Annotated in this window: 97 protein-coding genes, 1 tRNA gene and 1 pseudogene (1 of these 99 only partly in view); 50 read left to right on the forward strand and 49 right to left on the reverse strand. The window is 64.2% G+C overall.

Translation table 11 applies throughout. The annotated features are described in order from the left end of the window. Positions 1-208 precede the first annotated feature (208 nt). Together D6B98_RS24445 and D6B98_RS24450 are read left to right on the forward strand one after the other, a co-directional pair. The gene (locus D6B98_RS24445; protein ID WP_126259446.1) at positions 209-1213 is read left to right on the forward strand and encodes an SPFH domain-containing protein; all 1005 of its coding nucleotides are present in this window, start codon (positions 209-211) and stop codon (positions 1211-1213) included. 53 nt (positions 1214-1266) lie between these two features. Further along, entirely contained in the window at positions 1267-1710 is a 444-nt protein-coding gene (locus tag D6B98_RS24450; protein WP_126259447.1) for an NfeD family protein, read from the forward strand. Between the two features lie 89 nt (positions 1711-1799). Here D6B98_RS24450 and D6B98_RS24455 read toward each other — a convergent pair whose 3' ends face one another. Then, entirely contained in the window at positions 1800-2213 is a 414-nt protein-coding gene (locus tag D6B98_RS24455; RefSeq protein ID WP_126259448.1) for a winged helix-turn-helix transcriptional regulator, read from the reverse strand. A 73-nt stretch (positions 2214-2286) separates the two neighbouring features. Between D6B98_RS24455 and D6B98_RS24460 the strand changes: the two genes are divergently transcribed. Further along, on the forward strand, positions 2287-2844 hold the full coding sequence (locus D6B98_RS24460) for a carboxymuconolactone decarboxylase family protein (protein WP_126259449.1): 558 nt from the start codon (positions 2287-2289) through the stop codon (positions 2842-2844). A 131-nt stretch (positions 2845-2975) separates the two neighbouring features. Here D6B98_RS24460 and D6B98_RS24465 read toward each other — a convergent pair whose 3' ends face one another. Next, positions 2976-3983 (reverse strand): KpsF/GutQ family sugar-phosphate isomerase, encoded by a 1008-nt coding sequence (locus D6B98_RS24465; RefSeq protein WP_126259450.1) that lies wholly within the window; start codon positions 3981-3983, stop codon positions 2976-2978. 193 nt (positions 3984-4176) lie between these two features. Between D6B98_RS24465 and D6B98_RS24470 the strand changes: the two genes are divergently transcribed. Continuing rightward, positions 4177-5922, forward strand: a complete 1746-nt coding sequence (locus D6B98_RS24470) for an outer membrane beta-barrel protein (protein ID WP_126259451.1) — start codon at positions 4177-4179, stop codon at positions 5920-5922. Between the two features lie 165 nt (positions 5923-6087). On the opposite strand, the gene D6B98_RS24475 is transcribed toward D6B98_RS24470, so the two are convergent. Together D6B98_RS24475 and gltB are read right to left on the reverse strand one after the other, a co-directional pair. After that, positions 6088-7539: a glutamate synthase subunit beta gene (locus D6B98_RS24475; protein ID WP_126259452.1), complete on the reverse strand. Its 1452-nt coding sequence runs from the start codon at positions 7537-7539 to the stop codon at positions 6088-6090. Positions 7540-7695: 156 nt separating this feature from the next. Then, the gene (gltB, locus tag D6B98_RS24480) at positions 7696-12429 is read right to left on the reverse strand and encodes a glutamate synthase large subunit (RefSeq protein ID WP_126259453.1); all 4734 of its coding nucleotides are present in this window, start codon (positions 12427-12429) and stop codon (positions 7696-7698) included. A gap of 492 nt (positions 12430-12921) precedes the next feature. Between gltB and D6B98_RS24485 the strand changes: the two genes are divergently transcribed. Further along, positions 12922-13686 (forward strand): hypothetical protein, encoded by a 765-nt coding sequence (locus D6B98_RS24485; protein WP_126259454.1) that lies wholly within the window; start codon positions 12922-12924, stop codon positions 13684-13686. Positions 13687-13925: 239 nt separating this feature from the next. On the opposite strand, the gene D6B98_RS24490 is transcribed toward D6B98_RS24485, so the two are convergent. Both D6B98_RS24490 and D6B98_RS24495 read right to left on the reverse strand, forming a co-directional pair. Continuing rightward, positions 13926-14687, reverse strand: coding sequence for an alpha/beta fold hydrolase (locus D6B98_RS24490; protein ID WP_126259455.1), 762 nt, complete (start codon positions 14685-14687; stop codon positions 13926-13928). 290 nt (positions 14688-14977) lie between these two features. Further along, the gene (locus D6B98_RS24495; RefSeq protein ID WP_028134231.1) at positions 14978-15451 is read right to left on the reverse strand and encodes an Hsp20 family protein; all 474 of its coding nucleotides are present in this window, start codon (positions 15449-15451) and stop codon (positions 14978-14980) included. Between the two features lie 219 nt (positions 15452-15670). Here D6B98_RS24495 and D6B98_RS24500 point away from each other — a divergent pair, with 219 nt between their 5' ends. Next, positions 15671-16618 (forward strand): alpha/beta hydrolase, encoded by a 948-nt coding sequence (locus tag D6B98_RS24500; RefSeq protein WP_126259457.1) that lies wholly within the window; start codon positions 15671-15673, stop codon positions 16616-16618. 128 nt (positions 16619-16746) lie between these two features. Here D6B98_RS24500 and D6B98_RS24505 read toward each other — a convergent pair whose 3' ends face one another. Continuing rightward, positions 16747-19521, reverse strand: a complete 2775-nt coding sequence (locus tag D6B98_RS24505) for a di-heme-cytochrome C peroxidase (protein WP_126259458.1) — start codon at positions 19519-19521, stop codon at positions 16747-16749. Between the two features lie 184 nt (positions 19522-19705). After that, complete coding sequence (locus D6B98_RS24510; protein WP_164718829.1) at positions 19706-21502, reverse strand: adenylate/guanylate cyclase domain-containing protein; 1797 nt, start codon at positions 21500-21502, stop codon at positions 19706-19708. A 220-nt stretch (positions 21503-21722) separates the two neighbouring features. On the opposite strand from D6B98_RS24510, the gene D6B98_RS24515 reads away from it, so the two are divergent. Both D6B98_RS24515 and D6B98_RS24520 read left to right on the forward strand, forming a co-directional pair. Then, a complete protein-coding gene (locus D6B98_RS24515; protein ID WP_126259460.1) occupies positions 21723-22355 on the forward strand; it encodes a LysE family translocator in 633 nt (210 codons plus the stop codon). 55 nt (positions 22356-22410) lie between these two features. Continuing rightward, positions 22411-22821: a GFA family protein gene (locus D6B98_RS24520; RefSeq protein WP_126259461.1), complete on the forward strand. Its 411-nt coding sequence runs from the start codon at positions 22411-22413 to the stop codon at positions 22819-22821. 2 nt (positions 22822-22823) lie between these two features. On the opposite strand, the gene D6B98_RS24525 is transcribed toward D6B98_RS24520, so the two are convergent. Beyond that, positions 22824-23576 carry a sulfite exporter TauE/SafE family protein gene (locus D6B98_RS24525; RefSeq protein ID WP_126259559.1) on the reverse strand — a complete coding sequence of 251 codons (753 nt, stop codon included), beginning with the start codon at positions 23574-23576 and terminating at the stop codon, positions 22824-22826. An 88-nt stretch (positions 23577-23664) separates the two neighbouring features. Between D6B98_RS24525 and D6B98_RS24530 the strand changes: the two genes are divergently transcribed. Beyond that, positions 23665-24555, forward strand: coding sequence for a LysR substrate-binding domain-containing protein (locus D6B98_RS24530; RefSeq protein ID WP_126259462.1), 891 nt, complete (start codon positions 23665-23667; stop codon positions 24553-24555). Between the two features lie 308 nt (positions 24556-24863). Here D6B98_RS24530 and D6B98_RS24535 read toward each other — a convergent pair. The 3 genes and pseudogenes from D6B98_RS24535 to D6B98_RS24545 all read right to left on the reverse strand — a co-directional run. Then, a pseudogene (locus D6B98_RS24535) lies at positions 24864-25069 on the reverse strand (tripartite tricarboxylate transporter substrate binding protein); the annotation flags it as partial. A gap of 22 nt (positions 25070-25091) precedes the next feature. Next, positions 25092-25874 carry a histidinol-phosphatase gene (gene hisN, locus D6B98_RS24540; protein ID WP_126259463.1) on the reverse strand — a complete coding sequence of 261 codons (783 nt, stop codon included), beginning with the start codon at positions 25872-25874 and terminating at the stop codon, positions 25092-25094. 522 nt (positions 25875-26396) lie between these two features. Next, on the reverse strand, positions 26397-27287 hold the full coding sequence (locus D6B98_RS24545) for an N-formylglutamate amidohydrolase (protein WP_126259464.1): 891 nt from the start codon (positions 27285-27287) through the stop codon (positions 26397-26399). 333 nt (positions 27288-27620) lie between these two features. Between D6B98_RS24545 and cpdR the strand changes: the two genes are divergently transcribed. From cpdR to D6B98_RS24570, 4 genes are all read left to right on the forward strand, one after another. Further along, positions 27621-27980, forward strand: coding sequence for a cell cycle two-component system response regulator CpdR (gene cpdR / locus D6B98_RS24555; protein WP_007597092.1), 360 nt, complete (start codon positions 27621-27623; stop codon positions 27978-27980). A 75-nt stretch (positions 27981-28055) separates the two neighbouring features. Further along, positions 28056-28130 (forward strand) — tRNA-Val (locus tag D6B98_RS24560). Between the two features lie 313 nt (positions 28131-28443). After that, positions 28444-28917 carry an L-2-amino-thiazoline-4-carboxylic acid hydrolase gene (locus tag D6B98_RS24565; RefSeq protein ID WP_126259465.1) on the forward strand — a complete coding sequence of 158 codons (474 nt, stop codon included), beginning with the start codon at positions 28444-28446 and terminating at the stop codon, positions 28915-28917. A 14-nt stretch (positions 28918-28931) separates the two neighbouring features. Further along, complete coding sequence (locus tag D6B98_RS24570; protein ID WP_235885146.1) at positions 28932-29174, forward strand: hypothetical protein; 243 nt, start codon at positions 28932-28934, stop codon at positions 29172-29174. Positions 29175-29185: 11 nt separating this feature from the next. On the opposite strand, the gene D6B98_RS24575 is transcribed toward D6B98_RS24570, so the two are convergent. Both D6B98_RS24575 and D6B98_RS24580 read right to left on the reverse strand, forming a co-directional pair. Continuing rightward, positions 29186-30043, reverse strand: a complete 858-nt coding sequence (locus D6B98_RS24575; protein WP_126259467.1) for a glyoxalase superfamily protein — start codon at positions 30041-30043, stop codon at positions 29186-29188. A gap of 214 nt (positions 30044-30257) precedes the next feature. Then, complete coding sequence (locus D6B98_RS24580) at positions 30258-31349, reverse strand: enolase C-terminal domain-like protein (RefSeq protein ID WP_126259468.1); 1092 nt, start codon at positions 31347-31349, stop codon at positions 30258-30260. A gap of 189 nt (positions 31350-31538) precedes the next feature. Between D6B98_RS24580 and D6B98_RS24585 the strand changes: the two genes are divergently transcribed. The 4 genes from D6B98_RS24585 to D6B98_RS24605 all read left to right on the forward strand — a co-directional run bounded on the left by D6B98_RS24585 (position 31539) and on the right by D6B98_RS24605 (position 37636). Next, a complete protein-coding gene (locus D6B98_RS24585) occupies positions 31539-33101 on the forward strand; it encodes an adenylate/guanylate cyclase domain-containing protein (protein WP_126259469.1) in 1563 nt (520 codons plus the stop codon). Positions 33102-33849: 748 nt separating this feature from the next. After that, the gene (locus D6B98_RS24595; RefSeq protein ID WP_126259560.1) at positions 33850-35754 is read left to right on the forward strand and encodes a DUF3604 domain-containing protein; all 1905 of its coding nucleotides are present in this window, start codon (positions 33850-33852) and stop codon (positions 35752-35754) included. Beyond that, a complete protein-coding gene (locus D6B98_RS24600; protein WP_126259471.1) occupies positions 35751-36614 on the forward strand; it encodes a peptidylprolyl isomerase in 864 nt (287 codons plus the stop codon). The genes D6B98_RS24595 and D6B98_RS24600 overlap by 4 nt, the downstream gene beginning before the upstream one ends. Then, positions 36611-37636, forward strand: coding sequence for a HupE/UreJ family protein (locus tag D6B98_RS24605; protein WP_126259472.1), 1026 nt, complete (start codon positions 36611-36613; stop codon positions 37634-37636). The genes D6B98_RS24600 and D6B98_RS24605 overlap by 4 nt, the downstream gene beginning before the upstream one ends. 230 nt (positions 37637-37866) lie before the next feature. On the opposite strand, the gene D6B98_RS24610 is transcribed toward D6B98_RS24605, so the two are convergent. From D6B98_RS24610 to D6B98_RS24635, 7 genes are all read right to left on the reverse strand, one after another. Further along, positions 37867-38655 (reverse strand): 3-hydroxybutyrate dehydrogenase, encoded by a 789-nt coding sequence (locus D6B98_RS24610; RefSeq protein ID WP_164718830.1) that lies wholly within the window; start codon positions 38653-38655, stop codon positions 37867-37869. Positions 38656-38723: 68 nt separating this feature from the next. Continuing rightward, positions 38724-39515, reverse strand: coding sequence for an acetoacetate decarboxylase (locus D6B98_RS24615; RefSeq protein ID WP_126259474.1), 792 nt, complete (start codon positions 39513-39515; stop codon positions 38724-38726). 29 nt (positions 39516-39544) lie between these two features. After that, positions 39545-40717 (reverse strand): DUF3734 domain-containing protein, encoded by a 1173-nt coding sequence (locus D6B98_RS24620; RefSeq protein ID WP_126259475.1) that lies wholly within the window; start codon positions 40715-40717, stop codon positions 39545-39547. 36 nt (positions 40718-40753) lie between these two features. Then, positions 40754-41353, reverse strand: coding sequence for a PepSY domain-containing protein (locus D6B98_RS24625; RefSeq protein WP_126259476.1), 600 nt, complete (start codon positions 41351-41353; stop codon positions 40754-40756). 659 nt (positions 41354-42012) lie between these two features. After that, positions 42013-42231 carry a hypothetical protein gene (locus tag D6B98_RS24630; RefSeq protein ID WP_164718831.1) on the reverse strand — a complete coding sequence of 73 codons (219 nt, stop codon included), beginning with the start codon at positions 42229-42231 and terminating at the stop codon, positions 42013-42015. A 16-nt stretch (positions 42232-42247) separates the two neighbouring features. Beyond that, positions 42248-42403: a hypothetical protein gene (locus D6B98_RS40090; RefSeq protein WP_164718832.1), complete on the reverse strand. Its 156-nt coding sequence runs from the start codon at positions 42401-42403 to the stop codon at positions 42248-42250. Further along, a complete protein-coding gene (locus D6B98_RS24635; protein ID WP_126259477.1) occupies positions 42400-42600 on the reverse strand; it encodes a hypothetical protein in 201 nt (66 codons plus the stop codon). The genes D6B98_RS40090 and D6B98_RS24635 overlap by 4 nt, the downstream gene beginning before the upstream one ends. A gap of 496 nt (positions 42601-43096) precedes the next feature. Here D6B98_RS24635 and D6B98_RS24645 point away from each other — a divergent pair, with 496 nt between their 5' ends. Both D6B98_RS24645 and D6B98_RS24650 read left to right on the forward strand, forming a co-directional pair. Further along, positions 43097-43525 (forward strand): hypothetical protein, encoded by a 429-nt coding sequence (locus tag D6B98_RS24645; protein WP_245481455.1) that lies wholly within the window; start codon positions 43097-43099, stop codon positions 43523-43525. Positions 43526-43530: 5 nt separating this feature from the next. Next, entirely contained in the window at positions 43531-44178 is a 648-nt protein-coding gene (locus D6B98_RS24650) for a TetR/AcrR family transcriptional regulator (RefSeq protein ID WP_126259480.1), read from the forward strand. Positions 44179-44218: 40 nt separating this feature from the next. Here the strand turns inward: D6B98_RS24650 and D6B98_RS24655 are convergent, their stop codons facing one another. Beyond that, positions 44219-44872 carry a TetR/AcrR family transcriptional regulator gene (locus D6B98_RS24655; RefSeq protein WP_126259481.1) on the reverse strand — a complete coding sequence of 218 codons (654 nt, stop codon included), beginning with the start codon at positions 44870-44872 and terminating at the stop codon, positions 44219-44221. Between the two features lie 203 nt (positions 44873-45075). On the opposite strand from D6B98_RS24655, the gene D6B98_RS24660 reads away from it, so the two are divergent. The 9 genes from D6B98_RS24660 (at position 45076) to D6B98_RS24700 (ending at position 57287) form a co-directional block, all read left to right on the forward strand. Next, complete coding sequence (locus D6B98_RS24660) at positions 45076-45858, forward strand: ATP-binding protein (protein WP_245481451.1); 783 nt, start codon at positions 45076-45078, stop codon at positions 45856-45858. Between the two features lie 149 nt (positions 45859-46007). Further along, positions 46008-46979, forward strand: a complete 972-nt coding sequence (locus tag D6B98_RS24665; RefSeq protein WP_245481452.1) for an efflux RND transporter periplasmic adaptor subunit — start codon at positions 46008-46010, stop codon at positions 46977-46979. Then, the gene (locus D6B98_RS24670; protein ID WP_126259483.1) at positions 46976-48052 is read left to right on the forward strand and encodes an efflux RND transporter periplasmic adaptor subunit; all 1077 of its coding nucleotides are present in this window, start codon (positions 46976-46978) and stop codon (positions 48050-48052) included. Before D6B98_RS24665 ends, D6B98_RS24670 begins: the two co-directional genes overlap by 4 nt. Beyond that, positions 48049-51186, forward strand: a complete 3138-nt coding sequence (locus D6B98_RS24675) for an efflux RND transporter permease subunit (RefSeq protein ID WP_126259484.1) — start codon at positions 48049-48051, stop codon at positions 51184-51186. Before D6B98_RS24670 ends, D6B98_RS24675 begins: the two co-directional genes overlap by 4 nt. 11 nt (positions 51187-51197) lie before the next feature. After that, entirely contained in the window at positions 51198-51653 is a 456-nt protein-coding gene (locus D6B98_RS24680; RefSeq protein ID WP_126259485.1) for a hypothetical protein, read from the forward strand. 87 nt (positions 51654-51740) lie between these two features. After that, positions 51741-52742, forward strand: coding sequence for a PAS domain-containing protein (locus tag D6B98_RS24685; protein ID WP_126259486.1), 1002 nt, complete (start codon positions 51741-51743; stop codon positions 52740-52742). Between the two features lie 496 nt (positions 52743-53238). Then, positions 53239-54543 (forward strand): globin-coupled sensor protein, encoded by a 1305-nt coding sequence (locus tag D6B98_RS41500; protein WP_349644824.1) that lies wholly within the window; start codon positions 53239-53241, stop codon positions 54541-54543. A 49-nt stretch (positions 54544-54592) separates the two neighbouring features. Beyond that, positions 54593-56800 (forward strand): putative bifunctional diguanylate cyclase/phosphodiesterase, encoded by a 2208-nt coding sequence (locus tag D6B98_RS24695; protein WP_164718834.1) that lies wholly within the window; start codon positions 54593-54595, stop codon positions 56798-56800. A 133-nt stretch (positions 56801-56933) separates the two neighbouring features. After that, entirely contained in the window at positions 56934-57287 is a 354-nt protein-coding gene (locus tag D6B98_RS24700; protein ID WP_126259489.1) for a hypothetical protein, read from the forward strand. Between the two features lie 395 nt (positions 57288-57682). Here the strand turns inward: D6B98_RS24700 and D6B98_RS24705 are convergent, their stop codons facing one another. Beyond that, positions 57683-57961, reverse strand: coding sequence for a hypothetical protein (locus D6B98_RS24705; RefSeq protein ID WP_126259490.1), 279 nt, complete (start codon positions 57959-57961; stop codon positions 57683-57685). A 49-nt stretch (positions 57962-58010) separates the two neighbouring features. Here D6B98_RS24705 and D6B98_RS24710 point away from each other — a divergent pair, with 49 nt between their 5' ends. Beyond that, positions 58011-58643 carry a hypothetical protein gene (locus tag D6B98_RS24710; protein WP_126259491.1) on the forward strand — a complete coding sequence of 211 codons (633 nt, stop codon included), beginning with the start codon at positions 58011-58013 and terminating at the stop codon, positions 58641-58643. A gap of 153 nt (positions 58644-58796) precedes the next feature. Here D6B98_RS24710 and D6B98_RS24715 read toward each other — a convergent pair whose 3' ends face one another. Then, entirely contained in the window at positions 58797-59636 is an 840-nt protein-coding gene (locus D6B98_RS24715; protein ID WP_126259492.1) for a trypsin-like peptidase domain-containing protein, read from the reverse strand. A 603-nt stretch (positions 59637-60239) separates the two neighbouring features. Between D6B98_RS24715 and D6B98_RS24720 the strand changes: the two genes are divergently transcribed. Beyond that, positions 60240-60932 (forward strand): hypothetical protein, encoded by a 693-nt coding sequence (locus tag D6B98_RS24720; RefSeq protein WP_126259493.1) that lies wholly within the window; start codon positions 60240-60242, stop codon positions 60930-60932. Positions 60933-61224: 292 nt separating this feature from the next. Here D6B98_RS24720 and D6B98_RS24730 read toward each other — a convergent pair whose 3' ends face one another. The 6 genes from D6B98_RS24730 to D6B98_RS24755 all read right to left on the reverse strand — a co-directional run bounded on the left by D6B98_RS24730 (position 61225) and on the right by D6B98_RS24755 (position 65835). Further along, positions 61225-61839: a hypothetical protein gene (locus tag D6B98_RS24730; RefSeq protein ID WP_126259494.1), complete on the reverse strand. Its 615-nt coding sequence runs from the start codon at positions 61837-61839 to the stop codon at positions 61225-61227. A gap of 142 nt (positions 61840-61981) precedes the next feature. Then, positions 61982-62212, reverse strand: a complete 231-nt coding sequence (locus D6B98_RS24735; RefSeq protein WP_126259495.1) for a hypothetical protein — start codon at positions 62210-62212, stop codon at positions 61982-61984. A 67-nt stretch (positions 62213-62279) separates the two neighbouring features. After that, a complete protein-coding gene (locus D6B98_RS24740; RefSeq protein ID WP_126259496.1) occupies positions 62280-62525 on the reverse strand; it encodes a hypothetical protein in 246 nt (81 codons plus the stop codon). Positions 62526-62641: 116 nt separating this feature from the next. Next, positions 62642-63865: an ABC transporter substrate-binding protein gene (locus tag D6B98_RS24745; protein WP_164718846.1), complete on the reverse strand. Its 1224-nt coding sequence runs from the start codon at positions 63863-63865 to the stop codon at positions 62642-62644. 197 nt (positions 63866-64062) lie between these two features. After that, positions 64063-64992, reverse strand: coding sequence for an alpha/beta hydrolase (locus D6B98_RS24750; RefSeq protein WP_126259564.1), 930 nt, complete (start codon positions 64990-64992; stop codon positions 64063-64065). A gap of 273 nt (positions 64993-65265) precedes the next feature. Then, positions 65266-65835, reverse strand: coding sequence for an alpha-ketoglutarate-dependent dioxygenase AlkB (locus tag D6B98_RS24755; protein WP_126259497.1), 570 nt, complete (start codon positions 65833-65835; stop codon positions 65266-65268). A gap of 81 nt (positions 65836-65916) precedes the next feature. Between D6B98_RS24755 and D6B98_RS40095 the strand changes: the two genes are divergently transcribed. Further along, positions 65917-66057, forward strand: coding sequence for a hypothetical protein (locus D6B98_RS40095; RefSeq protein WP_164718835.1), 141 nt, complete (start codon positions 65917-65919; stop codon positions 66055-66057). Here the strand turns inward: D6B98_RS40095 and D6B98_RS24760 are convergent. From D6B98_RS24760 to D6B98_RS24770, 3 genes are read right to left on the reverse strand one after another with little or no spacing between them, the layout of a single operon-like run. Continuing rightward, entirely contained in the window at positions 66054-67640 is a 1587-nt protein-coding gene (locus tag D6B98_RS24760; protein ID WP_126259498.1) for an ATP-binding protein, read from the reverse strand. The genes D6B98_RS40095 and D6B98_RS24760 overlap by 4 nt on opposite strands. Continuing rightward, positions 67637-68341: a response regulator gene (locus D6B98_RS24765; RefSeq protein ID WP_126259499.1), complete on the reverse strand. Its 705-nt coding sequence runs from the start codon at positions 68339-68341 to the stop codon at positions 67637-67639. The genes D6B98_RS24760 and D6B98_RS24765 overlap by 4 nt, the downstream gene beginning before the upstream one ends. A gap of 12 nt (positions 68342-68353) precedes the next feature. Then, positions 68354-69862 carry a DUF4153 domain-containing protein gene (locus tag D6B98_RS24770; RefSeq protein ID WP_164718847.1) on the reverse strand — a complete coding sequence of 503 codons (1509 nt, stop codon included), beginning with the start codon at positions 69860-69862 and terminating at the stop codon, positions 68354-68356. Positions 69863-70050: 188 nt separating this feature from the next. Between D6B98_RS24770 and D6B98_RS24775 the strand changes: the two genes are divergently transcribed. Next, positions 70051-71412: a glycoside hydrolase family 3 N-terminal domain-containing protein gene (locus D6B98_RS24775; protein ID WP_126259501.1), complete on the forward strand. Its 1362-nt coding sequence runs from the start codon at positions 70051-70053 to the stop codon at positions 71410-71412. Here D6B98_RS24775 and D6B98_RS24780 read toward each other — a convergent pair. The 4 genes from D6B98_RS24780 to D6B98_RS24795 form a co-directional block, all read right to left on the reverse strand. Continuing rightward, positions 71388-73040 (reverse strand): ABC transporter substrate-binding protein, encoded by a 1653-nt coding sequence (locus tag D6B98_RS24780; protein WP_126259502.1) that lies wholly within the window; start codon positions 73038-73040, stop codon positions 71388-71390. The two genes, D6B98_RS24775 and D6B98_RS24780, sit on opposite strands and share 25 nt — an antisense overlap. A gap of 99 nt (positions 73041-73139) precedes the next feature. Continuing rightward, positions 73140-74411 carry a DUF892 family protein gene (locus D6B98_RS24785; RefSeq protein ID WP_126259503.1) on the reverse strand — a complete coding sequence of 424 codons (1272 nt, stop codon included), beginning with the start codon at positions 74409-74411 and terminating at the stop codon, positions 73140-73142. A gap of 117 nt (positions 74412-74528) precedes the next feature. Next, positions 74529-75983, reverse strand: coding sequence for a dihydropyrimidinase (gene hydA, locus D6B98_RS24790; protein ID WP_126259504.1), 1455 nt, complete (start codon positions 75981-75983; stop codon positions 74529-74531). 73 nt (positions 75984-76056) lie between these two features. Next, positions 76057-76683 (reverse strand): TetR/AcrR family transcriptional regulator, encoded by a 627-nt coding sequence (locus D6B98_RS24795; RefSeq protein ID WP_126259505.1) that lies wholly within the window; start codon positions 76681-76683, stop codon positions 76057-76059. Positions 76684-76785: 102 nt separating this feature from the next. On the opposite strand from D6B98_RS24795, the gene D6B98_RS24800 reads away from it, so the two are divergent. From D6B98_RS24800 to D6B98_RS24810, 3 genes are all read left to right on the forward strand, one after another. Continuing rightward, a complete protein-coding gene (locus D6B98_RS24800) occupies positions 76786-77481 on the forward strand; it encodes a PspA/IM30 family protein (RefSeq protein ID WP_126259506.1) in 696 nt (231 codons plus the stop codon). 40 nt (positions 77482-77521) lie between these two features. After that, a complete protein-coding gene (locus tag D6B98_RS24805) occupies positions 77522-77797 on the forward strand; it encodes a YiaA/YiaB family inner membrane protein (protein WP_126259507.1) in 276 nt (91 codons plus the stop codon). A 174-nt stretch (positions 77798-77971) separates the two neighbouring features. Further along, positions 77972-78178 (forward strand): hypothetical protein, encoded by a 207-nt coding sequence (locus D6B98_RS24810; protein WP_028134265.1) that lies wholly within the window; start codon positions 77972-77974, stop codon positions 78176-78178. Between the two features lie 161 nt (positions 78179-78339). Here the strand turns inward: D6B98_RS24810 and D6B98_RS24815 are convergent, their stop codons facing one another. Beyond that, entirely contained in the window at positions 78340-79185 is an 846-nt protein-coding gene (locus D6B98_RS24815) for an SDR family NAD(P)-dependent oxidoreductase (RefSeq protein WP_126259508.1), read from the reverse strand. Between the two features lie 189 nt (positions 79186-79374). Between D6B98_RS24815 and D6B98_RS24820 the strand changes: the two genes are divergently transcribed. The 4 genes from D6B98_RS24820 (at position 79375) to D6B98_RS24835 (ending at position 84708) form a co-directional block, all read left to right on the forward strand. Further along, positions 79375-80871, forward strand: a complete 1497-nt coding sequence (locus tag D6B98_RS24820; protein ID WP_164718837.1) for an aldehyde dehydrogenase family protein — start codon at positions 79375-79377, stop codon at positions 80869-80871. A gap of 118 nt (positions 80872-80989) precedes the next feature. Further along, the gene (locus tag D6B98_RS24825) at positions 80990-82117 is read left to right on the forward strand and encodes an alkene reductase (RefSeq protein WP_126259510.1); all 1128 of its coding nucleotides are present in this window, start codon (positions 80990-80992) and stop codon (positions 82115-82117) included. Positions 82118-82280: 163 nt separating this feature from the next. Beyond that, complete coding sequence (locus tag D6B98_RS24830) at positions 82281-82784, forward strand: GFA family protein (RefSeq protein WP_126259511.1); 504 nt, start codon at positions 82281-82283, stop codon at positions 82782-82784. Between the two features lie 262 nt (positions 82785-83046). Next, positions 83047-84708, forward strand: coding sequence for a thiamine pyrophosphate-binding protein (locus D6B98_RS24835; RefSeq protein WP_126259512.1), 1662 nt, complete (start codon positions 83047-83049; stop codon positions 84706-84708). Positions 84709-84932: 224 nt separating this feature from the next. On the opposite strand, the gene D6B98_RS24840 is transcribed toward D6B98_RS24835, so the two are convergent. Beyond that, positions 84933-86315 (reverse strand): LLM class flavin-dependent oxidoreductase, encoded by a 1383-nt coding sequence (locus tag D6B98_RS24840; protein WP_126259513.1) that lies wholly within the window; start codon positions 86313-86315, stop codon positions 84933-84935. 288 nt (positions 86316-86603) lie between these two features. On the opposite strand from D6B98_RS24840, the gene D6B98_RS24845 reads away from it, so the two are divergent. The 6 genes from D6B98_RS24845 (at position 86604) to D6B98_RS24870 (ending at position 92333) form a co-directional block, all read left to right on the forward strand. Further along, a complete protein-coding gene (locus D6B98_RS24845; protein ID WP_126259514.1) occupies positions 86604-87995 on the forward strand; it encodes a M20 family metallopeptidase in 1392 nt (463 codons plus the stop codon). A 90-nt stretch (positions 87996-88085) separates the two neighbouring features. Next, positions 88086-88997 (forward strand): amino acid ABC transporter substrate-binding protein, encoded by a 912-nt coding sequence (locus D6B98_RS24850; protein ID WP_126259515.1) that lies wholly within the window; start codon positions 88086-88088, stop codon positions 88995-88997. A 114-nt stretch (positions 88998-89111) separates the two neighbouring features. After that, positions 89112-89843: an amino acid ABC transporter permease gene (locus tag D6B98_RS24855; protein WP_126259516.1), complete on the forward strand. Its 732-nt coding sequence runs from the start codon at positions 89112-89114 to the stop codon at positions 89841-89843. Between the two features lie 2 nt (positions 89844-89845). Further along, positions 89846-90538 (forward strand): amino acid ABC transporter permease, encoded by a 693-nt coding sequence (locus tag D6B98_RS24860; RefSeq protein WP_126259517.1) that lies wholly within the window; start codon positions 89846-89848, stop codon positions 90536-90538. Positions 90539-90550: 12 nt separating this feature from the next. After that, entirely contained in the window at positions 90551-91282 is a 732-nt protein-coding gene (locus D6B98_RS24865; protein WP_126259518.1) for an amino acid ABC transporter ATP-binding protein, read from the forward strand. Between the two features lie 190 nt (positions 91283-91472). Further along, the gene (locus D6B98_RS24870) at positions 91473-92333 is read left to right on the forward strand and encodes a D-amino-acid transaminase (protein WP_126259519.1); all 861 of its coding nucleotides are present in this window, start codon (positions 91473-91475) and stop codon (positions 92331-92333) included. Positions 92334-92486: 153 nt separating this feature from the next. On the opposite strand, the gene D6B98_RS24875 is transcribed toward D6B98_RS24870, so the two are convergent. The 3 genes from D6B98_RS24875 to D6B98_RS24885 are packed head-to-tail and all read right to left on the reverse strand — an operon-like array spanning position 92487 to position 95737. After that, positions 92487-92948 (reverse strand): carboxymuconolactone decarboxylase family protein, encoded by a 462-nt coding sequence (locus D6B98_RS24875; RefSeq protein WP_126259520.1) that lies wholly within the window; start codon positions 92946-92948, stop codon positions 92487-92489. A gap of 22 nt (positions 92949-92970) precedes the next feature. Next, positions 92971-94581 carry an MDR family MFS transporter gene (locus tag D6B98_RS24880; RefSeq protein WP_126259521.1) on the reverse strand — a complete coding sequence of 537 codons (1611 nt, stop codon included), beginning with the start codon at positions 94579-94581 and terminating at the stop codon, positions 92971-92973. Positions 94582-94585: 4 nt separating this feature from the next. Further along, positions 94586-95737 carry an HlyD family secretion protein gene (locus D6B98_RS24885; protein ID WP_126259522.1) on the reverse strand — a complete coding sequence of 384 codons (1152 nt, stop codon included), beginning with the start codon at positions 95735-95737 and terminating at the stop codon, positions 94586-94588. Between the two features lie 133 nt (positions 95738-95870). On the opposite strand from D6B98_RS24885, the gene D6B98_RS24890 reads away from it, so the two are divergent. Beyond that, positions 95871-96782, forward strand: coding sequence for a LysR family transcriptional regulator (locus D6B98_RS24890; protein WP_126259523.1), 912 nt, complete (start codon positions 95871-95873; stop codon positions 96780-96782). Here D6B98_RS24890 and D6B98_RS24895 read toward each other — a convergent pair. Then, entirely contained in the window at positions 96773-100222 is a 3450-nt protein-coding gene (locus D6B98_RS24895; protein ID WP_126259524.1) for an indolepyruvate ferredoxin oxidoreductase family protein, read from the reverse strand. The genes D6B98_RS24890 and D6B98_RS24895 overlap by 10 nt on opposite strands. Before the next feature lie 152 nt (positions 100223-100374). On the opposite strand from D6B98_RS24895, the gene D6B98_RS24900 reads away from it, so the two are divergent. Further along, positions 100375-100830, forward strand: a complete 456-nt coding sequence (locus D6B98_RS24900) for an Lrp/AsnC family transcriptional regulator (RefSeq protein WP_126259525.1) — start codon at positions 100375-100377, stop codon at positions 100828-100830. Between the two features lie 291 nt (positions 100831-101121). Here D6B98_RS24900 and D6B98_RS24905 read toward each other — a convergent pair whose 3' ends face one another. After that, on the reverse strand, positions 101122-101316 hold the full coding sequence (locus D6B98_RS24905) for a hypothetical protein (RefSeq protein WP_126259526.1): 195 nt from the start codon (positions 101314-101316) through the stop codon (positions 101122-101124). A 46-nt stretch (positions 101317-101362) separates the two neighbouring features. Here D6B98_RS24905 and D6B98_RS24910 point away from each other — a divergent pair, with 46 nt between their 5' ends. Continuing rightward, positions 101363-105478, forward strand: a complete 4116-nt coding sequence (locus D6B98_RS24910; protein WP_126259527.1) for a sensor domain-containing phosphodiesterase — start codon at positions 101363-101365, stop codon at positions 105476-105478. Positions 105479-105529: 51 nt separating this feature from the next. Here the strand turns inward: D6B98_RS24910 and galE are convergent, their stop codons facing one another. The 4 genes from galE to D6B98_RS24930 all read right to left on the reverse strand — a co-directional run bounded on the left by galE (position 105530) and on the right by D6B98_RS24930 (position 110802). Then, on the reverse strand, positions 105530-106522 hold the full coding sequence (gene galE / locus D6B98_RS24915) for a UDP-glucose 4-epimerase GalE (protein ID WP_126259528.1): 993 nt from the start codon (positions 106520-106522) through the stop codon (positions 105530-105532). Positions 106523-106541: 19 nt separating this feature from the next. Next, a complete protein-coding gene (locus D6B98_RS24920; RefSeq protein WP_126259529.1) occupies positions 106542-107345 on the reverse strand; it encodes a WecB/TagA/CpsF family glycosyltransferase in 804 nt (267 codons plus the stop codon). Then, positions 107338-109710 carry an exopolysaccharide transport family protein gene (locus D6B98_RS24925; RefSeq protein ID WP_126259530.1) on the reverse strand — a complete coding sequence of 791 codons (2373 nt, stop codon included), beginning with the start codon at positions 109708-109710 and terminating at the stop codon, positions 107338-107340. Before D6B98_RS24925 ends, D6B98_RS24920 begins: the two co-directional genes overlap by 8 nt. A gap of 291 nt (positions 109711-110001) precedes the next feature. After that, entirely contained in the window at positions 110002-110802 is an 801-nt protein-coding gene (locus D6B98_RS24930; RefSeq protein WP_126259531.1) for a class I SAM-dependent methyltransferase, read from the reverse strand. Between the two features lie 393 nt (positions 110803-111195). Between D6B98_RS24930 and D6B98_RS24935 the strand changes: the two genes are divergently transcribed. Next, positions 111196-112224 (forward strand): glycosyltransferase family 2 protein, encoded by a 1029-nt coding sequence (locus D6B98_RS24935; protein ID WP_126259532.1) that lies wholly within the window; start codon positions 111196-111198, stop codon positions 112222-112224. Between the two features lie 3 nt (positions 112225-112227). On the opposite strand, the gene D6B98_RS24940 is transcribed toward D6B98_RS24935, so the two are convergent. Beyond that, complete coding sequence (locus tag D6B98_RS24940; RefSeq protein ID WP_164718838.1) at positions 112228-113220, reverse strand: glycosyltransferase; 993 nt, start codon at positions 113218-113220, stop codon at positions 112228-112230. A gap of 243 nt (positions 113221-113463) precedes the next feature. On the opposite strand from D6B98_RS24940, the gene D6B98_RS24945 reads away from it, so the two are divergent. Next, positions 113464-114512 carry the 5' portion of a glycosyltransferase gene (locus D6B98_RS24945; RefSeq protein WP_126259533.1) on the forward strand. It continues 52 nt past the right edge of the window, so only the first 1049 of its 1101 coding nucleotides appear in the window; its start codon is at positions 113464-113466; its stop codon lies beyond the right edge, outside the window.

The following is a 114512-nucleotide window of genomic DNA, read 5'->3' on the forward strand; positions in this document are numbered from 1 at the left end:
CCTGCACCGCAATATTAACCTTTGCCGCTAGGCTCGCTCCCGCATCCTTCAAGAGCCTCCCTCCAAATACATGATCGTCGCGATTCCGCTCCGTCCGCCTTGTGCAGATTTGCGCTGATGCCGACGTTACGCGCGACCGCTGAACCGGTAAGGTCGTGTTCCCGACCAATGACAGCGCGGGAAAGGCCTTTCCTGCCTTGGAGGAAATATGAGCGGTTTCGACATTTTCGCGATTGTTCTCGTCTTGCTCGTCATCGTCACGCTGGTGGCCGGCGTGAAGACGGTGCCGCAGGGCTATGACTGGACCATCGAGCGGTTTGGCAAATACACGCAGACGCTGAGCCCCGGCCTCAATTTGATCGTGCCCTATTTCGATCGCGTCGGGCGCAAGATCAACATGATGGAGCAGGTGATCGACATTCCCGAGCAGGAGGTGATCACCAAGGACAACGCCACCGTGACGGTGGACGGCGTCGCCTTCTACCAGGTGTTCGACGCCGCGAAAGCGAGCTACGAGGTCTCCAACCTGACGCAGGCCATCACCGTGCTGACCATGACCAACATCCGTTCGGTGATGGGCGCGATGGATCTCGACCAGGTGCTGTCGCATCGCGACGAGATCAACGAGCGCCTGCTGCGCGTCGTCGATGCCGCGGTCTCGCCCTGGGGCCTCAAGGTCAACCGCATCGAGATCAAGGATATCGTGCCGCCCGCCGACCTCGTCGAGGCCATGGGCCGGCAGATGAAGGCCGAGCGCGTCAAGCGCGCCGACATCTTGGCCGCCGAAGGCCAGCGCCAGTCCGAGATCCTGCGCGCCGAGGGCGCCAAGCAGGGCCAGATCCTGCAGGCCGAAGGCCGCAAGGAGGCTGCGTTCCGCGACGCCGAGGCACGCGAGCGTTCGGCGGAGGCTGAAGCGAAGGCCACGCAGATGGTGAGCGAGGCCATTGCCAAGGGCGACGTCGCGGCGTTGAACTATTTCATCGCCGACAAATATATCAAGGCATTCGGCCAGTTCGCGGACGCGCCGAACCAGAAGATCATCATGCTGCCGATCGAGGCCACGAGTATGCTCGGTTCGCTCGCCGGCATCGGCGAGATCGCCAAGGCGACGTTCGGCGAGAGCGCGGCCTCTGGGTCCGCCGCCGCTCGCCGCCCCGGCTCAGTCCCGCCGACCGGCAGCACGCCGCCGGCGGTGCCGCCGCGGCAGGGATAGTCACCGGCGCATGACCCTTTGCTAGGGCCTGCGCCAATGATGGAAGGTCTATCATGACCGACATGCTCGTATCGCTCGGCACCTGGAACTGGCTGATCTTCGGCTTCGTCCTGATGGCGCTGGAGGTGCTGGCGCCGGGCATATTCCTGCTCTGGCTTGGGCTCGCCGCGTTGCTGGTGGGGTTGATCTCGTTCGCCGTGACCACGTCCTGGCAGCTGCAGCTGGTGATGTTCGCGGTATTTGCCGCCGCCGCCGTGCCGGTGTGGCGCCGCCTGGCCCGGCCGCAGCCGGATGCGGGCGCCAGCCCCTTCCTCAACAAGCGCGCCGAGGCCTTGCTCGGGCGTGAGTTCACGCTGGAGAAGCCGATCATCGACGGCAGCGGCACCATGCGCATCGGCGACACGGTTTGGCGCGTGGCGGGCCCCGACACGCCCGCCGGAACGCGGGTGAAGGTGGTGCAGGTGGACGGTGCCAATCTGACGGTCGCGGCGGCGTAGCTCTCTTCGCCTCTCCCCGCTTGCGGGGAGAGGCCGGATTGCATCGCAGATGCAATCCGGGTGAGGGGGACTCTCAGCGAGTCCGTCTCTCACCGTCTCCGCGGAGGCTCCCCCTCACCCCGACCCTCTCCGCGCGAGCGACGCTCGTCGCGACCCCGCAAGCGGGGAGAGGGCGAAAGGGCCTTCCACCTCTCCGCAAACCGGTGCAGCGGCATGAACGTCTCGCACAAGTCCCGCCCGAGCGGCGTCAGTCCGTAACCTCCACCTTCGCCAAGCTCGACGAACCCCGCCTCGCGCAGCTCCGTCAGCCGTGCCTGCAGCACCGTCGGCGAGGCCTCGTCGCAGGCGCTGCGCAATGCGCGGGAGGTGAGTGGCTCGCCGCGCAACTCCCACAATATCCGCAGGCTCCAGCGCCGGCCGAGCAGATCCAGCAGCGCCATGATCGGCCGTCCGCTGCGCGATCCCCGCACCCGAGGCGTCGTCGTGCCTGGCTTCTTGGCCATCGTCACCCTCTTGCGGTTTGCTACAGATAATGTAGCGTTATGCTACGGTAATTGTAGCAACGAAGGACGGCTCATGTCTCCACCCACGCCGCGCATTGCGCCGCTCACCCCGCCTTATCCCCCGGAGATCCAGGCGCAGTTCGACCGCATCATGCGCGGCGCGCCACCGCTGCTGCTGTTCCGGGTTATGGCGGGTCACGGCCGTGCCTGGGACAAGTTTCGCGCCGGCGGCTTGCTCGATCCCGGCCCGCTCCCGCTGCGCCAGCGCGAGATCGTCATCGACCGCACCTGTGCGCTGAACAAGTGCGAATACGAATGGGGCGTGCATGTCGCCGTTTTCGCCGGGCCGGCGAAGCTCGCCGGGGACGAGGTGCGCGCGACCGTGCAAGGCGATGCGATGTCGGCCTGCTGGTCAGCGGCGGAGCAGGCCCTGATCGCGGCCGTCGACGCGCTGCACGCCCGTGCGACGTTCACCGACGAGGAATTCGCCGCGCTCTCGGCGCATTACGACGAGGCGCAGATCCTGGAGATCATTTTGCTGTGCGGATTCTATCGCACGGTGTCGTATCTGGCGAACGGGCTGCGGTTGCCGCTGGAAGAGAACGCGACGCGGTTTCCGGCGCCACTCTAACCGCCGTCATTCCGGGGCACGCGAAGCGTGAGCCCGGAATCCATCGTGCAGCGCCCTCGGAGATGAATGGATTCCGGGCTCGCGCCCAAGCGGGCGCGCCCCGGAATGACGGCGCGGGGAGAGATCGCGCCTTAAGCCACGCCCGCCCGCAGCAGGTCGTGCAGATGCACGATGCCCACCACCTTGCCTGCCTCGGTGACGACCAGCGTCGTGATCTTGCGGGTGTTCAGCACCTCGATCATCTCGGTGGCGAGCATCGAGGGCGGCACCGTCTTCGGCTGCCTGGTCATGATGTCGTCGACCGATGCCGAGAGCAGGTCGGGCCGCATGTTGCGGCGCAGGTCGCCGTCGGTGATGATGCCGACGGCCTCGCCCGCAGCGTTGACGATGCAGACGCAGCCGAGGCCCTTGGCCGACATCTCGACCACGGCTTCTGACATCTCGGTGCCCAGGCGTTTGACCGGGATTTCCGCGCCCGTGCGCATGTAGTCGCGGACGAATTTCAGCATCGCGCCCAGCTTGCCGCCGGGGTGGAAATGCGCGAACTCGAGCGCGGTGAAGCCGCGGCCTTCGAGCAGCGCGATCGCGAGCGCGTCGCCGATCGCCGCCTGCATCAGCGTCGAGGTGGTCGGCGCCAGATTGTGCGGGCAGGCCTCACGCGCCTTCGGCAGCTCGATCACGATGTCGGCGGCCTGGCCCAGCGACGAAGACGCATTCGACGTCACCGCGATCATCGGAATGGCGAAGCGCGCCGAATAGTTCACGAGGTTCTTCATCTCCGGCTGCTCGCCGGACCAGGACAGCGCCATGATGACGTCGTCGGTGGTGATCATGCCGAGGTCGCCGTGGCCGGCCTCGGCGGCGTGCACGAAGAAGGCGGGCGTGCCGGTCGAGGCCAGCGTCGCGGCGATCTTGCGCCCCATATGGCCGGACTTGCCGAGCCCGGTGACGATGACGCGGCCCTTGGCGTTGCGAATCAAGTCGACCGCCTTGGCAAACGTCTCGCCCAGCGGGCCGCGCAGGGCGGCTGCGAGCGCGTTGATGCCGCCGCTCTCCGTCTCCAGGGTGCGGAGCGCGGATTCGACGCTGTCGGGGATGGGGCCGGATGATGCTGTCATCAGCGGTTTCGAGCTCGGCATAATCTGGTCCAGGGAGGAGGGGGCATTCGCCCGGTCGGCGCCTCATTAGCACGCCGCGGCTCTGGAGGCGACGCGCGCGCCAGGGCCCTCAACGGGTCATTAACCATAATTGTTTTAACTCCATTAACGATGGTTCCCGCCAGCCGGTGGGTGCGATCGTGAAAGTGTTTGATTTCGTTGGAGTTATTCCATCGTGGGGTCGTCTCCCTGCACCGGCCGGAGCAAACGCGCGCAATTCCTGCGCGCGGCTTTGCCGTGCCTTGCACTGACGACGCTCGGAAATGCCCCCGCGGCCGCCCAGAGCCTCACGCCCGATCTGTTCAATCCCAACCGCGGCGGCTTCGCCTCGCCCGAGACGCTGCCGACCCGCCGCACGGCGGGCGTGCCGCAGGCGCCGTCGGACGCGTTGCCGGCGCTGCCCGATCCCAGTGCCGATCCGCGCAAGGCCCGCGAGAGGCCGGCGGCCTCCCGCATCGGCCAGGTCCCGACCTATGGCCTTCCCGCCGCCGCCGGCGCGAGCGGCTCCGGCTACGACTCGCTCAACCGCAAGCGACAGCAATCCAAGCTCTATCCCGGCCAGCCGAAGCCGAAGCGCGCGGCCGGTCCCGGCTCGCCGGTGCCGTCCACAGCGCCGCCGCCGTCCACGCTCGGCCTGCCGAAGATTGCACCGCCGCCATCCGCCTCCGCGAACAAGTCACCCGTGCCGGCGGCGATGGCGGGCACCGTGCCCGGCCAGCCGCTGCGCCGCCGCCTCAAGGCGGATGACGATCCGTTCGGCGCCGTCGGCGACTATGCCGGCAGCTTCCTGATCAAGGGCGGGCTGGAGCTCTCCACCGGCTACGACACCAATCCGGCGCGTCTCAACAAGCCGGTCGGTTCGCCGGTCTATGTGGTCGCGCCCGACCTCCTCGTCGTATCCGACTGGGAGCGCCACGCGCTGGTCGCCGACCTGCGCGGCTCGTTCTCGGGCTACACCAACAATATGCCGGTGACCATCAACGGTTCTGCCTCGCCGTCGCCGGTCGAGATCAATCGTCCTGACTTTACCGGCCATGTCGACGGCCGGCTCGACGTCACCCGTGATCTCAAGTTGACCTCGCAGCTGCGCCTGCGCCTCGCCACCGACAATCCCGGCAGCCCGAACGTGCAGACCGGCTTGCAGAAATATCCGGTTTACGCCGCCTATGGCACGACCGTCGGCTTCGACCAGACCTTCAATCGCTTTCAGGTCGCCGCCGGCGCCACCGTCGATCGCACCGCCTACACGGACTCGAAACTTACCGACGGGGCGACCTCCAGCAACGACGACCGTAACTTCAACCAGTATGGCGGCGTCGGGCGCTTCTCTTACGATCTGAAGCCCGGGCTGAAGCCGTTCGTCGAGATCCAGGGCGACACCCGCGTCCACGATCAGGCCGCCGATCGCAACGGCTACTTCCGCGATTCAAACGGCGGCTACGCCAAGGTCGGCTCGTCCTTCGAGTTCTCGCGCATCCTCACCGGCGAGATCTCGGTCGGTTATTCCGCGCGCAACTACACCGATCCGCGCCTCAGCCAGCTCGCAGGGTTTCTCACCTCGGGCTCGCTGATCTGGAATGCGAGCGGGCTCACCACGGTGAAATTCTTCACCGACACGCAGATCGCGGAGACCACGGTCGCCGGCTCCTCCGGCGTCCTGGTGCGGACCTATTCGGCCGAAGTCGACCACGACTTCCGCCGCTGGCTCACCGCAATCGGCAAATTCACCTACGGCACGCTCGACTACCAGGGCCAGAACCGCAACGACAAGACCTACTCGTTCGAGAGCAATCTGATCTACAAGCTCAACCGCAACATCTGGGTCAAGGGCACGCTGCGTCACGACATCCTGGAGTCGAACCAGCCGGGCTCGAGCTCGCAGGGGACCGTGGTGATGGTGGGCGTAAGGCTGCAGAATTAGGAGCGCCTGCTTGCGCGTCTCGTTAGACGAAGCCGGAGGCACCGCCCTTTCCGATTGTCATTCCGGGGCGCGCCATTTGGCGCGAACCCGGAATCCATCGAGCGCCGGCGTATGTGGATAGATGGATTCCGGGCTCGCGCTTCGCGCGCCCCGGAATGACTGGGATTACCGCGGCAGATCCGTCTTCCCCATCAGGAACGTATCGATCGAGCGCGCACACAGCCGGCCTTCGCGGATCGCCCAGACCACCAGCGACTGGCCGCGGCGCATGTCGCCGGCCGAAAACACGTTGGGGCGCGAGGTCTGGTAGTCCAGCGTGTTGGCCTTGACGTTGCCGCGCGGGTCGAGCTCGACCGAGAGCAGCTTCAAAAGGCCCTCGTGCACGGGATGGACGAAGCCCATCGCGAGCAGGACGAGATCGGCGTCGAGCTCGAACTCGGTGCCGGCAATCGGCTTGAACTTGTCGTCGACGTGCACGCAGTGCAGCTTCTTGACCTGGCCGTTCTCGCCGGAAAACTTCTGCGTCAGCACGGCGTATTCGCGCACCGCGCCTTCGGCCTGGCTGGAGGAGGTCCGCATCTTCAGCGGCCAGTTCGGCCAGGTCAGGCCCTTGTTCTCGCGCTCGGGCGGGGCGGGCATGATCTCGAGCTGGGTCACGGAGAGCGCGCCCTGGCGCAGCGAGGTGCCGATGCAATCGGAGCCGGTATCGCCGCCGCCGATGACGACGACGTGCTTGCCGCCGGCCAGGATCTCCTGGACGTCGCCAAGCGGCTCCTCGGAGACGCGGCGGTTCTGCTGCGGCAGGAAATCCATGGCGTAGTGGATGCCGGACAGCTCACGGCCGGGGATCGGCAGGTCGCGCGGGGCTTCCGCACCGCCGGTCAGCGCCACCGCGTCGTACTCGTTGAGCATCTCGCGCGGATCGACATTGCCGTCCGCGCCGACATGGCTGTTGTAATGGAAGGTGACGCCTTCGGCTTCCATCTGGGCGACCCGGCGGTCGATGACGTCCTTCTCCATCTTGAAGTCGGGGATGCCGTAGCGCAGCAGGCCGCCGGCCCTGGCGTACTTCTCGTAGACGTGCACGTCGTGACCGGCGCGCGCGAGCTGCTGCGCGCAGGCCATGCCGGCTGGCCCTGCGCCGATCACGGCGACCTTCTTGCCGGTCTTCTGGGCGGCGATCTCCGGCTTGAGCCAGCCATTGTCCCAGGCGCGGTCGACGATGGCGCATTCGATGGTCTTGATGGTGACCGGGTTGTCGTCGATGTTGAGCGTGCAGGAGGCTTCGCACGGTGCCGGGCAAATTCGCCCCGTGAACTCCGGGAAATTGTTGGTGGAGTGCAGATTGCGCGAGGCCTCTTCCCAATTGCCCTGATAGACGAGGTCGTTCCAGTCGGGGATCTGGTTGTTGACCGGGCAGCCGGGCGTGCCGGGCGCGACCGAGCCGGTGCCGTGGCAATAGGGAATGCCGCAGTTCATGCAGCGCGCGGCCTGGTCGCGCACCTCCTTCTCGGAGAGGGGAACGACGAATTCCTTGTAATGCTTCACGCGCTCGGCGACCGGGGTGTACTTGCGGTCGCGCCGTTCGATTTCGAGAAAACCCGTGATCTTGCCCATTAAACCCGAAGTCCCTGCCGCTTAGTCGTTTGTTCTCTCACTCCTCTTCCTGAGGAGCGGCGCGCTTTTCGCGCCGCGTCTCGAAGGATAGAGGCCCGGATGGTGACCTCATGGTTCGAGACGCGCTGCGCGCTCCTCACCATGAGGGCTTTTTTCTTACGCCCCGATCGCGATTTTCGGCTCGGCGTCCGCGTTGGCGGCCAGTTCGCGCAGCGCGCGCCGGTACTCGACCGGCATCACCTTGCGGAATTTGGGCAGCCATTCCTTCCAATTGGCAAGGATGTCGGCGGCGCGCTTGGAGCCGGTGGCTTTCGCGTGGCGCGAGATCAGGACGTGCAACCGCTCGACGTCGGAGGCGAGCAGGTTCTTGAACACGTCGACCCGGCCGTGCGACTCGAGGTCACCGGCATGGTGATAGGTGCCGGCATTGATCAGCTCTTCGGACAGCACCGGCTCGAGCTCGACCATGCTGAGGTTGCACAGCTTGTCGAAGTCGCCGGTCTCGTCGAGCACATAGGCGATGCCGCCGGACATGCCGGCCGCGAAGTTGCGCCCGGTCTTGCCGAGCACGACCACGATGCCGCCGGTCATGTATTCGCAGCAATGATCGCCCGCGCCCTCGACCACGGCGACCGCGCCCGAATTGCGCACGGCAAAACGCTCGCCGGCGATGCCGCGGAAGTAGCACTCGCCCGCGATCGCGCCGTACATCACGGTGTTACCGACGATGATGCTCTCTTCCGGCACGATTGCAGAGTTCTGCGGCGGCTTGACGATGATCTTGCCGCCCGAGAGGCCCTTGCCGACATAGTCGTTGCCTTCGCCTTCGAGCTCGAAGGTGACGCCGTGGGCGAGCCAGGCGCCGAAGGCCTGGCCGGCGGTGCCCTTGAGGCTGACATGGATGGTGTCGTGCGGCAGGCCGGCATGGCCGTAGATCTTGGCGACGGCACCGGACAGCATCGCGCCCGCGGAGCGGTTGGTGCTGTTGATGTTGGCCTCGATCTTCACCGGCGCGCCGCGGTCGAGCGCAGGCTGGGCCTGCTCGATCAGCGAGCGGTCGAGCACCGCCTCCAGATGATGGTTCTGGCGCTCGGAGTGATAGATCTTCTGGCCCTTCTCTTCCTTCTGCTTGACGAACAGCTTGGAGAAGTCGAGGCCCTTGGCCTTCCAATGCGCCACCAGCTTGGTCTGGTCGAGCAACTGCACCTGGCCGATCATTTCGTTGAAAGTGCGGAAGCCGAGCGAGGCCATGATTTCGCGGACTTCCTCCGCGACGAAGAAGAAGTAGTTGATCACGTGCTCGGGCTGGCCGGTGAAGCGCTTGCGCAGGACGGGGTCCTGGGTGGCGACGCCGACCGGGCAGGTGTTGAGATGGCACTTGCGCATCATGATGCAGCCGGCCGCGATCAAGGGCGCGGTGGCGAAGCCGAACTCGTCGGCCCCCAGCAGCGCGCCGATCACGACGTCACGGCCGGTGCGGAAGCCGCCGTCGACCTGGACCACGATGCGGCTGCGCAGCCGCTCGCGCACCAGGGTCTGATGGGTTTCGGCGAGGCCGATCTCCCAAGGCGAGCCGGCATGCTTGATCGAGGTCAGGGGCGAAGCGCCGGTGCCGCCCTCGAAGCCTGCGATGGTGACATGGTCGGCGCGCGCTTTCGCGACGCCCGCCGCCACCGTGCCGACGCCGATCTCGGAGACCAGCTTGACCGAGACGTCGCCGGTCGGGTTGACGTTCTTGAGGTCGTAGATCAGCTGCGCCAGATCCTCGATCGAGTAGATGTCGTGGTGCGGCGGCGGAGAGATCAGGCCGACGCCCGGCGTCGAGTGCCGGACCTTGGCGATGGTCGCGTCGACCTTGTGGCCGGGCAGCTGGCCGCCTTCGCCGGGCTTGGCACCCTGCGCCATCTTGATCTGCATCATGTCGGAGTTGACGAGATACTCCGTGGTGACGCCGAAGCGGCCCGAGGCCACCTGCTTGATCGCCGAGCGCATGGAATCGCCGTTCGGCATCGGCTTGAAGCGATCGGCTTCCTCGCCGCCTTCGCCGGTGTTCGACTTGCCGCCGATCCGGTTCATGGCGATCGCGAGCGTGGTGTGTGCCTCGCGCGAGATCGAGCCGAAGCTCATCGCACCCGTGGCGAAGCGCTTGACGATGTCCTTGGCCGGCTCGACCTGGTCGAGCGGGATCGGCTTGCGCTTCTCCTCCTCCGCGTTCTTGATCCGGAACAGGCCGCGCAGCGTCAGGAGCCGCTCCGACTGCTCGTTGAGGATCTTGGCGAAGGCGCGGTAGCGCTCCTGTGAATTGCCGCGCGCGGCGTGCTGCAACAGCGACACCGACTCGGCGGTCCAGGCATGGTCCTCGCCGCGGCTGCGATAGGCATATTCGCCGCCGACATCGAGCGCGTTCTTGTAGACCAGTGCCTCGCCGAACGCGTCGGCATGACGCCGCACCGCTTCTTCGGCGATCTCGGCAAGGCCGACGCCCTCGACGCGGGTGTGGGTGCCGGCAAAGAACTTGGCGACGAAGTCGGCCTTGAGGCCGACGGCGTCGAAGATCTGAGCGCCGCAGTAGGACTGGTAGGTCGAGATGCCCATCTTGGACATCACCTTGAGCAAGCCCTTGCCGATCGACTTGATGTAGCGCTTGACGATTTCGTAGTCGTCGAGCGAGCCGGGCAGGCGATCCTTCATCGCGATGATGGTTTCGAACGCGAGGTAAGGATTGATCGCCTCGGCGCCGTAGCCCGCGAGACAGGCGAAGTGATGCACTTCGCGCGGCTCGCCGGATTCGACGACGAGGCCGACCGAGGTGCGCAAACCCGTGCGGATCAGGTGATGATGGACCGAGGCACAAGCCAGCAGCGACGGGATCGGCACCCGGTCGGTGCCGACCATGCGGTCGGACAGGATGATGATGTTGACACCCTCGCGCACCGCGCTCTCGGCGCGCGCGCAGAGCTCGTCCAGCACCTGGTCCATGCCCGCCGCGCCGAGACCGGCGTGGAAGGTCGTGTCCAGCGTGCGCGACTTGAAGTGGGTGTCGGCCACGTCCGAGATCGAGCGGATCTTTTCCAGGTCCGCGTCGGTCAGGATCGGCTGACGCACTTCGAGACGCTTGGTGGTGGCCATGCCCTGCAGGTCGAACAGGTTCGGCCGCGGTCCGATGATGGAGACGAGGCTCATCACCAGCTCCTCGCGGATCGGGTCGATCGGCGGGTTGGTGACCTGCGCGAAGTTCTGCTTGAAGTAGGTGAACAGCGGCTTGGCCTTGTCCGACAGCGCCGAGATCGGCGTGTCGTTACCCATCGAGCCCGCGGCCTCTTCGCCGGTGGCCGCCATCGGCGTCATCAGGATCGCGATGTCTTCCTGGCTGTAGCCGAACGCCTGCTGGCGATCCAGCAGCGACAGATTGGAGCGCACGCCGGTGGTCGGGACCTTCGGCAGCTCTTCCAGCACGATCTGGGTCCGCTCCAGCCACTCCTTGTAGGGATGGCTCCTGGCGAGCTCGGCCTTGATCTCGTCGTCGGGAATGAGGCGACCCTGCTCGAGATCGACCAGCAGCATCTTGCCGGGCTGCAAGCGCCACTTGGTGATGATCTGGTCCTCAGGGATGGTCAGCACGCCCATCTCGGACGCCATCACGATGCGGTCGTCCTTGGTGACGAGGTAGCGCGCGGGCCTGAGGCCGTTGCGGTCGAGCGTGGCGCCGATCTGGCGGCCGTCGGTGAAGGCGATCGCGGCGGGGCCGTCCCACGGCTCCATCAGCGCGGCGTGATATTCGTAGAAGGCGCGGCGCTTCTCGTCCATCAGCGGATTGCCGGCCCACGCCTCCGGAATCATCATCATGACGGCGTGCGGCAGCGAGTAGCCACCCTGGACCAGGAATTCGAGCGCGTTGTCGAAGCAGGCGGTGTCCGACTGGCCTTCATAGGAGATCGGCCAGAGCCGGTTGATGTCCTTGCCGTACAGCTCGGAGCTCACCGAAGCCTGCCGCGCCGCCATCCAGTTGGTGTTGCCGCGCAGCGTGTTGATCTCGCCGTTATGGGCGATCATGCGGTAGGGGTGCGCCAGCGACCAGGCCGGGAAGGTGTTGGTCGAGAAGCGCTGGTGCACGAGCGCGAGCGCACTCTCGAAGTCCTGCTCGTGCAGATCGGGATAGTACTTGCCGAGCTGGTCGGCGAGGAACATGCCCTTGTAGATCACGGTGCGGCAGGACATCGAGCACGGGTAATAGCCCGCAAGCCCGCGGTCGCGGCGCTGGTAGATCGCCTGCGAGATCGACTTGCGCAGGATGTAGAGCCGGCGCTCGAACTCGTCCTCGGTCTTGGCGGTGCCGTTGCGGCCGATGAACACCTGCATGCAGGCGGGCTCGGTCGGCTTTACCGTGACGCCGAGCGAGGAATTGTCGGTCGGCACGTCGCGCCAGCCGAGCAGGATCAGGCCCTCTTCCTTGATCTGGTCGGCGATGATGCTCTTGATGACGTTGCGCCAGGCGGTGTCGCGCGGCATGAACAGCGCGCCGATGGCGTATTCGCCGGGCGCCGGCAGCGCGAAGCCGAGCTCCTTGGCCTTGCGGCTGAAGAAGGCGTGCGGGATCTGCACCAGAATGCCGGCGCCGTCACCGGCGCGCGGGTCGGCGCCGACGGCACCACGATGCTCGAGATTGCAGAGGATGTTCAGCGCGTCCGAGACGATCTCGTGCGACTTCTTGCCCTTGATGTTGGCGATGAAGCCGACGCCGCAGGAGTCCTTCTCGAGGCTCGGATCGTACAGGCCTTCGGCTTTGGGGCGCGAATTGTGCTCCTGAATCGGATCGGTCGTTTTCGAGGCGGCCGTCGCCGACAGCTGTTCTGCCACGATGCTTGCGCGCTCGAATTGCGACCCGTTCATTGTTCCTGTCCTCTCCATGCGGCAAGCTGCCTCACCGCTATCTTCGGCGCACCTTGGGCGTTCCGCGGCACCCGCCTCTGGGTCACCGCTCGTCCTTTGCGAGCCGCATTTTCTTAAATTCAGGCTTAGGCGTTCTTCGTCCCCGAGAACGGCTTTGCCTGGCACCTTCCTGGGTCCCGAGAGCACCAGGATTCGCTGCAATCCCTGTGCCGGGATCGCGAGCAAAATTGAGACAGTCTTCCTGTCCTAACCATCACCTTGCCAAATTTTTGTCTAGCACACAAGCGTGCGGAAGTCCCGATTCCCCTAATGTCAATCAATCGCTTTCCAAAAGTTGCGCAGCCGCGGTTTTGAAGGAAACGCGCCCTGATCCGGCCCTGTGGACGCCGGAATCCCCAATGAAGCTTCGCCTCAGCCCTTCGAACCGAGCGCCACGCCGCAAGAAGCGAAAGAGCGCGAGACATTCGGGGGCCTGACAGGAGCGTATCGACCATGAAGTTTTTCACAGGATGTGTGGCCGCTGCCGCGCTGGTGCTGGCTGCAACCGCGGTTCGGGCCCAAGTTCCGGCCAGCGGTATCGGGGGCGGGGGCTATGTCGCGGTGTCGGATTTCGGCGGACCGTATGTGCCGGGCGAAGCCGCGTCACCCCCGCCGCCACGTTACGGCTACGGTTATGGCTACGAGGAGCGCGGCCCGGCGCCTGCGCTGTTGCCGGCCACCGAGGTCTATGCGGTTCTGCGCGACAACGGCTTCTCGCCGCTCGGCATCCCGCGCCTGCGCGGCAGCGTCTACACGATTGCGGTGATCGACCGCCGCGGCGACGATGGCCGGCTCGTGATCGACGCCCGCGATGGTCGGATCATCCGCTTCGTGCCGGCCACGGACGCCTACGGCATGGCGCCCACCTATGAGGAGCGCGCGGTCGCGCCTTACTACGGGCCGCAAACCGCGCTGCCGCCGCCAACCATGGTCCGCAGCGGCCCGCCGCGCCCGCCAGCCGCGATCCCGCATGTGGCGAGCCGCTCCGTGCCGCTGCCCAAGGCCGCCCCACGACGCGGCGAGGCACCGGTTGCCGCGGCCAAGCCCGCGACGCAGCAGGTTCAAGCGCCGCAGGCTGCCGCACAGCAGACCGCTGCCGTGCAGGCAAAGCCTGTCGAGGCCGCTCCGGCAGGCGCCGCGCCGACCGTCGGCCAAGCCAAGCCTGCCCCGGCGATCCTGCCGACCCAGGACATGCCGGCCGCACAGGGGCTCGATTAGCGCTGCGAGTTTGGCGCGACGGCGTCGGCCTCACCAACGGTGTCATCCCCGCGAACGCGGGGATCCATACCGCGTGATTGATCGGTGGGGATGAGGTGCGAGTACCGAACTGAGAATCTTCGCCAAACTACTCCCTGGGGTTATGGGTCCCGCGTTCGCGGGGACGACATTGGGGAGAGATTGAGTAAAACAAAGAGCGCCTGAAGATCTCGGGCGCTCTTGCATTTTCAGCGATCACCCTAGCTCCGCGGATACCCCGCGGCTTCCAGGATCAGATTCGCCACCTGCTTCGGATGCGACACCAGCGAGAGATGGCCGGCATCGAGTTCGATCGTGGTGGCGTTCATGCGCTTGGCGAGGAAGCGCTCGAGATCGGGGTTGATCGTGTAGTCGTTCTTCGACACAGCGTACCAGCTCGGCTTGCTGCGCCATGCCGCTTCCGTGGTGCGGCCGGCGAAGATCGAGGCCGCGGTCGGCCATTGCACGGCATAGAGTTCCTTGGCCTGCTCAGGCTTCACGCCATTGGCAAAGTACTTCAGGAAGGCGTCTTCCGAGAGCTTGGTGTAACCGTCGCGTTCGACGATGCCGGCGCGCACCGGGCCGGTCGGAAACTGCTTCGACAGCGCGACGAAATCCTCGTTCGCATCGGGCGCCCGGGCGGCGACATAGACGAGCCCGGTCACTTTCGGATCGGTGCCGACCTGGCTGATCACGGTGCCGCCCCAGGAATGCGCGACCAGCACCGTGGGACCATCCTGCTCGGCCAGCGCGCGCTTGGTCGCCTCGACGGAATCGCTGAGCGACGACAGCGGATTCTGCACAGCCGTGACATGCAGGCCTGCGGCCTGGAGGATCGGGATCACCTCCGACCAGCTGGAGCCGTCGGCCCAGGCACCGTGCACCAGCACGACGTTCTTGGCCTTCACCGTCTGCGCATGGGCAAAGCTGATGGGAGCCGCCAGCAGGCTCGCGGCGACGAAAAGGCTGCGCCAAAAAGTCATGATCGTTTTCCGTCTCGTTTGTGTTCGATCTCCAAAGGACGGCGCGCGAGGCGGTGGCGTTACGCTTGGTCACTCACCCGTGACAGGCATTTGATCGGGCGCGTCGTGATTGCGCGATCGATGTACCGGCCGCGACACGCAGCCCGGCCTATGCAGCACCATGTCATCCTAGAATGACGACTCGAACCCGTATTTTCATTTCGACCGAAAACCCGAGCCGTGGACGGAACACGCAAAAAAAACGCCCCGGGGCACCGGGGCGTTTTCGTAACTTGGAAGTGGCGCGCGATTTACGCGGCGGCTTGCGCGGCCGAGTTCTCGATCACCTGCGCCTTCGGAGCGCCGGTGTTGATCGCGATCTGGCGCGGTTTCTTCGCCTCGGGAATCTCACGGACGAGGTCGACGTGAAGCAGCCCGTTCTCGAGCGAGGCGTCCTTCACCTGCACGAAGTCGGCGAGCTGGAAAGCGCGCTCGAAGGCACGCGCGGCGATGCCGCGGTACAGCACTTCGTTCTTACTGTTCTCGTTGGCGACCTTTTCGCCCTTGATCGTCAGCGTGTTTTCCTTCGCGACGATGGAGAGCTCGTCCTTGGCGAAACCCGAAACCGCAACGGTGATGCGGTAGGCGTTCTCGCCGGTGCGCTCGATGTTGTAAGGGGGATAGCCGGGGCTGCTGCCGTCCGAACCGGCCTGGTCGAGCAGGCTGAAGAGGCGGTCGAAGCCGACGGTGGAACGATAGAACGGGGTGAGATCGTAGCTACGCATGGTCAAGTCCTCCATTGAGCGACTGTTGGGTACCCGCCCGCCAATCGGGCCGGGCTTTCATCTGTGTGCAGCCTGATGTTCCGGTTCCGAAACACTGGTAGCGGCCTGCACGAAGGTGATATGGGTGGAACGAGACGGCGTTCAAGAGGGCGGCATTTGCGCCTTTTCGGCGCTTTGGCCCCTTGATTTGCAGCACTTCGCGCCCAAGCACCTCCAATCATGACGCTGGTCTCGATCCCGTCCAACCCCGTCCCCGAAAACGTCGTCAGCGGCACCATCAAGACCCCCGATGGCGTCGAGCTGCGCTTTGCACGCTGGGCCCCGCCGGCGAACCGCAAGGGCACGGTCTGCGTCTTCACCGGGCGCAGCGAGCAGATCGAGAAATATTTCGAGACCGTGCGCGACCTGCGCGACCGCGGCTTTGCGGTGGCGATGATCGATTGGCGCGGGCAGGGGCACTCCTCGCGCCGCCAGCGCGACCCGCGCAAGGGCTATGTGCGCGATTTCGCCGATTTCGAGATCGACGTCGAGGCCTTCGTGCAGCAGGTGGTGCTGCCGGATTGCCCGCCGCCGTTCTTCGCCTTGGCCCATTCCATGGGCGGCACGGTGATGCTGCGGGTGGCGCATGCTGGCAAGCGCTGGTTCGACCGCATGGTGCTGTCGGCACCGATGATCGACCTGCCCGGCCGCACCACCTCGTTTCCGGTGCGGGCGTTGCTGAAGACGATGCGCCTGCTCGGGCAGGGCGGCCGCTATGTCCCCGGCGGCAGCGACCGTCTCACCGGGCTCGATCCCTTCATCAACAATCCCGTGACCAGCGATCCCGTGCGCTATGCACGCAATGCCGCGATCCTGGAGGAGGACCCGACGCTCGGACTGGCGTCGCCGACCGTCGCCTGGGCCGATACCGCCTTCCGCGCGATGCACACGTTCAAGCGCGTGAACTATCCCTCCCAGATTCGCCAGCCGATCCTGATGCTGGCGGCCTCCAACGACACCGTGGTCTCGACCGCGGCGATCGAGGAGTTCGCCTATCATCTGCGTGCCGGATCCCATCTCGTGATCGCCGGCGCCAAGCACGAGATCCTGCAGGAGCAGGATCGCTACCGCTCCCAGTTCTGGGCCGCCTTCGACGCCTTCGTGCCGGGCACGCCGCTGTTCAAGTGAAGGGGGAATGACGACGGGGGGTGTCCTCGTTCTCCGTCATTGCGAGGAGCCCTTGCGACGAAGCAATCTAGACTGCTTCCGGGGCGACAATCTGGATTGCTTCGCTGCGCTCGCAATGACGCGTAAGCTCACAGCGTCTTCAGATACTCGATCAGATCGTAGCGCTCGGCGTCGTCCTTGAATTCGCGGCCGATCACGCCGGGGCGTTTCGGCTCGCCGTCCTTGCGCTCGAAGGAATGGCCGAGCACGCTGTTGCCCTGGACCGGCTTGCCGTCGGATCCCGTCGTAGAGAACTCGGTTTCACCCGTCTTGCACGTCTCATTTGCGGTGACAGCAAAACCGACGGTCTCGGGATCATAGTCGCGGCGGCCCATGCAGAATTTTTGCGGGCGCTCGCTCGCCGGCTTCAACAGCCAATACAGCGAAGGCACCGAGCCATTGTGCAGGTAAGGCGCGGTGGCCCAGATCCCGTTCAGCGGCCGCGCGCGATAGCGCGGATCGGGCGCCGGATTGAGGCAATTCTTGCGGGCCAGATTCCACATCTTTCCCCGCTCTGCCTCCGGGATGTTCTCCTCGTCCATCCATTTGCGGGCGACGAGATCGACCACCGTCATCAGGCCGAGGGCATAGACCATCTCGTTGGGCGACTTGCTCGCGGTCGGGACCTCGCATTGCCACCATGTCTGGAGGTCGGCCGTGTTCACCTTCAGGAAGGCCGGCACATCGACGATTCTGTTGCCGAGCACGAGCGACTGCTCGGGATCCGTGTTGATCTCCTTGAGCGGAATCGTGACGGCGTTCAGCACCTTGCTGTCGCCGCTCGGCTCCCAGTGCTTGGATGACCAGAAGGCGGGGGTGTCGACGGCCGGCAGGTGGCATCCGGAGCACATCTCGGCATAGATGGCGCGGCCGCGTTCGACGCGATCGGGCTTCAGCCGCCATGCGTCGCCGAGGATCTGCGAGGGCCATTTCGGCGCGAGCAGGCCGCCGAACTTCGGACCGGTGGAAGGATCGGGCGCCTTGAACGGATCGGGGCCTCTCAGCATGTCCTCGATCCAGCCGAGCGTCCTGATGTTCACCGAGGAGCGCCAAATCCTCTCCTCCGGATAAGCGTCGGACAGGTTGAGCAGCGCGGTTACGCCGAGCGCTTCGCCGGCGTTGCGGATCAGCGGCTGCTCGATCGAGGCGTCGTATTGGGCGAACTTGAACCAGGGCACGGTCCAGATCGCGGGGTAGCTGACCGGCGCGTCCTGGGCGTGCAGGTTCTTCTCGAATCCCTTGACCCCGCTCAGCGCCAGGTCCTGCGAGAAGACCTGGTTGCCGATGCGGTTGAGGGCGTCGAGGCGGCCAAACCCTTCCTCGGTGTCCTTCTGCTGCCTGCCGTCCCAGGTCTTCTTGCCTTCAATCGTACTTTGCTGGGTTTTCGCCCAGTCGATCAGAAACGTGCCGATTGCGCTGAGCTTCTGCTTGAGCGCGGCGCGGTCGGTCTTGCTGGCATCGGGGCCGAGCACGCGATCGGCAAAGCGCTGGAAGCGGAACGGGACGTACAGCGTATAGGCGATCGACAGGCCGGTGGAGAGCTCCAGCTTCTTCAGGTCGGTCATGGCCGGGCCGCCGTCGAAGCGGACGTCCACGCCCTGGTAGTGGATCTGGCCGGTGTGGCAGGCCGCGCAGGTCAGTCCGATCTTGTCCTCCTCGCGACGGCCGGTCGCGGGATCGACGACGCCGGTCATCCGCGCGAAGCCGACCGGCAGGCCGTCGACGTTCTCGGCCGGCGTCCACCTGGTCGACCAGTCCGGCAACTGCGTCGTCTCGTAGACATTGGCGTAGCCGAAGCGGCGCAATGTCGTCGTGTCGGTCTGGATCGACTGCGGACTCGGGATGAAGCCGAAGCCTTCGAGATAGCTGCTGTCCTTCATCATGCCCGGCTTCGAGAACAGATGCAGGCGCGGCTGCTCCAGCGCCATGAACCACTCATAGGGTACCGGAAAGGTCGCGGTGCCCTGGCTGGCATGATGGAACCAGTGCCGGTCCTTCAGCGACCAGTTTTGCTCGAGCCAGAAGGCGGCCTTCGTTTCCGGGACTGCAGGCAAAGGCGGCGGCAGAAGGTTCACGAGGATGCCCTTTTGCGGCAGCATGGCGCGGACCTGGTTGGGGAATTCGGCGATGGCCACCAGCGCGACGAGCCCAAGGCCGATGACGAACGCCGTCAGCGCGACGGCCCAGCGAAAGCGCAACTGGCAGGCCGACAGCAGCGGCTGCGACAATATCCGCTGATTGATGCGGTCGGGGAATCGGCGCTCGTTGAACAGCGTGCGAACGTCGGCCACGCTGAGATAGCGCTCCTCGTCCGTCTTGCCCTTGCCGATGATCTTCAAAAGGATGGGCCATTCGAATTTCATCAGCAGCGGGTAGTACCAGCGTGCGGCGCTGCCGGCCCGCTTGAGGTTGTCGCGCATGAAGGTCTTGATTTCCGCAGCGTTGAGGCCGGGCTCGCTGCCGCCGGTGTTCGGGTCGGTGTAGGCCCGGCCGAAGCTCGCGAGCCGCGCGATCTCGTCCTCGTTGACCTTGCCGTCGACGCCAAGGATGCGCGAGCCGGCGCCGTGCTTGTCGAGCGGACCGCCACGCAGCGCGTCGAGCTGCGCGCCCGACCAGATGCTCTTCAGGATGTGCTTGAAGCCGTTGGCGATGAGCGCAACGCCGCGGACCTGGATGCGGGCCGAGACTTTCTTCAGCCCGGTCTCGCCGGTCGCATTTGCGATGGTCTGCGACAGCGTGTTCAGCGGGACGGTGCCGCCCTCGACGAAACCTTCACCGACGAGGCCGCGCAGGAACGGGCATGGATTGTTCGGCGAGACCGGGATCGACGGATCGAAGGGAGGCTTCGAGGCGGGGTGATGCATGGCCCAAATCCTGAAAACAGCGAATCGCGAAATGGCGCGCCGATCAAGCGCGGAAAGTCCTAACAAACCGACAGCACAATATACTACTTCAGCGTGTGACGAAGTGTGGCCGATTTCACTGTCGTGTCAATAAGAGCAGGCGCGAGGTCGCCAAGGATCAGAATGAGTGTCCCCGGCGCGCCCGTCAGGACTCGGCGGCGCGTTTGACGTCGCTCTGAACCAGGGTCAGCTTGCCGAGCGGCACGCCGGCCTTCAGCAGGCCCTCGCGATAATGGGCGAGATGTTCGGGTTTCTTCCAATGGAAATTGCGCAGGTGACGGTCGACGTTGAGCGTCGGGTAGTTGCTCATCAGCACGCGGGCGGCTTCGCTCGCCTCGTCGTTTCGTCCCAGTTGCGCCAACGCGGCGGCACGAATCGCCAGCGCCTGCATGTGGTTGGGGTTGATGTAGAGCTGCTCGCGCGCCCATGACAGGGTCGCGTCATATTGGCGCAACAGATAGTGGCTGAAGGCGTTCAGTGCCGCCCATTGGTAGCGCGGGTCGCTGTTGTCGCGCTGCGCGGCCATCGAGAACAGCTCGATCGCCTCGCGGTGCTCGCCGATGACGAAATGGCAGATGCCGAGCACGCCGCGCGCGCCGTTATCGTAGGGGTTCAGCGCGACCGCGCGCCTGGCGGCGTCCATCGCCGCCTCGTAATGGCCCTCCATGGCATGGACCCAGGACAGGATCGAGAACGCGAAGGAGGAGCGCGGATCGAGCCGGACGCTGGTTTCGGCGAGATCCATCGCCTCCGCCCACATCTCCCGCGTGCCCTTGACCCAGCCGAACTGGATGCTCTGGATCTGGATCGTGGCGAGATAGGCGTGCGCGATCGACAGTTTGGGATCGAGGCGGATGGCCTCGCGGAACAGGTCGACGGCGGCGGCCGAGTCTTCCTTGGTCAGCCGGTAGTAGTGCGACAATCCCTTGAGAAAACGGTCCCAGGCGGTCACGTCGGGGGAGAGGCGCGCCGGCGCCGAGGCCTCGGCCCTGACGATCTCGGTGGCGATGGCGGCGGACAGGTTGGTGGTGATCTCGTCCTGCATCGCGAACAGATCGCCGATGTCGCGGTCGTAGCGGCCGGTCCAGAGCTGCTCGCCGGTCTCCGGCGCGATCAGCTCGGCGGTGACGCGGATCTTGGCGCCGGCGCGCCGCACCGAGCCCTGGATCAGATAGGTGGCGTCGATCTCGCGCGCGATCAGGCGCGTGCTGGTGTTCTTGCCCTTGAAAGCGAAGGTCGAGTTGCGGCTCAGCACGCGATAAAAGGATTGCAGCGACAATGCGTGGATCAGATCCTCGGTGAGGCCGTCCGAGAAATATTCGTCCTGGGCGTCGCTGAGATTGGCGAAGGGCAGCACGCCGACGATCGCCGTGCGATACTGCTGCGAGAGGGCGGATGCCTCCCGGAACTCGGGGGCGAGCGCCGGGGCGCCCTCGGGCGTCCAGGTAAAGACCCCGATCGGGTCCTTGATGTTCTTGAAGCGGTGGTTGCCGGCATCGACCAGCGGCACGGTGAGATGCTTGCTCGCCTCGCGGAAGGCCTTGGCCGAGATCGCGAAGCCGCCGGGGCTCGCCACCGATTCCAGGCGGACGGCAATGTTGACATCGTCACCGAACACCTCGTCCTCGTCGGCGATGACGTCGCCCATGTGGATACCGAGGCGGAACTGCATGGCGCGGTCGGCCGGCAGATGGTGGTTGCGCTCCGCCATCAGGGTCTGCATCGCGATCGCGGCCTCCGTGGCGCCGACGATGGAGGGGAATTCCAGCAGGAAGCCGTCGCCGGTGTTCTTCACGACGCGGCCGCCGTGATTGAGGATGATGGGGTGGATCGCGGCACGATGGGCCTTGAAGGCAGCATGGGTACCGGCCTCGTCGCTGCCCATCATGCGCGAATAGCCGGCGACATCGGCGCAGACAATGGCAGCCAGACGTCTTTCCATATTCTCGCAGCTCCAAGGGAGGACAGACCGGCCACGGCGTGGCAGTCGCCTCGAATCCCGCATTTCAAGAACCCTGCCTTTATAGAGCAGATGCAGCCGAGCGATAGTGGGATCCGCATTGCAAATTCGAGGTAAATCCCACGCAATTCCGGCGGTGGACGGAGAGGGACGAACCAACTAAGTGGTGGCGACCGCCCGGACGGCGGCAGGGGAACCACCATTGCTGGGCATTCACGAAATCTGGCTGTTCATCCTGTCGGGAGTGCTGCTCAACGTCACGCCCGGGCCCGATTCCGTCTACGTCATCGGCCGCAGCATGCAGATGGGCTGGCGGGGCGGAGCCGCCGCCGCATTCGGCATCAGTTGCGGCTGTTTTGTCCATGTTGCGGCCGCGGCGATCGGCCTGTCGGCCCTGCTGATGGCCTCGTCGACCGCTTTCTCGATCCTGAAGCTGGTCGGTGCGGCCTATCTCGTCCTGACCGGGCTTCAGATGCTGTGGTCGCGCCCGGTGCTGGCAGCGGCGATCGACGAGCCGGTGCGCAGCACGCTGCGGCGGGTTTTCCTCCAGGGCGTTTTCACCAACGCGCTCAATCCCAAGGTCGCGCTGTTCTTCCTGGCCTTCCTGCCGCAATTCGTCGCAGCCGATGCGCCGCACAAGCCGCTCGCCTTTCTGACGCTCGGCCTGATCTTCATCTTTACGGGAACGCTGTGGTGCCTGGTGCTGGCGGCGTTCGCGGCGAAGGCCGCCCACCGGCTGCGCGAGTCCGAGGGCGCGATCGCCTGGGTCAACCGCGCGCTCGGCGGCCTCTTCGTCTATCTCGGCATCCGCGTCGCCATGCTGGAGAGCCGGTAACTCGTTCGAACGGATGAGATGCGGCCCCGATCGAGGCCGTGCTCGGGAGGTTTCGATGATTCGTGGAAGCTGCCTGTGCGGCGCCGTGCGTTTCGAGATCGACAAGGTGCGTGCGCTGACGCACTGCCATTGCGCCAATTGCCGCAAGCTGGCCGGCGCCGCCTTCGCGACCTACGCCCATGTCGATGCCGACAAGTTTCGCTTCGTCGCGGGTGAGGACGCGACCGTGGCTTACGAATCCTCGCCGGGCAGTTTCCGCCATCGTTGCAAGACCTGCGGTTGCCCGACGCCGGGCAAGGCGAGCTATCTTCCGACAATCAGCGTTCCCGCCGGCCTGCTCGACGACGATCCGCAAGTCAGGCCGCGCCTGCACGTCTTCACCTCCTCGTGCGCGCCATGGTGGACGATTAGGGACGATCTGCCCCAGCACGAAAAATGGGTGCCGGGTTACGAGCCGAAGTCGTAGGTTCAGGCGAGCTCCTTCAGCAGCGCGCTGCCGGCAAGATAAAAACCGAGCAGGATCATCGCGATCAGGAACCAGCGACGGAACGCCTCGGCCGGCATCCGCGCCCGCACCGACTGGCCGATGAACATGCCGGCAAAGGCCATGGCGAGGCCCACGGCGCCCGGCACGGCATTGGTCGGCGTCAACAACCCAACGGCGGTGAGGTTGAAGGCGAGCGCCAGCGTCGCCGTCGTGAAGAACACGCCAAGCGCCTGCACCAGCTCGTCCTTTTCCATGCCGATCGCCTGCATGAACGGCATCGAGGGAATCACCTGGACGCCGGTCGAGGCCGAGATCACGCCGGTGACGACGCCGACCACGCCGCCGACCCATTTCTCGTTCCTGGGCGCGACGTGGAACTTGAATTTGTTCAGGCCGATCACCGCGTAGACGACGAGCAGGACGCCGAGCACGATCGTGCCGTAGCGCGCATGCGGGCCGGTCAGCGCGCCGGCATTGAGCCAGCAGCCGATCACGGTGCCGATCATCAGCGGCCACAGCCGCCGCAGGATATCCCGCAAATACGGGCCGACGAAGGTCTGCCAGATGTTGGTGACGATGGCGGGCACGATCACGATGGCGATGGCGCGGCTCGGCGCCATGCTTACCGCAAGCAGGCCCATGGACACCGTCGGCAGGCCAAGACCGACCACGCCCTTGACGAATCCGGCGATCAGGAAGACGGCGGCGATGAGGATGAGCAGCGGGTCGATCATGCCGGCACATTGACCGAAGCCGCGCCGGCGCACAATCTGGAGGTTACGGAGTAGGCCTTCGTAGGAAGCGAAGGCTGGGAGACCTGCCATGCGCTTCGACCTCATCGACCTCCAGCTCTTCATCGCGGTCGCCGACCAGCGCAGCATCACCCGCGGCGCAGAACGGTCGCATCTGGCCCTGGCCTCGGCCAGCGCGCGCATCAAGGGGCTCGAGGACGCGCTCGGCGTCGCGCTGCTCAAGCGCGGACGGCGGGGCGTCGAATTGACCGCGGCCGGCGAGAGCCTGCTCGATCATGCGCGGCTCGTCATCCACCAGATCGACGCCATGCGCGGCGATCTCGCCGGCTTTACCTCCGGCGTGCGTGCCAGCGTGCACTTCCTCGCCAACACGTCGGGCCTGTCCGAGCATCTGCCCAAGGCGCTGGCCGGCTTCCTGCGCGAGCATCGCGATGTCGCCGTCGACATCGAGGAGCGCGAGAGCACCGACATTGCGGCGGCGATCACCGCGGGCGCGGCCGATCTCGGCTTCGCTGCCGAGCACGCGCTGCCCGACCATATCGAGCGCTTCGTGTTCAGCGAAGATCGCCTGACGCTGGTGACCGCGCGCCGCGGCCCGTTCGCCGGCCGGCGCCAGATCGACTTCCATGAGGCGGGAGCCTGCGACTTCGTCGGCCTGACCAGCGCCACCGCGCTGCAGATGCACATTTCGAAGCATGCGGCCCGGCTCGGCATGCGCCCGCATTTCCGCGCGCGCCTGCGTGATTTCGACGCGATCTGCCAGATGGTTGCCGCCGAGGTCGGCGTTGCCCTGGTGCCGGAATCCGCCGCCCGCCGCTGCGCCAAGCTGATGCCGCTCGCCGTGGTCCGGCTCCGCGACGCCTGGGCCAACCGCCGCCTCGCCATTTGCGCGCGCAGTTTCAAGGCGCTGCCCCGCCCGGCGAAGATGCTGGTGGAGCATTTAAGGGCAGAAGCGGCGTGAGGAAGTCGTGCACGCTGATCTGAGCCTGTGTCCTCGCCGCGCGTCTTGTTGTGAATCTACGCTGCCGCCATGCACACAACTGCGCTCCCTCCCCCCTTGCGGGGAGAGGGGTACCCAGCAAAAGGTGTCACTGATGCGAAGAAGTTTTTCGTTCTCGATGGTGTCCCCGTGTGGACCCCTCTCCCTAACCCTCCCCCGCAAGGGGGGGAGGGAACGCACCTGTTGCGTTGTGAGAGGTCGGTTCTTGCCCTCAAGGGAAGGTTAAAGAGTTACTTCGCCGTCTCCACGCCGGCGTCTTGATCACCTTCGCCCTGGCCGCCGCGATTGTCGATCACGACCGGCTGGCCCGAGAGCTCCGACATGCGCTGGCCGATCACGCGCGCGATGATGTCGTTGGGACCGCCGGCCGGGAACGGCACGATCAGCTTGATCGGTCTTGCGGGTAAATTCTGCGCCGCGCCGCTGACGGCAGCAACAGGAATAAACCAAGGAGAAGCCTGCGTGAGATCGTCATGCAAGCCTCCCGCTCGCGTCTGTCACTGGTTGAGAAGCTTCAGCGCTTCTTCGTGAACCCTGGCGTCGCCGGCCGCGATGATACGGCCGCCGCCCTGGGCCGGCTTGCCTTCCCAGGTGGTGACGACGCCGCCGGCGCCGGTCACGATCGGGATCAGCGCCGCGATATCGTACGGCTTCAGCTCGGTCTCGACCACGAGGTCGACGTGGCCTGCGGCCAGCATGCAATAGGAGTAGCAATCGCCGCCATAGCGCGACAGCCGTGCGCCCTTTTCGATGCGGCCGAAAATGGCGCGATCGCGTTCGTTCATCAGCAGGGGGCTCGTGGTGTAGGTCGTGGCTTCCGCGAGCGAGGCGCAGCGGCGGACCTGGAGCCGGCGCTCGCCGGAGGGGCCCTTGTAATTGGCCGAGCCGTTGTCGCCGGAGAAGCGCTCGCCGATGAAGGGTTGGTGCATCATGCCGAACACCGGCGTGCCCTTGTGCAGCAGCGCGATCAGCGTCCCCCAGATCGGAAAGCCGCCGATGAAGGATTTGGTGCCGTCGATGGGGTCGAGCACCCAGACATAGTCGGCGTCCTCGCGCTCGTTGCCGAATTCCTCGCCGACGATGCCGTGCTGGGGGAAGTTGGCCTTGATCAGCCGGCGCATCACCGCCTCTGCGGCGCGATCGGCTTCGGTGACCGGGTCGAAGTCCTTGGTCTTGCTCTTGTCGTCGATCGACAGCGAGGTGCGGAAGAACGGCAGGATGGTTTCGCCGGAGGCGGTGGCGAGCCGTCCGATGAAGGCGGAGAAGTCGATCACCGTCACAGGCCAAATCCTCAAAAGCGAAAGTTGGATGAAGCTCGCCTCCTGCCTAGCTCAATTCGCCTCCCGCGGGCAGCGCTGTCTTGATTTGCACCCTGGTATTTTGGATGCCGAAACGGACTGCCGCCTCTCAGTCATCTCCTGGCCAAATATCGATCATTGCGTTGAAAACTTAGTTCCGAGGTTGCCTTGTTCGTATGCAAACATCTATCAACCCATTGAATTTCCTTATCAAAGAAACTGAATCTGGGCTTCCATGGAAGCAACTGAGCCATGTGCATTTTGCATGGGAAATGGAGCAAAAGCCCTTGCACTTTGTGCGGCGCGGTCGCATATTGTTGCGGTGCGGTAGCGCTTGGCGTTACCGCTGCCCTCCTTGGGCGTTTCCTCCCTAGACTTGGGCCGCTTGCGTCATTCGCGAGCGGCCCTTTTTTCTTGCCGCCGCGTTTTCGTTTTAGGGCGCGCAAGCTTGCGAAGCGAAAACGCGCTCGCGCTCAGAATATCATTCGAGAAAGAAGCCGGCGCCTATTCCGCCGCCGCCTGGAATGGGCCGAGATCGCCGAACGGAATCGTGGTCGCCAGCACGTCGGCGAGAACGCCGAAATCGGTCGCCACTTGCGCAAAGCGTGGACCGCGCTCGCGCCGCCGCTCGTCCATATAGATTGCGCGGTTGAGCTCGAGCTGCACCGCATGCAGGCCGCTCGCCGGATTGCCGTAATGCTCGGTGATGAAGCCGCCGGCATAGGGCTTGTTGCGGCCGATCGAATAGCCGAGTCCGGTCATGGTCTCCTCGACCCGGTCGGGCAGAAGCGGCGTGCAGCTCGTGCCGTAGCGGTCGCCGATCACGACATCGGGCCGGCGCGGCTCGTCGCGGGACACGCCGACCGACGGCATCGAGTGGCAGTCGACCAGCACCACGGTGCCGAACATCTGGTGCACCTTGTTGATCAGCCGGCGCAGCGCGCGATGGTAAGGCTTGTACAGCGTCTCGATCCGCCCCAGCGCGTCGTCGACCAGGATGCGGTCACGGTAGATCTCCTGGCCGTCGCCGACCACGCGCGGAATGGTACCGAGGCCGCCGGCGACCCGCATCGAGCGGGTGTTTGCGAAGCTCGGCAGGCGGCCGGTGAACATGCGCGGGTCGAGCTCATAGGGCTCGCGATTGACGTCGACATAGGAGCGGGGAAAGTTGACCCTCACGGTCGGAAAGCCGCGCTCGCTCAAGTGGCCGATCAGCTCGTCCATGAAGGAATCTTCGGACCGCCGCAGCGTCAGCAGGTCGATCCTTGACGCCGCCAGGAATTCGTCAGGATAGGTCGAGCCGGAATGGGGCGAGTTGAAGATGACCGGCGCGCGCCATTGTGCGGGCTCGACGATCTCGAAGGCTGGCGACGTCTCGCCGTCAAACCGGGTCATCTTCTCAGGCTTCGTCCCTTCGCGCCGGGATCTGGCAGGGGGCCAGACCGCATTGATTCGGCCGATGGATGCGGCTCTTATGTGTCGTCATTGTCCGGAATCGCAACCATTCTGCCAAGCGAAAAGATGTCTCGGTCCGTTGGAACACGTCTTAACCGTGCGGGCAGGGAAGCGGGGATGCGCCCGCGCGGCTCGATTGATTCAAGCCGCTTTCCGGTTCACAACGGTGCGGCAGCGCAGCCGGCCTAAGGTAAAGATTTTCACCCCAAATTTACCCTCTGTCGGGCTTAGTGACCTCTGCTGATATCCTCTGGGGATGCAACGATTCCTGCCATGCCAAAGATCCTGCTCGCCGAAGACGACAACGACATGCGCCGTTTCCTGGTCAAGGCGCTGGAAAACGCCGGTTTTCAGGTCTCGTCCCACGACAACGGCATGGCCGCCTATCAGCGCCTGCGGGAAGAGCCGTTCGAGATGCTGCTCACCGACATCGTGATGCCGGAGATGGACGGCATCGAGCTCGCCCGCCGGGCCTCGGAACTCGACCCTGACATCAAGATCATGTTCATCACCGGCTTTGCCGCGGTCGCCCTGAACTCGGATTCGGACGCCCCCAAGAATGCCAAAGTGCTGTCCAAGCCCGTGCACCTGCGCGAATTGGTCAGCGAAGTGAACAAGATGCTGGCGGCCTAAATCGGCCCCGTTCCGTCCTTGCGCCGGGTCCCCTGAGCCGTTATAGGGACCCCACCCGACCCAAATGGACTTTTAGGGCACGTAGCTCAGCGGGAGAGCACTACCTTGACATGGTAGGGGTCACAGGTTCGATCCCTGTCGTGCCCACCATCCTTCGCTCGCGAAGCGAGAGAAGGATGCCGCGCCGAAGCCCAAAGGCGAAGGCGGGCTGGCGCCGCGAGCTTCGGCTGGGCAAGCCGCGATCCACTCCTCTCAGCCTGTCCGGCGTAGCTCGCAGAGCGTAGACGGACTGAGGCGTCTTGCTCGGTTTCTCCGGAACGGCGCCCAGCCGAATCGAGCTCCGCGTCATCCGCAGTCTGTCCCCATGCCGCCGTCCCGGATCGCGCTTCCGCCTACGCTCTTCGAGCTCCGGCGGACAAGTCGCTCCATTCGGGCTACGCTCGCTTCAAGAACGGGGCCGCCCATGAGCATATCCGTCATCGAGCAAGCAAAAATCCAGGCACAGGTGTTGGTGCCGCTGGTCAAGGCGCTCCAGGCCGAACTCGGCGAAGCCCGCGCCAACACGCTGGTGCGCAAGGCGCTTGGCGACCTCTATCGCGGCTTCGGCGAGGAATTCTGGAAGGCGAAGAACAAGAGCGACCTTGGCAGGGCCGTGTCCTCGGCCTTCAGGACCTACGCCCGCGACGACGCGCTTGCCTACGACGTCATCGAGCAGACGCATGACGCATTCGCCTTCGACGTGACGCGGTGCGCCTATGCCGAGTTCTACAAGGCTCTCGGCGAACCGGAACTCGGCTTCCTGCTGGTCTGCACGGCCGACTTTGCGACTGCGGAAGGGTTCGGTCCCGACATCAAGCTCACCCGGACGCAGACCATCATGCAGGGCGCGCCTCATTGCGACTTCCGTTACAAGCGCGATGCGGGCGGATCGCGATGAAGGGAATGCGAGCGATGCGGACGACGATCGGTCTCGCGATGGCGATGCTGGCGCTGATTGCGTCGCGCGCCGACGCCGCCGTCGACTGGCAAGCCGAACTCCAGCGCTGCCGGAGCTTGCGCGAAAACGTGGCGCCGCTGCTTCAGGCCGGCGAGGGGATATCCGCCGTCGGCCGATCCGGCAAGTCCGTCCGTCGCTGCATCTGGATCCAGCGGATGGCGGTGCGGAAGAAAATTCCGGGCGCGGAAGCGTGGTAGCCTGACTGCGCCTATGGTCCCGGCGTGACGAACGCCGAGACGATCTTGCCATCGGTCCCAAGCGCGATGTGCCAGTGCGAGGCTGCGCCACCCTGGTGCCAGACCGAGTAAACGTCCTGTCCTTGCGCGCCAACGCCTAGGAATTCGATCGACTTGATCGGGCCCATTTCCGCAAGACCGGGCTGCAGGCGCGGCAATTGCTTGCGGGTCGCCTCGGCCAGATCCGCGCTCATCTCGCCATAATTGGGCTGGCCCGATGCGATGCTTTCGATGAGACGGCGCAACGCGGCCTCGGTCCCGGGATTGGCGGAGCGGGCGCTCATGCGCCTCTCGATCGCGCGCTCGAGCTCTTGCGCCGCGGTCGCGTCGATGCGTTGCATCGCGTGATCGTTGCCGTGCTGGCGCAGGATCACGCCGGTCGGCACCCCATCCGGTCCGAGGATAAACCGTAGCGTGACATCGATCTCCCGTCCGACGAATTCCGTTTCGCCGACCGGGTAATAGGGGACTGAGCTTTGGCCGCTGAGCCGTCCGGAGAGGTGGTCCTGTTCACGCGTCACGGTGAAGACGGCGCCATGGAATTGGTAGGTTCCGCCATAACGATCCAGCATCGCCTGCGGCAACTGAATTTCTTTGGCCTGTGAGCGGAGTTGATCCGCAGCATCGGACTTCGTGCTTTCCTCGTTGCTCCGGCCCGCACCGGCTTGCTCCGCGGAGCGGATTCGAGCGGCCAGGACATTCCAATCGGCCAACCCGAATAGTCTTGCGACGAGCTCGAGACTCTCACTGACCGTAAGGGAGATTGACCGGGCGTTGAGGGTTTCGCGGAGCGTCTGCGCCATGGCTTTGGCGTCGCGGAAATCGCGCATACTCTGTTCCTTTGCAATATGAACGGAGAATGTCAGGGCTTGCGTTACTGACCCGTTCGCGTGAGCAAAGGAAGCGGGCGGCGGTCCGATACACTTCACCATACCCCGAAGGGCGCAAGCGGCAGGCGGTATCTACCCGCCAAAATTCTGCTTGAGAGGCTCGTGCTTGTCAACCGACGTCGTCAACGTCCCGATAACGAAGCTGTGCCCGCGATCATTCCGCTCGATACTTCTTCACCGCCGCCTCGTCCCATGTGATCCCGTTGCCGGGCTGCTCGCTCGGCAACGCAAAGCCGTCCTTGATTTGCAGTCGCGTCGAAAGCACCGCGTCGGCCCAGTCGACATATTCCAGCCAGTGCGCGGTCGGTGTCACGCAGAGCAGGTGCGCGCTGACTTCCGAGAACAGATGCGAGGACATCTCGATGCCGGCGGCATGGGCGAGCGCAGCGGCGCGGAGCCAGCCGGTCACGCCGCCGATGCGCTGGACGTCAGGCATCACGTAGTCGCACGCTTCCGCCGACAGCGCCGCCTGCATCGAAAAGGCGCTGTCAAAATTCTCGCCGATCTGGATCGGCGTATGCAGCGCATCGGCAATGCGGGCGCAGCCGGCATAGTCATCGTGGCGGATCGGCTCCTCGATCCAGGTGAGGCCCTCGTCGTCGAGCATCTCCCCGCGGCGAATGGCCTCGGTCACCGTCAGCGCCTGATTGTAGTCGCACATCAACGTGACCTCGTCGCCGACGGCCTTGCGCACCGCGCGCACGACCGCGAGATCCTCGCGCGCATCGGGCCGGCCGACGCGGATCTTGGCGGCCTGGAAGCCTTCGGCCAGAAGCTTGTGCGCCTCGTCGACGGCGGCGCCCGCCGGCATGATGCCGAGCCCCTTCGAATTATAGGCCTTGACCGGCTTCGGCGCGCCGCCGAGCAGCCGTGCCAGCGGCAGGCCGCGCGTGCGCGCCAGTGCATCCCAGGCCGCCATGTCGATGCCGGATTGCGCCAGGCGTTGCAGGCCGGCGAGGCCCAGCAGCGTGAAGCGCTGGCTCAGCTTGCGTTCGATCTCGAACGGCAGCAGCTCGTCGCCGGTGAGCAGGTCCGACATTTCCGTGACCATCGCCGCCAGCGGCTTCAAGGCCGAAGGCGTGAGCGAGAACAGATAGGAATGGCCCACTGCGCCCTGATCGGTCTCGCAGTCGATCAGCACCAGCGGCGCCTTGGCCACCGCCCCGGTCGCGGTCTGGAGCGGCAGGTTCATCGGCACGATCACGGGACGCGCCTGGAAGCGCTTGATGCGGATGGTCTCGGTCATGGGCCTCTCCCGGCGCGGCGGATGCAGGTCGGCGGTGATCTTAAGCATCCGTGATCAAACGAAAAGGCGCTTGGCCCGACCACCATAAAATGGGGTTGCGCGGACCTGCGTTTTCTGGGTTCTGTGCCGCCGCATGTTCCATCGCGATGCCGGCCGTAGCGACAAAAAGGCACACCACGGAGCCCCAACGTGAAACAAGAGATCTCCGAAGAGCAGCGCAAGAGCGGCATCCTCACCGGGGCCGTGATTGCCTTCCTCCTGCTCGCTTTGCCGCTGGCGGTGTGGCTGGACCTGACCGAGCTCAGCAAGACGGCGTTGCGCCGGCAGGCGCTCGATCTCAATTCGGTGATATCAAGCGTGCGCAGCTATTACGCCTCCAACGTGGTCGGGCGCGTGCTCGCCAACCCCAACGGCAGCACCAAGGTGGTGCACAATTACGAATCCGTCCCCGGTGCGATCCCGATCCCGGCGACATTGTCGCTGGAGCTCGGCCGGGTGATCGGCGCGCAGCAGGAGAACATCACCTATCGCTTCGTCTCGGACTTCCCGTTCCAGAACCGCGCCCCGCATCAGCTCGACAAGTTCGAGAAGGATGCGCTGGAGGCGCTCCGCAAGGATCCAGAGCAGAAGATCGTGGACACCGAGACCTCGCTGTTCAACGACAAGGTCCGTCTCGTTGCCCCAGTTACGATGGGGCCGGCCTGCGTCAGCTGCCACAACAGCCATCCCGAGAGCCCGAAGAAGGACTGGAAGGTCGGCGACGTCAGAGGCATCCAGGAGGTGATCATCGCGCAGCCGATCGCCGCCAACATCTTCTCGTTCAAGTTCCTCTTGGCCTATTTCGTGATCGCCGCAGGGAGCGGGCTGGCGTTCCTGTCGTTGCAGCGCCGCCAGGCGCGCCGCATCAAGAACATGAACAAGGAGCTCGAATCCGCCAACGACTTCCTGGCGTCGCTGTCGATGAAGATCTCGCGCTACATCCCGCCGCAGGTCTACAAGAGCATCTTCTCGGGCCAGAAGGACGTCACCATCCACACCGAGCGCAAGAAGCTCACCATCTTCTTCTCCGACATTCAGAATTTCACCGCGACCGCGGAACGGCTCCAGCCGGAGCAGCTGACCCAGCTCCTCAACGAATATTTCACCGAGATGTCGGCGATCGCCCACGAATATGGCGGCACCATCGACAAGTTCATCGGCGACGCCATGCTGATCTTCTTCGGCGATCCCGAGACCAGGGGCGATCGCGCCGATGCGCAGGCCTGTCTGCAGATGGCCTGGCGCATGCAGCAGCGCCTTGCCGAGCTCAATGCGAAATGGCGGGCGTCCGGCATCGAGCAGCCGTTCCGCTCGCGCATGGGCATCAACTCCGGCTATTGCAATGTCGGCAATTTCGGCAGCTCCGACCGCATGGACTACACCATCATCGGCGCGGAGGCGAACCTCGCCGCGCGCCTGCAGTCGATCGCCGAGCCCGGCGGCATCGTGCTGAGCTACGAGACCTTCGCGCTCGTCAGCGACATCGTTCGCGCCCACGCTCTGCCGGCGATCACGATGAAGGGCATCAGCCGCGAGGTGATTCCCTATTCGGTCGATGCGCTGGCAGACGGAGCAGCCGAGAACAGCGGCGTCATCACCGAGCGCGCGCCGGGGCTCGAGCTCTATCTCGACCCCGCGGTGGTGAAGTCGGGCGATGCCGCGCGGGTGCGCGCACTGCTCGAGAGCGCGCTGGCTTCGCTGAAGCCGGCGTGAGGCGAGGTGCAGCTGTTCTGGCACCCCTCTTCCTAACACTCCCCCGCAAGGGGCTCCGGAGGTGCCTCTAGGCAACAGCCAAATCGCCTCAATATTTGGCTTCATTCTCCGGCTAGTTTGGCCGCGTGGCAGGCGAATTCCCCGCCACGGACCGCGAGTGCACTGCCACATTGTTCCAGCATGTCGAAAACGATTGCCAGTAGCAGTTCGACCGTGATCTTATCGCCCAATCCTCTGAGCGGGCTGTCCCTGAACTTGGATCAGCCGCGGGCCGCTCAACGGGACCGTTTGGTGTTCCAAAGGAGGATGAACAATGAAGCTCTCCATTCCGCTGTCAGCACTGGCTTTCGCTTGTTGCACGGTCGCGAGCATTGAGCCGGCCAGTGCCGTGGTCTACTGCCAATACATCAGCTATCCGGCCGGCTGCATCGCAAGGCCTGGCGTCAGGCTGGTAGCTCGGCCGGTTGCGCGTGCGGTGACCCCTGGGCGACCCATGAATCGCGGTGGTCCCGTTAATCGAGTCGGCCGACGCTGACAGGCCGTCTTCCGTTTGGACTGCAGGTCAGCATTGCGGGCATTCAAAGAGAAGGTCCGTGTGACACAGACGCTGCGTTTGGATTAGTGGACCATAAGGCGCAGGCCCGGCCATGCGCCGGGTTCTGATGATCTAACGGCATAATTGGCCGCGATTGTAGGGGCGCCCATGATGAGCCGTTTGTCATCTTTTTCCGCAACCGTATTTGCCGGGATGTGCGGGGCGTGTGTATTTGTCACCGCGGTCGGTGCGGAGGATCAATCCACTGACATAGGAACGCTCGACAAGGAGACCGCCGACAAGGCTTTTCCGGCCAAGCCACCTTATTCCCCCTACGCGGGTCGCAATTTTCCGACACGGCCCTATTTCGGCGACACGCACACGCATACGTCTTACTCGATGGACGCGGGCGCGTTCGGTGCCCGGCTCGGCCCCAAGGACGCCTATCGCTTTGCCAAGGGCGAGGAAGTCATCTCTTCCAGCGGACAACGCGCCAAACTTTCGCGGCCGCTGGATTTCATGGTGGTAGCTGACCATTCGGACGGCATGGGCTTCTTCCCGCAACTGATTGGCGGCGATGCAGCCCTGCTGGCAACGCCTCAGGGTCGAAAGTGGTACGACGAGATCAATTCTGGAAAGGGTGCGCAGGCAGCCCTTGATATCATCACCAGCTTCGGCAAGGGGCAAATGCCCAAGGGCTTCCCAACCCCGGGCACGCCAGCTTATCGCAGCGCCTGGCGCGAAACGATTAAGGCGGCGGAAGAAGCCAATGAACCCGGCCGCTTCACCGCTTTCATCGGCTATGAGTGGACCTCGAACGCCGGGGGCAACAATCTCCATCGCAATATTATTTGGCGAGACAATGGAGCAAAGGCCAGCCTCGTTGAGCCCTACACCACCTTGCCGCCGCTCGGCAGTCCGAATCCTCGCGATCTCTGGAAGTGGATGGCGATGGTCGAGGACAAAACCGGTGCGGAAATTCTTGCCCTTGCGCACAACGGCAATCTCAGCAACGGCCGGATGTTTCCGATCATCGAGTCGTTCAACGGCAAGCGGATCGACCGTGAATATGCGGAGAACCGCACTCGCTGGGAGCCGCTCTACGAAGCGACGCAAATGAAAGGCGACGGCGAGACCCATCCGTTCCTTTCGCCCAACGATGAGTTTGCAAACTACGAACGTTGGGACAAGGGCAACCTCGATCTGACCGAAGTGAAAAAGCCCGAGATGCTCGAATTTGAGTATGTCCGTTCTGCGCTCAAAAATGGCCTCAAGATGGAAGCCGAGCTTGGCCTAAATCCCTACAAGTTTGGTCTGGTCGGCAGCACCGATACGCACACGGGGCTAGCCGCGATTGAGGAGGATAATTTTTTCGGCAAGACATCTTCTTCCGAACCAAGCGCCGGTCGAGCGACCCATCCTTTCGTCAAGACCGACAAGGCCGTCATCATGGGCTGGGAAACGACGGCCGCCGGCTATGCCGCGGTATGGGCGGCGGACAATACCCGCGAGGCAATCTTCGACGCCATGAAGCGGCGCGAGACCTATGCCACCACCGGTCCGAGGATGGTCGTCCGCTTCTTCGGCGGATGGGATTTCGAGGCGGCCGACGCCAATAACCGCATGCCGGCCCGCGTCGGCTATACCAAGGGTGTGCCGATGGGCGGGGACCTGACTAGCGCGCCGAACGGAAAATCGCCCTCGTTTCTTGTCGCCGCATTGAAGGATCCGATCGGCGCAAATCTGGATCGCATCCAGGTCATCAAGGGTTGGCTCGGAAAAGACGGCCGGACGCAGGAACGGGTCTACGACGTCGCTGTGTCGGGCGGCCGCACGATCGACGCGGACGGTCGCAGCAAGACGTCTGTCGGGAGCACCGTCGACGTCGCGAGCGCGACCTGGACCAACACGATCGGGGCCGGCGAGATGATCACGGTCTGGAAAGATCCGGATTTCGATCCGGCGTTGCGCGCCTTTTACTATGTGCGCGTCATCGAAATCCCGACGCCGCGCTGGACCGCTTATGATGCGAAATATTTTGGCGTCACCATGCCGGCTGAAGTCAGAATGACGACCACCGAACGGGCCTATACTTCCCCGATCTGGTATACGCCTTGATTGTCCGGCTGCTGCGGGAGCCCTTACTCCAGTTTCTCGCGCTCGGCGCCGCGCTGTTCGCGATCTACGGGCTCGCCGGCAAGCGAGAGGCGGAGGCGCCTGAGAAGATCGTGGTTTCCGCGTCGCAAGTCACCAACCTGGGCGATGCCTTTGTACGAACCTGGCGGCGGCCGCCCAACGAGGAGGAATTGCGCGGCCTGATAGATGATTATATCCGAGACGAGGTCTTCTATCGCGAGGGCAGAGCTGCCGGTCTGGACCGCGACGACGTCATCATTCGCCGCCGGGTGCGGCATAAGATGGAATTTCTCGCGAGCGAGATGTCCGTACCCGAACCCAGTGAGGCGGAGCTTGCGGCATATCTCGCGTCCAATCCGGAGCGGTTCAGAGCCGAGGATCAACTAGCCTTCCATCACGTCTTCCTCAGCGCCACGAGGCGCGCCGATACCATCGACAGCGACAGCAAGCAGCTTGCGGGCATTCTGGCGCGAGCCGACCAAGCCGCAGACGCGACGGCACTCGGGGATGCATTCCTGCTCGGCGAAGAGTTTCGAGACGTGTCGCCGACCAAGCTTACGAGCATATTTGGGGAAAGCTTCGCCAAACAGATATCGGCCATGGAAAAGGGCCGCTGGCAGGGCCCGATTTCCTCCAGCTTCGGGCAGCATTTCGTCTTCATCAGTGAGCGGATGCCAGGAAACTTGCCGCCGCTCGATGCTGTCCGGGCGGCCGTCCACCGCGAGTGGACGAACGCGCGGCGTCTGGAGATCGAACAGAAGCTGTATGCCTCGCTTCGGAGCCGCTACGAAATCGTGGTTGAACAGCCTGGGGCAAGGGCGACAAAGGCCGCCAGCCGATGAACGGCTTCCGCCTGATCCTTGCGGTTGTGGCGATACTCCTGGCGCACCCCGCGCTAGCCGACGAGCTTCGGCCGGGCTATCTCGAGATGCGACAGACCAGTCCCGGCACCTATGATTTGCGCTTCAAGATTCCCGCGCGAGGGGAAGACTTGCGGCTCGCGATCTATGTCAAACTGCCCGAGGGCACGCAAGACACAGGGCTGCCCCGCGCGTCGTTCGGCGACGGAGCTTATGTCGAACGCCGGACCATCCGACGGGATGGAGGACTGGCCGGACAGGCGGTATCGATTAAGGGCCTGTCGGCCACAGCGACGGACGTACTGGTTCGGGTCGAAAGCCTTGAAGGCGCAATCCAGACCGAACGGCTCTCTCCGACCAAGACATCGTTCGTGGTTCAAGCCGTGCCCGGTTCGGGAGAAGTGGCGGCGACTTATCTGCGGCTAGGCGTCGAACACATTCTGTTCGGCTTCGATCACTTGTTGTTCGTACTGGCGCTGGTGATCCTGGTGCGCGACTGGCGCCGCGTCGCCATCACCGTTACGGCCTTCACCATTGCGCACAGCATTACGCTTGCCGCAGCGACGCTGGGTTTCGTGAAGGTGCCGGGGCCGCCCGTGGAAGCCACCATAGCTCTGAGCATCATGCTGGTAGCCGTCGAAATCCTGAATGCACGGCGTGGAGAACCAAGTCTTTCGGCGCGTCTGCCATGGCTGGTCGCCTTCAGCTTTGGGCTCTTACACGGTTTTGGCTTTGCCGGTGCACTGGCCGAGGTGGGACTGCCTCACCATGCCATTCCCATTGCTCTGCTGTTCTTCAACCTCGGCGTCGAGTTTGGACAATTGGCATTCGTAGCCGTGGTCCTTGTGGCGGGCAGCTTGTTGCGCACTGCGGCTACTACTGGTCTCAAACCTGCCTTGATTCGGCAGGCTGCCATTCGGTTCGATATCGTCGCGGCGTACGCGATAGGCGCGGTGGCTGCGTTTTGGCTAATCGAGAGGACATTTGCCTTTTTTTCCATTTGACCCTCGGTCGTCTGCCTCAGACCGCGCGATTGCCCGAACGCAATCGTTGCATAGAAGTCGCTCGGAGCCATCAGCTCGGCATTGCCGGGCAGCACATCCGCATTGAAGGTTTCCTCGCGTCCACGCAGGGCGTTGGCCAGGCTGTTGTCTTCCGCGAGATCGAGCTGGAGGGGGCGGTTGGTCCTGAACCGAGCGGCCTCCTTGAGAGAAGACATGCGTGGTGAAAACGGCTACGCAACCGTCCAGCCGCCATCCATCGAGAGGTTGGCGCCCGTGATCTGAGCGGCGTCGTCGCTGCACAGGAACAGCGCCAGCGAAGCGACCTGTTGGACGGTGACGAACTCCTTGGTAGGCTGCGCGGCGAGCAGGACATCGTTGATGACCTCATCCCTCCGCATGCGACGGGCCGCCATCGTGTTTGGGATCTGCTTTTCCACGAGGGGCGTCCAGACGTAGCCGGGGCTGATGCAATTGCACGTGATCTTCGAACGGGCGAACTCCAACGCTGCCGTCTTGGTCAGGCCAGCGATGCCGTGCTTTGCCGCGACATAGGCCGACTTGAACGGCGAGGCGACGAGCGAATGCGCCGAAGCCGTGGTGATGATGCGGCCCCAGCCGCGCTTCTTCATGCCGGGTACGACCGCGCGGATGGCATGGAAGGCGGCGGACAGGTTGATCGCGATGATCGCATCCCACTTCTCGGCGGGGAAGTCCTCGATCGGCGAAACGTGCTGGATACCCGCATTGTTGACCAGGATGTCTACGGCGCCGAAGATGTCTTCGGTATGCGCGATGAGCCGGGCAATCTCGTGCGGCTTGGTCATGTCCGCAGGCGAATAGATCGCCTTGACGCCGAATTCGCCCTCGATGGCGGCCCGCTCCTTCTCGATCTCGGCGGGCTCGCCCATACCGTTGATCACCACGTTGGCGCCGGCGCCGGCAAAAGCCTGCGCGCAGGCGAGGCCAATGCCGCTGGTCGAGCCGGTGACGACTGCGGTCTTGCCGTTCAGAATTCCCATCTCGTACACTTCCCTTATGGCATGCGAACAATCGGCGCTGTGCCGCTGGTCGCGACGCGGAGTTGAAGTCAGAAGACCAGCGCTCGCTCACCGGCTCGAATCGAGCCGCGCGCCGGCTGTTGCAGATAGTCATGCACCACTGTCCCGAGGCCGAGTGTAAGGTCGGCGCGGATGTGGGTGGCTGAGACGATTTCCAGAACCGGCAGCTCGGCAACTGGCGCCAATGCGTGTGGTGTGAGGGCCAAAGCCGCCGGTCCGGTCCAGGCACCTTTCAGCACGATGTCCTCGAGATGGTACTGAACGAGCTCGCAGATGCGTGGGCCACCGTCGACGTGCGGGATGATCTTGAGCAGGAAGTTCGGTTCGTTAAGTGCAGCCTTGATCTTCGCCAGATCGGCTTCGCGGTGCTTGTATCCCATCGTCCCCGTGGCGACCCGGAGCGGGCCGTAATCCAGCGTGCCGATCAGCGTGTCGATCTCGGTCCGCAGGGTCGGGTGCGCAAGCTTCTTCGGAAAGCCCCAGAGCTCGCGCCCGCCCGCGATGGGACCTTCGTCGTTGAGGAACATGCAGTGCGTGTAGCCGCCCTTGCGTCCGCGGAAGGAGACGGGGATGACCTGTCCGCTTTCCGTATAGTCGCCGAATCCGTTGGAGTCCGGCATGCGGATGAACTCGTATTTGACGAGAGCTTCGCGCTCGTCGATCTCGAGCGGCCCCGGTACCACGGCCCGGAGCTTGGCCGGATCGGTACGATAGGTGATGATCAGGTACTCGCGATCGACGAACCGATACGGCCCGGGCGGATAGGCCGGGCTGGTCAGCGGCATGGCGAAGGCCCGTTGTTTCACATCAGTCTCACGCATTTGCGTTCTCTCCAGGGATGAGGTCGAGGCTACTCGCGGCCGTCATGTTCGAGATCGAAGGTGAAGACCCCGTCGGGACTCGAAGGTCGAGCGAGCACCTCAGGATGGCGCAGCGTGCGCAGAGCGTCGTGGTAGCCCGCGCGCCAATGGTCCTGCATCGAAAGCCGCGAGAACTCGTAGTCCTTGGAGTGTCCCTCGTGATTGCGCGCACGATAGATGAGATGGACGATGTTGTAGACGTTGCGGGAGACCGCCGTGTTGAGTAGCTTCACGTCCTCGTGCTGGCTGAGATCGTCTGGCAGCCGGCCGAGCAGCTCCGTGAGCGCGCGCCGCAGGCGCTGCACTCGCTTGAACTGGTCGGTGCTGGCGCGAGTGCGGCTGGAATACTGGATTTCCTTATGCCGTGTGATCACTTCGGCCATGTTGGCAGGAAGTTGACCGCGCGCGCTCCAGAGGTCGACCTGAAACGCCAGGATGTCCTGCGAGGCATCCGATTCGATCACCCATTGCAGCGGCGTATTGGAGACTAGACCGCCGTCCCAATAGTGCTCGCCTTCGATCTCCACCGCCGGAAAGCCCGGCGGCAGTGCGCCGCTCGCCATGATGTGCTCCGGCCGGATGGTATGGGTCGTGTTGTCGAAGTAGACGAAATTGCCGGTTCGGACGTTGACCGCGCCGGCGCTGAAGCGCGTCAGTCCGCTGTTGAGCCGATCGAAATCGACCAGGCGCTCCAGCGTGGTCTTGAGCGCGCGCGTGTCATAGATGCTTGTCGCATCGCTGGCTCCGCCGGGCTGCAACCAGGGCAGGACGGGACGGGCGGAGAAAAAACCGGTTGCGCCACACGTGGCCGCAATACCGGCGCTCATCTGGTTGATGAGGTTGCGCGTACTGTCGCTCCGCGTCCACTCGATGAAGGGAGTTCCGGACAAGTCCCAAGGCGCCGTCGAGGTGATATGGGTCCAGAAATCGCGCAAGCGGTCGACGCGGGACTCGGGCGGATTGCCGGCGATGATTGCGGCATTGATGGCTCCAATCGAGATGCCGGCGACCCAATCGGGATGAATGCTGGCTTCGGCCAGGGCGTCGTATACGCCCGCCTGGTACGCGCCAAGCGCACCGCCGCCTTGTAACAGTAGCGCGATGCAATCGAAGGGAAGCTGCCGTTGGGCGGATGCGAGTTCTGATCGGGGCTGGAAGTTCATGGCGGGTGCTCTTGAATTGTTGATTGGATGCTCGTGTTAATGGCGGCTCGAGTCTTGCTTTGTGACTTTGGGCGGCTCGAGCGTCACTTCTTTCAAATGGCCCTCGGTGGCGACCAAGATCACGAAGTTGAGTCTGCCTTCCTGTCGGATCAGTCCACCGGCCAGCGCGCTGCCTGCCGCCGCCTTCTCGGCGATTTGCACGGCATCCGACAATTCCTGCTTGATCCATTTCAGGGCAAGGATGTTGGCAAGGTCTTCACGATCGAGTTCCTTCAGCGACGACGTCATCTCCTTGCCCGTGATGCTTCCGGTATTTGCGTCGATGGCGTTCTCCCACACGCGCTCGTTGCGGATCGTGCGAACGCGGTAGACGGGCGGGCCGTCGATCTCGAAGTTGATGTCGGCCGTCTTCGAGCCATCATGCAGACGTTCCGCGATCGCCATCGCCCGGCTGAGCGGGACGCGTGTGGTGCGGAATTCCGATAGGACGCGTTGAATAGCGGCCGCCTCGGCATCGCTTTGCGTGCTCGGGCTTCGGCTCTCGGTGTTCGCCGAATCCTGGACGTCGGCCGTTGCGGCGGTCGCGGCGATCGTGGCGGAACACACGATCAGGGCAAACAAATGCTTCATCGACATTGGACAAATCTCGTTCGGGTTTGTGATTGACCGCCTACCAAAGGCGAGTGAACGCAAGCGCGTCGCCGCAAGCGGCATGGCTTGCCCGGCCGCAGCGGCTCGACCTGCCATGCGGATTCGAGTGGCGCGTGGTTCGCCGTGTCGCGCTTCGTGTCCGAGAGGGCCTCAGCTTCGACGTGGCCACTGCACGAGGCCTTGCCACTGCTTGATCTGCTGCCGATTGCGCGAAGCTGTCGCGCAGCTGAATCTCCGGTGCAGTGTGACTTCTGACATCAACGATCGGCGCGGCCGTAATCGTCTCTTGAACGGCGCCGGACGCAACGAGGCGATCCGGCTGCGAAGCGGCCACAACGACTTCGCTGCCGGCGGGTGTCGGCGGGAGCTGATTTGTATCGATCACGACGCGCTCCGGCACCTTCACGTCGGAATGAATGCGGATCGCAGGCCGCGCAGGATCCGGCTCCGCGAGGCGGTCCGGCAGTTGCGCCGGTAGCACCAGACCGGTCGCCCAAAGCAAGCAGAGCAGGGCGCCTCCGACCGACAGAAAATAGCCGCGCAAGGGTAGGGCGCTGGCGGTTGACAGGCTCGCGTGCATTGACATCAGGGATCGTCGGCTCACGGCACGCGGCTCCCGACAACGGAGTCACTCTGTCTCATCGTCAGAGGCTCCACGGGCGCGAATGCGGGCGCGCGAGCTTGGCGTCGAGATAGCCGCGATCGTCGAGCCATTTGGCTGGACAATGGGCTGGGGCGTTCGGGGCGATCATGAATCCGTCGCGTTGAAGCGCGGCTCGTGTTCCGGTGACACCGGTCCACACGGCCTTTCCGCTGATTGAATCCACTTCGATGGCGTCAAAGACTTCGATGAAGTTCGGCATGTCAGGGGGCGTCCAGTCACGCTGCGTGCGTGAGGCGGAAGGCCTCGTCAGGCGCAATACCCCTGCGCGCGAGCTCGGACTCGATCACGTCGAACGCGCATTCGATCGGCGCGATCCAGACGTTGACCCAGCAGATGATGCAGTTGCGGGCGATCAGCAGGGCCGGCGTCATGCGACCGTCCTCCGGTTCGGCAGAACAGGGGTGGGCTGGCGCGCGGCGAGCGAATGAGCCCACGCGATCATCGCGATCGTGATGCCAAGCAGCAGGCTCAAGGCCACGAGGCACAGGGCGACAACGACGTTCAGCGATGCGGCGGCAAGACCGGGCAACGGATTTTCGCGCATCAACGCGAACAGCAGGGTTGACATTCTTCGCCTCCTTAATAAAATACACCGTATAGTTCATATAAATCACGCGCCAGGGCCGAAGTCAAGACGGGGCGTCACCCGTGAATGCAGATCGAGGCGGCGAGGCAGCGTCGAGCTGAACGAAACAAGCCTGGAACAGAGAAGGGATTTGACATGACAAGATTGATGCCGGCGGTTCTCGCAGCGGCCATGGTTGTGCTTGGTTGCGCAGCAGCTTCTGCCGAGGAGAACCGGGGCACACCGGAGCAGCGGGCAGCTTGCACGTCGGACGCCTTTCGTCTGTGCAGTGCCTACATTCCGGATCCGGCGGGAGTCGAAGGCTGCCTGCGGCTCAGAAAATCGGATCTGACCGATGCATGCAAAGCGGTGTTCGATCGTGCGACCACCGGTTCGGCCAGGACCAGATAACCAAGTGACCTTGCGGCGGGTGTGACCGGGCTCTGTCCTGGTTGATATCCGCGCTGCGACAGGAGACAGGAGCGATCTCGTGAGCGCGATGTACATATCGGCCCTGGCTGCCTTCGGCGGCTCCGCCTTCGGCGCGGTCTCGACCATCGTCAGTGGGTGGTTCGGCCGACGCCGGCGGCTTCGCGAGCGTCATCATGCCCGCTCGTTCTCGAAGCGCGAGCGGCTGTACCGGAGCTTCATCGAGGAGGCGTCACGGCTCTATGCCGACGCCCTGATCAACGACCGGGCGGAAATCCCCCAGCTGGTCGGCTTCTACACGCTGGTCGGACGCATGCGGATCTTGTCGAGCAACGAGGTCGTCCAGGCCGCTGAGCGAACCGGGCACCTGATCATCGAGGCGTATCTCTCGCCCAATCGCACGTTTGTGGACCTGCCCAAATTCATCGAGGAAATGGATCCATTGCGCGATTTCGGCGAAGCCTGCCGCCGCGAGCTCATGAACTTCCCGGCGCGGTGAGAAGCATGCGCGAGGAAATTGGGCACAGGACGGGGAATGCGGACGCCCGTCGCAAGATCGTGCTGGCCGCTCTCCAGCTCTATTGCGAGATCGGCCACAACAAGACCACGGTCTCCGACATCGCGCGGCACTTGTCGATGTCCTCAGCCAACGTCTACCGCTTTTTTTCGTCGAAGCAGGCGATTGAAGAGACAGTCGTAGGAGAGGTGCTCGAGGAAACGGTCAGTGCGGCAACCGAGGCGGCCCGTACCCCCGGGCCGGCATTGCGGCGCTTGGCGACAATCCTGAAAGCGATCGCCGACTGCAATGAAGGCCGATCGGCGAAGCACGGAAGGCTGCAGGATCTGGTGGCCTTGGCCGTCCGCCAAAACTGGACCGTCGTCCGCGCCTACGACGACAGGATCCGAGGGCTTGTGCGGCCGATCATCGGCACCGGGCAGGCAAGCGGTGAGTTGCGGGGCGGTAGTCCGATGGCGCTGACCTGTTGTCTGCTGCAAGCCATGGATGTTCATCTCAATCCGTCGTGGGCTGGGGCGGCGACGCTTCGGCCAAGCTTCGAGAAGATGTCGAGATTTTGTTTGGACGCTCTGGCTTGCAGCCCGTCGTTGCACGCCGGGATGCCATCGCATGTGCGGCTCGAGGCTGCCGGCTAGCGGGGCGCCTCCAACGCGCCACGCGGGGCTTGCCGCAACGCTAATGCGGCCAGCCTGTCTCGCAGGCCGCGAGGAAGAATCCGACGCGTTCGCGCACGAAGCCGGGAAGTTCCTTCTTCAGGTCCTTGGGAGTCTCGCCGACGAGCGACCGAAACAGCATCGGTAGGAGGATCAGGTCGAGAAAGATCTGCGCCGTAGCGCGGCTTCGCTTGGCGCTGAAGGGGCCCTTCGGGGAGCGCGCGAGCCTCTGCGTGGCGTCGTCGAGCAGCTGGGACACCGCGGCCAGGGAACGATCGCGCGCTGCGTCGTGAACATTGCGGCTCAGCTCGGGGAACCGCTGCGATTCCGCGATCGTCGCGCGCACCATGCCCAGCGATTCCTCGACCACCCTTTCGACGATGGCGGTCCCGAGGCTCATCAATTTGTCCTCGATGGAGCGGCCTTCGGGCGAGAAGCCCTCGAAGTCCGTCAAGCCGTCGATGGTGCGGGCCACCACGGCGGCGAACAGCGCCTCCTTGCCGGGGAAGTGGGCGTAAATCGTCGGCTTGCTTGCAGGGGCGAGCTCGGAAATGTCGTCAATGCTGGCGCTACGGTAGCCCTTCTCGAGAAAAAGCTGCTGGGCCGCATCGAGAATGCGTGCCTGTGCATCGCCCGCAAGACCCTTGGGTGGCCTGCCTCGCTTCGTCTTCTTCATTCTTGGACCTCCTCGCGGTCTTTGCATGTCGCTTTCCCACTTGACATGGCCCGCGAAGAAAGGCAAGAAAAAGAAAATATACGGTGTAGTATATTAATTCGCCGGACCTGGTCCCTTTGCGGGACCGGCGAGGGCCCCCGGATGATCAGGCGCAAAGGTGGGGTGTTCGACCCCGCTCGTCCGGACCGACTGAGGAGAATGTCGTGACTGTCTCGATCCCGGATCCTTGTGCATTGCAGGAAGGCGTGCTGCTGCGCGAGCTGCATCACAGAGTGGCCCACGGTGTTGCCTTCGCTATCGACGTCGTGACCGCCACCGCCGTCCGGGTCGAAGGAGCGGAAGCCAAGCGCGCACTCAGCGATGTCGTCGAGCTGCTGCATGGCTATTCCGACGTGCATCGTGCGTTGGCGATGCCGGCGGGCGAAACGCTGATCCATGCCGCAGCCTACATTCGCAAGCTGGGCCTTGGCATGCGCCGGGCGCTCCTGGACCGGATGGATATCCAGTTGGCCTTCGCAACCCAGTCCATCGCGCTCAAGCCGGAGCGCTGCTGGTACCTTTGGCTCATCGTCCATGAACTCGTGATGCACGCGGCAAGGCACGCGTGCTTCGACGCGCGGGCGGGGCAGATCAGGATCAAGCTGACGCGCACCGGTGCACTGGTAAACTGCGTGATCCTGGACAACGGCTCGCGTCCCGCGCGCGAGGCTTCCGACCGCGAATTGCGAACCGCGACGGATATCGCGAGGGCCCTTGGCGGCCGCATCGAGCAGGGCTTCGGCGCTGAATTCACCTCGATTGTCCTCTCCTTCCCGCTGACCGAGCGCGAACGGGGCGCAAACTGGTCAATCGCAACGCGCCAGATGAGGGTTCCGCGGCGCGCGAGAGCCGCCGCCGCTTCGGATGGCGCTGCGCTCCGTCCCCGCCCATCCGCCGATGCGCTTGGCGGGCTGTTGTCGCCCTCCCACCATACGGACGCGTCATGACAGATCAACCTTCCGATCCGATCCACGTCGCTCGAACGCAGCGGGCAGCGAAGGGTCTCGCCGCAGCGACCTTGCTCGTGAGCATTGCGTTGACCGGCTGCGATGATCACGCGGCGCGGACGGCCACACGCGCCACGCTGGTCCGGACCATGATCGTGCAGCCGCGCGACCGCGAATCCTCCGCCACGTTGACGGGGGAGGTTCAGGCGCGCTTCCGTGCCGATCTTGCGTTTCGCGTCAGCGGGCAGGTGGTTGCACGCACGGTGGATGTCGGCGCTCACGTCAACACAGGCGATGTCCTGGCCCGGCTCGATCCGGCCGAGCAACAGGCCGATGTCGATGCTGCGATCGCGACGGTGGCCTCCGCCGAAGCGCGGCTGCGCGTGGCGAGCGCCACTTTCGCCCGGCAGAAGGCGCTGATCGCGAGCGGTTTCACCACCCGCGCCGTCTACGATCAGGCAGAGGAAGGCCTGCGAACGGCGGAGGGCGTGCTGGAAGCCGCCAAGGCGCAGCTGGGCAGCTCGCGCGATGCGCTCAGCCATACCGTGCTGCGCGCTGAAGCCGATGGCGTCATTACCGCGCGCAATCTCGAGGCTGGCCAGGTCGTGCCGGCGGCCCAACCCGTGTTCTCTCTTGCGCAGGATGGGGCGCGGGATGCTGTCTTCGAGGTCTACGAATCCGTCTTCCTTGGCCAGACTGACGCTCGCCACGTGACGCTGGCGCTGGTCTCCGATCCCAGCGTGACCGCGACGGGAGAGGTGAGAGAGATCTCACCGGTGATCGACGCGAAGAGCTCCACGATCCGCGTCAAGGTATCGATCAAGGATCCGCCGGCCGCGATGACGCTGGGCAGTGCCGTCGCCGGGACGGTCAAGGCGAAGACGCAGAACGAGATTGTCTTGCCTTGGAGCGCGCTGACCGCCGCAGGGAGGAAGCCCGCCGTCTGGGCCGTCGACCCGAAAACGCAGACAGCGTCGCTGAAGCCCGTCGCGGTCGGTGCCTATGAGGCCGGTCAGGTCTTGATCAGCGCAGGCCTCGAGCCGGGCGACCGCGTCGTCGTCGACGGCGGCAAGCTTCTAAGCATCGGCCAGCCGGTCACCGAAGAGGGAGATCGCTCATGAAGCGACAGGTCATGATGTTCGCCGGCGTGCTCGCGGCGGCCTCGTTGCTCGCCGGCTGCGACAAGGAGGCGCACGCGCCGGAGCCTGTTCGCCCCGTGCTCTCGATGATTGCCAAGCCGATCAGCGGTGACAGCACAATTGCCGTCGGGGTGGTCGAGCCGCGCTACAAGACCAACCTTGGCTTTCGCGTCCTCGGACGGCTGACTTCGCGCCCGGTCTACGTTGGCGACATCGTCCAGGAAGAGCAGGTCGTTGGCGCGATCGATCCAATCGCACTCGATCTCGCCGTTCGCGCAGCGCGGGCGCAATTGGCAAAGGCCGAGGCGCAGCTTGCGACGGCCAGGGCCTCGGAGGATCGGCAACGCACGCTCATCACCAGCGATGCGACCACCAGGCAGACACTGGACAATGCCGAGCAGGCGCGCGCCGGAGCCGAAGCGGGCGTCGCACAGGAGCAGGCGAGCCTGACCAAGGCGATTGAGCAGCTTGGCTATGCCAAGATCAAGGCTGATTTCGGGGGCGTCGTCACGGCCGTCGGGGCGGAAGTCGGCCAGGTGGTCTCGCCCGGACAGACTGTGGTGACGGTCGCGCGGCCGGACATTCGGGAGGCTGTCGTCGATATCGGGGAAGACCTCCCTGTCCCCCTCGAAGTCGGTCTCCCGTTCACCGTGAGCCTGCAGCTTCTTCCCGCCGTTCAGGTCGAGGGCAGAATCCGCGAAATCGCGCCGCAAGCCGATGCGGTGACGCGGCTGCGGCGCGTCCGGATCGCGCTCGACAACCCGCCCGAAAGCTTCCGCCTCGGCGCGACCGTCACGGCGAAGCTCGGCAAGGACCAGAGCGAGGCCTTGCGCCTGCCCGCATCAGCGGTGCTCGCCAGGGACGGCGCCGATTTCGTCTGGGTGGTCGATCAGTCCGCCGGCACCGTCGCGCTGCAGAAAATCGAGGGCGTCACCGAACAAGGGGGCATCCGCGTCACCAGCGGGCTTGCCGCGGGCGCCCGTGTCGTCACCGCCGGAATTCACAGCCTCAGGCCTGGACAGCACGTCCGCATCGAACAGGATCAAGATCAATGAAGTCGTTCAACCTATCCGACTGGGCGCTCGGCCATCGCTCGCTCGTCTGGTATTTCATGATTGCCTTCATGGCGGCCGGCCTGTTTGCTTATCTCCAGCTCGGACGCCAGGAGGACCCTGACTTCACCATCAAGACCATGGTGATCCAGGCGCAGTGGCCCGGAGCCTCGCCTGAGGAGATGACGCGTCAGGTCACCGACCGCATCGAGAAGAAGTTGGAGGAACTCGAATCGCTCGACTACACCAAGAGCGTGACGGTCGCGGGCCAGACCGTCATCTTCGTCTATTTGCGCGATTCGACCAAGGCGGCCGCCGTCAAGCCGACCTGGGTGCGCGTTCGCAACATGATCGCGGACATAAAGGGCGACTTCCCGCAAGGCGTGATCGGCCCCGGTTTCAACGATCGCTTTGGCGACGTTTTCGGCAACGTCTATGCCTTCACCAGCGACGGCTTGAGCCAGCGACAGCTCCGCGATCGGGTCGAGGACGTGCGCGCCAAGGTGCTTACGGTGCCCGACGTCGGTAAGGTCGATATCCTCGGCGCGCAGGACGAGGTCATCTATCTCGAATTCTCCACCCGAAAGGTGGCCGCCCTCGGCCTCGACGTCCACGCCATCATGAATTCTCTGCAGGGCCAGAACGCGGTGGCGCCCTCCGGCGTATTCCAGGAAGGGCCGGAGCGGATCAGCGTCCGTGTGAACGGCCAGTTCGCCTCGGAGGCCAGCCTGAAGGCGGTTAATCTTCGCATCAACGACCGCTTCTTCCCGCTGACCGATGTCGCGACCATCACTCGCGGCTACGTCGATCCGCCGTCAACGCTGTTCAGGTACAACGGTCAACCCGCCATCGCGCTCGCGATCGGCATGAAATCCGGAGCCAATCTGCTTCAGTTCGGCGAGGCGCTGAAGGAGGAGATGACCAAGGTCATTGCCGACCTGCCGATCGGCGTCGGGGTGCACCTCGTCGCCGACCAGCCTGTCGTGGTCGAGCACGCCGTTTCCGGGTTCACCGAAGCGTTGTTCGAGGCCGTCATCATCGTGCTCGGCATCAGCTTCCTGAGTCTGGGCTTGCGTGCCGGGCTCGTGGTCGCCATCGCCATTCCGCTCGTGCTCGCGATCACATTCGTCGTGATGGCCTATTGCGACATTTCGCTGCAGCGAATTTCGCTGGGGGCCCTGATCATCGCGCTCGGCCTCCTGGTCGACGATGCCATGATTGCGGTCGAGATGATGGTGGCGCGGCTCGAGATCGGCGATCCCCTCGAAAAGGCGGCAACCCACGTCTATACGTCGACCGCATTCCCGATGTTGACGGGAACGCTCGTCACCGTGGCCGGCTTCATCCCGATCGGGCTCAACAGCAGCAACGCAGGCGAGTTCACCTTCACCTTGTTCGTGGTGATCGCGGTGTCGTTGATCGTCTCGTGGATCGTCGCCGTATTGTTCACGCCGCTTCTCGGCGTCACCATCTTGCCGGCCAGGATGAAGGGACATCACGAGCAGAAGAGTCGCTCGGCGCAGATGTTCGCGCGCCTGCTCCTGTTCTGCATGCATCACCGCTGGAGCACCATCGCCGTGACGGCCGGCGCCTTCCTGCTCGCCTTGTTCGGCTTGCAGTTCGTGCAACAGCAGTTCTTTCCCTCGTCGGACCGCGCCGAACTCGTGATCGACTGGAACCTGCCCCAGAACGCCTCGATCACCGAGACCAACACGCAGATGGCCCGCTTCGAGCGCGAACAATTGCAGGGCAACGATTCGGTCGAGCACTGGTCCACCTATGTCGGCACCGGCGCGCCCCGCTTCGTGCTGTCGTTCGATCTTCAGACCGCTAACACCTGGTTCGGCCAGCAGGTGATCGTGACCAAGGGCGGCATCCCCGCGCGCGACCGGGTCAAGGCGCAGTTCGAGGATTATTTGAGGAAGACCTTCCCGGGCACCGACACCTACGTCAAGCTGCTTGAGGTCGGCCCTCCCGTCGGCCGTCCGGTGCAATACCGCCTGAGCGGCCCCGACATCGCAGAGCTCCGCAACCTCTCGCAGAAGCTTGCAGGCGTCATCCGCAGCAGCCCCGACCTCGGCAACGTGGTGTTCGATTGGATGGAGCCTGCGCGCGTCGTTAAGGTCGACGTCCTCCAGGATAAGGCGCGCCAACTCGGCGTGACTTCGGAAGACATCGCCACCACGCTGAATTCCGTGCTTCAGGGCTCGGCGGTCACGCAGGTGCGTGACAGCATCTATCTCGTCAATGTCACGGGACGGGCGACCGCGTCGGAGCGCGCTTCGATCGATACGCTGCGCGACCTGCAATTGGCCGGGCTCGGCGGCCAATCAGTGCCGCTCGGAGCCGTTGCCAATCTGCGCTACGAGCTCGAGCAGCCCACCATCTGGCGGCGCGCGCGGATTCCCACCATCACGCTGATGGCCGGCGTCATCAGCGATGCGCAGCCGAAGACGATCGTCGACCAGCTCACGCCGAAGGTGGCCGAGTTCGCCAAGCATTTGCCCGCCGGCTACTCGATCAAGATCGGCGGTTCCGTGGAGGAGAGTGCCAAGAGCCAGGGGCCCATCATTGCGGTCGTGCCGCTGATGCTGTTCGTCATGGCGACGGTGCTAATGGTGCAGTTGCAGAGCTTTTCGCGCCTGTTCCTGGTGTTCGCGGTCGCGCCGCTCGCGTTGATCGGCGTCGTCATGGCGATGCTGCCGAGCGGTGCGCCGCTCGGCTTCGTCGCCATCCTCGGCGTGCTGGCCCTCATCGGCATCCTGGTCCGGAACTCCGTGATCCTGATCGTGCAGATCGAGGATCTGAAAAAGGAGGGCAGGCCGCCCTGGGATGCGGTGCTGGAGGCGACCGAGCACCGCATGCGGCCGATCCTGCTGACGGCCGCCGCCGCAAGCCTCGCGCTCATTCCGATCGCGCGCGAGATCTTCTGGGGTCCGATGGCCTACGCCATGATGGGCGGCATCATCGTCGGCACGCTGCTGACGCTGCTGTTTCTGCCGGCGCTGTACGTGGCGTGGTTCAGGATCCATCCAGAACAGCTGAATGGACCGCCGATGGGTGAATCTCACGCGGCTCGAGCCGAACTGGCCTCCGCGCACGATGCGCCGGAGCTCGCGCTCGAGACGCAAGCCTGAAGGAGACGAGAATGCTTTCATTGAAGCCCCTTGCCGTCACGCTGGGCGTGGCGTTCGCGACGATGCCCGCTGCCGCGTTCGCGCAATTCCCCCCGCCGCCTCCGATGGCGCCTCCTGCGGTTCCCGCCGCCGGCCCGCCTCGACCGGGCCCGGGTCCTGGTCTCGGTGCGCCACCGCCGCGCCTTGGTCCTGCGGCTGTACCACGCGCCGATCCCGCCGCAAGAGGTCTCGGTCGCGTGCCGACGGTCGCAAACTCTGCGCGGGCGGTCTCGGTGAATATCGGGAGGGGCGACTATGCTCACCACAGACTCGGCACCTATGGCGCGCGTGCGGCGTCATACGCCGGTGCGTACGCCGCCGGCGTTTATGCGGGTCATGCCTATGATGATTCGCGCTCCAGCTACTACGCGAGCGGCAACTGCGCTTACGTCTACAGGCGCCACCGCCGGGTGCTGATCTGCGATTAGGTGCGCCGTCGGAATAATAGATCAGACGAGCTGGACAAGACGGCAGAGTTAGCTAATTTGCGACGGTCGGAGAGCTAAGAGCAGGAAATGTTGGGCCTCTTGAAGGGAGGGACCGAAGAGACCTTCGGTATCATCGAGCGCGAACTGCGGTGTGGCTTCTGGAGCTGGGATTTGCGCTCCAATGAAATGCAGTGGTCGAGGGGGTACTATGATCTTCTCGGCATCGAACCCGGAAAGGTACTTCCGTCCTTCTCTTCCATTCTTCAGGTGACGCATCCCGAGGATCGGGGCGCGCAGGCCGAGGTCGATCGGATCGTTCGCAAAGCGTCTACCATCAGACGGAAATTCCGCGTCATCCGACGAGGCGGCAACGTCGCATGGATTTATTGCCAGATCATCGTTTTCGTCGATGACGAGGGCAACTCGGAGAAAGCGTTAGGCGTTTGCACGGACGTCACGGTCCAGGAAGACCAACTCAGCCGGCTTCGGGTTGCCGACGAGCGATATCGGGCCTTGGTGAAGGCCACTGGCGCCGTTGTCTGGGTTGCGAAGTCTGATGGCCGCCTCCACGAGGTCATCAATTGTGAGCACGGCGCAGAAGTTCAGGCCGCTGTGCTGAATTCCGGCTGGCTCCAGCTGATACACCCAGATGACCGCGATGATACCATCAAGGTGCGCGAGGCGGCGAGCCGCGAGAAGCGAGGCTACGATGTCGTACATCGGATCCGGCACGCAGACGGCAGCTTCAAATGGAAGCGCTCGACGGGCCAGCCGGTGCTCGATGGCGCCGGCAACGTCAAGGAATGGCTCGGGATAAGCGTCGATCTCGAGCCCGACACAGCCGGGTCCGCGGGCGACTCGATCACCGGCGCGCAGGTCAGGGCGGCCCGAGGTCTCTTGCGCTGGTCCGTCATGGATCTGGCCCATGCCGCGGGCATCAGTCGCGCAACGATACGGCGGATCGAGGAATTGGATGCGGCTCCAAATCACAACGATCCCGCCCTTTCGTCGATCGAAGCCACACTTTCGAAGGCGGGTGTCGAGTTCTTCTTTCCGAAAACAGGCAAGCCGGGCGTGCGTCCGCGCTAAATTGGCGCGCTGTCATGGACGGTCGAGCCGAATTGGCGCGCGCGACCCGCATATCTCACCTTCAACCAGCAAATTTGGCGCTTTGCTCGCGTGATTCTCGAGCTTCATCGCGCGCAATGGCGCGTGCCACGAAAGCCGAGCACCAATTTTGCCTAACAAAAGGTTAGTCGCTCCGCACTATTGTTCCGACATTACAGTCGGTCTTTCAGGGCGGGAATCATGAGAGACATCTTTCGATACCTCGGAATTGGTACCCGCACTCAGCTGTTGGCTGAATGCACGCCTTCCCTTATCCGCCGGATCGAGCCTGATATCGCGCTCGGGAAATATTCCTCTTTGGACATCGCGGGCGCCCTTTCCAGCTAGTCAGCCTGCGTCGTCGATTAGCGAGGTCGCGCTTACCCAATCGTTTTCAAGGCTTGCAATTTGAGAGGATGTCATCGTGACCACCGAATTAGCTGCGGACTCCACCTCTGATCAGCATCGTCGAGTTAGGATGCGCTTCATGGGTATTACAGCCCGAACCGGCGAGCTGTTGCGGGAATTCTGGACCATCGCCGAGCCGGAGGTTCCGCGAATTCTTGACGGCTTCTACCGGCATCTCACGATCGAGCCGCATTTGGCGAGCCTGGTCGGCAACAACGTTCCTCGGCTGAAAGTGGCGCAGGGCACGCACTGGGCTCGCTTGTTCAACGGCCGGTTCGACGACGAGTACCTGAAGGGCGTTCGTGCCATCGGGATGGTGCACAACAAGATCGGCCTGGAGCCGCGATGGTACATCGGCGGCTACAATTTCGTTCTCAATCAGCTCATAGCGGTGGGCATACGGCAGTATCGCTGGAGGCCATCGCACCTCTGCGAGCTTCTCAGTGCAGTCAATTGCGCTGTGATGTTGGATATGGAGATCGCGATCTCTGTCTACCAGGAGGCAATGCTCGCCGAACGGGAGAAGCGCCAAGAGAAGGTCCGCGCCGCCATTTGTGCCTTCGACGAGCGGATGAAAGCGGTGTTGAATACGGTTGGTGGATCCTCTGCCCAGCTGCAGGATGCCGCGAGTGCGCTGGCGGCGAGCTCTTCGCAATCGACCCAACAATCGGCGACCGTGGCGGCAGCTTCGGAAGAGGCGTCGACCAATGTGCAGGCTGTCGCCGCATCGACCGAGCAACTCACCTCCTCGATCCGGGAAATTGCCCGTCAGGTCTCGGAATCGACGCGGATTGCGGGCATTGCGGTGGACCAGGCCTCGAGGTCCGGCGCCACGGTCCAGAGCCTCGCAAGAGCGGCTCAACGCATCGACGACGTGGTGGAATTGATCAAGTCGATCGCTGGGCAAACCAATCTGCTGGCGTTGAATGCCACGATTGAGGCCGCGAGGGCGGGTGAGGCGGGTCGCGGCTTCGCGGTCGTTGCTGCCGAGGTCAAGGCCTTGGCGGAGCAGACAGCAAAAGCAACCGGTGAAATCGGGGAACAGATCTCGTCGATCCAGAGCGCGACGAAGCAGTCGGTGACGGCAATGCAGGATATCTGCGGTACGATCGAATCCATCAACGAAATCGCCACGATCATAGCAGCCGCCGTGGAGGAGCAGGGTGTCGCGACAGCCGAGATCGCACGTAACGTTCAACAAGCCGCGCGCGGCACGCAGGAGGTTTCGAGCAACATAAGTGGAGTCAGCCAAGGCGCTGCTGAAACGCGGCAGACCGCGGGAAGGCTGCTGAGCGCCTCCGAGGCGCTTTCCGGCCAGGCATCGGCTCTGCGGTCCGAGGTAGACGCTTTCTTTGACGAAATCAAAGCCGCCTAGCGTTGCGTCGCAAAAAGTCATGGGACCGGACAATACAATTCATGCTGCGATGAGCGAAGTTCTGCCTTCGGCCGAGAGCCGGCCGGCGTCACGATCTGCTATCGGCCCTCGCGGCTCTCCGGCCATGGACTGGGAGCGACTGGTTCATGCGGCCATCGAAAGTAGCTCTCATGGCTTGTGCGTTTTCGACGAACGGTCGCGTTTGGTGATCGGCAACGAGCTGCATCGCAGTTTGTACGGCCTGACACATTCGCAGGTTGCCGCCGGGACACACGTGCAGGACCTTCTGGTCAGCCGGTATGCCGGTGCTCACGGAATGTCTGCGGGCGCCCGGATTGCCGAGTACATGGCGGCGATCCAGCTGAGAGCAGAATTCCGAACCAGCTACGCACTTGAAGGTGGGACGGTCATAGAGCTCGACATGCATCCCATGGAGGGAGGTGGCTTTGTCGAAAGGCATCGGGACATCACCCAGCTGCGGCTTGCCGAGCTGCGGGCCGAAGCGGCAAGGCAGGAGCTGATCGAGAAGCAATATGCCATCGATCAAGCGGTCATTGTCGCAGTCACCGATGTGCGCGGTACGATCACTTATGCCAATGACCGGCTCTGCGAGATCAGCGGCTACAACCGCGACGAGCTCATCGGAAGCAATCACCGCATCCTGAAGTCCGGGGTTCATTCGCGTGAGTTCTTCCGCCAGATGTATCGTCAACTCGCGCGCGGCCGGGTCTGGCGCGGAGAGCTTTGCAACAAAGCGAAAGGCGGCAGTTTATATTGGGTCGATACGGTCATTACGCCTCAACTCGGTCCGGAGGGGAAGCCAGTGGCTTACATGGCAATCCGGGTCGACATAACAGCTCGGAAGAACGCCGAAGCGCTGGTGCACTATGCGGCCCGCCACGACGCTTTGACCGGGCTTTTGAACCGGGCCGCCCTGCTCGAGGAGCTATCGAACCGGCTCGCACGAGCAAATGCGAACGAACAAGAGCTGATCGTCTATTTGCTGGATCTCGACGGGTTCAAGTGGGTGAACGATACGCTGGGGCATGCTGCCGGTGACGCCTTGCTCAGGCAGCTGAGCAGGCGCCTCAAGTCGGTTTCGGCCGATGGCGATCTGATCGCCCGTCTGGGAGGCGACGAGTTCGCGATCGTTCAGTTCAACGCTGGAGAAGGGCGCGAACAGGCGGAAAGACTTGCGATCACCCTGCTCGAAATCGTAGCGATACCGTTCTCGATCGCGGCACAGGACGTCTCGGTCGGGGTGAGTATCGGATTGGCGCTCGCACCCCGGCACGGCTCCACGGCTTCCGAACTGCTCTACAAGGCAGATCTCGCCCTCTATCGCGTTAAGGCGGAGGGCCGAAACGGCTATCGGTTCTTCGAAGAAGAGATGCACAGGAACGCGCAAGCCCGCAATCGGCGTGTCGGCGAACTCCGCGAGTCCGTGGCCCGGGGCGATTTCGAATTGCACTATCAGCCGATCTTTGATGCGAAGACGCTGCAGCCGCGGGTGATGGAGGCCTTGGTGCGATGGCGTCATCCCTCTCAGGGCCTGCTTTACCCGGATCGCTTCATTGGACTCGCTGAAGAGACCGGCCTTATGGAGCCCTTAGGCCGGTGGATTCTTCGTCAGGCGTGCGCAGACGCAGCGTCGTGGCCCAAGGGGATCAAGGTCGCCGTCAACCTGTCTCCTGCGCAGTTTCAAGGACCGGCACTGTTCGACGATGTGCTGAGAGCGCTGCTGGAAACAGGTCTGTCGCCCGATCGGCTCGAGTTCGAGGTCACGGAATCCATTCTGCTGCAGGAGAAGGAGGAGAACCTCTTGCTCTTTCGCCACCTCAAGAACATCGGGATATCGATCGCGCTGGACGACTTCGGTGTGGGATATGCATCGCTTGGTTCGGTAGTCTCATTCCCCTTCGACAAGGTGAAGATCGATCGATCCTTCACCAAAGGCTTAGTGACGAACCCGGCGAACAGGACGGTGGTGGCCTCGATCATGACTCTGGCGGCCGGCTTAGGGGTGCAAGTTACTGCAGAGGGCGTCGAGACCGAGGAGCAGCTACATTACCTGAGGGGCCAAGGACTAGATCTCGTCCAAGGCTATTTGCTGGGCAGACCAGCATCGGCTGACCTGAATGAGTGGGTTCGTACCATCCCGGCTGGGGCCCCGCAGGGGAGCCATCATCTGGCTTGCGATGGAAGGCAAGTTGAGCAAGAGCCGGTTTCTCCGCCGCACGCGGCTGCCTCCTGTTAGCGGGGTGGCGTGATCTCTCGCACGGGCAGACCATGTGTGGAGAGACCTTCACCCAACCCCCGTCTCATATCTCGCTGCGCTCAATGTGAGCCGACCCTCCCCCTCCGAGGACCCTCAGCGCAAGGCGCTCATAATGTCGCCGTGCGGCGTCGAGGTCACCATCCTTCTGGACTGGAATATCGAGGAGGATACGGAAGGCGACGACGCAGCAAACAAGCGCGTGCTCTCGACGTTTTACCAGGGGGCAGGCGGCGACCCGCGCGATGTGGTCAAGCGAATCCGTCCCATCGTGGAAACCTTCATGGTGAAGATAGAGCCGGAGCTAGCGAAAATTGGCAGCCTGGGCGACAAGCTGGCGAAAGTGAAGAAGGACGGAATGCCACAGTCCCTGCTCGACAAGTACGACGTTATCGACGACCTGAACACCTTCTCGCGCAAGTACATGCATGGAGAGGGTGAATCCCGATGCCGAACACCTCTCTGTTGATGAGCTGCGTGGCTATGTGAAGAAGACGCTGCGCCTGACCGGCAGCCTGTGAACTCCGGCACGTGCCGCAGCCGGCTGTGCCGCACCGCAATGACGATTTTATTTGAATGTCAGGCGCATATTACCCAGCATAAGGGTACACCGATTCTCGGTGCCAACGGTCAGGAGGACGGGCATGACCCGTGAAAACCTCTCGGCTGTTGCGGATGCAGTATCAATAGCTACGGGCCTCGTGCTTCTGTTCGAAGCGCTCGCGAAGTTGCTATAAGGATAAAATCCGCTCCCCGGCTCTGCCGGTAAGGAAGATTGGGCCGCTTAGAAGCAGCGTCCAAGTCTGGCGGAGGAAACAGTTTCCAAGGAGAAGCCGGGATGCCCTCGCATTCCGGCTTTCGGCTTTATAGGACTACTCGTTCCTCGACCATAACGCCACTCGCTTCATCAAAGCGATAGACCGTCTTATAGGCGCCCTCTATCGCATACATCTCGAAGGCGCGGCCGCCTGGATACTTCTTCCGGCCGACGCTCACGATGGGGACGCCCGCCTTCATCATCTCGGCGATACGCCCGCTAGGGCACTCGATCTTCGTCTCGCGCTGGATATCGGACGTGGTGCAGCCGCGCGGGCGCCGGAGCCGACTACGAACATACAGGTTGGTGTCGAGCGGGCTTGCCACCCTTTGTTGAGGCCTCCATAATTGTCCCATTGAAGCTGGGGTAAATTAAATGATTTCATCACTCGGCAATTTACTTGCTGCAGGTATCAGCGGACTAGGCCTTGCCTTAGCTATTCTGGCCTATCTGCTGCTTCGAGCGGAACAGCGTATCCCTGATCCACGAACGAGGATGATCAATGCCATTTACAGATACATGTACTTTTCGGCTTTCTTAGTTGTTGTTGGCTTGTCGATGGAGTTCGGAAAGCAGTGGGCTGAGTTACAAAAAGCAAAGCCAACGGTTGAGGTTGAGCAACTGGCAAAAGACGCTCCGGACGAGATGTGGTATGACGTACTACGAGCCACGCGTCGGCGCTTATTTGGTGAAGCAATGCCGCGAGAGTTCGTGCGCGGGGGGCCGCGCCCGGACGGCGTCTATCAGGTAGATGTGGTTCTCCAATCTGGCGAATGCCGGGACTACCTCGCGATGGCAAGGCCGCCCGCCCTTATCGATGTTGAAATACAAGGTATGGCCAACGAGGTCGTGAATACTCAGCTTGGAAAGCAAGATCATCTCGTCTTTGGGCGGTTATGCAAGGCCAAGTCGCCAACTCCGTCAGTCTCTGTAAAAATTGTTATGAAGTTTTTGAAGGGCGGCGGGGTTCACGCGCTAGAAACCTATTCGGCACCCGGCGCCTTCTGACACACAAAAGCCGCCCGTACTGGGCGGCTTTTGTGATGCTCAAATCAGTGGAGAACAACACCCTTCAACGCTCTATCAAAGAGGTGGGCCGACATTTATCCTAACTCTTATCCCTGTGAGGAACGTGAAGGGCGAGGATTGGAGCCCTTGAAGTTAGTCTTTGGCGACTGCCTTGACCGCATCAACCAGTGCAGAAATCTCTCTAGACTTAATCGCGTAGCCCAAATTCATCATCAGGCTTATCTCAGCCACCGGCACGGCATTGGTCGGGATATTGCGGATCACTATTTGTCCATCGGCTCTGATTACAGGGCCCGAGTAAAGCACGCCGATAAAGAGCAGCCGGCTTCCAATTTGGAGTGAGCCATCCTTTCCAGGGACGGAGCCGCCGTTATAGATGAAGACCGGAGAGCCCGACGAGCCTGGGAATGCGGCGATGTCGAGTGCAGTTGTCGGCACGCCATCTACTTGGAAGTCGAGAGCCGGATGTGAAGCTGTTATGCCCCGACGCGCGAGCGGGAAATTGTTGACCGCATCCCATAGACCGTTGGGGTAGCCGAACATCAAAACGTCTTCAACGGCGCTCAAGGAGGTCAGCAACTCGGGGCCTGGTATCAGGTCGGCATTTAAGTCCGTGACAAACGGAATGAGATTCTCAGGATTCGGAGGATCGCCGAACGGCACCGCGCATAAGTCGATCTTCGGATTCGGGTGAGGGACCCAAAAGTTCGCAGGTATGTTGACCGTGAGCTTGTGAGTCGGTTTCGGACGCATGCTGCTGCCCTGATGCGGGAAGCCATGAACTATAATCTGCGCATTCGCCACGCCTTCCACCACATGCTTGTTTGTTACCAGCATGCGGCCATGGCCTTTCGGCCCCGGAAAACCAAAGAAAAAACCCGTTCCGGTGCTGACGGAGCCGTTTGCTTTCTGTCCAACGATACGAGCCGTCGCAAACATCAGCTTTTCTGTGATCGATACCGGTTCGAACATCGGGCTCTCTTCTTTCCGTGGATGACAGATGTTGTCCCACCAGGCATCTTGCACAAGTTAAGGGTGTGCTACAATAGAAGGACCTAGCGGGGGCTGGGTACAAAGAAAGCCCACTTGCCCCCGCAGGTGAGCTTTCTTTGTTGCTGGGGGAATTGTCGAACGCGTGTGAACGTCAGCGCGTGCGAGTATCTGCTAGGCGAATTGGATACTCGCCTTTCCCCATCAGCGCGGAAAGCGTTGGAGCCCCATTTTCGGTACAGGGCAGTGCGCAGGGCCGAGCCACACGGATACCTCACGACACCGGGCGCATGAACGTAGGCACTTTGAAAGTTGAATAGCGGGGAGGAACGCTAGCTGCGGGCAGGCACATCCTGATAACCCGGACCTCCCTGCCGCTCAATTTTCAAGTTCGCGCCGCTGTTTTAAAACACCACTCTGGACTAGGACCATTTCCTAGGAGGGGAGGAGCACCAAGGACAACGAACGAAGCTGGGAGATACACCATGCGACGGGAGAGAAGGAAACGGAGTGGAGGGGTGGGGGCGGAGCTTTTAGAAGCGTCGCACAATATTTTCCAGAACGACGTAGACTGATGAGGTTCACATGGCCAAGCCGCCGCGAGTAGCTGATGACCCGCGCTTTCACAGAACGCTTTTTGGTTCGTTGACCGAATTTAACAAGGAGATGCCGCCCGCGGTTATTTACGTCGAGAACAACAACTTCAATTCTGGTTACGACATGCTGGCGTACGACTACAAAATGGCCGTGGACGCCATGATTGAGGAGTACCGAAAAGACGGACTGGGAAATTGGCAAGCGCCTATAGCCTATATGGCCCGTCAAAGTCTGGAACTGGCGCACAAGAGTCTTCTGGAAGAGACGGGACGAATGGGTAATTCGGTTCCGCTCCAAGTGATGTTCTCGCACAGCCTCGAAAACATCTGGAAGCATAGCCGTGATTGGATGCTGGAGCGCGGCTACCCGATCGAGAATGACAAGCGGTTCCCTGCCACGGAATGGCTGACGGCCAACTTCCATGCGGTCGATCCGGCAGGGGACCTGTTTCGCTTTGCTCAATCAACGGTCGCCGCATACAGCAGGCAGAAGACGTACGACCGCGCAGGTGTCTACGTCGGCTCGCTGAGTTCCTATCTCAATGACGCGCACGGCCTCCTAGCACACTGGGGGTCCGTGCTGAACGCGCAGAAGCTGAGGATGGAAGACGCCGACTGGGAGCCGAGCGCGTGGGACCCAAGTGACTACCCAAAAATCAAAGAAATCGAGTGGACGTGGTGATCCGATACGTGTTCACCACTTCCGGCCTCCAAGAACCTTACGCTTGGAGGCCGTGGGAAGCTCGGCTTTCAGCTTGTCGCGCTGGGCGCACAAGCCGTCGATCGTCGCCAGCATGCGCCCAAGCAGCGCCTCGGCAGACGCGGAGGAATCCCCGCCCTCTGCAGCTGAAGGATCTCCTTGCGCTGGCGCCCGACTTGGACGCGCATGCGCTCGATCTCAGCCCTGATGTAGTCGAGGTCTGGCATTGGCGGCTCTGAGTTCGTCAGCGGCCAATAGAACGAAGAACAAAGAGTCAAGAGGATGGATGGCTCGACGGCCCGTATATGGGCGGAGACGGAGGAAGGTTTGAAATCCTGAAATGAATCAAGAAGCCAACGAGAAGGTCGACGGCTTCATCCCACACCCGTTCGCATTCTTCGGCTGTGGCACAGTCGTCAGTCGTAATCCAAACGGCGCAGGTGAAGCCTGCAGCGTCGGTCTTCTTGAAGCGGCACCCCTGAAGCTCCCACCCGAAATGAACGGAATGCTTGGGCAAGAAGTCTCGAACGGGTGCTGCCTGGTTAAAGTGGAAGAACAGCGTGAAATAAAGCCGGGCGTCGGCAACCAATTCCGCATAATTGAAAGAGAACTCAAGGTAGCCGCGCTTCCAGAATTTTCCCTCATACTCATTCAGGGATTTCTCGCATCCGACCGTAAAGAAGTGCGTCTCGGCTGCGTTCAGCGCTATGAGTGCATCTCTTAGTGACGGGCAGTCTTGGACCTCCGCAATCGCCGCGGCGGCGTCTGGGTCGCCTTTGATATCCTTGAAGCCCTGATTGGTCCTACCGTCGTCAAGATCGACAGGATAGGGGACCGCCTTCGAGCGCGGCTCAATCATGAGCGTGAGCTTCAAGCTTTCTGGATTCATCTAAGTATCCGACTCATGCGGTGTCCAAGGCAGCATAGCGGCGTTTCACAGCCGTTACACGCCTCGAGGACGCGCGTGGACGGCATAAACGATAAGACCCCCACGCCGGGGGTCTCCATTCGTCTGTGAGCCGTTTACAGGCCTATTCGGCCTTGCTCTCGAACCGCTGCAGGACGAAGGCGTAGAAGGCGCCTGCGGTCACGAGGATGTTGGCGATAGTCTCCCAATAGCCCACGGCTATCAAGGTGCAGTAAAGCCCGGCCGTCGCTATCGACAGGACGAGCAGGATGCCGAGCGTCTGCCACTGGGACGTGGCCTTCTGCTTGAGCCCCTGGACGATGAGCGAGACGGCTGCTCCGATGAGTAATTCCATGTGAAATTTCGATGATGAGTAATCGGTGGCTTTGCGTCCACCGCCCCCTCTTCGTGCGTCCGCAGGGCTAGTGGGCACGAAGGGGAAGCGCTAGGCGGAAAGTCCGACCAAGTATCTCCAGTATCGCATGCCCGACGTGATGCGCGTCGCGATGGTGGATTGGTCTTTCAGCGAAGGCGCCGGTGAAGCATAGGCTCGGGTCGTAGCTGCCGGTCGCCTCGTTGGCGTCGATCTTCTGAAGGTTGTCGCTGAGGGAGTAGAGGGCCATGTGGGTGTGCAGCCCGGTGGAGAAGCCCGTGTTGTCCGCGATCATCAGGAAGCGCCGCGAACACGGTCTGGAAGACGGTGAAGAGCAGGGGGTCTCCCACCTTGCTCTCGTCGCGTGCCTGGTTGTTGGAGGTTCAGTACCACCGCGCGCGCTAGGCCACCTCACCTTGCCACCCCCTCCGTGAACGCCGTCTCGATCACCTCGCCAAAAGGCTGCCACGACCGTCCGTCGAACTGGACCAGCCGCATCTGCTTGATCGGCAGATAATTGCTCGGCGAGGTATTCATCCTGATGTTGGGCAGCGCGACGGAGGGGTTGTAACCCCTCAACGAGGCCGCCTGACGCATGATGTTCTCGCGTGACAGGTCGTCGCCGCACTGCTTCAGCACCTGCGTCAACGCCTCGGCCGCGGCGTAGCCGTAGACCGCGGCGTTGTTGTTGGTGCTTTCGACCTGATGGTACTTGTCCATGAAGGCGAACCATTCCTTCATGGCGGGATCGTCTTTCCAGGCGGGATCGCTCGGGTCCTTCAGGAACGCCGCCGAGATAACGCCGGCCGAATTCTCCAGGCCCGCGGGCGCCATCGCATTGGCGATCGAGGCGGAGGCATCGTTGACGATGAAGACCGGGCGCCAGTTGAGCGAAGCCGCGAGCTTGATCACCTTGGAGGCCGTCGATGGCACGCCGAGGAAGACGAAGATATCGGCGCCGGCGCGCTTGAGGATCGAGACGTGGCCGTCGAGGTGCTCGTCGCCGATGTCAAAGGCGATGTCGACGAGGACATGGCGGTTCAGGTCGCCCAGTCCCTCCTGGATCCCCTTGTAGAGCATGCGTCCGAACTGGTCGTTCTGCCAGAGCACGACGATTTTCTTCCTGGGGTAATAAGCCTGAATGTAGTTGGCGTAGATGCGCCCCTCCGACCGGATCGACGGCTGCCAGCCCATGGTCCAGGGGAACGCCCTGGCCTGGCTCAGCTCCTCGTCGCCGGAGGCGACGAAGAGCTGCGGGACCTTCTTCTCGTTCAGATACCAGCGCGCGGCGAGATTGCCAGGCGTGCCGAACGATCCGAACATCAGGTGCACGTCGTCCTTCTCGACCAGATTGCGCGTCAGCTCCAGCGCCGTCGACGGATCGGAATTGTCATCGCGCGTGATGAAGCGGATCTTGCGGCCGTTGATGCCGCCGCGCGCGTTGATCATGTCGAAATAGGCAGCTTCCGCCTGACCGATCGCGCCGAATTCAGAAAGCGTCCCCGAATACGGCATGACATTGCCGATGCGGATTTCCTTGTCGCTCGCCGGCTGTTCGGCGCGTTGCTGCGACATCGCCCCCAGCGAGGCGAAAGCGACGATCGAAATGAACAGCACTCTTCCGGTGACGCGCATGCTCGACACCTTTTCGTTGGCCACCAACGAGGTCGGCTCAGTCCGCACCAAGGCCGATTGATGTAGGTCAAGCGTTTGGCGATCGTGTGGCCTGCCGGGGCGCGGGCGAAACGGCAGGCGTGTTGACCGGATTGTCGGGTCCTGCGGACGAGGCCTAGCAAATGGCGTGAGTTGTCGATAGCGGAGCAACGCCGCTGCTACGGCAGCCCCCGCGCCTCCAGCTGGCGCACCAGCAGCAGCGTCGGCTCGGCGAGGCTGTCGCCCGAGCCGTCGAGACCGAGGGCGCTCGCGATGCCGTCGCGGCTGCGCAGCAGCGCGCTGCGCGGGCAATGGCCGGCGCCGCAGAGCGTCTTCTTCAAGGTTTCGCCCTGTGCCACGGTCCCAGCGGAATCGTCGGCGGACCAAGCCAGGACGATCGGAACATCGACATTGAGGATACCCGGGAAAACCGAGCGCTTGTTGTATTGGCTGACATCGCTGCCGAGATAGGCCTTCTCGCTGTCGCTCGCGTCCTTGCCCGCGCGGTAGATGCCGGACACCAGGACAACGGCGGCGACATCGGCGCGGTCGGTCTGAAACTCGGGATGCGCCAGCAGTGTGGCGACATGGAAGGCGCCGGCGCCGTAGCCGACCGCAACGATCGCGCGGGGGTCGCCGTTGAACAGGTCGATATTGCCGTGGACCCAGGACAGCGCCGCCGCGACGTCGGTGGCGCCCATCGGCCAGGTCGCTGACGGCGCCAGTCGATAGTTGACGCGCACGCCGATCATGTCGTTGCGCGCGGCAAAGCACATCGCCTGGTCCTGGATCTGGCGCGACAATTCCGGCGCGGCGTGGTCGCCGGTGAAGGTGTCGCCGGTCACGAACAGCAGCACCGGCCGCGGCGTATCCGCCTTGGTGGCGCTGGCGGCGACATCGAGCACGTTGGCTTCGCTCTCGCCGTAGCGCAGGCCGCGCGAGAAGGTGACCTGCTCGCACAGCCGCGCGGTGCCGCCGGCGGTGGTGTCGGAATCGGTGAGGCCGACCCGGATGAGATCTGAGGGGCCCGTGAGCCTTGGCGGCGCTACGACATGGGCAGACGCCGCCGTCATGGTCAGAAGCAGGAAAAATGTCAGGCAATTCTTCATGGTGATGCCGGCCTTCGGGGCCCATATTGGCCCGCAGATGTGGCCCGTCTTTTCAATTCGCCTCATTAGTCAGCCGGCCTTGAGGCGAATTCGCGGCACCTCCCACCGATTCGCGGCGGCACGGAACGGGCCGCCGGTCCGGCGTGCAGCCGGGTTTGGTACGCAAGTACGGTCCCCCCGGGACGGCTGCGCGTCGCCGCCGGGGGCTCGAGCCGGGATGGCCTTCTACTGTGCATGGGGTTGTTTTCGAAATTTTTCGTTTTGGACGGCCCGTCAGGTCCGCTTCATCGTCCGAAACGTGATGGAGTAACGGCGCGCCTCGACCGGCGGGATGCTGTGCTCCCATTGCGAGCGTGCCTCGTCTTGCATCAGGTAGAGCGAGCGCGGCTGCGCCTCGAGCGTGTGGCGCTGCCATTTGTCGTCGCACCGCCGGCGGAAGCGGAACTTGCAGGCCGAGCCCAGCGACAGTCCGAGGACCTCCTTGAACTGCGGCTTGTCGCGGTGCCAGCCGATGCCGACGCCGATATCGTATTCGGTGCAGAGCACCTGCCGGACGCTGGCCTCCGGCAGTCCCGCCCAGGCCTCGGCCCGGCGCGCGATCGGCAGGAGCCAGTCCGGGATCGGCTCCGCCTCGGCCAACCGCTGCAGCGAATAGTCATAGCGGTAGCCGAAGGACGCCACCCGCCGGTTGCCCTCGAACGCCCCGAACTGGAAGCGCTGGAGTGGCAATGCTGCGATGCGGCCGATCAGATCCTGCTCGAGGGCGGCTTCGATAAAATTGTCGGCATAGCGAAGCCCGGATGGCCCTGCTTCCGGCTCAGTGAACAATCCGAGCTGCGTCATTTCTCGCATATCCGTGACGGAACCTTTTGACGCCCCAAGCGACTTACATATGACGCGGGAGGTAACGCGCGAGAGGCTGTCATGGCACAGAAGCATACCGCCGATCCGGCAGAGATCATGCGGGCGACCGGTCATCCCGAGCTGGAATATGCCGCCGGCTGGACCATCGCGGGCCTGGTCACCATCGGCACCATCGTCGCCGCCTGGGTGTTTGCGATCTAGGCTATTGGAAATTGGAGCTCGAAGGCCGCCCCCTCTTCGGTCGGCTTGAGGCTGATCGAGCCGCCATGGCTCGCCATCACCGCGCGCGCGATCGCAAGCCCCATCCCGGTGCCGCCCTGGTCGCGGCGGGTGGTGAAGAACGCGTCGAAAATCCTGTCGCGGTTCGGCGCCGAGATCGGTTCGCCGTCATTGCTCACCGTCAGACGCAGGGTCGTGCGCTCGAAGGCCGCCTCCAGCCGGATCGCCCTCGCCTTGTGCCGCATCGCGTTGTCGGCAAGATGCGACAGCACGATCAGCGCCTTCTCGCCTGACATGGCGATGGAGCGGTCGAGGCTGCCGCTGGCCTTGATCGAGCTTTCCGGAAACCGGCTCTTGAGATCCGCGATCACCGGCGCGAGCTCGGTGCGCTCGTTCTGCGGCAGGCTCTCGGCGCGGGCGAGTTCGCGCAGCCGCTGCGCCATTGCCTCCAGCCGCTGGGTGTCCGAGAGGATGTTGGCGATGAAGGTGTTCTGCTCGGCCGGCGTCAGGCTGCCTGCCTTGCCCTGCACCGAATCCTGCAGCAGCTCGGCCGCGCCCTTGATCGAGGTCAGCGGCGATTTCAGCTCGTGGGTGAGGTGGGCCGAGAATGTCGCGATATAGTCCGAGCGCCGCGCCAGCTGCTCGGCCATGCCGAGGAAGCTGTGCGAGAGCTGGGCGAACTCGCGCGTGCCGTAATGCCGGAGCGGCTGGAACGCCTCGCGGTCGCCGCGGCCGATTCTGGCAGCGCGGTCGACCAGCTCGCGCATTGGCAGGGTGATGGTTCGCGAGAATACGAGGCCGATCGCGATGGTGCCGAGGATGACGGCGAGGCCGGCCAGCACGAACTTGGCCCGCTCCTGGTAGAGATGATCGAAGATGTTGCTCGGCGTCCGCGTGGTGTAGATCACGCCCGCGACGCGGTTGTTGACGATGACGGGCATAGCCGAGAACACGTGCACGCCGAGGCCGCGGCTGAAGGAATAGATCGGCGGCGGCGGCTTGTCCGGCACGCGGTTGCGCAAAGTGGCGCGGTATTGCCCGTGCAGCGCGTCCGCGACCTCCTCGATATGGGCGAGCGACTGCCCAACCTCCTGCCGCCCGGCGATGACGACGCCCTGCGGATCGAGGATCCGAAAGCCCGCCAGCGTCACCTTCTGCGTCTCGCGGATGATCGGCGTCAGTCTTGCGCCGATCTCGACATAGCCCGGCTGGGCGGGCCGGGGCGCTGGCAGCGCATCCGGTCGACGCCGCAGCAGATCGTTGGCGGTGAGATCGAGCGCGGGCCGGATCGGCGTCACCGGGTCGCCCGGATCGGGCAGCACGTTCGGCGGCACTTCGGCCCCGAGCGTCAGCCCGCTGTCGAGCCGCACTGAGACCTCCTGCGCGTAGATCGTCGCCAGCACGCGGCTCTGCGCAATCAGCTCGGCCTGGGTCTGGCGGATCAGCTGGTTGTCGTAGAGGCGGAAGAAGAACAGGCCGACCAGCGGCAGCACTGCGACGGTGGCCAGCACCGTGAAGATCACGAGGCCGAGCGACGGTCGCCATTTGTCGGGCGCCGCCTTCATGCCTCTTTCTCGCAGCGGCCGAGCTTGAAGCCGACGCCGTGGATGGTCTCGATCACGTTGTCGCAGGTCAGCGCCGCGAGCTTGGCGCGGATGTTACGGATGTGGCTGTCGATGGTGCGGTCGGAGACCTGGATGTTGAGCTGATAAGCCGCGCGCATCAGCTGCTCGCGGTTGAAGACCGAGGTCGGCCGGGTCAGGAACGCACGCAGGATGCCGAACTCGATCGCGGTGAGTTTCAGCGGCGTGCCGGCGAAGGTCGCCACGTGCTGCTCGGGATCGAGAAGCAGGCCGCCTTGGGTCAGCGCGGCGGGGCCAGCCTTGGTCTCGCCGTTGCGCGGGTTGAGCCGGCGCAGGATGACATTGACCCGCGCCACCAGCTCGCGCGGGCTGAACGGCTTCGTCACGTAATCGTCGCCGCCGATCTCGAGGCCGAGGATGCGGTCGATCTCCTCGTCGCGCGCCGACAGGAACAGGATCGGCACGTCGGACGTCCTGCGGATCTCGCGGCAGACGTCGAGGCCGTCGAATTCGGGCATGCCGATGTCGAGCACGATCAGATCGGGCTTGTCGGCGGCCACCCGGCCGAGCGCCTCCTTGCCGTCGCGCGCCTCGATCACGTCCATGCCGGCCTTCTTCAAAGCGACGCGGATGACCTCGCGGATGTGGCCCTCGTCGTCGACGATGAGAATGCGATGCGCCAAGGAACTCTCCGCTCAGCCGGCCGGCCGGGTGCCGGACGGATCCTTCGCCAGCGCGTCCAGCCTGCGCTGAAGCCGCCAGCTCCGAAAGCCCCAGCTCCGCCAGGCCAGATCCTGGCGCTGCTGTTCTACAAGGCGGTCGCGTCGCGACACAAGGCAGCTCTCGCTCGAGCCGGGCCGGAGTGCGATGGCCCTGTCGATGGCGGGCAGTGCCTGTGGTCCGAGCGTCAGGAGATAGTTGATGTCGATTGGCATGCCGTTGCCCGATGCTTCCCGGCTGTGAGTGACATTATAGTCGGCGATGAAGGCATCGAAGTTCACGAGCGAGCAGCCATAAAGCACGGTCGCGAGCGCGATCAGATTGGCGCCGACGAGCCATTTGTTCGACCGCTGGAGGGCGATGCGGGTCACGATCAGGACCAGTCCGAGCGCGACCAGCCCCATCCAGATGAAAGCCGCGACGCGCCAGTAAGTCAGCATGTAGACGCCGACGTAGAGATCGAGACGAAGGATGGAGGAGGCGACGAGAAGCACGTTCTGTCCCACCCAGAGATAGACCAGCGGCCGGATCACCGTCGAGTTCTCGGCCGGTCCGCCCGGGCGCATCGCCACCAGCACGAAGGCCGCGGCGAGCAGGGCGGTTACGATCAGCGGATAGGCCCCACGATGCGCATAGCCTGCATAGGTCAGATTGTCGGGCAGTGCCAAATGGCCCCAGAGATAGATGCCGTCGAGAACGGACTGCGCCGCGAACAGCAGGTTGAACAGGATCAGCGAGCGCAGGATGGTGGAGGGGCCGAGGAATTCGGCGGAGGCAACGGGCGGGAGCGGCGGCGGCACGAGACCGTCGGCCGCAGCGGTGTTGACGATCGGCTTGCGCCGCCAGCGCACGTGAATGAACGGCCAGACCAATGCCAGCATCAGCGCCCAGAACAGGACGCGCGGGATGCTGACATAATGAAGAATGAGCTTCGGATTGAGCAGGGACACCCATTGCTCGATCACCGGATTGGCCGCGGCGAAGAGCGCGACGAAGACCGTGCTGAGCGCCGCCGGCAGCAGCCAGCGGGCGATGCCGCGGGTGAGCGCCGACGCGTCGAACGCCTGGGGCACATCGAGAAAGAGCCGGAAGGGACTGAGCAGGACGAAGTTGCGCAACGCGCGGCCGCGGTCGGCGAGCCCGGTCGCTTCCGCATTGGTCGCGAGCAGCAACGCGATCATCAGCGATGCGACCAGGATCAGGAACGACAGCGTGTTGAGCTCCTCGATCACAGGCACGAGACCGGCGGCGAGAACGGCCGAACCGACCAGAGCGCGGCGCGGATCCATGGCCGCACGATTGAAGCACACCGACACGCCGGCGATCGCGATCGCAAAGAGCGCCAGCGACAGCCCGATCCGCTGCCCGTAGAACAGCCAGTCGGCGAGCGCGGCCAGCACCAGCGCGAGGCCGATCTTGGCCGGGATCGAGGAATGGCCGATCGGCTTGATTTCCTCCGCGATCGTCGAAGCCAGGCTTGTCATGTCCAGAAGACCTTTCGTGATGGTTGGCATGACGAACTCTGGACGGCGCTTGTGCAGAAGGCGGGACCATCGTCTGCACGGCTTCAGGAGTCTTTTGCAGATTTCGTGCAGGCGCGCTCTTGCCTCTCGCGCAACGCCAGTCGCTTTGATAGGTGCGAAGCATTCGCCCTCATCGCATGTGGCACATCATGCAATTCCTCCGTCGTCTCGGTCTCATTCTGCTGTGGCTTGCCGCGCCTGTCGTCGCGTTCGCGGCCCTAAACAAGAACGATCCCTATCTGCTCGTGCTGCGCGGCGCCGGAAACATCGCGCTTGTCGCCGCAAGCATCATGATCGTCGCCGTTCTGCTGCGGTGGGGACGTTGGCGCACCATCGCCGGCAAGCTGCTCGTCATGCTCTGGTGCCTGCCGCCGGTTCTGATGTCCGCGGCGCATCTGAAGTTCGAGTTGCGCAGGCACGACGTTCTCAGCGCCAGCGCTGCCGAGGCGCGCCAGCTCGGGGCTCACTTCATGGTCGGCTATTCCTCCTTCCCGGAGGTCGCGCGCCTTGCCAGGCAGGGATTGATCCGCGGTGTCTATGTCACCCGGCACAACATCCGCGGCGGCACGGTCGAGGCGCTGCGGAGCGAGATCGCCGCGCTCCAGGACATCAGGCGCGCAGCCGGCCTGCCGCCGTTGGTCGTCGCTGCGGACCAGGAGGGCGGTATCGTCGGGCATCTCGCGCCGCCGCTGACGAAAGTGCCGGCCCTGGCGACGCTCGCCGAGCTTGCGCCCGGCGACCAGCAGGCCAAGGCCGAAGGATTCGGCCGCATCCACGGCCGGGAGCTCGCCGGGGTCGGCGTCAATCTCAATCTCGCCCCGGTGCTCGACCTCAAGCCGCCGGCGCGGCGCAACCGGCTCGATTTCCACACGCTGATCGGCCAGCGCGCGATCGCGACCGATCCGGCCGTCGTCAGCACCATCGCGAGCGCCTACGTGCGCGGGCTGGAAGAATCCGGCGTCGGCGCCACGCTCAAGCATTTTCCGGGCATCGGCCGCGTGCGCACCGACACGCATCATTTCAGCGCCAAGCTCGACACGCCGGTCGAGGAGCTGGAGGCATCCGACTGGCTTCCGTTCCGCGACGTGCTGTCGCATTCGCGCAGCGCGCTGATGGTCGGTCACGTCACGCTCACTGCCGTCGATCCTGATCGCGCCGCATCGCATTCGAAATCCGTCGTTCAGGGCATCATCCGCGACAAGTGGAATTACCAGGGGGTGGTGATGACCGACGACCTCGTGATGGGCGCGATCTACCAGAACGACGTCTGCAAGGCCGTGGTCGAGGCGATCAATGCCGGCGTCGATCTGCTGCTGGTGGCCTATGACGGCGCGCAGTTCTACCGCGTCTTCGCCTGTGCCCTGGACGGGGCACGGCGGGGCAAGCTCGACGCGGCCATGCTGCACGCGAGTGAGACGAGGCTGGCGAGGGGCTTTCCGATCGCGCAGGCTCGGGCGGCAGGCGGTGTTCGGGTGGTGGAAAAGAATCAGCCCTTCGCGAACTGGCGATAGTCCGGTTCGCGGTGAAACCAGAATTCGTAGCCGGTGATGGCCTTCTGCATCGCGACATCGTGGATCGGCTGGTTGAGCGGAACGACGGGAACGTCGCGCATGCAGAGCGCGATGAAGTCCTTCACGGACCGGTCGTATTCCGCCGCATCCGCGGTGAACCGCGCCTTGTCGATCAGCGCGTCCATCTCCTTGTTCTGGTAGGAGGAGATGTTGAAGATCGAGTTGTTGCCGTGGAAATTCCAGTAGAAGTAATATTCGGGATAATCCAGCCAGCCGCTGAAGCGGTTGAGGGCGAGCGGCAGCTCCTTCTTGTTCAGCGTCGTGCGCCAGTTCGCGCCCGGGATTTTTTCGATTCCCGCCTTGATGCCGATCTTGGCGAGGCTCTCCTGGATCAGGATCGCCGTGGGTTCGCCGACGGTCGCGGTGCCTGTGTCGAGCGACAAGGTCGTCTCCAGGCCGGAGGCGAAGCCGGCTTCCTTCATCAACGCCTTCGCCTTGTCGAGGTCGGTGACATAAGGAAATGGCTGCGGCCAGACCGGCTTTGAGACGTCGGCCGCGCCGCCATACATCGGAACCGCGCGGCCGAAGAACGCACTGCTCTGGATCTGCTCATACGGCATCGCCCAGGCGATGGCCTGGCGCAGCTTCACATTGTCGAACGGCGGCTTCGCGGTGTTGAGCGCAACATACCAGAGTGCATTCGGGATCGGCACGCCCGACACCTTGACCTTGCCCTCCCGGATGATCTGCTCGAAATCGCGCGGCGCAAAGCCGCTGGAAACGTCGGCATCGCCCCGCTCCAGCATGGCGCGGCGCGTGCCCGCGGAGGGGACGTCGCGCGCGATCACGCGCTTGACCTTCGGCAGCGGGCCACTCTTCCAGTCGTCGAACCGAACCAGCACGGTTTCGCTGCCCGGCTTCCAGCTCTCGATCTTGTAGGCGCCGCCGCCTGCCTCGTTGTTCTTGAGCCAGGCCAGCGCCCACGGGTCTTCCGGCGTCGCGTTCTTCTTGGCGAGTTCGGAATTGATGATGAAGGGCACGACGACGGCGACGTTGAACAGCAGCATCTTGTCCTTGCGGACATAATCGATACGGAAAGTGTGGTCGTCGACCACCACGAACTGCTCCGGCTTCTCCAGCGATCCCGCCGACATCTGGAAGGTCGGAAAGCCGCCGACCTTCACGGCGCGGTCGAACGACCATTTGACGTCCTTGGCGGTCACCGGCGTGCCGTCATGGAATTTCGCATCCTTGCGAAGCTTGAAGGTGCACGACATGCCGTCGGGCGCGACCTCCCAGCTCTCGGCGAGCTCGGGCGCAAGCTTCTCGCGGTCGTACGACAACGTGCCGTCTGGCAGGGTCTTGGAGGCGTAGGTGAGCAGGCGGTCGTAGCAGTTCCAGGACAGGCCGTTCACGGTCTGGTTGGAGCCGACGCCCTGCATGTCCAGCGAGTTCGGCCCGAGCTCCTGCACCACCAGCAGCGTCTCGTTGCGCCCCTGGGCCCAGGCGAGGCGTGGAGCAAAGGCTGCCATACCGGCGACACCGAGGCCGCCGAGCACGACGCAGCGGCGGTTCAAATCGAGGGGTGAAACGCTCAAGGGTGCCTCCTGTCCGGAATGATCCGGCATCGAGAGGCAAGGTGTATGCCACGGGCGGGACTTGCCAAGCCGTCCCGCGAAGAGGCGAGGCGGCTTGGGTCCGGCGACGCGTTGCGCGATCGGCGCTCCTTATTCAGCCTGCTCCACCGCGGCGGGCATCTTCGCGACCGACATCAGCGATCGCGCCACCTGGTTGAGGAGGAGATCGGCATTCTCTTCTTCCGCAAGAGATTTGGAGAGCAGGGCGACGATCGCGCTATGCCGGAGCTGCTGCGCCAGGTTACGTGCCGTGGTGTAGCCGGACATCTCGTAATGCTCGACGCGCTGCGCCGCTGAGATCAGCGCGAGGTCGGCGGCTGCGTCCTCCTTTTCCTGGCCTTCCTTCATGACTTCCTGGCCTTCCTCGATCAGGCCCATCATGCCCTTGCAAGGCTTGGCGCGAGCGGTCTCGCCGAGCAGCTCGAAGCATTCGTTGATGCGCTCGACCTGGTTCTCCGTCTCGGCCAGATGCTGCTCGAACAGTTCGCGCAGCTGGTCGAAGCGCGCGGCCTGCGCCATCTTGGGAAGCGCCTTGGTCAACTGCTTCTCGGCATGGAGGATGTCGCGCAGCTCGTGAAGCAGAAGGTCGGTGAGGCCCGCCTCGTCGACGGGCGACGAGCTCTCCGCGACGATCGACGGGGCCGCGCCGGGGTCAGAAGATTGGAGGGCGGGCGATTCCGTGAACACCCACTCCTCTCCTTCGTTCCAGGGGCCGCGGGTGTCGATTTCGCCGTGGTCGCCGCTACCGGTGGAGTCGTTGAAGAACTGGTTCACGAGGCCGGGCGTCGGCGCAATCCTGCCGACACTGAAGGCAGGCTTCGACAGGCTTTCGAGCGCTCGCGCGAAGGCCTTCATATGCGTGATCTCGCGCGTCATCAGAAACTGCAGCGCGTCCTTGGAGCCAGCGTCGTCGCAGAAATTGATCAGCCGTTCGTAGACAATCTTCGCACGCGCCTCGGCGGCGATGTTGCTGCGAAGATCGACGTCGAGCTCGCCGGTGATCTTGAGATAGTCGGCGGTCCAGGGATTGCCTTGCGAGTTGAACAGGTTGACGCCGCCCCCGCCGGCGATCGCGATCAGCGGATCGGCTTCGGCCGCCTGACGGTCATTCTTCGAGGGCGCAAGGTGCATCCGGGCGAGGCAACCGACGACTTCGAGATGGCTGAGCTCCTCGGTGCCGATGTCCATCAAGAGGTCCTTGCGGTCGGGATCCTCGCAATTCAGTCCCTGAATCGAATATTGCATCGCGGCCGCAAGTTCGCCGTTGGCGCCGCCGAACTGCTCGAGGAGCATATTGCCGAAGCGCGGATCGGGTTCGTCGACGCGCACGGTGAACATCAGCTTCTTGACGTGGTGATACATGAGGGACTCGCGTGCTGGAGAGAAACTACGCGACAACGAGGCCTCCAGCCGTTCGTTCCTAAAGTCTCTCCAAGATTGAGGTCGTTACCCCGGACTTCTGCCAGGGAGTGCGATGGCTTACGGCGTCACCGCGCCGCGCGCGACGGCGCGCGGAGCCGTCAGTTCCTTCCAGTTGGAATTTGCCACATGCACCGGCGAGAAGGCGGGACGTTCGACGTATCGCCCATCGCCGGCCTCGGCGCGCAGATCGCCATCCGTCCAGACGATACGACCGCGCGACAGCGTCGCCGCCGCACCGCCGATGCAGGCAAAACCCTCGAACACGTTGTAATCGATCCGGCTCATCTGCCGTTTGGCACTAATAGTCTTGCTCGCCTTCGGATCCCACACCACGATGTCGGCATCAGAGCCTACGGCGACCGCGCCCTTGCGCGGATAGATGTTGAGGATGCGGGCGATGTTCGCCGAGGTTACCGCGACGAATTCCTCTTTCGTCAGCCGCCCCGTGGCGACGCCCGCGGTCCAGAGCAGCGCCAGGCGATCTTCGAGGCCGCCGGTGCCGTTCGGGATCTTCCTGAAATCGCCGCGCCCGAACCGCTTCTGCTCGGTGGTGAAGGCGCAATGATCGGTCGCAACCACCTGTAGCGAGCCGGCTTGCAGCCCGGCCCAGAGGCTGTCCTGATGCGACTTGTCGCGGAACGGCGGCGACATCACGCGCTGTGCGGAATGGTCCCAGTCCTTGTTCTGATATTCGCCGGCATCGAGCAGCAGATGCTGGATCAGCGGTTCGCCATAGACCCGCTTTCCACTGGCCCGCGCGCGAGCGATGGCTTCATGCGCCTCGCGGCAGCTGGTGTGCACGATATAGACCGGCGTGCCGGTCATATCGGCGATCATGATGGCGCGGTTGGTGGCTTCGCCCTCGACCTCCGGCGGCCGTGAATAGGCGTGGCCCTCGGGGCCGGTGACGCCGCGCGCGATCAGCGCCTCCTGCATCAGGGCGACGACGTCGCCGTTCTCCGCATGGACGACAGGCATGGCGCCGAGATGGGCGCAGCGCGCGAACGAGTTGTAGAGCTCGTCATCGTTCACCATCAGCGCGCCCTTGTAGGCCATGAAATGCTTGAAGGTGTTGATGCCGTAGGTCTTGACCACAATCTCCATCTCGTCATGGATCTGCTTCGACCATGACGTCACCGCCATGTGGAAGCCGTAGTCGCTGGCCGCCTTCTCGGATTTGTGCCGCCACTCCTGATACGCCGCGAGCATGGATTGGCCGGGATCGGGCAGGCAGAAATCCACCACCATGGTGGTGCCGCCGCTCAGCGCCGCCTTGGTTCCGGATTCGAAATCGTCGGCGGTGACGGTGCCCATGAACGGCATTTCGAGATGGGTGTGCGGATCGATCCCGCCCGGGATGACGTAGGCGCCACCTGCATCGATGATCTCGCTCCCTGTCGGCGCATCGAGCGAAGCGCCGATCGCGACGATGGTCTCGCCGGCGATCAGCACGTCCGCGCGGCGCGAATGATCGTGATTGACGACGGTGCCGCCGCGGATGAGGAGGGGCATGAGTAGCTCCGAGAGGTGAGGGACGGCTCGAAGGCTAAGCGTGCTACTGGCGATGCGACAGGTGAAATTTTAGTCAGCCGCCGCCGCTCCTTTCCACGTCGCGCACGATCAATCCGTCGATCATCGCACGCACCAGTCCCGCGATCTCCTTGCGCAGCGCCGGCAGCGGCACGGCAACCAGCTTCTGCTCCAGTCCGAGCGCCACCATGCCATGCACCGCCGAGAACAGGCTGCGCGCCGTGATGCCGAGCTCCTCGCGGCTGCGCTTCGGAAACAACGCGGCCAGCGGCTGGTAGATGTGGCGGAACAGCTGCATCTGATCTTGGACGGACCAGTCGGGGACGACCTTGTCGGCCTCCATGCGGTGCTCGAACAGCGCGCGCCAGAGCTGGAGATTTTCGGCCGCGAAATCGCAATAGGCGAGGGCGATGCGGACCAGCGTCTCCTGCGGCGATGGCTCGCCCGCGCTTTCCGCGGCGCTGAGCGCCTCGTCCAGCCGCAGCAGCGTGCGCGAGCCCACACGCAGGATCAGCTCGTCCATGTCGGCCACGAGGTTGTAGACCGCGCCATTGGCGCAACCGATCTCTCGGGCGAGATCACGGGTTTTCAGCCCCGACAACCCACGATCGGCGATCATCCGCTCCGCCGCCAGGATCAGGTCTGATCTCAATTTCTCTCGACGTTCCAGGGTCTTAGACATCTTTATCCAAATTTTTGAGCGTTGCTCAAAATATTCTTGAACGATGTTCAGGTTCCTTGCTACAAAGGAATTGTGAGCAACGCTCATAACAGGGAGCTGAAGATGTTCAAGACTGTAGTGACACTTTTCCGCGGCAGCGTGGCCGCCGCGAGCGAAGAGCTGGAAGACCGGACGGCCCTTCTGATTCTCGACCAGCAGATGCGCGATGCGGCTGCCGCCGTCGAGCGCAGCAAGCGGACGCTGGCGCTGGCGATCGCGCAGGACCAGCAGGAAGGCCGCAAGCTCGAGGCGACCCTCGCCCGCATCGCCGATCTCGAGACCCGTGCGGTTGCGGCGCTCGACGGCGGCCGTGACGACCTCGCCAGGGACGCCGCCGAAGCCATCGCGGGCCTGGAGGCGGACCGCGATGCCGCGATGACGGCCCGCGCGCTGTTCGCGACCGAGATCGCCCGGCTGAAGCGGCACGTCGCAAACGCACAGGCCCGCATCACCGAGCTCGATCGCGGCCGCCGCGTCGCCCGTGCCTCGGAGGCGGTCCGCTCGTTGCGCCGCAGCGGCATTGAGGCCGCGCGTCCATACGAAACCACGCTGCCGGAGGCGGAGAGCACTTTGCGGCGTCTGCGCGATCGGCAGATGGAAGCTCAGGCGGCCGACGATGCGCTGGTCGAGCTCGATGCGGCCACCGGTCCCATCGCCGTCGCCGAAAGATTGGCCGAGCAGGGCTTTGGCCCGCGGCTGAAGACGACCGCAGACGACGTGCTGGCGCGGCTGAAGTCCAAGCGCTCGCCGACCGCCTGATCCCAAACCCCGTCATCATTCGTCCTCACAGGAGACCATCATGAACCAGAACGGCCAGCCCCACAGCAACGCCTGGGTGACCTTCACGTACGCGTCCTTCGCAGCCTCCGCCTTCCTGGTCGCCATCGGCGTTTTCTTTCTGCCGATCGACGTCTGGATGAAGGGCTATCTCACCATGGGCATCGTCATGCTGGTCCAGACCTGCATCACCCTGACCAAGACCGTGCGCGACAATCACGAGAGCAGCCGGCTGGTCAATCGTATCGAGGATGCGAAGGCCGAGCGGCTCTTGATGGAGGTGTCCAAGGCCGCTTGAAAAACAACGCTCCGAGCCGATCAGGACGACAAGCGGGAGGGCCGCGGAGCAATACGCGCCGCGGCTCTCGCGTCCGGAACTGAACGCTTGATGTGCTCTGCGATCCGTATCCTGCATTGTGCTCCGACTGCAGGTGCGATATGGCTCTCGCGCGTTCAGAGGCGGAGACCAGCTTTGTCGAAACAATCGCTGCGTGAGGAGGCCGAGCGCCTGATCCGCGAATCGATGGAAAAGAAGTCCATCGTCGTCAAGCAGGGCACGACCCGCATCGAGGCTGTCTGCGGCAAGTGCGGCGCCCCGAACCGGGTCCAGGCGGAGAAGGGCCAGAGCCGCGTCAAGTTCGCCTGCAAGAATTGCGGGCATCAGCAAGAGACGCTGTAGCGCGCTTGCGCTAACGCGCCGCGCCGCGACACTCTAACCCCTCATCCTGAGGAGACCGCTGAAAGCGGTCGTCTCGAAGGATCGAGGCCGGACTGCCTCAGTCGGGCCTGCATGGGGCTCGAGACGCGAAGGGCGCGCTCCTCACCAAGAGGGTCTGACAGCTACTCCCCCTCCACAAACTTCTTGAACGCATCCGCGTAGTCCGGATGCCAGCGCGATAATGGCGGGCGGTTCTCGACGATGTCGCCGGCGGCCCACAGCATGCGCTTCTCATCGAGTGCGCGCGGCACGTCGTTGTCCGGGCACAGGATGTAGAAATCGCCGGCCTCCAGCCGTGCCAGCATGAAATCGACCGTCTGCTCCGGCGTCCAGGCGCCGGCCGGCTTTTCGGTGCGCCCCCTAGCGGTGAGGCCGGTGAAGACGAAGCCGGGGATCAGCAGGTGTGCCGAGAGGCGACAATCCTTCGTGTTGCGCAGCTCATGCTGGAGCGCTTCGGTGAAAGCTTTCACGCCGGCCTTGGAGACATTGTAGGCGGGGTCGCCCGGCGGCGTGGTGATGCCCTGCTTGGAACCGGTGTTGATGATGAGGCCGGACCTGCCGCGCGCGATCATGTTGGGTGCGAAGATGCGCGAGCCGTTGATGATGCCCCACATGTTGACGGCGATGATGCGCTGCCAATGATCGGGCTCGCCGAACAGCGTGCTGCCCGGCTGGATGCCGGCATTGTTCATGAGGATGTCGGTGCCACCGAACCGCTCGCGTACCGCGCGCTCGAGTTCCGTCAGGCTCTCTGTCTTGCTGACGTCGACCACGGCCGTCATCACGTTCGCGGCACCGGCGATGGATGACAGTTTTGTTGCGGCCTCGACCAGGCGTCCCTGATCGACATCCGCGATGCACACCTTGATGCCGGTGCGCGCAAACGCCGCGGCGGCGGCAAACCCGATTCCGGATGCGCCACCCGTGATGACGGCAACGTTGTCTTTGACGATGGCGGGATGCGACATGGCTGGACTCCGGCGAAGCTGCGTTGCGCTCGGTCGCGTTATAGCACGCGCTCGGTTCGACCCTGCACAAGTCGGCATGGGAGGTCTTCGCTCCACGCCGTCTTTACGCCCCTCCGGGCCGGTTGTACTTATACGACCAACGATCCCGCCCAGATCGACCCAATCAATCACCTGACAGGGAGTGCAGCCATGGCTGTGTCGCAGGCTATTCCGATCACGCGCCATCCGTTCGCGAATGGGTCCTACAAGCAGATGCTGATCGACGGGAAATGGGTCGATGCAGCCTCAGGCAAGCGCTTCGAGACCCGCAATCCTGCAACGGGCGAGCTGCTCGCGACCGTCGCGGAGGGTGACAAGGAAGACATCGATCGTGCGGTTGCCGCCGCACGCCGCGCCTTCGAAGGGCCCTGGAGCAAGGTCAAGCCGTTCGAGCGGCAGAACCTGCTCCTGAAGCTCGCCGACCTTGTCGAGAAGAATTTCGATGAATTGTCGCAGCTCGACACGCTCGACATGGGCGCGCCGCTCAGCCGCACCCGCGCCTATCGCCTGCGCGCCGTCGGCATGCTGCGTTACTATGCTGGCCAGACCACCGCGATCCACGGCGAAACCATAGAGAACTCGCTGCCTGGCGAAATCTTCTCCTACACGCTGAAGGAGCCGATCGGCGTCGTCGGTGCCATCATTCCCTGGAACGGGCCGCTCACCGCGACGATCTGGAAGATCGGTCCTGCGATCGCGACCGGCTGCACCGTGGTGCTCAAGCCCGCCGAAGAGGCGCCGCTGACTTCGCTGCGCATCGCCGAGCTCGCAATGGAGGCGGGCATTCCGCCCGGCGTCATCAACGTCGTGCCCGGCTACGGCGAGACCGCCGGCGCCGCGCTCGCCTCGCATCACGACGTCGACAAGGTCGCCTTCACCGGCTCGCACGTCACGGGACAGTCGATCATCCGCGCCTCCGCCGGCAATCTCAAGCGGGTCTCGCTCGAGCTTGGCGGCAAGTCACCGGATATCGTGTTTGCCGATGCCGATCTCGATGCCGCCGTGCCTGGCGCGGCGATGGCGGTGTTTGCCAATTCGGGGCAGATCTGCAGCGCCGGCACGCGCCTGTTCGTCGAGCAGTCGATCTACGAGGAGTTCGTCGGCCGCGTCGCCGAGTTCGGCAAGAAGCTGCAGGTCGGCAACGGTCTCGATCCCAATGTGCAGATCGGGCCGCTGGTCTCCGAGCAGCAGCTCGAACGCGTCACCGGCTATCTCGACATCGGTCAGAAGGAAGGTGCCAAGGCACTCGCCGGCGGCGGCCGGGTCACCGAGGGCGCATTGTCGAAAGGCTTCTTCGTCTCGCCGACCGTGTTCGCGGGCGTTGAGGACAACATGCGCATCGCGCAGGAGGAGATCTTTGGCCCCGTCATCTCCGCGATCGCGTTCAAGGACATGGACGAGCTGGTCAAGCGCGCCAACAACACCACGTTCGGCCTCGGTTCGGGCCTGTGGACGCGCGACGTCAGCAAGGCGCATGCGGTCGCAAAGCGCCTGCGCGCCGGTTCGGTGTGGGTGAACTGCTACCAGGCGATGGATCCGGCTGTGCCGTTCGGCGGCTACAAGATGAGCGGCTACGGCCGCGAATCCGGCAAGCAGCATGTCGAGGAATATCTCAACGTGAAGGCCGTCTGGATCAAGACGGCGTAAGGCCTGCTCTCTGTCGCGTTCCGCGAGAGAGAATATCCGCATTCGAGGGGCGGCGCCTTTTCCGGGTGCCGCCCCTCGCGATATGATCCGCATCCTTCTGTAAACATCCGGGGGCCACATGAAATTCGAAGCGTTGTTTAGGCCGTTGCAGGTCGGTCCGTACAAGCTTGCGCATCGCGTCGCGATGGCGCCGCTCACGCGTATGCGGGCCGAGCGCGAGAGCTTTTCGCCGCGGCCGCTGAACGCGGAATATTACGCCCAGCGCGCCACGCCCGGCGGCCTGATCATCGCCGAAGCATCGCCCGTGCTCTCGCACGGCCGCGGCAATCCGGCGACGCCCGGCATCTATTCGCAGGCGCAGATCGACGGCTGGCGCAAGGTGGTCGACGCGGTGCACGCCAAGGGCGGCATCATCTTCCTCCAGCTGTGGCATGTCGGCCGCGTCTCGCATTCCTCCTTTCACGGCGGCGAGCTGCCGGTTTCGGCCTCGGCGATCCCGATCAGGGCGGAAGGGATGAAGGCGATGACGGCCGACGGCAAGATCTCGGATTATGAGACGCCGCGCGCGCTGGAGACCGGGGAGGTCAAGGATATCGTCGAGGCGTTCCGGCAAGGGGCGAAGAATGCGCTCGCGGCCGGGTTCGACGGTGTCGAGATCCACGGCGCCAACGGCTATCTGCTCGAGCAGTTCCTGCAGTCGCGCAGCAACCAGCGCACCGATCAATATGGCGGCTCGATCGAGAACCGCGCGCGGCTGCTGCTCGAAGTCACGCAGGCCGCGATCGACGTCTTTGGCGCGAACCGCGTCGGCGTGCGGCTTTCACCCCACGGCATCGCCAATGATTCCGGCGAGCCCGATCCGATGCCGCTCTACACCTACGTCGTGAAGGCGCTGGACCAGCTCGGTCTTGCCTATCTGCATTTCATCGAGCCGCGCTCCAGCGGCGCCGGCCGCGCCGACGTCCACTGGGACAACGTGCCCTCGGCAATGGTGCTGTTCCGCCCGCTCTACAGCGGCGTGCTGATGACTGCCGGCGGCTTCACCGGCGAGACCGCGAATGCGGCGATCGCCGACGGGCATGCGGATATCATCGCGTTCGGCCGCATCTTCATCTCCAACCCGGATCTGCCGCGCAGGCTTCAGCACGACTACCCGATCACGCCGTACAACCGCGCGACCTTCTACGGCGGCGAGGAGAAGGGGTATACGGATTATCCGGTGTATGACGAGCTGACGCCGGCATAACTTGCTCCGTCATTCCGGGGCGCGACGAAGTCGCGAGCCCGGAATCCATCCGACCGCATATCCGGAGGTGAGATGGATTCCGGGCTCGATGCTTCGCATCGCCCCGGAATGACGAGTAAGAGTGTCGCGCCACCGTCAGCCGCAATGACGACGGGGAGACATCATGGCCAAAGCCGCAGCCGCCGCAGGGATCGCCACCGGCCAATGCCTCTGCGGCAAGGTCAGCTTCGAGATCGACGTCCCAGCACGCTGGGCCTGGCATGATCACTCCACCGCCAGTCGCCGCGCCCATGGTGCGGCCTATGCGACCTATGTCGGAAGCTGGAAGAAGCGCTTTCGCATCACATCCGGCAGGACCGCGCTCACGCGTTACGAGGACAAGGCGACCAAGACCACCCGCAGCTTCTGCTCGCATTGCGGCACGCCGATCGCCTATGAGCGGCCGCGCGGGCCGCACATGGTCAACATCCCCCGTGCGCTGTTTAGAGAGCGCACCGGCCGCCAGCCGCTCTATCACATCGCGATCGAGGAGCTGCAGGAATGGGCCTATACCGGCGAGCCGCTGGTGCCGCTGAAGGGTTTTCCCGGCGTGGTCTGGCAGCGCTCGAAAAAGAAGAAGCGCGCGGGCGGCGAGGACCCGTTCGAGCTTGGACGCGAGGAGATGTAGCGCGGGCTGGGCGCACAACTCTCGTACCCCGGACGCGGTGCGGCACGAAGTGACGCACCGCAGAGCCGGGGCCCATGCATCAGCGAACTCGGAGCGAGTCTGGGTCCCGGCTCTGCGTCGCACCGCTGCGCGCTGCGACGCGTCCGGGACACGAGGAGCGCCCGCGCGCAACGCTGCCATGACCGTGCTTCCTTGCGCGCCTCCTTCGATTTCGGCCATCATGCCTTCAGGCCTTGCGGCAACGCTCGCTCCTGGAGGAAACATGAAGAACAAGATCACCGGCCGCTCCGCCTTTCTTGCGCTGCTCAAGGACGAGGGCATCACGCATCTGTTCGGCAATCCCGGCACTACCGAATTGCCGATCATGCATGCGCTGAAGGACCATCCCGATCTCACCTACGTGATGGCGATGCAGGAGAGCCTGGTGGTCGCGATCGCGGACGGTTACAGCCGCGCCTCCGGCAAGCTCGTCGCCTGCAACGTTCACGTCGCGCCCGGCCTCGGCAACGCCATGGGCTCGCTCTACAACGCCCAGTTCACGGGCACGCCGATGATCCTGACCGCCGGCCAGCAGGAGCAGGGCCATGGCCTGATGGAGCCGGTATTGTACGGCCCGCTGGTCCGCATGGCCGAGCCGCTGGTGAAATGGGCGGTCGAGGTGACGCGGCTGGAGGATCTGCCGCGCATCGTCCGCCGCGCGGCCAAGATCGCGACCACACCGCCGACCGGGCCAGTGTTCATTTCGCTCCCCGGCGACATCCTGAACAGCGAGGCCGGCATCGACCTCGGCCGCTCCACCCGCATCGACGCCCGCGTGAAGCCGTCGGACGAAGCGTTGAAGGCGTTTGCCGCGCGGCTGCTCAAGGCCGAGCGCCCCGTCATCGTCACCATGGACGAGGTGGTCAAGAGCGATGCCCTGAAGGAGGCCGCCGAGCTCGCCGAATTGCTCGGCGCCGCCGCTTACCAGTCTTCGACGCCGTATGGGTCGCACTTCCTGTCGGAGAGTCCGAGCTTCGTCGGCACGCTCGCGCGCGTGCAGAAGATCGCGCGCGATACGCTCGCGCCGTACGACCTCCTGATCGCGCTCGGCGGCGATCCCTTGCGGATGTCGGTCTATAGCGAGGTCGATGCGCTGCCGGACGGGCTCGGCATGGTCCAGGTCGGCCTCGTCGATTGGGAGATCGCCAAGAATTACGGCGCCGAGATCGCGCTGAAGGCGGATCTGAAGGAAACCCTGCGCGCGCTGATCCCGGTGCTGAAGGAGATGGGCGGTGCAACACTTGCAAACCGCGCCAAGCAGCGCCTTGCCGAGCTCGCGCCGAACAACTGGACCGCACGCCGCGCGGCGCTGGTCGAGCAGATCGGCAAGAGCGCCGGCCGCACGCCGATCGATCCGGACTTTTTGGTGCTGCAGATGGTCGAGGCCATGCCGGACCATGCGATCCTGGTCGACGAAGGCCTCACCTCCAGCCGCCAGATCACGGCGCTGCGCCCGCATCGCGACCGCTATGGCTATCACGGCCTTGCCTCCGGCGGCATCGGCTGGGGCCTGCCGGCCTCCGTCGGCGCCAGCATCGCCAATCCGGATCGTCCCGTCGTCTGCTTCTCGGGCGATGGCAGCGCGATGTATTCGATCCAGTCGCTGTGGACGGCGGCGCACCACAAGCTGCCGCTCAACGTCGTCATTGCCAACAATGGCGGCTACCGCATCATCAAGCAGCGCCTGCTCGCCTTCCACGGCGACGACAATTACGTCGGCATGGATTTCGCCGATCCGCCGGTGGATTTCGCCGGCGTCGCGAGAGCGCTGGGCTGCGAGGCGATCAAGCTCAGCGATCCCGGCGAGCTGAAGGCGACGCTGGCGTCGGCGTTCAATCGGCCGGGGACCAAGCTGATCGAGGTGATGGTGGACGGGAAGCTGTAGGACGCCGCGGCGCACTCCGCCATATTGCGCGCCATGACGGCGTGGCTGCACCGCGCACAAAATTCTCACCGTCACCCTGAGGTGGCCGCTTCTTCAGCGGCCCTCGAAGGGCGACGGCCCCGCTGTTGCTGCCAGCTCGGCCGTTCATCCTTCGAGGCTCGCCCGGCGGTGCATGCACCGCCGGTCTCGCACCTCAGGATGACGGGACTTATGGCGTGGGGGCGTTAGCCACCCTTCCTCCCGACCCGATACCCCGCCGCCGGATGCTTCGCATCGAGCCTCGCCCGGCCGGCGCCGAACAGCTTCTCCCGCAGCGTGCCTTTCGCATACTCCGACTTATACCTTCCGCGCCGGGTCAGCTCCGGCACCAGCATGTCGGCGATGTCCTCGAAATCGCCGGGCGAGATCGCGAAGGCCACGTTGAGGCCGTCCACGTCGGTCTTCTCGAACCAGTCCTCGATCTTGTCCGCGACGGTTTCGGGCGTGCCGACCACGACCGGGCCGGCGCCGCCGATGCCGACATGCTCGATGACGTCGCGCACGGTCCAGACGCGATCCGGATCGCCCCGGGTGACATTGTCGAGCGCGCTGCGGCCGGCATCGTTCTGGACGTGACGCACTTGCTGGTCGAGCTCGTAGCCGGAGAAATCGATGCCGGTCCATCCCGACATCAGCGCCAGCGCGCCTTCCGGATTGATGTGCGAGCGGTAGTCGGCATATTTCGCCGCCGCCTCGGCCTCGCTGGTGCCGAGGATGATCGTCATCATGCTGAACATCAGGATCTCCGCCGGGTTGCGGCCGAGTGCGGCGGCCTCCTGGCGGATCGCCGACACGCGCGGCGCAATGATCTTGGCGGACGGTCCCGACATGAACACGCATTCGGCATGCTTGGCCGCGAACTGCCGGCCGCGCGGCGAGGTGCCGGCCTGGTAAAGCACGGGCGTGCGCTGCGGCGAGGGCTCGCTGAGATGGATGGTGTTGTTGATGCGGTAGTTCGTGCCCTCATGATTGACGCGATGGACCTTGCTGGGATCGGTGAAGATGCCGCGCTTGCGGTCGCGCAGCACGGCATCGTCCTCCCAGCTGCCTTCCCAGAGCTTGTAGACGACCTCCATATATTCGTCGGCGATGTCGTAGCGGTCGTCGTGCCCGGTCTGCTTGTCCTTGCCGGCGCCACGCGCGGCGCTGTCGAGATAGCCGGTGACGACGTTCCAGCCGATCCGCCCTTCGGTGAGGTGATCGAGTGTCGACATCCGCCGCGCGAACGGATAGGGCGGCTCGAACGACAAATTGCTGGTGACGCCGAAGCCGAGATTTTGCGTCACCGCGGCCATGGCCGAGAGCAGCAGCAGCGGCTCGTTGGACGGCGTCTGTGCTGCGTTGCGCAAGGCCGCGTCAGGACTGTTGCCATAGACGTCATAGACCCCGAGCACGTCGGCCAGGAACAGTCCGTCGAAACGGCCGCGCTCCAGCGTCCTGGCCAGATCGATCCAGTAGGGCAGGCGGTTGTAGTCGGCGGTGCGGTCGCGAGGATGGGTCCACAGGCCGGGTGACTGATGCGCGACACAATTCATCGCAAATGCGTTGAGTCTGATCTGCTTGGCCATGCTGGCTCCACGGCGCTCTGTACTGGGCGCTCTTCGAATGATAGATGTGCGCCCGAACTTTGACGCCCGAACTTGGCGAAGTTCTTGCATATCGCTTGCGCTTGGCAAGGCCAAATCAGCGGTGCTGCCGCGCCTGGCAAGCCAATCTCAGGCAAGCAAGGACGAAATCCCAAGAGACGTGCAAGAGAAGTACAAGCGAAGTACAAGAACTAACCAGCCCCCTGCCACTTTCGAAGGCCAACCCGTATCGGGTAAAGTCCTTCGTCCTGAAGTCCCGAAACGCAAGTCATGACCAGAGCCGACGCCATCGCCCGCGCCCGTGAGGATTTTCGATCCGGCGCATTCCTCGCCGAGCTCGACCGCCGCGTCGCCTTCAAGACCGAGAGCCAGAACACCTCGCGCAGCCCCGAGCTGCGCGCCTATCTGGAGCAGGAGATGCAGCCGGCCTTCGCCGCGCTGGATTTCACCAGCCGTATCGTCGAGTCCCCCAGCGGCAAGGCGCCGTTCCTGCTCGCCGAGCATCACGAGAGTGCCTCCGCGCCGACCGTGCTGATCTACGGCCATGGCGACGTCGTCGACGGCATGGAAGGCGAGTGGCGCGACGGGCGCGATCCCTGGCGCACCACGGTTGCCGGCACGCGGCTCTACGGCCGCGGCACCGCCGACAACAAAGGTCAGCACAGCATCAACATGGCGGCACTGCGCGCAGTGCGCGATGCCCGCGGCGGCAAGCTCGGCTTCAACGCCAAGTTCATCGTGGAGATGGGCGAGGAGATCGGCTCGCCCGACCTCGGCAAGGTCTGCGACCTCAATCGCGATGCGCTCAAGGCGGACCTGTTCATGGCCTCCGACGGGCCGCGCCTGTCCGCCGACCGCCCGACCCTGTTCCTCGGCTGCCGCGGCGGCATCCGCATTCATCTGGATGTGAACCTGCGCGACGGCGGCCACCATTCCGGCAATTGGGGCGGCGTCCTGGCCAATCCCGCGACCATTCTGGTCAACGCGATCTCGACGCTGGTCGACGGCCACGGTCGCCTCCAGCTCGACGCGCTGAAGCCGCCGCGGCTCAGCAACCAGATCCGCTCTTATTTGGCCGATGTGCAGGTGGTGCCGAGCGCGGACGAGCCCGCGCTGGCCGAGAACTGGGGCGAGGAGGGTCTTTCGGCCGCCGAGCGGCTGTACGCCTGGAATACGCTGGAAGTGCTGGCGATGTCGTCGGGCAATACCGAGAAGCCGGCCAACGCCATTCCCGGCCATGCCAATGCCGTGCTGCAACTGCGCTTCGTGGTCGGGACGAAGATCGAGGGCCTGATCGAGGCCATCCGCGCGCATCTGGTCGCAAAGGGTTTTCCGATGGTTGAGGTGCGGGCGGCCCAGAGCTTTGCTGCATCGCGCACAGACTTCGACAGCCCCTGGATCAAATGGGCGGCGGATTCGGTGCAGGAGACCACCGGCAAGGCGCCGGCCGTGCTGCCGAATTTCGGCGGCTCGCTCCCCAATGACGTGTTCTCCGAAATCCTCGGCCTGCCGACGATCTGGGTCCCGCACTCCTATCCCGGCTGCTCCCAGCATGCGCCCAATGAGCACATTCTGCTGCCTCTGACCGAAGAGGCCTTGACGGTGATGGCCGGGCTGTTCTGGGATCTCGGCGAATTGCGAGCACCGCTGACAAGCCGTTAACCTGAGCCTCGATCGAGCCGAAAGTCACATTCTAATCCGGGCCGATTTGTGCTTGCATCCGGCCGCATCATCCTGAAAGGGGACAAAAAAGTGAAACATTTCCGTAGCATCGGACTCGCGCTCGCCGCGACCTTCGCCGTCAGCCAGGCCGGGGCCCAGGAGCTGACCGGCACCCTGAAGAACATCAAGGACACCGGCGCCATCACGCTGGGCTTCCGCGACTCCTCGATCCCGTTCTCCTATCTCGACGACAACCAGAAGCCCGTCGGGTTCGCCATGGACATTTGTTACAAGATCGTCGACGCCGTGAAGAAGGAGCTCAAGCTCGACAAGCTCGAGGTCAAGCTCAACCCGGTGACCTCGGCGACCCGTATCCCGCTGATGGCCAACGGCACCATCGACCTGGAATGCGGCTCGACCACCAACAACGCCGAGCGCCAGAAGCAGGTCGCCTTCACCAACACCCACTACCTGACCGCCAGCCGCTACGTCTTCAAGAAGTCCAGCGGCCTGAAGTCGATCGACGATCTCAAGGGCAAGACGGTGGTCTCGACCGCCGGCACCACCAACATCAAGCAGCTCACCGAGGCCAATGTCGCCAAGAGCCTCGGCGCCAACATCATCCCCGCCAAGGACCACGCCGAGGCCTTCCTGATGGTCGAGACTGACCGCGCGGTCGCCTTCGTCATGGACGACATCCTGCTCGCGAGCCTCGTCGCCGGCTCGAAGTCGCCGGGCGACTACGAGATCTCCAAGGATGCCTTCTCCAAGCCGGAGCCCTACGGCATCATGCTGCGCAGGGACGATCCGGCCTTCAAGAAGGTGGTCGATGCGGCGACCGCCGCGCTCTATACCTCGGGCGAAGCCCAGAAGATCTACGACAAGTGGTTCACCCAGAAGATCCCGCCGAAGGGCCTGAACCTCAACACCCCGATCTCGGCCGAGTTGAAGAACGAGTTCGCCAAGCCGACGGACTCGCCGAACCCGGACGATTATAAGTAAGCAAACCTCGATCTTTCGATCGAGATCATGTCCGGCCACTCTTGACACTGGGGTGGCCGGACATTTGCATAGGCGCCGGGACATCCATAGCTGGCGCGTTCGCGCGGGGGACACGTGAACTACAACTGGAACTGGGGAATCTTTTTCCAGCCGAACCCGATGGGGACCGGCACCTATCTCGACATGCTCTTGTCGGGCCTGGTGCTGACCCTCAAGACCGCGGCGCTGGCCTGGGTCATCGCGCTCATCACCGGCTCGCTCGTCGGCGTGATGCGCACGCTGCCGTCGAAGGGGGCGAACTGGTTCGGCTTTGCCTATGTCGAATTCTTCCGCAACATGCCGCTGCTCGTGCAGCTCTTCCTGTGGTACTTCGTGCTGCCGGAACTGCTGCCGAAGGGCGCCGGCACCTGGCTGAAGCAGCTGCCCAACGCGCCGTTCTGGACCGCGGCGATCGGCGTCGGTTTCTTCATGTCGGCGCGCGTTGCGGTGCAACTGCAGGCCGGCATCGGCTCACTGCCGCGCGGGCAGAAGATGGCCGCAACGGCGCTGGGCCTGACCACCGCGCAGGGCTATCGCTACGTGCTGCTGCCGATGGCGTTCCGCATCATCCTGCCGCCGCTGACCTCTGAGTTCCTCAACACCATCAAGAACACGGCGGTCGCGATCACCATCGGTCTGCTCGAGCTGACCGGACAGGCGCGCTCGATGCAGGAATTCTCGTTCCAGGTGTTCGAGGCCTTCACCGCCGCGACCATCCTTTATCTCCTCGTCAACGCCGTTGTCGTGACCGCGATGCGCTTCCTCGAGCGCTGGGTCGCGATCCCCGGCTACATCACGGGGAAATAGCGATGTTCGGCAATCTCGATTTCGACGTCATCCGCCGCGCGCTGCCCTATCTGTTCTTCGAGGGCATGACGTTCACGCTGACACTGACGGGCCTCGCAGCGCTCGGTGGTCTCGTGTTCGGCACGGCGCTCGCCCTGATGCGGCTCTCCGGCTTCAAGATCCTTGGCCGGATCGCCGGGGTCTATGTCGACTTCATGCGCTCGCTGCCGCTGGTGCTGGTGATCTTCTGGTTCTACTTCCTGGTGCCCTATATTGGGCAGTGGGTGACCGGTGCTTCGCGCCCGATCAGCGTTGGCGCCTTCGCATCCTCGCTCATCACCTTCATCATGTTCGAAGCGGCGTATTTCTCCGAGATCATGCGCGCCGGCATCCAGTCGATCTCGCGCGGCCAGCCTGCCGCCGCCAGTGCGCTGGGGCTGACCTACGGCCAGACCATGCGCTACGTCGTGCTGCCGCAGGCCTTCCGCAACATGCTGCCGGTTCTGATCACGCAGACCATCGTTCTGTTCCAGGACACTTCGCTGGTCTACGTCCTTTCGATCACGGATTTCCTGGGAGCCGCGAGCAAGGTGGCGCAGCGCGACGGGCGCCTCGTCGAAATGTACCTGTTCGCAGCGGTCGTCTACTTCACCATTTCCTGTATCGCGTCCTACGCCGTCCGCCGGCTCCAGGCGCGCATCGCCATCGTTCGCTAGGGCCAGAAGCTCATGATCGAAATCAGTCATGTCAACAAATGGTATACGCCGAGCTTCCAGGTGCTGACCGATTGCACGACCAGCGTCACCAAGGGCGAGGTCGTGGTGGTCTGCGGCCCCTCGGGCTCGGGCAAGTCGACGCTGATCAAATGCGTCAATGCGCTGGAGCCGTTCCAGAGCGGCGACATCAGCGTCGACGGCACCAAGGTCAACGATCCCAAGACCAACCTGCCGAAACTGCGCTCGCGCGTCGGCATGGTGTTCCAGCACTTCGAGTTGTTTCCGCACCTGAAGATCATCGACAATCTCTGTCTCGCGCAGGAGAAGGTGCTGAACCGGTCGCGCGACAAGGCGATGGCGAAAGGCATGCAGCTGCTGGAGCGCGTCGGCCTCAAGGAACAGGCGCAAAAGTTTCCCGCCAACCTGTCCGGCGGCCAGCAGCAGCGTGTCGCCATTGCGCGCGCGCTCGCGATGGATCCGATCGTCATGCTGTTCGACGAGCCGACCTCGGCGCTCGACCCGGAAATGGTCAGCGAGGTGCTCGACGTCATGGTGGACCTCGCTCATGAGGGCATGACCATGATGGTTGTGACCCACGAGATGGGCTTTGCCCGCAAGGTGGCCAATCGCGTGATCTTCATGGACCGCGGCGAGATCGTCGAGGACGCGGCGAAGGAAGACTTCTTCGGCCAGCCCCGCAGCGACCGCGCGCAGAAGTTCTTGTCGAAGATCCTGTCGCATTGACTCCCGTCATTCCGCGGCGCGACGAAGTCGCGAGCCCGGAATCCATTGGGCGGAAGGACGCGAGGCGAGATGGATTCCGGGCTCATTCGCTGCGCGAATGCCCCGGAATGACGGAACGAGGGTTTATCGGGCGCGCCAAATCTCCTATACCGGGACCAAATTCCCTCCTTCACTCCCCAGGAGACCTGCCTTGGACCCGATCGCCTACGTCAACGGCTCATTCGTCCCGCTTTCGGACGCCAAAATCTCGGTGCTGGATCGCGGCTTCCTGTTCGCCGATGGCATCTACGAGGTCTCGGCGGTGCTCGATGGCAAGCTGGTCGACAATGCCTCGCATCTGGCGCGGCTGGAGCGTTCGGTCGGCGAGATCAAGCTGAAGCTGCCGGAGACGGTCGAGCGCATCACCGAGCTGCAAAAGGAGCTGATCGCGCGCAACAAGGTCGCGAACGGCCTCGTCTATCTCCAGGTCACGCGCGGCGCCGACAAGGGCCGCGACTTCGCCTTCCCGAAGGGCGACGTCAGATCGAGTCTGGTGATGTTCACCTCGGAAAAGGACATCATCAATGCGGCGTCGGCGAAGACCGGCATCAGCGTCATCACGGTGCCCGACATCCGCTGGGAGCGGCGCGACATCAAGAGCGTGGCGCTGCTGGCGCAGGTCTTGGCGAAGCAGGCCGCGGCCGAGGCCGGTGCAGGTGAGGCCTGGATGCTGGAAGACGGCTACGTCACCGAGGGCGGTTCGTCCTCGGCCTTCATCCTCACCAAGGACGACGTCATCGTGACCCGCAAGAACTCCAACGCGATCCTGCCGGGCTGCACCCGCAAGGCCGTGGTGGCGCTCGCCGAAGAACGCCAGCTCCGCGTCGAGGAGCGTTCGTTCACGGTCGCCGAGGCGCTGGCCGCCAAGGAGGCCTTTGCCACCTCGGCGTCACTGTTCGTCCAGCCGGTGGTTGCGATCGACGGCAAGAAGATCGGCGACGGCAAGCCGGGCCCGATGGCCACGCGCCTGCGCGAGATCTACGTGGAGTTCGCCAAGGCAACGGCGGTTTAGCCACTCCCACCGCTGTCATCGCCCGGCTTGACGGGGCGATCCAGTACTCCGTGACAGGAGTGCTTGAATCGAGAAGCCGCGACGTACTGGATGCCCCGCCTTCGCGGGGCATGACAGTTGAAAGTGTGAAGACGCGTTTGCCTCCATCACCCCTCACGCCACCGAGGCCTTCACCTTCACCGGATGAACGGCGCGGAATGCGATCGCGATCCTGTTCCAGGCGTTGATGGCGCCGATCAGCATGGTCAGGTTCACCGTCTCTTCCTCGGAGAATTGCGCGCGAACCTGCTCGTAGACATCGTCGGGCGCGTGGGTCTGCGAAATCAGCGTCACCGATTCCGTCCAGGCCAGCGCCGCGCGCTCGCGGTCGGAATAGAGCGGGGACTCGCGCCAGGCATTGAGCAGGTAGATGCGCTGTTCGGTCTCGCCGCGCTTGCGAGCGTCCTCGGCGTGCATGTTGATGCAGAAGGCGCAGCCGTTGATCTGCGACGCCCGGATCTTGACCAGCTCGATCAGCGATTTCTCAAGTCCCGTGGACTGGATCTGTTGCTCCAGCGCCATCAGCGCCTTCATCGTATCGGGGGCGGCCTGGTAGAAATTCATGCGGGGCTTCATGGTCGTTCTCCTTGGGTTGACGTCAATGGGCGCCGCCGGCCGAGGTGTGGCCGGGCTTCTTCAGGAAGAGGACCGCGGCAAGCGCGACGATCAGCGCCATGCCGAGCAGATAGAACGTGTCGCTGAAGGCGAGGATATAAGCCTGCTTCTGCACGATATGGCCGATCGCGACATAGGCGCGATGCGCGGCGTCCGCACGGTCGAGGATGCCGTGATCGGCGAAATATTGCGTCAATTGGTCCAGCCGCGTGCGGGTGGCCTGCTCGAATAGCGAGACCGACTGCATCATCACGTTGGAATGATACTGCTCGCGCTTGGTCAGGACCGTTTGCAGCAGCGCGATGCCGACCGCGCCGCCGAGATTGCGCATCATGTTGAACAGGCCGGAGGCCGAGCCCGCGTTCTCCGGCTCGATGCCGGCGGTTGCGACGGCCGACAGCGGCGCCATCACCAGCGCCTGGCCGATGGCGCGAACGATGTTGGGCCACATGAGTTGATCGGCGGCGTAGTCGCTGGTCATATGGATGTTCATGAAGTTGGAGACCGCGAACAGGGCGAATCCGATGCCGATGATGATCCGCGCGTCGAATTTCTGCATCAGGCGCGGCACCAGGGGGATCAGCACGAGTTGCGGCAATCCGGTCCAGGCCAGCACCATGCCGATCTGCTCGGCATTGTAGCCCTGGATGCGTGCCAGATATTGCGGCAGGATGAACACCGAGCCGTATAGCGCGATGCCCAGCAGGAAGTTCGCCAGCATGCCGAAGCCGAAATTGCGGCGGACGAGCAGGCGCAGATTCAGCAGCGGCTTCTTTACCGTCAGTTCGATGATCAGGAAGGTGGCCAGCGCAACGGCCGCGATCACTGAGAGCTTGACGATGAAAGGCGAGCCGAACCAGTCGTCCTTGTTGCCTTCCTCCAGCACGGTCTGCAATGCCGACAGGCCGATGGCCATGGTGACGATGCCGGCCCAGTCGCCCTCGCGCAGCGCCGAGAGCCTCATCGGCTTGGCCTCGAGCGCGTACCAGAGCATGCCGACCATGATCGCGCCGGGGACGAGGTTGACGTAGAAGATGTACTCCCAGCCGAAATTCTCGGTGAGATAGCCGCCGATGGTCGGGCCGATCGCAGGCGCGAACGTTGCCGACAACGCGAACAATGCCAGGCCCACCGGCTGCTTTGCGCGCGGCAGCAGCGTGATGATCAGCGTGAACGCCATCGGGATGAGAACGCCGCCGGTGAACCCCTGCACGGCGCGCAGCACGATCATCTGAGACAGGTTCTGCGCCAGCGCGCAGGCGGTCGACAGCAGCAGGAACAGGATTGCATTGGTGAGGAGATAGATGCGGATCGAGAACACCTGCGCGAGCCAGCCGGAGAGCGGGATCACGACAATCTCGGCGACGAGATAGGATGTCGAGATCCAGCCGCCGTCGTCGATGCCGGCGCCGATTGCGCCCTGGATGTCGGCGAGCGAGGCGTTGACGATCTGGATGTTCAGCACCGCCATGAACGCGCCGAGCGTGGCGCCGATCACGGCGATCCAGGTTTTTGTGGAGACCGGCGCCGCGGGGCCAGCGGCGGCGGCGGGGAGGCCGGCAACGGCGTTGGCGGTCGGTTGGAGTGTGCTCATGGCTTCAGCTGCCGTTTGCGCGGGAGGTGTTGTCGGCGAGGCGCCTGGCCGTCTCGCGCTCGGCAAGCACCGTGGCTTTGGTATCGACGGTCGGCTCTGCCGACATGCCGGGGCGCAGCAGGCCGTTGAGGCTGTGGTCGTCGAGCACGATCTTCACGGGAATGCGCTGCACGATCTTGGTGAAATTGCCGGTCGCGTTGTCCGGCGGCAGCAGCGCGAATTCGAGCCCGCTCGCCGGCGACAGACTGTCGACGTGGCCGCGCAGGGTCCTGTTGCGGAAGCTGTCGACGCGCAGCTCGACCGGCTGTCCTGGTCGCACATGCGTGAGCTGGGTCTCCTTGAAGTTCGCAACGACGTAGACCGCATCGAGCGGCACCACCGCCATCAATTGCGTGCCGGCCTGGACGTATTGGCCGACCCGGAGGCTCCGGGCGCCGACCGTGCCGTCGACCGGCGCGGTGATCTCGGTATAGGACAGGTTCAGCGCCGCCTGCAGCGCGGCCGCGCGGGCGCGCTCGAGCTGGGCGGCTGCCTGCGCGCGCTGGGTGGTGAGCACGTCGACCTTGCGCTGCGCAGCCACGAGGCCGAACCTGGCGCGCTGCAATTGCGCGCTGCTGGCGCGGAGCGCCGCGTCGGTCTGTTGCGCGCGCTGGATCGTGCCTGAGCCCGACTTCATCAGATCGTCATAGCGGGCGCGCTCTTCCCGCGCGAATTTCAGATTGGCGTCCGCCGCATCGACATCGGCCGTGCTCTGGTCGATGATCGGCTGCTGCAGTTCGAGCTGGGCGTCGATGTTGCGCACCGAGGCTTCGGCGGCAGCGACGTCGGCTTTGGCTTGGTCGAGTGCCGCCTTGAAGTCGCGGTCGTCGATCTTGGCCAGCGTCTGGCCTGCCCTGACCCTCTCGTTGTCGCCGACAAGCACCTTCGCGATGTAGCCGGAGACCTTCGGCGCGATGATCGTGGAATCCGCCTTCACATAAGCGTCGTCGGTGGATTCCAGGTAGCGGCCTGTTTTCAGGTAGTCGTAGCCATAGTCGACGGCCACCGCGGCGCCGATCGCCAGCGCCAGGCCGACCGCTGCGCGCCTGATCGCCTGCCGGGACGGGCGCAGGTTGATTTTTCCATTTGTTTCAGTGACATAAGAAGCATTCGACATGGCATCCTCGGACTTCCCAGACGCCCCTTCGAAATGGTGCGCTGTTGGTACCTGCAAGATGCGCTGTCCTGGCTATTGTGATAATCTTTGAAATCATGGAAGCATTATCCAGTAAGAGCGGATAATCTCGACCATGGATCGCTTTACCAGCCTGACCGCCTTCGTCCATGTGGTTGAAAACGGCGGCTTTTCCGCCGCCGCCCGCCGGCTCAACATGTCGACGACCATGGTGAGCAATCACGTGCAGGCGCTGGAGGACCGGCTCGGCGTGCGCCTGCTCAACCGCACCACGCGGAAGGTGAGCCTCACCGAAATCGGTAAGGCCTATTACGACCGCTCGACCCAAATTCTCGCCGATCTCGAGCAGGCCGACGACATCGCGAGCGAATTGCAGTCGGTGCCTCGCGGCACGCTGCGCATTCACGTCGCCACCCATATGGTCCCGTTCGCCGCGCCGGTCGTGGCGAAACTGCTCTCGACCTATCCGGAGCTCAAGGTCGATCTGCGCATGGGCGAGGCCGATGTTGATCTCATCGAGGAAGGCTACGACGTCGCCCTGCGCATGACCCCGCCGCCGGATTCAAGCCTGATCGTGCGGAGCCTTGCTACCTGGCGTCACGTGCTGTGCTGCTCCCATGATTACATCGAGAAGCACGGCAGGGTGCAGAAGCTCGACGAGCTCAAGGGGCATAATTGCGGTCGGCATTTGAACTATCCGTTCGGCGACGAATGGCGCTTCCTTGATCGCAAGGGCACACCGGCCTCCGTCCGTATTTCGGGCAGCTTCGTCACCAATAGCGGGGAAGCGCTGCGAAAGGTCGCGCTGGAGGGTGCGGCCGTCTGCATGATGGCTGGGTTTCTCATTCAGGACGATCTCGAAGCCGGCCGCCTCGTGCGGCTCTTGCCGGAATATCGGACGGTCGAGCTGTCCATGAACGCGGTCTATCCGCACCGTCATCATCTCTCGGCGAAGGTCAGGACCTTCATCGACCTGATCGCGCACCACAGCGCCGAGCAGCAGAAGCTGATCAATCCCTATTCGTGAGGCCTGCGGTCAGGCGCTCGCAGCGCCGACTGGCGCGCCAACAGAGACTCGACCTCCGACTTGATCGACGCGATCGCAGCCTCCTTCACGGGTCCATAACCGCGGATCTCCATGGGCGCCTTGGCAATCGCGACGAGATCGGGAAGACGCGCAGCGTCGAGCTGGTCGAGCATCCGTTCGATCAGCGCTTCGTACCACGCAATCAGGTCGCGCTCGCTGCGCCGTTCCCGGGTATAGCCGAACGGATCGAACGGTGTTCCGCGCAGCCCCTTCAAGCGTGCGAGGACGGCGAGCGGCATCTGGATCCATTGACCGAAAGCGCGTTTGCGCGGGCGTCCACGGGCGTCGCGCTCCGAGGGGAGGAACGGCGGGGCGAGGTGATATTGGACGCTGAAGCCATCCTCGAATTCGCGCTTCAGCTCGTCGAGGAAGCCGGTCTGCATGTGCAGGCGCGCCACCTCGTATTCGTCCTTGTAGGCCATCAGCTTGAACAGGCCGCGTGCGACGGCCTCGGTCAAAGCCTCGCTGTTCAGGGCCGTTTCGGCATGACGAATTCTTGCGACGGTCGCCCGGTAGCGCACCGCATAGGCGCTGTCCTGATAGGCGGTGAGAAAGTCGGCGCGACGGTCGATGATCTGGTCGAGCGTCTCGACCTCCGGCGCTTCCGTCATTTTCGGCAGGAAGTCGGGATCGGAAGCCGCGATCCGGCCCCAGGCAAAGGCCTGCTTGTTGCGCTCGACGGCGACGCCGTTGAGCTCGATCGCGCGCAGCAGCGCCTGCAACGAAATCGGGACCAACCCGCCCTGCCAGGCAAAGCCGAGCATGATGATGTTGGCATAGACGGCATCGCCGAGCAGCCGTTCGGCCAGCGCGTTGGCGTTGATCGTGCCGAGATTGTGCTCGCCGATGACCCGGCCGATCGCGCCTAGCCTTGCGGCGGAGGCGAGATCTGCATCGCGGAAGCGGACGACGTCGCCGGTCGGCATCTCCGCGGTGTTGACCGCGGCACGCGTGCCGCGGCGGTAGGTGCCGGATGCCTTCGGCGACGAGCTGACGACCAGATCGCAACCGATCAGCGCATCGGCTGCGCCCTGGTCGATGCGCACCTGGTGCAGGGCCTCGAGACCTGGTGCGAGGCGAATATAGCTCAGCACAGGCCCGAACTTCTGCGCAAAGCCGGTGAAGTCCAGCACCGAGACGCCGCGGCGTTCGAGGTGTGCGGCCATGCCGATCAGCGCGCCGACCGTGATCACGCCGGTGCCGCCGACGCCGGTCACGAGCAGGTCGTAGGGGCGGTCGAGCGAGGCTGAGGGGGGCAGGGGAAGCGTGGCCGCATGGCCGATGGCGTCGATCTGGCTCGCGGCCTTCTTCCGGCGCGTCGCGCCTTCGACGGTGACGAAGCTTGGGCAGAAGCCGTTGAGACAGGAAAAATCCTTGTTGCAGGCCGACAGGTTGATCTGACGCTTGCGGCCGAACGGCGTCTCCTTCGGTTCGACGCTGAGGCAGTTGGATTCCACCGAGCAGTCGCCGCAGCCTTCGCAGACGAGATCGTTGATATAGGCGAAGCGCTTGGGGTCGGCCATCTGCCCGCGCTTGCGCCGGCGCCGCTTTTCCGTGGCGCAGGTCTGCTGGTAGATCAGGACCGAGACGCCGGGGATGTCGCGCAGCTCGCGCTGCACGGCATCCATCGCCTCGCGCGGATGGATGGTGACGCCGGCCGGCAGGTCGGCGGGCGAAAACTGTGCGGGATCATCCGACACCAGCGCGATGCGCATCACGCCTTCGGCGCGAACGCTGTGCGCGATCGCATGGACGCTGACGGGACCGTCGACCGGCTGGCCGCCGGTCATCGCGACGGCATCGTTGAACAGGATCTTGTAGGTGATGTTGGCGCCGGCCGCGATCGCCTGCCGGATCGCCATCGAGCCGGAGTGGTAATAGGTGCCTTCGCCGAGGTTCTGGAAGATGTGCTTGCGGCCGGTGAATCTCGACGAAGCCGCCCAGTTCACGCCTTCGCCGCCCATCTGGATCAGCGACGAGGTCTCCCGGTCCATCCAGCTCGCCATGAAATGGCAGCCGATGCCGGCCAGCGCCTTCGATCCCTCCGGCACCTTGGTCGACGTGTTGTGCGGGCAACCCGAGCAGAAATAGGGCGTGCGCGTTGCGCCCGGGACGTTGATGCTGCGTGCCGCCTCCGGCAGGAGCGCGGCTGCGCGTGCGGCGAGATTGAGGCCCGGAAACATCGGATCGAGCCGGCGGGCCAGGACGCCGGCGAGCGCGCGCGGCGACAATTCCCCGATCCAGGAGATCAGCCTTGCCCCGGTTTCATCGTGCTTGCCGACCATGCGTTCGGGCTTGCTGCCGGGATAGTCGTAGAAATATTCCTTGAACTGGCTCTCGATGATGCCCCGCTTCTCCTCGACCACGAGGATCTCGCGCTTGCCCTTCACGAAAGCCATGGCGTCGTGCAGCGCCAGCGGCCAGACCATGCCGACCTTGTAGACGTCGATCCCGATGCTGCGGCAGGCGGCCTCGTCGAGGCCCATCAATCGCAGCGCCTCCATCAGATCGAGATGTGCCTTGCCCGTGGTGACGATGCCGTAGGTGGCGTCCGGAATGTCGTAGACGTGACGGTCGATCGGATTGGCCTTGGCGAAGGCGTAGACCGCGTGCTTCTTCGCCTCCAGCCGCTCCTCGATCTGCGGGCCCGGCAAGTCGGGCCAGCGGTAGTGCAGGCCGCCGGGCGGCGGCGTAAAATCGGGCGTGCGGAAGAGGCGCGGTGGTCGCAGCGCCACCGATGCGCCCGACTCCACGATCTCCGAGATCGCCTTGAAGCCGACCCACATGCCGGAGAAGCGGCTCAGCGCGTAACCATATTCGCCGAACGCGAGATATTCGCCGACGCTTGCCGGATGCAGCGTCGGCATGAACCAGCTCATGAAGGCGACGTCGGACTGGTGCGGCATCGAAGAGGAGACGCAGCCATGGTCGTCGCCAGCGACCACCAGCACGCCGCCATGCGGCGAGGAGCCATAGGCGTTGCCGTGCTTGAGCGCATCGCCGGAACGATCGACGCCGGGGCCCTTGCCGTACCAGAGTCCGAACACGCCAGCGACCTCGCGGTCGCCTTGCGTCTCGACCTGCTGCGAGCCGAGCACCGCGGTCGCCGCGAGGTCCTCGTTGACGGCGGGCAGGAATTCGATGCGGTCCCGCTTGAGGCGTTCCTGGATGCGCCAGAGTTCGAGATCGACGCCGCCGAGCGGCGAGCCGCGATAGCCGGAGATGAAGCCGGCGGTGTTGAGGCCTTGCGCACGATCGCGCCGCGCCTGGTCGAGCGCGATGCGGACGATGGCCTGCGTTCCCGTGAGGAAGACGCGGCCCTGCTCGCGGTCGTAGCGGTCGGAAAGCTCATAGGTGTCGAGTGACGGAATGGCGTCCATGCGGACCTCCCACGCATTCCCCCGGATCGGAGCAAGGTAGGCCCGGACGGCTGGTAGGTTTTACCTATCTTTTTCTTCGATCCGATCTATTGTGGTAGAATTATCCAGAGTGGCCGATAATTCGGTGGAAAATTCCCCTGTGGCGAGGCCCCATGATCGAAGACCAGGACGCGCGAATCCTCGCTCATCTCCAGAAGGACGGCCGCGCCACCAACCAGCAACTGGCGGACGAGGTCGGCATGTCCACCTCGGCCTGCTGGCGCCGGGTGCGCGCGCTGGAGGAGGCTGGCGTCATCCAGAGCTATGCGGCCCTGGTCGCGCGCGAGCAGGCGGGCTTTGCGATGTCGGCCATCCTCCACGTCTCGCTGGAGCGGCACGACGCGAAGTTCGTCGACGAATTCGTCGCCAGGGTCACGAGGCGCCGCGAAGTGCTGGAGTGCTTTGCGACCACAGGCGATGCCGACTATCATTTGCGCGTCGTGGTGCAGGACATGGCGGCCTATAATCGCTTCCTCGACGAGTTCATGTTTCGCATCCCCGGCATCCGCTATGTCCGCAGCAACGTGGTGCTGAAGGAGATCAAGTCGAGCGTGGCGCTGCCGTTTTGAGCGCGGCTCGCACAGCTCTCGTAGGGCAGGCAAAGCGCCGTAGGGTGGGCAAAGGCGCGCTCGCGCCGTGCCCACGTTCTCTATCGTCGAGAGATGGTGGGCACGGCGCTAAGCGCCTTTGCCCACCCTACGGCACTTCCGCTACCCTCGCCCATCGCACGGCAAGGCGCTGGCCGTGGTCGGAGGCGCCGGCTTGGATGATCACGGGATAACCCTGTTGCGAGCGCGGCCCGGTGAACGGCCCGCGCGACTTCTTGCCCTTGGCGGGCAATGGTTGTTGAAGCCATCGTCTCAAAGCGCAGCTGCGATATCAACCGGCCGTAAACCAATACAGGGCTGCAAATTCGTAAACAGACCCGCTTTCGGTGTAGGATTCGTCCACGCTGCGGTATTTTCCGGCAGTTTGGCGCGGTCGTTCGCAGCCCGTTCACTTTGATTGACAGTTTGCGGCGCGCAATAACGACCACTTAGGCGATCGGCATTCATAAAGTCACCTGGGAAAAACTGGCAGAATGCCCCGGGAGCTGAGATCGTGACGACGACACTCGCGCGCACCTTTGCGGCGTTGAGCGCCATCAACGAAGCGATCCTCTATGCGAAATCGCCGGACGAGCTGTACCAGAAGGTCTGCTCCGCCGGGTTTGCCAGCGGCGACTTCCTGGCCGTGGCCGTGTTCCTGGTCGAACCGGACGGCGGCCGTTTGCGGTTCGCGGCCGGCTGCGGCGACGACGTTCGGCGGCTGCGCTCGATCGTGATCACGACGGAAGCCGGCACGCCCGAGGGATCGGGCGTCGGGGGCGAGGCGTTTCGCGAGCAGAAGCTGTGCATCAGCAACGATTACCTCAACGATCCGCGCTCGCTGGCCTGGCGCGAGGGCGCGGCTTCGGCCCACATCGGCGCGGCTGCGGCGCTGCCGCTGCTCTGCAGCGGCAAGAGCGTCGGCGTGCTGTATGTGACCCGCAGCGAGGCCAATTCGCTGGACGACGAGATGGTGTCGCTGTTCGAGCGCATGTCGGCCAACATCTCCTATGCGCTCGACAATTTCGCGCGTGAGAGCGCGCGGCAAGCCAGCGAGCGGGCGACGCGGCGGCTCAATCGCATGTTCGGGGCCATCAGCGCCACCAACGAGGCAATCCTGCGCGCCAAGACCGAGCAGGAGCTTTATCAGCGCGTCTGCGATGCCTCCGTTCACGGAGGCAAATCGCTCTCGACCGTCATTCTGCTGAAGGAGCCGGATTCCGATTGGCTGAAGCCTGTTGCGGGTACCGGCCAGAACCTGGAATTGGTTGCTCGAACCCGGTACTCCGTCGATCCGGCAAATCCGTATGGCCGCGGAATTTCAGGGGAGGTATTCCGCTCGCAGAAGCCGTGCCTGGAAGACGATCTGCCCGGTCGCACCAGGGGGACGCCGTGGGAGCAAGCCAACATCAATACCGGCGTCGCCGCCTGCGTCGCCGCTCCTCTGATCAAGCATGGTCAGAGCGTCGGCGTCATGCTGTCCTTCATCAGCCGGTCCTGGGCCAAAGACGAAGAAGTCGTCGCGCTGATGCTGCGGATTGCCGAAAACGTCTGCTTTGCGCTCGACAATTTCGATCGTGAGTCCGAGAAGGCCAGGATTGCGGTGGAGGAGGAACGCCTGGCGCGCATGTATGCCGCGCTCAGCGCCACGAACGAGGCCATTCTGCGCGCTCACTCGCGTACCGAGTTGTTCGATCTCGTCTGCGAGGCGACCGCCAAGGGCGCCAAGTTCACCTCGGCCAATATCGCGCTGGTCGACCGTGACGCCGAGCTGCTGCGCGTCGTGGCCTGTTACGGGCCGAATGCGAATGAGGTTCGCAACTTCAAGTTCTCCACCTCCGAGGAGGTGCCGGAAGGCCGCGGCTTGACCGGCACCGCCTATCGTACGCGCCGGCCCGCCGTCAGCAACGACGTGCTCGCGGACGAGCGCCTCGCGCCGTGGCACGCCAGCGCGCGCCGGACCGGAATCGCATCCTCCGCCGCCTTGCCGCTGTTCTGCGGCGACCGGGTCGAGGGCGTGTTCCTGTTCAACGCTCCGGAGGCCGGCACCTTCACGGATGAATTCGTCGAGTTGCTGAGCAGGCTCCAGGCCAACGTCGCCTTCGCGCTGGAAAGCTTCGATCGCGCCGAGGAGAAGGCGCAGGACGACAAGCAGCGGGATCGCCTGAGCGGAATGTTCGAGGCACTGAGCGCAACCAACGAGGCCATCATCCGCGCCAAGACGCGCGAGGAGTTGTTCGAGGCTGCCTGCCAGGCCGGCGTCCTCGGCGACGTGTTCGCTTCGGCTACGATCGGCATCATCGACAGGGACAACGAACTCCTTCGTGTCGCCGCGGTGAAGGGGCGTCTGCAGGAGCAGATGGCCGGGCGGACCTGCAATCTTTCCGCCGGTCATCCCGAGGGCCAGGGCATCATCGGGGTCTCGATCCGGACCCGCCGGCCCAGTGTCATGAACGACTATCTCAACGACCCGCGCTCGATCCACTGGCGGACGAAGGCGGTTGAGGATGGAACGCGGGCTGCCGCCAGCTTTCCGCTTCTGAAGGCAGGCCAGGAGCCGATCGGCATCTTGCTTTTCCTTGCAACCGAAGAGAACACGTTCACCCCAGATCTGGTCGAATTGCTTGGACGTCTCGCCGAGAACGTGTCGTTTGCCCTGGACAACTTCGACCGTGCCGAGGAGAAGGCCCGCACCGAGAGCCAAAAGGAACGGCTGACGCGCATGTTCGCCGCCCTGAGCGCGACCAACGAGGCGATCATGCGGGCGAAGTCGCGCGCCGAGCTGTTCGATCTCGTGTGTCACGCGGCATCGCATGGTGCCAAGTTCACGTCGACGACCATCGCGCTGGCCAAGGCCGAGAGCGATCTGCTGGAAATCGTGGCGAGCGCGGGCCCGTCCGCCTACACCACGCGCAATGTCCGCCTCTCCGTCGATCCGGAGCGGCCCGAAGGGCGCGGCATGAGCGGCACGGCGTTCCGCACGCGCCAGCCTTGCATCAGCAACGACTATCTCAACGACGATCGCGTCCGCGTCTTCCATGCCATCGTCCGCAACGACGGCGCGCGGTCGGGCGCGGCATTTCCACTCATCGTACACGAGCAGGCCGTCGGCGTCATGATCTACATGTCGACCGAGCCCGGCACCTTCACGGTCGAGTTCGTCGAGCTGTTGCAGCGTCTCGCCGACAACGTCTCCTTTGCGATGGAGAATTTCGATCGCGCCGACGCCAAGAACCAGGCGGACGAGCGGATCGAATACCTCGCCTCGCATGACAGCCTGACGGACCTTCCGAACCGCGAGACCTTCAACGGGCTCTTGCGCGAGGCCATCGACACGGCGGAGCGTCACGATCACCGCTTTGCGGTGCTGTTCATCGATCTCGACCGCTTCAAGGTCATCAACGATTCGCTGGGGCACGAGGCCGGCGACCTGCTTCTGCTCGAAGTGGCGAACCGCTTGCGCGGCGCGCTGCGGGCAAGCGACGTGGTGGCGCGGCTCGGCGGCGACGAGTTCGTGGTGATCCTCGACCAGTGCGGCGAGATCGATGCCGTCCAGCGCATCGCGACCGAGCTCCTGGCCGCACTCGCCCAGCCCATGGAGCTGGCCGGGCACGAATGTCACACCACGGCCTCGATCGGCATCGCGATGTATCCGGCCAACGGTTCCGACGTGCAGACGCTGACCAAGAACGCCGACATGGCGATGTATCTCGCCAAGGAAGACGGCAAGAGCGGCTATCGCTTCTTCTCCAAGGAAGTGAAGACGCAGTCGATCGAAAGGCTGTCGCTGGAGAGTGCGCTGCGCCGGGCGCTGGAGCGCGGGCAGTTCTCGCTGAACTACCAGCCCAAGGTCGAGATGGAGACCGGCCAGATCACCGGCGTGGAAGCATTGCTGCGCTGGGCACATCCCGATCTCGGCAACGTCTCGCCGGCGCAGTTCATTCCGCTTGCGGAAGAGACCGGACTGATCGTGCCGATCGGCCGCTGGGTGCTCAACGAGGCCTGCGCACAGGCCATGGCCTGGCAGCGCCGCGGCCTGTTGCCGCTGTCGATGGCGGTCAACCTGTCGCCGCGGCAGTTCGCCGACGAGCATCTGTTGCAGGACGTCGACGAGGCGCTGGCGGCCAGCGGCATGTCGCCGGTGCTGCTCCAGCTCGAAGTCACCGAGAGCATGATGATGCGCAATGTCGGCCGTGCGCTCAAGGTGCTCGACGCCATCCAAAGCCGCGGCATTCGCCTCGCCATCGACGATTTCGGCACCGGCTATTCGTCGATGTCGCTGATGAAGCACTTCCCGATCGACACCATCAAGATCGACCGCTCCTTCGTGCGGGACCTGCCGCAGGATTCGGAAGACCAGGCGATCGCGCAGGCGATCATCAGCATGGGCAAGGCGCTGGGCATGACCGTCGTCGCCGAAGGCGTCGAGAACGCCGAGCAGGAGGCGTTCCTGCGCGCCCATGGCTGCGACGAGATGCAGGGCTTCCTCATCTCGAAACCCTTGCCGGCACGGCAGATGGCCGAGCTGCTGCGGCCGATGGTCCTGCCTGCCGCCCCGCCGCTCCAGCCGGAGCCGGACTTTGCCGCCACGCAAGCCGCGGCGTCACGGCTGAAACGCGCCGTCGTCTGACCGCTGCAGCTGTCCGCCCCCGGCGGAGCCAGGCGCGGGCGCCTCGATCGCCTATCGCGCCCTGAACGGATGCGCCTTCTGGTGCCAGGCCCAGGCGGTGCGAATCACCGTCGCCAGGTCGGAGTGGCGCGGTACGAAGTTCAGCACCTTTCTCGCTGCCGAGGGATCTGCGACCAGATAAGTGGGATCGCCGGCGCGGCGCGGCTTGACGGTATGCGGCACCTCGCGCCCCGTCTCCTGCCGGATGGCATCGAGGATCTGGCGCACCGAGAACCCGGAGCCGGTGCCGAGATTGAAGCTGCCGCCGGCATGTCCGCCTTCCAGAAGCTTCAGGGCCGCGACATGCGCCGCCGCGAGGTCGGTGACGTGGATGTAGTCGCGGATCGCGGTGCCGTCGGGTGTGGCGTAGTCGTCGCCGAACACCGCGAAATCGACATGTCCCTGAAGCGCCATCATCGCGCGCGGAATGAGATGGGTTTCGTTGTCGCGCAGTTCCCCGATGCCACCGCCCGGATCGGCGCCGCTGGCGTTGAAATAGCGCAGGCAGAACGCGCCGAAGCCATAGGCGGTGCGATAATCGGCCAGCATCCGCTCGATCATCAACTTTGATGCGCCGTAGGGATTGATCGGCGCGCAGGGGAAGTCTTCCGGCAGTTCCTTGGAATCGGCGTTGCCATAGACCGCGCCGGTCGAGGAAAACACGATGCGATGGCAGTTCGCGTTGCGCATCGCCTGCAACAGCGACAGCGTTCCCTGCACGTTGTTGACATAATATTTCTGCGGGTCGGTCATGGACTCGCCGACAAGGCTCGCCGCCGCGAAATGCATCACCGCCGTGATCTTGTGGTCGGCAAAGGCGCGTGCCAACGCCGTGCCGTCCAGCAGATCGCCAGTGACCAGCGGACCGGCAACGAAGCTGCGATGGCCTGTCGAAAGATTGTCATAAACGACGGGCTGATAGCCGGCGGCGGTCAATGCGCGGCAGGCGTGCGAGCCAATATAGCCCGCGCCTCCTGTGACGAGGACAGTCGGTCGGTCGGTCATGTCGTCTTGTGCTCTTCTCTTAGTAGAGGGGGCGGTTGCGGCTGAAGAGAAGATAGAGCGCGCGGGGGTTGGTGGTCAAATAGCGCCAGAGCAGGCGGCGTGGCTCGAGCAAGGTGCGCCAGGCCCATTCGAGTCCGATTTTTTGCATCCATTGCGGCGCGCGGGAACGGCTGCCTGACAAGAAGTTGAAGAGGCCGCCGGATGTCTTGATAACGCCAACATTGGTGAGATGCGGCGTGAACTCCTTCACGAATGCCTGCTCGTTAGGCACGCCGAGCGCGACCCACAGATAGTCCGGCGCAAGCGCGTTGATCTCCTCGACCTTCGCGCGCAGCTCTTCGCCGCGCAGATAGCCTTGGCTGTGCCCGACGATCTTGAGCTTCGGATACATCTTCTGGACGTTCGCGACCGCTGCGATGTTCTCGGCCTCGCTGGCGCCGAACATGTAGAAGGTGCGGCCCAGGGCTTCCGCCTTGCGCGCGACCACGTGGAACAGGTCCGTGGTTGCGACGCGTTCCGGCAGCGGAAACCAGGATTGCAGCTTCGAGGCGGCGACCAGCGGCTGGCCGTCGGCGTTGATCAGATCGGCGGCACGGAACAGGCGCTCGGTCTGCGGCTCGGTCGAACAGCGCGCCAGCACCTCGCCATTGGCCGACGTCAGGAACAGCGGACGGCCGATGCGACTGTCGGGATCGGTCGCCTCGATCATGAAATCGGCGGTCTCTTCCAGATCGAGCGCGGCCATCCGAAGCCCGCCGACGGTGATCCGCGGCACGTCGGCAGTTGCTGCCCGTCCGTCGAGGTTGACGCGGCGCTCAAGCATATTGTCTGCCTCGCTGACGCGTTTCAACTTTAGGGGTGAGCTCGTCGAGCACGACGCCGACGAGCTTGCGCTCGGCGCGGCCGAGCGCGGTCAGGATCTCTTCGAGACTGTCGTTGAGATCGAGGCTGGTCGGCAGCACCGCCACCAGCGCGTCGGTGTCGTCGAGCAGCTTGCGGCTGCCCGCAAGAAGCGGCATCGCAGGGCCGTCGAGGATCACGAGGTCGTAGCCGCCTGCGGCGCGCGCCTGCGCAATCGCCTTGCGGATCGCGTCGGCGGCCTTGCCGGCATCGCCCTCGCCGGCCGGCAGCACCGAAATGCCGTTGACCGTCTTGATCTCGCGTGCGGCCTTGCTGCCGATCGAGAGCCAGCCGAGCCTGCTCGGTTCGTTCTTGCCGGGGCGGCCGACCTTGTTCGAGAGAGCGTGGGTCTGATGGTCGGCGTCGATCATGAGCACGCGGGCGCCATCGCGCGCGGCCGCGAGTGCGAAGTTCAGCGCACTCACGCTGCGCCCGGCGCTCTCGCCGGTGCCGACCAGCGCAATGACCGGCATCGCCTTGCCGCCGGCGCGCCGGGCCACGGCCGCGCGCATGTCGCGCCAGGCGTTGAGCAGCTTCGTCAGGGGAAAGCCGGGCCGCAACGTCGGCCAGCCCAGCCGGGTGAGATCGACGCCGCCGCCGGTGGCGAGAATGGCGCCGAGCGTGTGAATGACGTCGGCCTCCTGAAGGCGCGCGATCAGGGGCTTCTCGATCGAGGGGTTCTCGACCATCGCGGGTTGCAGCGGTGGCGCGGCAAGTTCGGGCGGGATCTGCGCGACCTCGGGGGATCGCGACGGCTGCTCGGGCCGCGAAGCCTCCAAGGCCCGCGAAGGCTCGGGAGCGCGCGCTGTCTCCGGCACCGGCTTGCGTTCGCGGCGGGCCGGCGCGGGCGCTGGCGCGGTTGCGCCGGCGAACAGAAGCTCGGCCGCGACGAACCAGCTCGAGGCCGCAAGCGCGCCGAAGATGAAGCCGATCATGGCGAACAGGCTCATCGCCGGCGGGAACGAGCGCCGCTGCGGCACGGTCGCCTCGCCGATGACGCGGGCCGCCGAAGTGTTCAGGCTCTCCTGCTCCTCGGTCTCGCGGGAGCGCTTGAGGAAGGATTGGTAGACGTCGCGGCTGGCATCGGCCTCGCGCTCCAGCTCGCGCAGGCGCACGGCGGCCTGGCTGAGCTGGACGCTCTGCCGCTTCTGCGCTTCCAGCGCCCGGTTGAGCGAGGCTTCATAATCGCGGGCGCGCGTCAGATCGTTCTTGGCGGACTGGGCGAAGCGGTCGATCTCTTCGCTGATGGTACGCTTGAGATCCTCGACCTGCTTCTCGGTCTGGCGCAGCGCCGGATGGCGTGGCCCGAGCTCGCCGGCCTGCTCGGCATATTTCTTGCGCGCATCGGCATATTGCGCGCGCAAATTCGCGATCGTCGGCGATTGCAGCGCTTCCGGAATCGCGCCGGCATCGGCAGCGGTCCGGCGGCTCGCCTCGATCTGGTCGAGCCGCGCCTGCGCATCCATCGTCGCCGCGCGCGCCGCGGAGAGCCGCTGGTTGCTGGCGGAGAGCTGCTGGTCGCTGATCAGCGCATCCTGGGTGCCGACGAAATTGTTCTGGGCCTTGTAGGTGGCGAGCGCCGTCTCGGCGTTGCGCAGCCGCTCGCGCAGCTCCTTGAGGCGGCCGGAGAGATCGCTGGTGGCGCGCCGTGCGGCCGAAGCCTGCGAATTGCGGGATTCCGCGAGATAGGCATTGGTCAGCGTGTTGGCGAGCATCGCCGCCTTCGCCGGATCCGTCGACCACACCTCGATGTCGACGATGAAGCTCTTCTCGGTCTTGCGGATCGTGATGTGCCGGTTCAGCGCCTCGAGCGCCGCAAGCTGCACCTCGGTGTTGGCCGCAGCGGAGGGCGCCCGGGGCTGAAGGCCGATCAGGCCGAGCAGCGACGACATCAGGCTCCTGCCGTCGCTGCCGCCGAATTCCGGATCCTTGTCGAGACCGGCCTGCTCGATCACCTTGAGCAGGACGCTGTTGGCGGTGATCAGTCGCGCCTGGCTCTCCACCACCATGGACATGCCGGAGACGTCCTGCGCGCGCGGCGTCAGCTCCCGGTCGACGAGTTGAAGCTCGCGCGGGTCGACATAGAGCTGGGCGGTGGCGGTGTAGCGGGGCGTCAGGCTCTTGCCGATGGTGACGGCAAGCGTTGCGCCGAGCAGGGCAGCCGCGGCAATCGCGATCTTGCGCCGCCAGAGCAGATTGGCGAGCTCCAGCACGTTAAAGCCGGCCTGAGACCTCTGTTGCGGAGGCTCGGGTCTCGCCCGATCTATCGGCTGGTTATAGTCAAGCATGATCCCCAGCTTTCATTCCAAGTGCCGCAGGCTGAGGGGTTACTCTTCGCTCTACGCCACGCACCCGGGATATAGGTGCCCAATCAACGCAACAGGGAAAATTAACCATACTCATTGAGGGACTATTCACCGAAATGGCAAACAAAGCGTTTAAGCGCTTGCCAGCCGGCCGAGCCCCCCTGTGACGCCCAAGTCGCGCGGGCTTCCCGGAGATTAACGGTTCGTTACCGCGCACGGCGTTGCCGCGAGACTCCGCTTGTCCGGTGATGGGCCGCGCGCGCGCCATGATGGTCAGCTCTTGCGCAGGATGACGTGATAGTCGCCGCGGCGGACGTCGATGCCGCGCGGAAGCACGGCGTTCAGCACCGCGGCGCCGGCGTCCACGAGAGCCGCGAGCAGCGGCTTGCGCCGGCGCATCTCGGGATAGCGCGGACTTTCCACCTCACGGCGGTAGATCATCTCGAGGCCGTTGGCGGCCGCGAACGCTTCCAGCCGGGGCAGCGTCACCAACGGGTGAAAGAAGGTCGGGAATGGCGGCTCGCCGGGCAGGCCGGCATCCTTGATGCCGCGAATGTGACGGTAGAACCAGACGTGAAACCAGTGCGGCGAATATTTGGTGACAATTCCGGACAGCGAGCTGGGATTGGGTGCGCCGATCAGGATCAGGCCGCCGCGCTTGAGCGCGTCGCGGAAATTCAGCAGCGCGGCGTCGACATGGGGCAGATGCTCGATCACGTTGTAGCAGATCACGAGATCGAAGCTCTCGCGCCCGAAACGGTAGGTCTGCACGTCGCCCAGGATCGCCTCGTCCGCGTAGCTGTTGTTGCGGACCTGGTCCTCGTCGATGTCGACGACGGTGACCTTGCTGCGATGGAGCAATTCCGGCGGCAGGACGCTGCACGAGCCGCCGCCGGCTTCGTAGATGGCGAGTTCAGCCTTCGGCAGTTCGCCGCGCAGCACCTCGTGGACGGCGAGCAGGCTATCGCGGGCTTCGCCGGGGACGAGATCGTGCAGCGCCTGGACGGGTGCAGTGGCCGCGGGGATCCGGATCGCCGTGGCTGTCGCGAAATCGATCGTGGCTGGCTTGTTCATATTTTCTGACCGCGCTTGTTCTAATCAAATTTACAGGAAAAGACTCGCTTGCCCGAAGAGCAAATCCGATGCCGCGCCGTCTCACCGGTTGCAGTGCTTACGGTCGGGTTAATGCGCACGCGCATTAACTACGGCATTGTTCATGTTGGGGCTCCGTCGGCGCGCGGAGCGCGAATTGCACTATCACGCAGGCATGATGGCGCGGGAGAAATAGGCGAAAGCGGTTAAGCGCATGATGTTGTTTCAGGACGGCCGGCAGACCGGCGCGCTGTCTGGGCACGCGCCTTCGCGGGCTGCTCATTTTGGCACGCATCTGTCCCGCGGCGATGTGCCGTCGCGGGATGCGCGACCGAAGCAGGGTTTTCTCAACATATCTCGGACATCTAGAACGTCATGACACTGATCCCGACAGACCTGTCCGCCACGCGCGTCTCGGATGCCGTGCGCGATCCCAACCGGGAGATCGCGGCGAGCTCCCGCGTCATCGACCTGTCGGTCGGCATTGTCGTCTGCATTCCCTGCTTCCGCCGTCCGCAGCACCTGCGGCTGACGCTGGAATCGCTGGCGAACCAGCGTACCCCGCGTTCCTTTGCCGTCGTCATGGTCGAGAACGACGCTGCGCGGCGCGAAAGCGCTCCGGTCGCCGCCGAGTTTCTGGCCGCCGGCAGGCTCCAGGGCGTGTGCCTTGTCGAGAAGCGGCAGGGCAATTGCCAGGCGATCAACGCTGCCTTCGAGACGGCGCAGACGCTGTTTCCCGCCGCGACCCGCTTCCTGATGATCGACGACGACGAGATCGCATCGAGCGACTGGCTCGAGCTGATGGTCCGCACCGCGGAGGCGACCGGCGCCGACGTGGTCGGCGGGCCGGTGCTGCCTGTGTTCGAGGACGACAGCAAGCCGTGGCTGTCGCGCCATCCCGCCTTCCGTCCGGCCTACGACTATTCCGGCGCGGTGCCGCTGATCTATGGCTGCGGCAATTGCCTGATCACGCGCGCGGTCTTCGAGCGGTTCGAGCGTCCCGCGTTCGACCTGCGCTTCAATTTCCTCGGCGGCGGCGATTGCGACTTCTTCGTGCGGTGCCGTGATGCCGGGATGATATTCCACTGGACGGCGGAAGCCGTCATCACCGAGACCGTGCCGCAAAGCCGCACCAGCCTCGGCTGGATCGCAAAGCGCGGCCTGCGCATAGGCGCGATCAATTATCGCGTGCAGTACAAGGCGGCTCGAAGCGCGGGCGCGCGCGCATGGGTGTTCGCGCAGATGCTCGGACGGCTGCCGCTGTCGCTGGTCCGGTCCGTTCGCCTGCTGGCGACGTCGAAGGCCGTCGTCGCCATGCATCCGGCGCTGGTGGCGCTCGGCTCCATGCTCGCGGCGTTCGGCTTCGCGCCGAAGCCCTACGAGGCCTCCAAGATCGTGTCGTGACGGTTAGATGCCGAAGCGGGCGAGGGCGGTCCTTGCCGTGGCGCGCGGCAGCGCCTTGAGCGAACGGCGGCCGACCATGCCGAGATAGCCGAAGGCCTGGCGATACCGGCCGAAGCGGACGGCCTGCATCGCCGCATAGGTGATGAGATGCAGTTCGGCGGCAAGGCGCAAGCCGGGCGCGGTGCCCGCGGGCAATCTCGCCAGGATCAGCCCGTCGTCGAACACCCGCGCGATGGCCGGGAAGAAGTCCTTCGGCGTGCGGACCGCGGCGTTCATGGTGCTGGCGGTGTGCAGACGATAATCGAGCAGCAGCTTCGGCGCGAATTCGAACTCGCCGATCGCGGCGAGGCGGCACCAGCAATGCCAGTCCTCGCAATATCGCAGCGAGGTGTCGAAGCCGCCGATGGCGCGGAAGGCCTCCGCGCGTGCGAGCGCGATGCCGCCATTGACGATGAAATTGCCGGCCGCGAGCCGCGTCAGCACGTCGCCGGACGGCTTGCGGCGTCCCTTCAGAAGGCCGCGACGGCCGATCTGGCGTCCGTCGCTGTCGATCGTGTTGTAGTCGCCATAGACCAGAACCGCGCGCGGCGCACCGCGTGCCGCCGCCAGGAGTGCAGCCACCGCGCCGGGACGCAGGCGGTCGTCGGCATCGAGGAACAGCAGCCACTCGCCGCTGGCATATCGTGCACCGAGATTGCGCGCGGCCGATACGCCGGCGGACTCATTCGTCACCAGGCGCAGTCGCGGGTCGTGAATGGCGCGGACGATCGCGGTGGTGTCGTCGGTGGAACCGTCGTCGACGACGATCACTTCGCCCACCTCGCGCTGCGCCAGCGCGCTGGCCAGGGTTTCGCCGATATAGGCCGCAACGTTCTTGGCGGGAATGACAACGGATACCGATGTGGTTGGGCTCGACGGCAGCGGCTGGCGCGCCGCCGGCACGATGCGGGTGGAGGCCGGCAAATCGAGAACCTGTTCGGCGGTGATCTGAGTCACGGCTCGCCCTTAAGAGTCTGTTAACCAGGGCGCAGCTGCTGAATGGACGATGCGATCGATCGCAGCGTTGGCCCCTTGCGAATGATACCCGCATTACGGCCTGATCGTTGACGCGAAGGCGTATGTCGGCGTGCTTTCGTCAATTAGCGTTAAGCCGCTGGCATTAAGCCTGTGGCAAATTCGGAAGAGAGCGACAGCCGGTCCCATGCGAGAATGCGCATCCGGTTGCCGCGGATGGATCCAGTGCCCGCCACGACGTTCGAACATGACCCCGATGCGATGATCCTCAACCTCTTTTACGAGGACAAGGACGATCGCTGGTTTCCCGGCGACCGGCACCTGCGGCGCACGGCGCGCCGCTTGCTGCTCGGCGAGCCGCGCATGAGCGGACAGCTTCGCGTGTTCCTCAATCTCTGCGCTGGGCTCGACCGGCTCGGTATCCGCTACCGCGTCAACGATTACCGTTACATCGCGCAGCATCCCGACGAGCTCGCCTGCATCATCGGCCGCACCTTCCTGCTCGACAAGTTCGCGTGGAAAAATCCGATCCTGCTCGGCGTCGCCGCCCACAATCATCCGCTCGACGATCCCGATTTGTTCAAGCGCCTGCCGGTCAAGAAAGTCGTGGTGCCCGGCGCCTGGTACGTCGACATGTATCGGCCGTACTGGCCCGACACCGAGGCCTGGCCGGTCGGCATCGACACCGATCTGTGGACGCCGTCGCAGGCCTCGCAGAAGGCCATCGACGTGCTGATCTACGACAAGGTCCACTGGGATCGCGAGCGCTACGCGCCGGAATTGATCGAGCCGGTCCGTGCCCGGCTCGCCAGGGAGGGACGCTCGTTCATCGAGTTGCGCTACGGCGGCTACAAGGAGGAAGAATATCGGGAGGCGCTGGCGGCCTCGCGCGCGATGATCTTCCTGTGCCAGAACGAAAGCCAGGGCATCGCCTATCAGCAGGCCCTGGCCTGCGGCATACCGGTGTTCGCCTGGGATCCGGGTGGGCCGTGGCGAGACCCCGATTACTATCCGCACCGCGTGCAGTTCGCGCCGGTGTCCTCGGTGCCGTATTGGGACCAGCGCTGCGGCGCCAAGTTCGTCGACATCGCGGGGTTCGAGGCGGGGTGGGACGAGTTCTGGGCCGGCTGTGAAGCGAACGCGTTCGACCCGCGCGGCTATGTCCTGGACAACCTCACGCTCGAGCAACGAGCGCTGCAATATTACGAGATCGCGCGGAGCATCGTGCGGCCGCCCGCGGCGCAGAGCTCCGGCACGACTGTTGACGGACGCTC

This window comes from Bradyrhizobium sp. LVM 105, from assembly GCF_003957705.1.
Lineage (GTDB): Bacteria > Pseudomonadota > Alphaproteobacteria > Rhizobiales > Xanthobacteraceae > Bradyrhizobium > Bradyrhizobium frederickii.

What these genes read in the sequence shown, in the direction of transcription:
- D6B98_RS24815 (WP_126259508.1), bottom strand. Translation starts at nt 79,185, where the DNA reads ATGTCGCATCCCGCCATCGTCAAAGACAACGTTGCCGTCATCACGGGT.
- D6B98_RS24665 (WP_245481452.1), top strand. Translation starts at nt 46,008, where the DNA reads ATGATCGTGCAGCCGCGCGACCGCGAATCCTCCGCCACGTTGACGGGG.
- D6B98_RS24745 (WP_164718846.1), bottom strand. Translation starts at nt 63,865, where the DNA reads ATGCGCGTCACCGGAAGAGTGCTGTTCATTTCGATCGTCGCTTTCGCC.
- D6B98_RS24720 (WP_126259493.1), top strand. Translation starts at nt 60,240, where the DNA reads ATGGCCAAGCCGCCGCGAGTAGCTGATGACCCGCGCTTTCACAGAACG.
- D6B98_RS24750 (WP_126259564.1), bottom strand. Translation starts at nt 64,992, where the DNA reads ATGAAGAATTGCCTGACATTTTTCCTGCTTCTGACCATGACGGCGGCG.
- D6B98_RS24785 (WP_126259503.1), bottom strand. Translation starts at nt 74,411, where the DNA reads ATGTATCACCACGTCAAGAAGCTGATGTTCACCGTGCGCGTCGACGAA.
- D6B98_RS24575 (WP_126259467.1), bottom strand. Translation starts at nt 30,043, where the DNA reads ATGCGCGATTTCCGCGACGCCAAAGCCATGGCGCAGACGCTCCGCGAA.
- D6B98_RS24865 (WP_126259518.1), top strand. Translation starts at nt 90,551, where the DNA reads ATGATCGAAATCAGTCATGTCAACAAATGGTATACGCCGAGCTTCCAG.
- D6B98_RS24895 (WP_126259524.1), bottom strand. Translation starts at nt 100,222, where the DNA reads ATGGACGCCATTCCGTCACTCGACACCTATGAGCTTTCCGACCGCTAC.
- D6B98_RS24675 (WP_126259484.1), top strand. Translation starts at nt 48,049, where the DNA reads ATGAAGTCGTTCAACCTATCCGACTGGGCGCTCGGCCATCGCTCGCTC.
- D6B98_RS24735 (WP_126259495.1), bottom strand. Translation starts at nt 62,212, where the DNA reads ATGGAATTACTCATCGGAGCAGCCGTCTCGCTCATCGTCCAGGGGCTC.
- D6B98_RS24630 (WP_164718831.1), bottom strand. Translation starts at nt 42,231, where the DNA reads ATGCCGAACTTCATCGAAGTCTTTGACGCCATCGAAGTGGATTCAATC.
- D6B98_RS24475 (WP_126259452.1), bottom strand. Translation starts at nt 7,539, where the DNA reads ATGGGCAAGATCACGGGTTTTCTCGAAATCGAACGGCGCGACCGCAAG.
- D6B98_RS40095 (WP_164718835.1), top strand. Translation starts at nt 65,917, where the DNA reads ATGGCACAGAAGCATACCGCCGATCCGGCAGAGATCATGCGGGCGACC.
- D6B98_RS24885 (WP_126259522.1), bottom strand. Translation starts at nt 95,737, where the DNA reads ATGTCGAATGCTTCTTATGTCACTGAAACAAATGGAAAAATCAACCTG.
- D6B98_RS24530 (WP_126259462.1), top strand. Translation starts at nt 23,665, where the DNA reads ATGCGCTTCGACCTCATCGACCTCCAGCTCTTCATCGCGGTCGCCGAC.
- D6B98_RS24820 (WP_164718837.1), top strand. Translation starts at nt 79,375, where the DNA reads ATGGCTGTGTCGCAGGCTATTCCGATCACGCGCCATCCGTTCGCGAAT.
- D6B98_RS24645 (WP_245481455.1), top strand. Translation starts at nt 43,097, where the DNA reads ATGTACATATCGGCCCTGGCTGCCTTCGGCGGCTCCGCCTTCGGCGCG.
- D6B98_RS24740 (WP_126259496.1), bottom strand. Translation starts at nt 62,525, where the DNA reads ATGATCGCGGACAACACGGGCTTCTCCACCGGGCTGCACACCCACATG.
- D6B98_RS24650 (WP_126259480.1), top strand. Translation starts at nt 43,531, where the DNA reads ATGCGCGAGGAAATTGGGCACAGGACGGGGAATGCGGACGCCCGTCGC.
- D6B98_RS24700 (WP_126259489.1), top strand. Translation starts at nt 56,934, where the DNA reads ATGTCGCCGTGCGGCGTCGAGGTCACCATCCTTCTGGACTGGAATATC.
- D6B98_RS24485 (WP_126259454.1), top strand. Translation starts at nt 12,922, where the DNA reads ATGAAGTTTTTCACAGGATGTGTGGCCGCTGCCGCGCTGGTGCTGGCT.
- D6B98_RS24465 (WP_126259450.1), bottom strand. Translation starts at nt 3,983, where the DNA reads ATGCCGAGCTCGAAACCGCTGATGACAGCATCATCCGGCCCCATCCCC.
- D6B98_RS24840 (WP_126259513.1), bottom strand. Translation starts at nt 86,315, where the DNA reads ATGGCCAAGCAGATCAGACTCAACGCATTTGCGATGAATTGTGTCGCG.
- D6B98_RS24655 (WP_126259481.1), bottom strand. Translation starts at nt 44,872, where the DNA reads ATGAAGAAGACGAAGCGAGGCAGGCCACCCAAGGGTCTTGCGGGCGAT.
- D6B98_RS41500 (WP_349644824.1), top strand. Translation starts at nt 53,239, where the DNA reads ATGCGCTTCATGGGTATTACAGCCCGAACCGGCGAGCTGTTGCGGGAA.
- D6B98_RS24710 (WP_126259491.1), top strand. Translation starts at nt 58,011, where the DNA reads ATGATTTCATCACTCGGCAATTTACTTGCTGCAGGTATCAGCGGACTA.
- D6B98_RS24680 (WP_126259485.1), top strand. Translation starts at nt 51,198, where the DNA reads ATGCTTTCATTGAAGCCCCTTGCCGTCACGCTGGGCGTGGCGTTCGCG.
- D6B98_RS24860 (WP_126259517.1), top strand. Translation starts at nt 89,846, where the DNA reads ATGTTCGGCAATCTCGATTTCGACGTCATCCGCCGCGCGCTGCCCTAT.
- D6B98_RS24625 (WP_126259476.1), bottom strand. Translation starts at nt 41,353, where the DNA reads ATGTCGATGAAGCATTTGTTTGCCCTGATCGTGTGTTCCGCCACGATC.
- D6B98_RS24935 (WP_126259532.1), top strand. Translation starts at nt 111,196, where the DNA reads ATGACACTGATCCCGACAGACCTGTCCGCCACGCGCGTCTCGGATGCC.
- D6B98_RS24615 (WP_126259474.1), bottom strand. Translation starts at nt 39,515, where the DNA reads ATGCGTGAGACTGATGTGAAACAACGGGCCTTCGCCATGCCGCTGACC.
- D6B98_RS24900 (WP_126259525.1), top strand. Translation starts at nt 100,375, where the DNA reads ATGATCGAAGACCAGGACGCGCGAATCCTCGCTCATCTCCAGAAGGAC.
- D6B98_RS24620 (WP_126259475.1), bottom strand. Translation starts at nt 40,717, where the DNA reads ATGAACTTCCAGCCCCGATCAGAACTCGCATCCGCCCAACGGCAGCTT.
- D6B98_RS24755 (WP_126259497.1), bottom strand. Translation starts at nt 65,835, where the DNA reads ATGACGCAGCTCGGATTGTTCACTGAGCCGGAAGCAGGGCCATCCGGG.
- D6B98_RS24890 (WP_126259523.1), top strand. Translation starts at nt 95,871, where the DNA reads ATGGATCGCTTTACCAGCCTGACCGCCTTCGTCCATGTGGTTGAAAAC.
- D6B98_RS24930 (WP_126259531.1), bottom strand. Translation starts at nt 110,802, where the DNA reads ATGAACAAGCCAGCCACGATCGATTTCGCGACAGCCACGGCGATCCGG.
- D6B98_RS24520 (WP_126259461.1), top strand. Translation starts at nt 22,411, where the DNA reads ATGATTCGTGGAAGCTGCCTGTGCGGCGCCGTGCGTTTCGAGATCGAC.
- D6B98_RS24845 (WP_126259514.1), top strand. Translation starts at nt 86,604, where the DNA reads ATGACCAGAGCCGACGCCATCGCCCGCGCCCGTGAGGATTTTCGATCC.
- D6B98_RS24510 (WP_164718829.1), bottom strand. Translation starts at nt 21,502, where the DNA reads ATGGAAAGACGTCTGGCTGCCATTGTCTGCGCCGATGTCGCCGGCTAT.
- D6B98_RS24545 (WP_126259464.1), bottom strand. Translation starts at nt 27,287, where the DNA reads ATGACCCGGTTTGACGGCGAGACGTCGCCAGCCTTCGAGATCGTCGAG.
- D6B98_RS24795 (WP_126259505.1), bottom strand. Translation starts at nt 76,683, where the DNA reads ATGTCTAAGACCCTGGAACGTCGAGAGAAATTGAGATCAGACCTGATC.
- D6B98_RS24925 (WP_126259530.1), bottom strand. Translation starts at nt 109,710, where the DNA reads ATGCTTGACTATAACCAGCCGATAGATCGGGCGAGACCCGAGCCTCCG.
- D6B98_RS24570 (WP_235885146.1), top strand. Translation starts at nt 28,932, where the DNA reads ATGCGGACGACGATCGGTCTCGCGATGGCGATGCTGGCGCTGATTGCG.
- D6B98_RS24565 (WP_126259465.1), top strand. Translation starts at nt 28,444, where the DNA reads ATGAGCATATCCGTCATCGAGCAAGCAAAAATCCAGGCACAGGTGTTG.
- D6B98_RS24835 (WP_126259512.1), top strand. Translation starts at nt 83,047, where the DNA reads ATGAAGAACAAGATCACCGGCCGCTCCGCCTTTCTTGCGCTGCTCAAG.
- D6B98_RS24610 (WP_164718830.1), bottom strand. Translation starts at nt 38,655, where the DNA reads ATGGGAATTCTGAACGGCAAGACCGCAGTCGTCACCGGCTCGACCAGC.
- D6B98_RS24445 (WP_126259446.1), top strand. Translation starts at nt 209, where the DNA reads ATGAGCGGTTTCGACATTTTCGCGATTGTTCTCGTCTTGCTCGTCATC.
- D6B98_RS24775 (WP_126259501.1), top strand. Translation starts at nt 70,051, where the DNA reads ATGCAATTCCTCCGTCGTCTCGGTCTCATTCTGCTGTGGCTTGCCGCG.
- D6B98_RS24505 (WP_126259458.1), bottom strand. Translation starts at nt 19,521, where the DNA reads ATGCATCACCCCGCCTCGAAGCCTCCCTTCGATCCGTCGATCCCGGTC.
- D6B98_RS24455 (WP_126259448.1), bottom strand. Translation starts at nt 2,213, where the DNA reads ATGGCCAAGAAGCCAGGCACGACGACGCCTCGGGTGCGGGGATCGCGC.
- D6B98_RS24460 (WP_126259449.1), top strand. Translation starts at nt 2,287, where the DNA reads ATGTCTCCACCCACGCCGCGCATTGCGCCGCTCACCCCGCCTTATCCC.
- D6B98_RS24685 (WP_126259486.1), top strand. Translation starts at nt 51,741, where the DNA reads ATGTTGGGCCTCTTGAAGGGAGGGACCGAAGAGACCTTCGGTATCATC.
- D6B98_RS24830 (WP_126259511.1), top strand. Translation starts at nt 82,281, where the DNA reads ATGGCCAAAGCCGCAGCCGCCGCAGGGATCGCCACCGGCCAATGCCTC.
- hydA (WP_126259504.1), bottom strand. Translation starts at nt 75,983, where the DNA reads ATGCCCCTCCTCATCCGCGGCGGCACCGTCGTCAATCACGATCATTCG.
- D6B98_RS24695 (WP_164718834.1), top strand. Translation starts at nt 54,593, where the DNA reads ATGAGCGAAGTTCTGCCTTCGGCCGAGAGCCGGCCGGCGTCACGATCT.
- D6B98_RS40090 (WP_164718832.1), bottom strand. Translation starts at nt 42,403, where the DNA reads ATGACGCCGGCCCTGCTGATCGCCCGCAACTGCATCATCTGCTGGGTC.
- cpdR (WP_007597092.1), top strand. Translation starts at nt 27,621, where the DNA reads ATGCCAAAGATCCTGCTCGCCGAAGACGACAACGACATGCGCCGTTTC.
- D6B98_RS24525 (WP_126259559.1), bottom strand. Translation starts at nt 23,576, where the DNA reads ATGATCGACCCGCTGCTCATCCTCATCGCCGCCGTCTTCCTGATCGCC.
- D6B98_RS24780 (WP_126259502.1), bottom strand. Translation starts at nt 73,040, where the DNA reads ATGCCGGATCATTCCGGACAGGAGGCACCCTTGAGCGTTTCACCCCTC.
- galE (WP_126259528.1), bottom strand. Translation starts at nt 106,522, where the DNA reads ATGACCGACCGACCGACTGTCCTCGTCACAGGAGGCGCGGGCTATATT.
- D6B98_RS24760 (WP_126259498.1), bottom strand. Translation starts at nt 67,640, where the DNA reads ATGAAGGCGGCGCCCGACAAATGGCGACCGTCGCTCGGCCTCGTGATC.
- D6B98_RS24770 (WP_164718847.1), bottom strand. Translation starts at nt 69,862, where the DNA reads ATGACAAGCCTGGCTTCGACGATCGCGGAGGAAATCAAGCCGATCGGC.
- D6B98_RS24580 (WP_126259468.1), bottom strand. Translation starts at nt 31,349, where the DNA reads ATGACCGAGACCATCCGCATCAAGCGCTTCCAGGCGCGTCCCGTGATC.
- D6B98_RS24875 (WP_126259520.1), bottom strand. Translation starts at nt 92,948, where the DNA reads ATGAAGCCCCGCATGAATTTCTACCAGGCCGCCCCCGATACGATGAAG.
- D6B98_RS24730 (WP_126259494.1), bottom strand. Translation starts at nt 61,839, where the DNA reads ATGAATCCAGAAAGCTTGAAGCTCACGCTCATGATTGAGCCGCGCTCG.
- D6B98_RS24715 (WP_126259492.1), bottom strand. Translation starts at nt 59,636, where the DNA reads ATGTTCGAACCGGTATCGATCACAGAAAAGCTGATGTTTGCGACGGCT.
- D6B98_RS24825 (WP_126259510.1), top strand. Translation starts at nt 80,990, where the DNA reads ATGAAATTCGAAGCGTTGTTTAGGCCGTTGCAGGTCGGTCCGTACAAG.
- D6B98_RS24500 (WP_126259457.1), top strand. Translation starts at nt 15,671, where the DNA reads ATGACGCTGGTCTCGATCCCGTCCAACCCCGTCCCCGAAAACGTCGTC.
- D6B98_RS24805 (WP_126259507.1), top strand. Translation starts at nt 77,522, where the DNA reads ATGAACCAGAACGGCCAGCCCCACAGCAACGCCTGGGTGACCTTCACG.
- D6B98_RS24670 (WP_126259483.1), top strand. Translation starts at nt 46,976, where the DNA reads ATGAAGCGACAGGTCATGATGTTCGCCGGCGTGCTCGCGGCGGCCTCG.
- D6B98_RS24880 (WP_126259521.1), bottom strand. Translation starts at nt 94,581, where the DNA reads ATGAGCACACTCCAACCGACCGCCAACGCCGTTGCCGGCCTCCCCGCC.
- D6B98_RS24635 (WP_126259477.1), bottom strand. Translation starts at nt 42,600, where the DNA reads ATGTCAACCCTGCTGTTCGCGTTGATGCGCGAAAATCCGTTGCCCGGT.
- D6B98_RS24595 (WP_126259560.1), top strand. Translation starts at nt 33,850, where the DNA reads ATGTGCGGGGCGTGTGTATTTGTCACCGCGGTCGGTGCGGAGGATCAA.
- D6B98_RS24800 (WP_126259506.1), top strand. Translation starts at nt 76,786, where the DNA reads ATGTTCAAGACTGTAGTGACACTTTTCCGCGGCAGCGTGGCCGCCGCG.
- D6B98_RS24605 (WP_126259472.1), top strand. Translation starts at nt 36,611, where the DNA reads ATGAACGGCTTCCGCCTGATCCTTGCGGTTGTGGCGATACTCCTGGCG.
- D6B98_RS24490 (WP_126259455.1), bottom strand. Translation starts at nt 14,687, where the DNA reads ATGACTTTTTGGCGCAGCCTTTTCGTCGCCGCGAGCCTGCTGGCGGCT.
- D6B98_RS24920 (WP_126259529.1), bottom strand. Translation starts at nt 107,345, where the DNA reads ATGCTTGAGCGCCGCGTCAACCTCGACGGACGGGCAGCAACTGCCGAC.
- D6B98_RS24495 (WP_028134231.1), bottom strand. Translation starts at nt 15,451, where the DNA reads ATGCGTAGCTACGATCTCACCCCGTTCTATCGTTCCACCGTCGGCTTC.
- gltB (WP_126259453.1), bottom strand. Translation starts at nt 12,429, where the DNA reads ATGAACGGGTCGCAATTCGAGCGCGCAAGCATCGTGGCAGAACAGCTG.
- D6B98_RS24450 (WP_126259447.1), top strand. Translation starts at nt 1,267, where the DNA reads ATGACCGACATGCTCGTATCGCTCGGCACCTGGAACTGGCTGATCTTC.
- D6B98_RS24905 (WP_126259526.1), bottom strand. Translation starts at nt 101,316, where the DNA reads ATGAATGCCGATCGCCTAAGTGGTCGTTATTGCGCGCCGCAAACTGTC.